The following is a 115343-nucleotide window of genomic DNA, read 5'->3' on the forward strand; positions in this document are numbered from 1 at the left end:
TCTGGAGTATCTGTGCGAGGTCAAGATCGACGGCGTTGCACTGAATCTGGTGTACGAGAACGGCACGCTCGTGCGCGGTGCCACCCGAGGCGACGGACGTACCGGTGAGGACGTGACGCTCAACGCACGCACGATCGAGGACATCCCGGACACCCTGACGGGTACCGAGCAGTACCCCGTGCCGGAGTTGTTGGAAGTGCGCGGCGAGGTCTTCTTCCGGCTGGAGGACTTCCAGGCGCTCAACGCCTCACTCGTGGCCGAGGGCAAGCCCCCGTTCGCGAATCCACGGAACTCGGCGGCCGGGTCGCTGCGACAGAAGAATCCGGCGGTCACCTCCAAGCGTCGTCTGGGAATGATCTGCCACGGCTTCGGCCGCATGGTGGGGTTCACACCCGAGTCGCAGTGGCACGCCTACGAGGCACTCCGCGCCTGGGGTCTGCCCATTTCCACCCACACGACCCGCGTGCGAGGCGTCGACGCCGTCATCGAGAAAGTCGTCTACTGGGACCAGCACCGACACGACGTCGAACACGAAATCGACGGCCTGGTCGTCAAGATCGACGACATGTCGCTGCATCGTCGACTCGGGACGACGTCTCGCGCGCCGCGGTGGGCCATCGCGTACAAGTACCCACCCGAGGAAGTCACCACCACGCTGCTCGACATCCGCGTCAGCGTGGGCCGGACGGGCCGAGTGACGCCGTTCGCGTACATGACGCCGGTACTCGTGGCCGGCTCCACGGTGTCGCTCGCGACGCTGCACAACGGCTCGGAGGTCAAGCGCAAGGGCGTTCTGATCGGCGACACCGTGACCATTCGCAAAGCGGGAGAGGTCATTCCGGAGGTTCTCGGCCCCGTCGTCGACGCCAGGACCGGTGACGAGACCGAGTTCGTCATGCCCACCGAGTGCCCGGAGTGCTCGACGCCCCTGGCCCCGGCCAAGGAGGGCGACGCCGACCTGCGGTGCCCCAACTCGCAGTTCTGCCCGGCGCAACGTCGCGAGCGAGTGTTCTTCGTCGCCGAGCGGCAGCGATTCGATATCGAGGGTCTGGGCTACGAGGCCGCATCCGACCTCCTGGCCACCGGTGCGATCGAGGACGAAGGCGATCTGTTCTCGCTCACCGAAGACGACCTGATGAAGACGGCGATCTTTCGCACCAAGTCCGGGGCGTTGTCTGCCACCGGTCGTAAGTTGCTCGACAACCTGGCCACCGCACGGAACCAGCCGCTGTGGCGGGTGTTGGTCAGTCTGTCGATTCGACACGTGGGGCCGTCCGCAGCCCGCGCACTGGCGGGGGAGTTCGGCAGCCTCGAGCGGATCCGGGCAGCGTCCGTCGAGGAACTCTCGGCGGTCGACGGGGTGGGCGGCACCATCGCGGCCGCGGTCTCCGAGTGGTTCGAGGTCGACTGGCACCGCGCCATCGTCGACAAGTGGCGGGCCGCGGGCGTGCGAATGGAAGACGAGCGCGATGCGTCGATCGACCGCAATCTCGAGGGGCTGTCGATCGTGGTCACCGGGTCGCTGACGTCCTATTCACGCGACGAGGCCAAGGAAGCGATTCTGCTGCGAGGTGGCAAGGCTGCAGGTTCGGTGTCCAAGAAGACAGCGTTCGTCGTCGTCGGCGAAGCTCCAGGGTCCAAGCACGACAAGGCAATCGAGCTCGGCGTGCCGGTGCTCGACGAAGCGGGATTCACCCTGCTGCTGACCGAGGGACCCGACGCAGTGGCTCCGACCGACGCAGAACCCGGTTCGGCGGACTGATCGGGCCGGTCGCGTCAGTTCAGTGGCGTCAGTTCAATACCGTCGCGACGATGCCGGCGAGATAGCCGAGCCGGGCAACCTCCGAGGGCCTGAACTCCGGGCCTCCAGGCCTGCCCAGCATCAGCACGGTGCCGGTGTTGCCGAGGGGCGCAGCGGCGATCTTGGTGTCCATGTCGCGCCATACCTGGGGCACCCACTCGGCGTCGGAATCCAGAGCGGCGGGGGCGTGCAGCGGGAACCACGGTAGCTCCGCGGCGTGAGTCTCGGGAGCCCCCGAGCTGCCCACCAGACGGAACGGGCCGTGCGCGTTGGTGGCGACGACAGTGCTCCACCCCACTCGAAGGACGCGGGGAGCTCCGTCGACGAGCACCTGAAGTCGATCGTCGGACGCCGCTGCGACGCGATCGATCAATTCCAGTTCGCGGTGCGTGTCGAGGACGCCGGTGTACGGGCGGATGGAATCGACCCGGACATCGGTGAGGTTCTCGGCAGCGGTGATCAGCGTGTCCGGAAGCGAACCCGGAGCAACGTCGACCACCAGATCGTCGACTGCGTAACCGTCACCGCGTTCGATGACGTCGAGGGAGAGGATGTCCGCCCCGACCGAACCGAGCGCGACGGCCAACGATCCGAGGCTGCCCGGCCGGTCCGGCAGTTGGACGCGGAGCAGGTAGGACATGTCACGCTCCCTTTCGACTTCTGATGTACTTCGGCCACCCCAGCGTCATCGGTCGTTGCTGGCAGGTGGAATGTCGCTCTGGGGTCGTTCCGCAGGCTCCACTCCTGGGAACAAGATGCACCCCGGCGCGAGCAATCCTTGCATCTTCGACCTGTCCGGTACGTCGCGCAACGCGGGCCGTGACAATTCCGACACTCCACGCGGCCACGAGGAGTGAGTGAAGCCTGCGTAATGCTGCGCACTAGGCTGGACGGCGTTCGCGAACCAGCGCGGTTCGCTCTGTACGAATACGGGGCCGCTTCTGCAGGCTCCGCTCCTACTGTCTGAAAGGGGTCTACGCGGTGCCAGACATCTCCCGCGACGAGGTCGCTCACCTCGCCCGGCTGTCGCGCTTGGCTCTCAGCGACGCCGAACTCGACGAGTTCGCCGGCCAGTTGGACTCGATTCTTCATCACGTCAAGGCAGTGGCCGAGGTGGCGACGGACGACGTTCCGCCGACAGCCAACCCCAGTGACATCGTGAACGTGACGCGTCCCGACATGATCGTTCCCGGCCTGACGCCGGAGCAATCGCTGTCCGGTGCACCGAACGCCGAGGAGGGCCGTTTCGCGGTGCCGCAGATTCTGGGAGAGAGCGAATGACCGACCTGACGAAGCTCGACGCGTCCGAGCTCGCCACCCGTATCCACGCGCGTGAGATCAGCGCCGTCGAGGTGACTCGGGCGCATCTCGACCGAATCTCCGAGGTCGATGGTGACCTGCACGCTTTTCTGCATGTCGCAGGAGCCGAGGCGCTCGCAGCGGCGACCGACGTCGATGCGGGATTGACTGCGGGGCATGCACCGGCATCGGCTCTGGCCGGCGTGCCGTTGGCCCTCAAGGACGTGTTCACCACGACCGACATGCCGACGACGGCCGGATCCAAGATTCTGGACGGGTGGATGTCGCCGTACGACGCGACGGTGACCACCAAGCTGCGCGCAGCGGGCATTCCGGTGCTGGGCAAGACCAACATGGACGAGTTCGCGATGGGCTCGTCCACCGAGAACTCGGCCTACGGACCGACCAAGAACCCCTGGGACACCACCCGCATCCCCGGCGGCTCGGGCGGCGGCAGCGCTGCGGCGCTCGCGTCGTACCAGGCCCCGCTGGCCATCGGCACCGACACCGGCGGATCGATCCGTCAGCCGGCGGCACTGACCGGCACAGTGGGAACCAAGCCGACCTACGGCAGCGTCTCGCGCTATGGACTGATCGCCTGTGCCTCGTCACTCGATCAGGGCGGCCCGTGTGGCCGGACCGTGCTCGACACCGCGTTGCTGCACGAGGTCATCGCCGGATACGACGCGCGGGACTCCACGTCGGTGGAGACGGCAGTTCGACCGGTGGTCGCAGCGGCACGTGAGGGTGCTCGCGGTGACCTGACGGGCGTGCGCGTCGGTGTCGTCAAGGAACTGCACTCGGACAAGTACCAGCCGGGTGTCATCTCGTCCTTCGATGCCGCGGTGGCGACACTCACCGAACTCGGTGCCGAGGTGGTCGAGGTGTCGTGCCCCAACTTTGTGCACGCATTGGCCGCCTACTACCTGATCCTCCCGTCGGAGGTGTCGTCCAACCTGGCTCGGTTCGACGGCATGCGGTACGGATTGCGGGCGGGCGACGACGGCAAGCACAGCGCCGAGCAGGTCATGGCCACCACGCGCGCGCAGGGGTTCGGACCGGAAGTCAAGCGTCGCATCATGATCGGGACGTACGCCCTGTCCGCGGGATACTACGACGCCTACTACGGCTCGGCCCTCAAGGTGCGCACGTTGATCGCCCGTGACTTCGATGCCGCATACGAGAAGGTCGACGTGCTGGTGTCGCCGACGACCCCGACGACGGCATTCCCGTTGGGGGACAAGGTGGACGATCCGATGGCGATGTACCTCAACGACCTCTGCACGCTGCCGACGAACCTCGCGGGTCATTGCGCGATGTCGGTACCGTCGGGTCTCGCCTCCGAGGACGGACTTCCCGTGGGCCTGCAGATCATGGCTCCGGCGTTCGCGGACGAGCGGCTCTACCGCGTCGGTGCCGCATACGAGGCCGCTCGCGGCGATCTGAGGTAGTTCGAGGTGCTGCATCGGTGGGCTGCCGATCTGGCTCATCTGCCCCTGCTGTCCGGTGCAGTGCCCGCGGTCGCGTTGACTGCGACCGCTGTCGTGGCGGCGGTTCTGGTCCTTGCTGTCGTCCTGAGGGTCAGGCGGGGCCGAGCACTGGGAACGGTGTTCGGCGCGCTGAGCGCTCTCGGTCTCGGTGCCTCGCTTCTGGTGGCGGCGACAGTGCTCACCAATCTGACCGTCACTCGATACCCGACGGCGGCCGTGGCACTGGGCCACCGACCGGCCGTGCAGGCCGAGGGCACCGGCAGGTTGGTCGACGTGGACGTGCCGGGCACGGTGTCGCACTTCGCCGCGCGGTCCGCGACCGTCTACGTTCCGGCGTCGTACGACGCCGGCGCGAGCGACCTACCGGTGCTGGTGCTGCTCACCGGTCAACCCGGTCATGTCGTCGACTGGATCGAGGGTGGTCGTCTGGCCCAGACGATGGACGACTTCGCAGCACGTCACGGCGGCGCGGCCCCGATCGTCGTGGTGGCCGACGGACTGGGGGACACCGAGGCGAATCCGATGTGCATGGATTCGGATCTCGGAAATGCCGCGACGTACTTGTCGGTCGATGTGCCGCAGTGGATTCGGTCCAATTTTCGGGTGTCCTCGGATCCGAGGGCCTGGGCGGTCGGCGGCTATTCCTATGGGGGAACGTGCGCGCTGCAGCTGGCGGTGACGGCACCGTCGGTGTACCCCACCTTTCTCGACATCTCCGGTGAGGACGAGCAACGTCGGGGCACGAGAAGTGAATCCGTTGCAGCGGCATACGGCACGGACACCCCGGCGAACGAGGCGCGTTTCGAGCGCACGACTCCGCTGAACATTCTCTCGCGCAACAGCTTTCCCGATTCGGCCGGTGCCTTCGTCGTGGGAGCCGACGACGAAGAATTCCGGCCGCAGACCGAGCGAGCGTACGGGGCAGCAGAGGCTGCGGGCCTCGACGTTCACTACAGCGAGCTGCCCGGTGGACACTCGATGCAGGTCTGGGCTCCTGCGCTGGAACAGGAGATGGACTGGCTCGGCGGGCGCGTGGGTCTGCTCGACTGACGCACGGTGTCGTCTCGGAGTACCACCATCAACGACACCGGTGCATCGTGGTGCCCTGGTCGGTTCCGTACCGATGGCCGTGACCGGCACCGACATCGAGCGCAGCGGCGAGATCGACGGACGTCTGGACGAAGCCGACGATCGGGAGCCACATCGGCGTCGGTGCGTCGGGTCGGGTGGTGGACGTGTTCGGTGGTGACCACAGCAGGTCGGCCGACCATCGAACCACCGGGTCCGAAGAATTCGCCAGTACCGTTGCGCCCTCGGTGTTCACGGCTCCGGCGGGCGGTCCCGCCCAGACGGCACCGCAGACACCCGGATTGCTCCGCCCGATAGAGAGATATGCGTCGCTGCCCGCCACCGCGCCCAAACTCTGGCCGTACACGATGATGTCGGGCGGTGTCGATTCCGATGCCGCGCGCTCCGCGACCGCGCGAACCACCGCGTCCGCGGAACTGCGCGCGTCGTCCTCGGCGAACAGGAATGTCGCCCAACTGGGCGCGTTCGAGTACTGCACCGCCACGGTGGCGACATCTCCGCCGAATCTGCTTTCGGCACCGGTGACAGCGTTCTCGTCCACCCACCCCGATCCGGTCGGTATCGCGACGATCACGACGCTACGCTGAAATGCACCGGCTCGATCCATGTCGGCGACGGCCGACGCGACCCGTCGATCGAGTGTCGGGGCCGAATCGAGCCCTACGTAGACCCGCACGGTGCTGGGATCGAGACCGCCGGAGACGAACTTTCTGCCCTCTCTGCCGAGCGTGCGCCACGGGACGAGCGAGGACGGAGCTCCTGATCTCGCGTTCGAGCTCGGAGCGGGCATCGTCTCGTCCACAACGGAGTTCGAGGCCGAGAACGAGTTTCGGATGACAGACCCGACCGTGGGCGCGGCAACGGAATACGACAGAAGGCCTGCGACGGCAATCAGGATCATCGTTCGACCCCCGCCGAGTGCGCAGCCGAACCCGATGGCCGCACGGCCGAGTCCGCAGAGAACCACTGCAACGCAGATTGCCCCTGCCGAGACCTCCGCTGCGTACCGCCAGTTCACCGTCCCGACATCCATGGCTTCCCGTAATCGATTCTGCCACATGACATTCGCGGTCATCGAACCGATCGACATCAGTGTGCCTGCACTCGCCGACCAGGCTTGCAGACGTGGTCGAGCGGGCGTGGGTGAGCCGAACGCGCGACGGGCCGACCATGCGACCGCGAGCGCACTCGCCATCAGCACGCCGGTGAGCAAGGCCTGGGTGACGGCCGGACGGGGGAGCAAGGAGGGAGCCGACGACACCATCACCGCAACGGTGAGTGCCACCGAGGTGCCGATTCGGGGGAGTAGGACACTCGTCGCAGGCGGGGTGGACGGGGTAGCCGTATCGGCAATTCCGGTGACTCCGACGACCGGCGCGATCATGCGGGTTCGATCGGCCGGGACACCGGTTCGGTGGACAGCCGGCGTCGGCGCGCATATCGGTCGGTTGCGATGACCGACAGCGCAATCAGAGCGATGCCCGCGCCGACCGCCGCGAACGGCAGCGCGGGCTCGGACACAGGTGCGCCGAAGGACTGTCGCCAGGAATTGACGTCGACGGCCGTGGCAGCCACCGATGCGGCAGCATTGCAGATCTGGCGAGGCCCGTCGTCGGTCCGGTCCGTGCAGGCGGCGTGCATGCGCTCTTCCAGCTGGGCATCGATCGATCTGCGCCACTGCGGGTCCACTGTTGTCCCTGTCGCAGCGGCGTACCGGATCAGGTCGTAGCCCAGATCGTGGGCCTTGCATGCGGAATCGAACTCGGACGGCAGCGGGACCGGTGACGAGCAGTCACCGCGAGGGTTCTCCGCCATGTCGTCCTGCACCCGCGGGCGGTACCCCATCACGGACCCGAAGTCGTCGGGGATGGTCAGGGCGGCGGCGTCCGCGGACTCGGTGACCAGTGCGTGTACCGAGACCGCGACAGGTGAAGTCGTGTCGGCGGCCGGTGGTGTCGATGCTGCGCCGGTTGTCGCCATCACCGCCACCATCGCTGCGACCGCGCCCATCACGGCGCGAGAAGTGTTCCTGTTCATGGCTTTCGACGCTAGGGAGCCGGGGACTCATCGAACATCGCGCCGAAGTCTCGTTCTGCTGTGCCTGCCTCGGACGTTCGGAGGGTCCTACCGATACCTGGATACTGCACGGAACTGATACCCAGGTATGACGACCTCGTCGGCCCGCACTCCCTAGGCTCGGTGCGTGCGCAAGAACAGATCAGCAAAAGGCGAGCTCACAGCGGTGCGGCGTCGAGTGCCGACTCGAATCGGTGGATTCCGCTCGATCGACGTGCTGATCGTGGCGGTCACGGCAATGCTGTATTCGATTGCGTGGCCGACTTTGCCGGTCACACACGAGGTCTCGGGTCCGCTACTGCCCATCGTCGGCGCACTGGCCGCGTTTCCGTTCGCGTTGATCCGCGTCAATCCCGCACTGGGATGGGCCGTCTCGGCGCTGTTCGCTCTGGTGATCCCGGTAGCGTTCGACCGCGTTCCCGGCTACGACTACCCGTGGCAGGTAGTGCACATACTCGTCCTTCTGGCGTTGTTGTTCGCCGTCGCTCTGCGCTCGCCGGTGTCGGTACTGCTCGTGGCCTGGTTGGCCAGCATGCTGGTGTTCTTCGCCTACATGCCGGGCTCGGACGGCGTCGGCTGGGCGGTGGGTCTGACTGCGGTCGTGGTGTTCGGACTGTTGATCCGCTGGCTCGTTCTCTCCCGTAGGCAGCTCGCGCAGCAAGAGGAAGTCAGTGAGCTCGAGCGCACCCGACGCACCGTACTCGAGGAGAAAGCCAAGATCGCCCGCGATCTGCACGACGTCGTTGCGCACCACATGTCGATGGTCGTGGTGCAGGCGCAGAGTGCGCCGTACCGACTCGATGACGTGTCCGTCTCTGCAGCAGTGGAATTCGAGTCGATCGCGGCCACCGCACGGGAGGCGCTCAACGAGATCCGGGGAATGCTGGGTGTGCTGCGCAGCGACGGACAGCAGTGGCAGGACGCGCCGGCACCGAACGCACTCGATCTCGAACGTACCTTGCACGCGAGCCGCAAGGCCGGTATGGACGTGCGGTGGGCTATCACTGGGCAGGTCGAATCGGTAGCCGACACAACAGGTTTGGCTCTGTACCGAATTCTGCAGGAGTCGCTGTCCAATGCCGCTCGGCACGCCCCCGAGGCAGCGGTGAGCGTCGACATCACCGTGGGGCCGAGCACCGTCGTCATGACCGTGGTCAATGCGCCTCCACCGAGCGCCGGTGTCGAACGCGCCACTCGACCCGATACCGGTGGGCACGGGATATCGGGTATGCGCGATCGTGCACGCGCGGCGCACGGCTGGCTGCATGCCACTCCTCTTCCCGACGGCGGATTCGAGGTCGCGGTACACGTTCCGAACGGCATGCCGATCTCGGCGGCATCGGTTGTCCGGAACGAACTCGCCTAGGCTGTTGCGCGTGGCTACAACGGTGTTCATCGCCGACGACCAAGCAATGGTGCGGCAGGGGTTCGGTGCACTTCTCGGTGCTCAGGCCGATATCTCGGTGGTCGGAGACGCCGACAACGGCAGGACCGCGGTCAGCGAGGTCGCCCGGCTGTTGCCCGACGTGGTGCTGATGGACGTCCGGATGCCCGAGATGAACGGTCTCGATGCTGCTCGGGCGATTCTCTCTGCGTCACTTCCGTCGCCGGTGCGCATTCTGATGCTGACGACGTTCGACATCGACGATTACGTCTACGAGGCTCTGGCTCTCGGAGCGAGTGGATTTCTCCTCAAGGATGCGCCGGCCGAGGAGTTGATCAGAGGTGTTCGGGTCGTCGCCGCAGGCGACGCGTTGCTGGCACCGTCGGTGACGAGACGGCTCATCGCCGACGTCACCTCCCGTCGGGGAGCGCGGCGCCACACGTCTCCGCGTCTGAGCGATCTGACTCCGCGGGAACGCGAGGTTCTCGAACTGATCGCGACCGGTATGTCCAACTCGGAGATAGCGGGTTCACTGTTCCTGGCCGAGCAGACCGTGAAAACGCACGTCGGCAAGGTTCTCGCGAAGCTCGGACTGCGCGACCGCGCCCAGGCGGTCGTACTGGCCTACGAGACCGGCGTCGTCACACCGAAGTGAGGACCGAACGGTACCGACGCGCGCAGCATCCCACGCCCGATTAGGCTGACGTCCGTCACCGGGTCCGCTTCACGGACCTGCGAGCAGAGAGGCGAAAATCGATGCGCATCGGAGTTCTGACCGGAGGCGGCGATTGCCCAGGGCTCAATGCGGTGATTCGCGCAGTCGTACGCACCGCGGACGCGCGGTACGGCTCCACGGTCGTCGGTTTCCAGGACGGATGGCGCGGGCTTCTCGAAGACCGTCGGGTGCAACTGCGCAACGACGACCGCAACGACCGGTTGCTCACCAAGGGCGGCACGATGCTCGGCACCGCGCGCACCAATCCGGATGTGTTGCGCGCCGGACTCGATCGGGTCAAGCAGACTCTCGAGGACAACGGCATCGACGTGTTGATCCCGATCGGTGGTGAAGGGACCCTCACCGCTGCTGCGTGGCTGTCGGAGGAGGGTGTGCCCGTTGTCGGTGTGCCCAAGACGATCGACAACGACATCGACTGCACCGACGTCACATTCGGCTTCGACACGGCGCTGACGATCGCCACCGATGCGATCGACCGTCTGCACAGCACCGCAGAATCCCATCAGCGCGTGATGCTGGTCGAGGTGATGGGTCGGCACGCGGGGTGGATCGCTCTGCACGCAGGCCTGGCGTCCGGTTCGCACATGACACTGATCCCCGAGCAGCCGTTCGATGTCGAAGAAGTGTGCACGTTGGTGCGCAAGCGTTTTCAGCGTGGAGACTCGCACTTCATCTGTGTCGTCGCCGAGGGTGCCAAGCCGATGGAGGGCTCGATGAAGCTTCTCGACGGCGGTATCGACGAGTTCGGCCACGTTCGTTTCACCGGGGTTGCCCACCAGCTCGGCGTGGAGATAGAGCGTCGCATCAACAAGGAAGTACGCACCACGGTGCTCGGCCACGTCCAGCGCGGTGGGACGCCGACCCCGTACGACCGCGTTCTCGCAACACGATTCGGCGTCAACGCCACCGATGCGGCCCATTCGGGAGACTTCGGCAAGATGGTCTCGTTGCGCGGCACCGAGATCGGCCTGGTGTCTCTGGCCGAGGCCACCAAGCAACTCAAGCGGGTACCGCAGACCCGATACGACGACGCAGCCGCGTTCTTCGGCTGACTCCCGGTGAGCCGTCAGATACGACCGGCTGCCTCCTGGATTTCGGCCTCACGTTCCTCGGTCTCGCGGCGCAGTTCGCGCCGTCGCCGCGCTGCCTCGAAACGCTGAGCACCGACCTCGGTGGTCGGCGTCAACTGGGGCAGGGTCTTCGGCTTGCCGTCGTCGCCGATCGCGACCATGGTGAAGTAGCAGCTGTTGGTGTGGCGTAATTCACCGCACTGGATGTTCTCGGTTTCCACTCGGATCCCGACCTCCATGGAGGTACGGCCGGTGTAATTGACCGACGCCGAGAACGTGACCAGTTCTCCGACGTGGATGGGTTCGCGAAACACGACGCGATCGACCGACAGAGTGACGACATAGGCCCCGGCGTAGCGACTGGCGCAGGCGTACGCCACCTGGTCCAGGAACTTCAGAATCGTGCCGCCGTGGACATTGCCGGAGAAGTTGGCCATGTCGGGTGTCATCAGCACTGTCATGGCCAGTGTCTGTTTCTCTGGGGGAGTCACCCGTGCACGGTAACGAGTGCACGTGGTTACTCGCGCGTCGTACGGGAGTGGAGCCTGCAGGAACGACCCAGTTAGCGCGAGTGGAGCCTGCAGGAACGACCCAGGTAGTCGGTGCATAAACTACTGACCATGACTGCTGCAACCGTCGATTTGATCGATTACGACGATGTGCTCGCCAAGTTCGACCCCGTGTTGGGCATGGAGGTCCATGTGGAGTTGGGCACGGCGACCAAGATGTTCTGCGGCTGCCCCACCGAGTTCGGTGCCGAGCCGAACACTCAGGTGTGCCCGGTGTGCCTGAGCCTTCCCGGTGCGCTTCCGGTGGTGAACGCTGCTGCGGTGGAGTCGGCGATTCGCATCGGGCTGGCGCTCAATTGCTCGATCACCCCGTGGGGACGGTTCGCTCGCAAGAACTACTTCTATCCGGATCAGCCGAAGAACTATCAGATCTCGCAGTACGACGAGCCCATCGCGACCGAGGGCTACCTCGATGTGCTGCTCGACGACGGCAGTACGTTTCGAGTCGAGATCGAGCGCGCGCACATGGAGGAGGACACCGGTAAGTCGACGCACGTCGGCGGGGCGACCGGCCGCATCGAGGGGGCGTCGCATTCGCTGCTCGATTACAACCGTGCCGGTGTGCCGCTGGTGGAGATCGTGACCAAGACCATCACGGGAACCGGCGCGCGTGCACCCGAGGTCGCCCGGGCCTACGTCACCGCGCTGCGTGACCTGTTGAAGTCGCTGAACGTGTCCGATGTGCGGATGGATCAGGGCTCGCTGCGCTGCGATGCCAACGTGTCCCTGATGGAGAAGACGGCAACCGAATTCGGCACGCGCACCGAGACGAAGAACGTCAACTCGCTCAAGAGCGTCGAGGTTGCCGTTCGGTACGAGATGCGGCGTCAGGCAGCGGTTCTCGAATCGGGCGGAGAGGTGACGCAGGAGACTCGGCACTTCCAGGAGTCGGACGGCACCACCACCGCCGGACGCAAGAAGGAGACCGCCGAGGACTACCGCTACTTCCCCGAGCCCGATCTTGCGCCGGTCGCTCCCGACGCGGCGTGGATCGAGGAGCTTCGGACCACGTTGCCCGAGCTGCCGTGGTTGCGCCGCGGTCGGATTCAGAAGGACTGGGGTGTCTCCGACGAGGAGATGCGCGATCTGGTGAACTCCGGTGCGCTCGAGCTCGTCGCCGCGACGGTCGAGGCGGGTGCGTCGGCGCAGGCGGCGCGGTCGTGGTGGGTGTCGTATCTGGCGCAGCAGGCCAACATCGCCGGAGTCGAACTGACCGATCTGTCGATCACCCCCGCTCAGGTCGCCGAGGTGGCGGCGTTGGTCGCGGACGGCAAGCTCAACAACAACGGTGCCCGTCAGGTCGTGGACGGTGTGCTGGCGGGCGAGGGTGAGCCTGCAGAGGTCATGGCTGCGCGCAATCTCGTACTGGAGAAGGACGACACCAAGTTGCAGGCCGCCGTGGACGAGGCGCTCGCAGCGAATCCCGGTGTGGTCGAGAAGATCCGCAGCGGCAAGGTGCAGGCCGCCGGGGCCATCGTCGGCGCGGTGATGAAGGCGACACGCGGCCAAGCCGATGCCGCTCGCGTCAAGGAACTCGTACTCGAGGCCTGCGGCCAGCCCTGATCACGACGGAGAACGACCGAGGCCGAGCGCGCTACGCGCTCGGCCTCGGTCGTTTCTCGTTCAGTCGAAGCCGCCTCCGCCGCCGCCGGGGAACGGCACTTTCACGACGCGGTCGTCGGTGGGTCCGGGCTCCGCACCGTTCTTGTTGACGGTGCCCACCAGAATCTGTCCATCGGCCGAGCTCGTCGCGCCGTTCAACTGGCCGTACTCGTCCTGGATCAGCAGTGTCGGTTCGGCCGAGACAGCTCCGGTGTTCGCGTCGGTGGTCAGAGCTGCAACAGCTTTGGCCGTTGTGAGTGCAACCGCCACTCCACCTTCTCCCGCTGCGCATCCGGCAACACCCGGACGGTCCGGCCACGTCCACACAGGGTTGAACACTGCGCCCAGCGAGTCGATGCGCTGCAGGCGATCCTCGATCGCGGTGCGGTCGGTGACGAAAATGTTTCCGGTGCCGTCGGTGCAGACGTCGCCGGCCGTACCGATGCCGCTCAGTGCGATCTGCGGCCGCGGGGGGTTCGTCGACGGAGACAAAGAGGTCACCCGTAACAACTTGCCGGACAAGGAGTTCGGGCTCGCAGCAGCAGCTGGATCACCGTTGTCGCCGGTGAGGACGAGTAGTTCGTTCGGCGTGTAGAAGTCGATCGCCCCGCGATTGCCCGACGCGCCGCGGGGAATTCCGGTCAGGATGTCCTTGGGCACATCGCCCTGAGCGAGTCGGACCACCCTGGTGTCCGCGGACGTGGTGATGAGGGCGTAGAGCAACCCGTCCTCGTTGTACGTGGGAGACAGCGCGATGTCGAGAAGGCCGCCGTCACCGGTGCCGTCGACATCGATTCGGGCCACCTCGACCGGCGTCCGGCCGGCGGCGACCTCCATGATGCGACCCGTGCGGCGTTCGGCAACCAGCGCCGACTGTCCGTCGGGGAGCGCAACGAGTCCGCCCGTGGTGTCCAGGCATGTCGCGATCACCGAGGGATCGGGGTCGACACACGGGCCGGTCGGCGGGGGCGGCGCGTTGGGATCGGACGGCTGCGGCGTCTCACTGGGGGTCGTCGGCTCCAGCTCGGCCGCGCCCACCTCCGGCGCAGGAGTGAACGGCGACGTATTCGAGTCGTCGAATCGGGCGCACCCGGCGAGCAGGGCAGCGGTCATCGTCAGGGCGACGACGGCAGCGGTTGCAGTTCGTGGCGACGCTCCGACCGGCTTCATGCTTCGAACGGTACGGAACGTCGAGGGAGACTCGCCACGCGGCCGTGAGCGTCAACGTCGGTGAGGAGCGCACTTCGGCTCTAGTGTGGAGAGGTGACCGATACACCGCGCGACCCCAACCGGCCGGATACGTCGTACGAACCGGCCGAAAGTCCGTACGACAATCCCACGGAGAAGATTCCACCCTCCTCGCGCTCCACCTCCGAGACGTCGGCGTCCGACCGCGCCGATACCTCGGGTACGCCGACCACCGTGTTCGGTGCCCAGCGCTCGGACCGACTGCCGCGAACCGACGACGAACTCGACTTTCCGTACTCGTCGTCGTCCGACGCACGCTCGGCCGATGCGCAGCCCACGGAGAAGATGCAGACCTATCGACCGTCGGCCTTCGCCGATTCGCCGACCGATCGCAAGTCTGCCTCCGACACCACGTCGTCGAGTGCGTACTCCGACAACTCGACTGCGTACCTCGGTACCACCGCAGCCGCGGCGCCTGCGGCAGCCGTCGCTCCGGAGCCCGAGATCCGTACCGAGACCGTCGAGGTTCCTGCCCGTCGCGGCAGCACCGACCTCGGCCTGTTCGTCCTGCGCGTCACGATCGGCGCGGTGTTTCTCGGTCACGGACTGCAGAAGCTCGTCGGACTGTGGGACGGCCCCGGCCTCGACGGATTTCAGAACCTGCTGGAGACCTCGGGATTCCGCTACTCGGAAATCCTCGCGATCGCGGCCGCGGCGGGCGAAACCCTCGGCGGAGCGCTGCTGATCCTGGGTCTGGCAACACCACTGGCAGGCGCGGCCGTGCTGGCCACGATCATCAACGCCTGGTGCTTCAAGCAGGCCGTCGAGCCCGGATTGCAATTCTCCGGCACCGGCGGCGTCGAATACGAGACGGTTCTCGGCTTCGCCGCTGCCGCGATCATCCTCACGGGCCCGGGAAAGATCGCGTTCGACGGCCGACGCGGATGGGCCACTCGGCCGCGGATCGGTTCGTTCCTCGCGCTCGTCGTCGGCATCGCCGCAGGCGTGTGCATTTGGATCTTCCTCAACGGGGCCAACCCCGTCGTCCGCTGACCCGGATACCGACCCGACCACGTGAGCGGAACTTCGTAGCCTGCTACGAAGTTCCGCTCACGCGCGTTTCACCCTCAGGGCACGTAGCGAACGGCTCCCTTGTCCGCTGATGTCGCCAGCGCGGCGTATGCGCGCAGAGCGGTGGTGACCGTGCGCTGACGGTCCACCGGCTGCCACGGTCGCTCGGACGCGTTCATCTTCGCGCGTCGCGTCTCGAGGGTCTCGTCGTCGACGAGGATCTCGAGGGTGCGGGTGGCGACGTCGATCCGGACCTGATCGCCGTTCTCGACCAGCCCGATCACACCGCCGGCGGCGGCCTCGGGGGAGATGTGTCCGATGGACAGTCCCGAGGTTCCGCCGGAGAATCGGCCGTCGGTGATCAGTGCGCAGACCTTGCCCAGTCCGGCACCCTTGAGAAACGCCGTCGGGTGCAGCATCTCCTGCATGCCCGGACCGCCCTTGGGCCCCTCGTAGCGAACGACCAGCACGTCACCGGGCCGAATCTTCTTCTGCAGGATGGCCGAGACAGCTTCTTCCTGGGACTCGACGACCAGTGCCGGGCCCTGGAAGGAGAACAGGTCCTCGTCGATGCCTGCGGTCTTGAGGATCGCACCGTCGACGGCGATGTTGCCGCGGAGTACCACCAGGCCACCCTCGACCGTGTAGGCGTGTTCGAGATCGCGGATGCAGCCGCCCGCGGCGTCGGTGTCGAGCGAGGACCAGCGGTTGCCCGTGGAAAACGGTTCGACGGTGCGGACACCGCCCGGTGCGGCGTGGAACAACTCGACGGCCTCGGCGGATGCCTTGCCGGAGCGGATGTCCCAGGTGTCGAGCCAGTCGTCGAAGCTCTTCGTGTGCACGGTCGAGACATCGGTTTCGAGCAGGTTCGCGCGCCGCAGTTCGCCGAGGAGCGCCGGGATTCCGCCGGCGCGGTGCACGTCTTCCATGTGGTAGTCGGAATTGGGAGAGACCTTCGACAGGCACGGAACCTTGCGGCTGATGGCGTCGATGGTGTCGAGGTCGAAGTCGACCTCGCCCTCCTGTGCGGCTGCGAGGGTGTGCAGCACCGTATTGGTCGATCCGCCCATCGCGACGTCGAGAGCCATGGCATTGCGGAACGCGGCCGGAGTGGCGATGTTGCGCGGGAGTACGGATTCGTCCTCGTCGCGGTAGTACTTCAGCGCTGCCTCGACGATGGTGGTGCCGGCGCGCGTGAACAGCGCTCGGCGGGCCTGATGCGTGGCGAGGGTGGAGCCGTTGCCGGGCAATGCCAGGCCGAGCGCCTCGGTGAGGCAGTTCATCGAGTTCGCCGTGAACATGCCCGAGCACGACCCGCACGTGGGGCACGCGCTGCGCTCGACCTCGTCGAGGCCGGCCTCGGACACGGCGTCGTTGGCGCTGGCGGAGATCGCGGTGATCAGGTCGGTCGGTGCCTGCGCGACGCCGTCGACGATGACGGCCTTGCCTGCCTCCATCGGTCCACCGGAGACGAAGACGGCCGGGATGTTCAGGCGCATCGCTGCATTGAGCATGCCGGGGGTGATCTTGTCGCAGTTGGATATGCAGACGAGAGCGTCGGCGGTGTGGGCGTTGGCCATGTACTCGACGGAGTCGGCGATGATCTCGCGGCTGGGCAGCGAATACAACATCCCGCCGTGGCCCATGGCGATCCCGTCGTCGACGGCGATGGTGTGGAACTCCCGGGGGACGCCGCCTGCCGCTCGTACGGCGTCGGCGACGATCTCGCCGACGTTCTTCAGATGCACGTGGCCGGGGACGAACTGGGTGTACGAGTTCGCGATGGCGACGATGGGTTTTCCGAAATCCGAATCGGTCATTCCGGTGGCGCGCCACAGCGAGCGTGCGCCCGCGGCATTGCGTCCGACAGTGGTGACCCGTGAGCGTAGCGGCGGCATAGTGCGTAGTCCTCGTTCGTTGCAGCGGTTTCTCGCATCGACGAGATTACTCGCCGCCCGCTACTGCTCCTTCGGTGCCTGCTCGCCGTCTTCCTCGGCGTTCTCGGCCTCCGCACGGTCTCGATCCTCGGCAGCGGCCGCGGCCGCTGCGTAGGGATCGGTGATGCGGCCCCCGCTGGCCGCAGCGAGTTGGGGGAGTAGATCGAAACGCACGAGCGGCAACGACTTCTCGCTCTTGTCGGTCAGAACCACCCGCGCCCAGCGGCGATCCGGGAAGTGCAGACCCGCCACCGATTCCCACGCGATCACGTCCGAACCCACGAACCGTCGAGCCGTGATCGCCTCCGGGGAGATGACCGTGCGCACTCGAAACACCCAGATGCCCGCGACGATCGGCAGGATCAGCAGCCATCCCATGGCCACGGGCCAGCTGGCGGCGGTCAGTCCCGTGCCGAACAGCAGCAGTCCCACGCCGAGGAGCGCGAGGCGCGGGACTCGGATGACCTGCGTTCTCGATGGTTGCGGTCCCTCGGCACCGTTCGGTGACTCGGGTGCGGTGTGGGATGATGGCCGAGGTGGTTCGGACTGCTGCGAAGACGACACCCATTCATCTTCGCATTGCATCTACGCGATCTCACATAATGGGATTGCGTCGTGACGAGTTTGACTCTTCCCTGTGCGCGCGCCTACCGTCGAGCGCGTGAAGCGGAATTGGATACTCGTAATCGGCCGGCGCGTCAACGCCTGAGCCGGTTGTTCAAACTCGCATCGACGCGCCACCCTCGTACAGCTCACGCTGACGGGGGTTTTTTCTTGCCCAGAGATCGCCCAGCAATTTCACATTCCTGAGGAAGCAATCAGTGAGCGCACCAACCGCACGCCCAGGGCCCACGACCCGTAAGTCGGGGACAGCGTCCAGCCCGTCGACCAGCCCGTCCGCAGAAGCGGCGACCAACGGATCGCGACGCCACGTCGCGCCGGAGAAGGTCACCGGCGCACAGTCGGTCGTTCGGGCCCTCGAAGAACTCGACGTCGACACCGTATTCGGCATTCCCGGAGGCGCGGTTCTCCCGGTCTACGACCCGCTCTTCGACTCCGTGAAGGTGCGCCACATTCTGGTGCGCCACGAGCAGGGTGCGGGCCACGCCGCGACCGGCTACGCCCAGGCGACCGGCAAGGTCGGCGTCTGCATGGCAACGTCCGGTCCGGGCGCGACCAACCTCGTGACTCCGCTCGCCGACGCTCAGATGGATTCGGTTCCCGTCGTCGCGATCACCGGTCAGGTCGCCCGCAGCCTGATCGGGACGGACGGCTTCCAGGAAGCCGACATCTCGGGTATCACGATGCCGGTCACCAAGCACAACTTCCTCATCACCGACGGTGCCGACATCCCGCGCATCATGGCCGAGGCGTTCTACATCGCGTCCTCCGGTCGACCCGGTGCCGTGCTCGTCGACATCCCCAAGGATGTGCTGCAGGCACCGACCACGTTCTCGTGGCCGCCGGAGATGCGTCTGCCGGGCTACCGGCCGGTGACCAAGCCGCACGGCAAGCAGGTTCGTGAAGCAGCCCGCTACATCGCCGACGCCAAGCAGCCGGTGCTGTACGTCGGCGGCGGCGTCATCAAGGCCAACGCCTCGGCAGAGCTGCTCGAGCTCGCCGAACTGACCGGAATCCCCGTCGTCACCACTCTGATGGCTCGCGGTGTGTTTCCCGACTCGCACAATCAGAACCTCGGAATGCCGGGTATGCACGGCACCGTCGCCGCAGTCGCCGCGCTGCAGCGCAGCGACCTGCTGATCACGCTCGGAGCCCGGTTCGACGACCGCGTCACCGGTCAGCTCTCGTCGTTCGCGCCGAACGCCAAGGTCATCCACGCCGACATCGACCCGGCCGAGATCGGCAAGAACCGCTACGCGGACGTGCCGATCGTGGGCGACTGCCGTGAGGTCATCACCGAGCTCATCGAGGCGCTGCGGGCCGACCGCGCGACCGGAACCACGCTCGATCTCGAGCAGTGGTGGGTCTACCTGAACGGCATCCGCAAGACCTACCCGCTGAGCTACGACCGGCCGTCCGACGGATCGATGTCACCGGAGTTCGTCATCAGCTCGGTCGGCAAGTTCGCCGGACCCGACGCGATCTACTGCGCAGGCGTCGGTCAGCACCAGATGTGGGCCGCACAGTTCATCAGCTACGAGAAGCCGCGTACGTGGCTCAACTCGGGTGGCCTCGGCACGATGGGGTACGCGGTCCCGGCCGCAATGGGTGCCAAGAGGGGCCTCCCCGACGCCGAGGTGTGGGCCATCGACGGTGACGGATGCTTCCAGATGACCAACCAGGAACTCGCGACCTGTGCGGTCGAGGGCATCCCGATCAAGGTTGCACTCATCAACAACGGCAACCTCGGCATGGTCCGCCAGTGGCAGACACTGTTCTACGAGGAGCGTTACTCCAACACCAATCTCGGTACGCACGGTGCCGTCCGCATCCCCGATTTCGTGAAGCTCGCGGAGGCGCTGGGTTGCGTCGGGCTGCGGTGCGAGCGGGAAGAGGACGTCGATGCGGTGATCGCGCAGGCACGAGCGATCAACGATCGTCCGGTCGTCATCGATTTCATCGTCGGAGCCGACGCGCAGGTGTGGCCGATGGTCGCTGCCGGAACCGGCAACGACGAGATCATGGCCGCCCGCGGAATCCGTCCGCTGTTCGACGAGGACGAGACCGTGGGCAGTGAGCCCGGCCTCGACGAGGCCATGGAGCGCGAGCAGGCCCCGCACCCGCAGATCGACGACGTGAAAGGCACCGACAAGTGAGCACGAGCCATACCCTCAGCGTCCTCGTCGAGGACAAGCCAGGTGTGCTGGCCCGCGTCGCCGCGCTGTTCTCGCGCCGTGGATTCAACATCTCCTCGCTTGCCGTCGGCGGCACCGAGATTCCCGAGATCTCGCGGATGACGATCGTGGTGACCGTCGACGAGTTCCCGCTCGAGCAGGTGACCAAGCAGCTCAACAAGCTCATCAACGTCATCAAGATCGTCGAGCAGGACGACGATTCCTCGGTGGCTCGCGAGTTGGTGCTGATCAAGGTCCGCGCCGACGCCAGTGTGCGCAGTGAGGTCATCGAAACGGTGAACCTGTTCCGCGCCAAGGTGATCGACGTGTCTCCCGAGGCCGTGACGGTCGAGGCGACGGGCACCCGCTCGAAGCTCGATGCGTTGCTGAAGATGTTGGACCCCTATGGAATTCGAGAAATAGTTCAGTCGGGAGTCGTTGCCGTCGGACGTGGACCGAAATCGATCACAGCGTCGCGCTGAGCGACGGACGTGATTTTCAGCGAAATCGAAGAGGAAAGGTTACAAACAGTGGCAGTCGAGATGTTCTACGACGACGATGCTGATCTGTCGATCATCCAGGGCCGCAAGGTCGCTGTGATCGGTTACGGAAGCCAGGGCCACGCGCACTCGCTGAGCCTGCGCGACTCCGGTGTCGATGTGCGCATCGGCCTGGCAGCGGGCTCGAAGTCCCGCGCCAAGGCGGAGGAGCAGGGCCTGAAGGTCGGCACTCCCGCCGAGGTGTCCGAATGGGCCGACGTGATCATGGTGCTCGCACCCGATACCGCGCAGGCCAAGATCTTCTCCGAGGAGATCGAGCCCAACCTGAAGGACGGCGACGCGCTGTTCTTCGGCCACGGCCTCAACATCCACTTCGACCTGATCAAGGCTCCGGAGTTCGTCACCGTCGGCATGGTCGCACCCAAGGGCCCCGGCCACCTCGTGCGTCGCCAGTTCGTCGACGGCAAGGGTGTTCCCGCGCTCATCGCCATCGACCAGGACCCCAAGGGCGAAGGTCAGGCACTGGCTCTGTCCTGGGCCAAGGGCATCGGTGGAACGCGTGCAGGCGTCATCAAGACCACGTTCAAGGAAGAGACCGAGACCGACCTCTTCGGCGAGCAGGCCGTGCTGTGCGGTGGCACCGAAGAGCTCGTCAAGACGGGCTTCGAGGTCATGGTCGAGGCCGGCTACGCGCCCGAGATGGCGTACTTCGAGGTTCTGCACGAGCTCAAGCTCATCGTCGACCTCATGTACGAGGGCGGCATCGCTCGCATGAACTACTCGGTGTCCGACACCGCGGAGTTCGGCGGCTACCTCTCGGGACCGCGCGTCATCGACGCAGGCACCAAGGAGCGCATGAAGGCCATCCTGGCCGACATCCAGTCGGGTGAGTTCACCCGTCGCCTGGTCGCCAACGTCGAGAACGGCAACACCGAGCTCGAAGGCCTGCGCAAGGCCAACGCCGAGCACCCCATCGAGGTCACCGGCAAGAAGCTGCGCGACCTGATGAGCTGGGTCGATCGCCCGATCACCGAGACTGCCTGATTCTCATCGAATCACGTTCTCACGCATGCTGATCGAAGGGCACCCCTGCATCGGTAGGGGTGCCCTTCGGTGCGTGCACCAGGTGGCGTCACAGTTCGGCGACTCCGGCCTCTAAACTGTTTCTGCTGCACCAGCTCCGAATTTCACCGACAACAGTCTCGTACCGACCTAGGGAGTTTTTCACGTGAGCCAGCCAGGCCGTCCTGTCGTTCTGATCGCCGACAAACTTGCGCCGTCCACCGTCGAGGCATTGGGCGACGGCGTCGAGGTCCGTTGGGTCGACGGCCCGGATCGCCCCGCGCTGCTCGCCGCGGTTCCCGAGGCCGACGCGATCCTGGTGCGCTCCGCGACCACGGTCGACGCAGAGGTTCTCGCCGCCGGAACCAAGCTCAAGATCGTCGCCCGCGCCGGTGTCGGCCTGGACAACGTCGACGTTCCCGCAGCCACCGAGCGCGGTGTCCTCGTCGTCAACGCCCCGACCTCCAACATCCACACCGCCGCCGAGCATGCCGTGACGCTGCTGCTGTCGGCCGCTCGCCAGATTCCCGCTGCCGACGCCACTCTGCGTCAGCACGAGTGGAAGCGCAGCAAGTTCAACGGTGTCGAGATCTTCGGCAAGACCGTCGGCGTCGTCGGACTCGGCCGCATCGGTCAGCTGTTCGCACAGCGTCTCGCCGCATTCGAGACCCACATCATCGCCTACGACCCCTACGTCTCGGCCGCGCGTGCCGCCCAGCTCGGCATCGAACTGGTGAGCCTGGACGAGCTGCTCGAGCGCGCCGACATGTTCTCGGTTCACCTGCCGAAGACCCCCGAGACCAAGGGAATCATCGGCAAGGAAGCCCTGGCCAAGACCAAGCCCGGTGTCATCGTCGTCAACGCCGCTCGCGGTGGACTGGTCGACGAGCAGGCCCTGGCCGACGCCATCACCAGTGGCCACGTCTTCGCCGCCGGAATCGACGTCTACGCCTCCGAGCCGTGCACCGACAGCCCCCTGTTCGAGCTGCCCCAGGTCGTCGTCACCCCGCACCTCGGCGCGTCGACGACCGAAGCCCAGGACCGCGCGGGCACCGACGTGGCCAAGTCGGTACTGCTCGCTCTCGCAGGTGAATTCGTGCCCGACGCCGTCAACGTCAAGGGTGGTGCCGTGGGCGAGGAGGTCTCCCCGTGGCTCGAGATCGTGCGTAAGCAGGGTGTACTGCTCGGCGCTCTGTCCACCGAACTTCCCACGTCGCTGTCGGTCGACGTACGCGGCGAACTCGCCACCGAGGACGTCGAGATCCTCAAGCTCTCGGCGCTGCGCGGACTGTTCTCCGCCGTCATCGAGGACTCGGTCACGTTCGTCAACGCCCCGTCGCTCGCCGAGGAGCGTGGCGTGACCGCCGAGGTCACGACCGCGTCCGAGAGCGAGAACCACCGCAGTGTCGTCGACATCCGCGCCGTCTACGGCGACGGCTCGGTGCTCAACGTCGCGGGCACTCTGACCGGCACCACGCAGGTGGAGAAGATCGTCAACATCAACGGTCGTAACTTCGACCTTCGTGCCGAGGGCAAGAACCTCATCGTCAACTACGCGGATCAGCCCGGCAGCCTCGGCCGGATCGGCACCCTGCTCGGCGACGCCGGCATCGACATCCAGGCCGCCGCACTGAGCCAGGACTCCGAGGGCGACGGTGCAACGATTCTGCTGCGCGTCGACAAGGACGTTCCGGCCGAGTTGAGCGCAAGCATCGCCACCGCGGTCGGCGCGTCCACCATCGAGCTGGTCGATCTGTCCTGAGCATCGCTCGCAGTCGATCGAACGACGTCGAACAATCACGAGGAGTGAGATGAAGCTGGCCGTCATCGCCGGGGACGGAATCGGACCCGAGGTCGTCACCGAGGCGCTCGCCGTGCTCGATGTGGTTGCACCCGGGGCCGAGAAGACCGAGTACGACCTCGGTGCGCGTCGCTACAACGCCACCGGAGAACTGCTGCCGGACTCGGTGTTGGCGGAACTGCGTGAGCACGACGCAATTCTGTTGGGAGCCATCGGAGATCCGTCGGTACCGAGCGGCGTGCTCGAGCGTGGACTGCTGTTGCGAGCTCGGTTCGAGCTCGATCACCACATCAATCTGCGCCCGGCCAAGCTGTACCCCGGAGTGGTCGGCCCGCTGGCCGGTGACAAGCAGATCGACGTCGTGGTCGTGCGTGAGGGCACCGAGGGTCCGTACACCGGAAACGGTGGAGCACTTCGCGTCGGCACACCGCACGAGGTGGCCACCGAGGTCAGTGTCAACACCCGCTACGGCGTCGAACGGGTGGTGCGCAACGGTTTCGAGCGTGCTCTGACTCGACGCAAGCATCTGACGCTGCTGCACAAGACCAATGTGCTCACGTTCGCAGGCAGCCTCTGGGCCCGCACGGTGGACGAGGTCGCGGCGGAGTTCCCGGACGTCGAGGTCGCATACCAGCACATCGATGCCGCGATGATTCACCTCGTGACCGATCCGGGCCGGTTCGACGTCATCGTCACCGACAATCTGTTCGGTGACATCGTGACCGACCTCTCGGCGGCGGTGACCGGCGGAATCGGTTTGGCCGCAAGCGGAAACATCGATGCGACCGGTACCAATCCGAGCATGTTCGAGCCGGTGCACGGCAGTGCGCCCGACATCGCAGGGCAGCAGAAGGCCGATCCGACCGCTGCCATCCTGTCGGTGTCGCTGCTACTCGATCATCTCGGCGACGCGGAAGGAGCGGCGCGTGTGGAAGCCGCTGTCGCAGCGGACCTCGCCGAGCGAGGAACCACCACAGCGTCCACGAAGGACATCGGCGCACGAATCGCCGCTCGCCTGTAACTGGACCGACACGAAATGCCACGGTAGGCCGACCGGCCACCGTGGCATTCCGTGTTTCTCGGGCACCGCAGCCGTGCTGGATCAGCCGGTGCTGTCGGCCTTCTCGTCGGGAACCTCGGGACGTGGATCGTCTGGACGTGGATCGTCGGGGACGATCGGCACGGAGAGTGCGGGGAAGATCGCCGACACCAGGAATGCGATGGGAAAGCTGACCGCCGCAAGTGCCCCGAACACCGGCGGCACGGCCGACGCGAACACGTACTGACTCGTGTTCTGCACGCCGAGGGCGCGGCCGCTCCAATACGGTCCTGATATCTCGGCAACAGCGGTGAAGGCAAGACCGTTCGGGGCAACGGTGGCGACCGACGCGACGACGAGCATGACGATCGCGACAGGGGAGTCGAACCAGTCGGCCACCCCGAGTCCGATCATGCTGACGGCGGCAGTCACCGCGACCCACCGGAGGGGCCGCATGCGGCTGCCGACCCGATCGGACAACGCACCGACGCTCATCCGGCCCAGTGCACCGAGAATCTGCGTCGCCGTGACGAGGACTCCCGCCGCCGCAGCCGTCCATCCTCGGTCGGTCATCAGCCATACGAGCGCATACGTCCAGACCACGTACTGCGGCACCACCAACAGGATCGAGGTGGCGTGAATGCGCCACAGCTGCCTGCTGCCTCGGTACGGATTGTCGAGCAGACCCTGCTCCGCGGCATCGATACGATTCGGACGCGGGGGGTCGACCACCGCGAGACACATCAGTGCGGCAATTGCGCACACGGCGGCGGGTACGAGCAATGCTCCACCGACGCCGTGGTCCCGGGCGATGGGTGGGATGGTCAGGGCCGCGATGGCAACGCCGAGAGGGACCGACATCTGCCTGATTCCCATGGCCAATCCACGACGCTGCGGTGGGAACCAGCCGACCACCACGCGTCCGCTGGCGCTGTTCGCACTCGCCGCGGCCATACCGCCCAGCAGCAGCAGGATTGCCAGCAGGGGAATGGAGGAGGTGAACACGGCGGCTACGGCGGCGAGCGCCGTCAGACCGAGCCCGACTGCGAGTACCAGTCTTTCGCCGATTCGATCGACCAACACACCCCAGGCGATCAGGGTGAACATGATGCCCACGGTGGGCATGGCGACGATGAGTCCGGCGGCGGGCAGGCTCAGGCCGCGGTCGTCGTGCAAGGCGGGAATGAGAAACGCTGCGCCGTTGATGAACACCGCGCCTGCGGTCTGCGCGAGCATGCCGAGGGCAAGCATGAACCATCGCCTGAACTCGCCGATGTCGGACAGCTGCGCGGTGGCGTCCATCAGTTCTCCATCTCAATATATGGACGTATGTTCTTGCAATGTGGTACCGGAGATCGACCCTACACCGGCCCGAATTGCGCTGAACGGACGGTGGCGGAGTGCACACCACACATGTCGATAGACTTCCGACATGCGTCTCGGTCGAATTGCAAGTCCTGATGGTGTGGCATTCGTGAGTATCGAAGGTGAGGGCGACTCGCAGACTGCGAAGGAAATCGCCGAACATCCCTTCGGCACACCCACGTTCACGGGTCGGTCGTGGCCACTGGCCGATGTGCGACTGCTCGCGCCCATCCTCGCCAGCAAGGTCATCGCCATCGGTAAGAACTACGCCGCGCACGCGGCCGAGATGGGCGGTGAGGCACCGAAGGATCCCGTGATCTTCATCAAGCCGAACACCTCCATCGTCGGCCCCGGTGCGGCCATCGTGCTGCCACCGTCCTCGAGCGAGGTGCACTTCGAGGGCGAACTGGCGATCGTCATCGGCCGTCCGTGCAAGGACGTCCCCGCCTCGAAGGCGTACGAGGTGGTGCTCGGGTACACCGTCGCCAACGACGTCTCGGCCCGCGACCATCAGAAGCACGACGGACAGTGGACTCGCGCCAAGGGACACGACACCTTCTGCCCACTGGGGCCGTGGATCGAGACCTCACTCGACCCGACCGATCTCGAGATCAAGACCGAGGTCGACGGCGTGGTCAAGCAGCGGAGTCGCACTTCGCTTCTGCTGCACGACATTCCGAAGATCATCGAGTGGGTGTCCGCAGTGATGACGCTGCTCCCCGGAGACGTCATTCTGACCGGAACCCCCGAGGGAGTCGGACCCATCACCGACGGAGACAGCGTGTCGATCACCGTCGAGGGAATCGGTACCCTGACCAACCCCGTCGCAGCGAAGAAGTAGGGCGAGCATGACCACACCAACAGATGTCCGCGTTCGGTTCTGCCCGTCGCCCACCGGTACCCCGCACGTCGGCCTGGTCCGAACCGCACTGTTCAACTGGGCGTTCGCCAGGCATCACGGCGGCACCTTCGTCTTTCGCATCGAGGACACCGACGCCGCACGTGACTCCAAGGAGTCCTACGCCGCCCTGCTCGACGCGTTGCGCTGGCTGGGCCTCGAATGGGACGAGGGCCCCGAAGTGGGCGGCCCGTACGAGCCGTACCGTCAGTCGCTGCGCCGCGACCAGCACCTTGCCGTCGTACAGCAGTTGCTCGACGCAGGGGAGGCCTACGAGTCCTTCTCGACGCCGGAGGAAGTGGAAGCCCGTCACAAGGCAGCCGGACGCGACCCCAAACTCGGGTACGACAACTTCGACCGCGACCTGACGCCGGAGCAGCGCCAGGGCTTTCTCGACGAGGGGCGCGGGGCCGTCGTACGACTGCGGATGCCCGATCACGATCTGACGTGGAACGACCTCGTGCGCGGGGAGACCACGTTCAAGGCGGGGACCGTACCCGACTTCGCCTTGACCCGCGGCAACGGAGTTCCGCTGTACACGTTGGTCAATCCGGTCGACGACGCACTGATGAAGATCACGCACGTCCTGCGCGGCGAGGACCTGTTGTCCTCGACGCCGCGTCAGCTCGCTCTCTACGAGGCATTGATCCGGATCGGTGTTGCAGAACGCACCCCCGAGTTCGGGCACCTGCCGTTCGTCATGGGCCAGGGCAACAAGAAGTTGTCCAAGCGTGATCCCGAGTCCAACCTGTTCATCCACCGCGATCGTGGGTTCGTTCCGGAGGGATTGCTGAACTACCTCGCTCTTCTCGGATGGGGTATCTCGGACGATCACGACGTCTTCTCGCTCGACGAGATGGTGGCCGCGTTCGAGATCTCGTCCGTCAATTCCAATCCGGCCCGCTTCGATCAGAAGAAGGCCGACGCGATCAACGCCGAGCACATCAGGTTGCTGGCAGCGGACGATTTCGCGGCGCGATTGCGCGAATTCCTGGTTGCCCAAGGACATCTGGTCGAACCGATCGACGAGAAGATCTTCGCTGTTGCCGCCGATCTGGTGCAGACCCGCATCGTCGTCCTGTCGGACGCATGGGGACTGTTGAAGTTCCTGTTCGTCGACGAGGCGGACTTCGAGATCGACCCCGCAGCCGCGGCCAAGAATCTCGGTGCCGATGCCGCACCCGTTCTCGACGCCACTGTCGAGGCACTGACGGCGTTGCAGAGCTGGACCACGGCCGACCTGGAGGCGACTCTCAAGGACGTGTTGATCGAGAAGCTGGAGCTCAAGCCGCGCAAGGCTTTCGCCCCGATACGGGTGGGAGTGACCGGGTCGCACATCAGCCCGCCGCTGTACGAGTCCATGGAATTGCTCGGGCGCGAGAAGACCTTGGCGCGCCTGGCTGCGGCACGCGCCCAGGTGGCGTGAGGGCGCACGGCCGCCGGCGCACCCCGGTCCTCGGGGAGAGCCTCGAATGAGTGTGTCCGATCGACTGGATCGACTCCAGCGCAGGCGGCCGGTTCTCGGATATCCCATTGCGGTGGTGTACAAGTTCGTCGACGATCAGGGTGGCTACCTCGCTGCCCTGATCACCTACTACGCCTTCGTCTCGCTGTTTCCCGCACTGTTGCTGTTCTCGACGGTTCTGGGCATCGTGTTGGCCGGTAGTCCGGAACTGCAGCAACAGATCCTGAACTCGGCGCTCGGTCAGATCCCGGTGATCGGAGACGAACTGGGCCGGCCCGAACGCATCGGTGGAGGCACCGTCGGTCTGGTGGTGGGTGTCCTCGGCTCACTGTACGGCGGACTCGGGGTGGCGGTGGCGCTCCAGAACGCGATGAACACCGCGTGGACGGTGCCGAAGAACCTACGGCCCGATCCCATCCGCGCCCGGGTGCGCGGCCTGGGTCTGCTGAGCACGGTCGGTCTGGCCGTGCTGGCCATCACAGCACTCAATGTGCTCAGTGCCGCAGGATATTTCGGTCCGGAATCCGGCCTGGTGGTATTCGTGGTCGGCACGTTCTTCTACGTCGGCGTGTTCGTCGTCGCGTTCAGGCTCGCCACAGCGAGATCGGTGTCGATCCCACAGGTCCTTCCCGGGGCCATCGTGGCCGGTCTGATCTGGCAGCTGCTGCAGACGTTCGGCAGTGTGTACGTGAAGTACGTCGTCAGCAACGCGACCGTGACCAACGGTGTGTTCGCTGTCGTACTGGGACTGCTGGCGTTTCTGTACGTGACGTCGGTGTCGATCGTGATGTGCATCGAGATCAACGTGGTTCGCGTCGATCGGCTGTTTCCCCGAGCCCTGCTCGGCCCGTTCACCGACGACGTCGAACTGACCGAGGGCGACAAGCTCACCTACACCGGACAGGCCGAAGCGCAACGCAACAAGCCGTTCGAGGACATCGACGTGACGTTCGTGGACCCGCCGCGTGCTCAGTCCGAATCCGGCTCCGAACCGGCAGCCGAGGCACCGTAGAAGCGGTCGATTCTCGTCTCCATCGGAAACCGGACCGCCGTGTCGCCGAACATCAGCCGGGTTGCCGACAATGCCGACCCGGCAATCGCTTCGGCGGCACGATCCGACTCGGCGACTGGACAATGCACCACCACCTCGTCGTGCTGAAAGAACACCAGTTCGCTGTCGGTCCCGGAATTCCGGTCGCTCCTGCGGGCTCCGCTGCCGGCCAACCGACCACGCAGATCGGCCAGCAAGCACAGCGCCCACTCGGCGGCGGTGGCCTGCACGACGAAATTGCGAGTGAACCGGCCACGGGCATGGGCGTCACCGGCGGACCACCACTGCGCCGAGGGCGGTGGGCAGGCCCGTCCCAGCCACGAACGAACGACCTCGCCACGTTCTCCGGCGCGGGCGGCCTCCTCCACCAGTGCGACGGCACCGGGGAACTTGGCCCGTAGTCGCGTCAGCAGAGCGCGCGCCTCACCCGAGGTCGCGCCGTACAGCACCCCGAGAACGGCGACCTTCGCGTGGCCGCGATCGCCGTCGAACGATTCTGCCGCCACCGGTGCGTACAGATCTGCGGTGCCTGCCGCGGCGACCATGCGCGGATCGCCGGACATCGCAGCGAGGATGCGTGGTTCGAGCTGGCCGGCATCGGCAGCCACGAAGGTATAGCCGGGATCGGCTATCACGCTGGCGCGCAGGGGTTTCGGAATTTGAAGGCCGCCCCCACCGCGACTGGCCCACCGACCCGACACCACAGCGCCGGGAACGTAGACCGGCCGGAATCTGTCGTCGCGAACCCATGCGTCGAGCCACGCCCACCCGTTCGCGGCATGCAGCTTCGAGAGATCACGGTGGCGCAGCAGCAGCGGAACCGCCGGGTGGTCGATGTCGCGGATGACGTGCGCGCGAGTCGATGTCAGTTCGATACCGACGCGCGCGAACGCGGCCACCAACTCCGCGGGCGAGGCGGGATTGACGCGTCGGCCGAATACCGACGAGATCTGGTTCTCGAGTTCCACGAGGGCCGGGGGAGTGGATCCATCGAGCGGCCGGGTACCGAGCATCGTCTCGAGATGACGGCGATGCGCCGACGCCGAGAACGGCAACCCGTCGAAGGTCATCTCCGCTGCAGCCAGTCCTCCGGCCGACTCGGCCGCTGCCAGCAGGTGCAGTGCGCGATCGTCACCGATGTCGCGTAGCTGACGCCGATACTCGGTGAGTACCGCCACGGGATCGGAGTTCGGGTTCGCGTCGAACAGGCCCGGTCGCAGGTCGGCAGGAGCCGACGGGACGGTCGCCGAGCCGGCCCGCATCGACAGAATGGCACCGACCAGTGCGAGATCGTGACAGCGGCGTACGCGTATCCCTCCGTCGAGCAGTCGAGGGTAGATCCGGCTCGTGTCTTCCCACACCCACCTCGGTCGATCGTCGCGCTCGATCTCGGCTACGGCCGCGGCCGGATCCTCGACCACGATGGGATCACTGAGCGTCGAGCCGTCGTCGGCGAGGTACGTCAGCACGGCCTGCTCGCCCTGTGGAACGAGCAGAACCTTCATCGGACTCGGCCGGATCTGCGATCGGTCACGGAGAACAAGTCTGCTCCACGCGTCGGCCGAGGTGTGGAGGGGGCTCTTCGGTCCCCACGCGAGGGTGTCTCAGCGGCTCCCGACGCGTCCTTGGGGCGGTTTCGGTGGCTCTGAGCAGCCGATTTGGAGAATGGGTAGTCACCTTTGATAGTCTCTATCCCGGCTCGAAACGCAGTGCACATCGATGGTGATGAGCAATTCGATTCAAGTCCATTGGGGTATGGTGTAATTGGCAACACAGCGGTTTCTGGTACCGCCATTCTAGGTTCGAGTCCTGGTACCCCAGCGAGCAGGTGAAGGCGATTTTGTCGCCGAGGCCGAGGCAGTTAAGCTGGCTCAGCACGTACAAGCTCGAACACAATGCAGGTGAAGTTCCTGGCCCCGTCGTCTAGCGGCCTAGGACGCCGCCCTCTCAAGGCGGTAGCGCGGGTTCGAATCCCGTCGGGGCTACAACTGACAACACCCTCTCGATCCTCGGATCGGGAGGGTGTTGTCGTTTCGGTGCGGGCTTCTCAGACGCTCTTGCGGCGGAACATCTTCTGATGGTCGGCCGGACCGTGGGCGTTGTTGACCTTCGGTCCACCGTCCTTGTGTTCGACGGAATTGTGAGACTTGCTGTTCTTCTGTTCCAGAACCTCGCGGAACTTCTTCTTCAGTTCTTCACTGCCGGATTCGGGCATGGGATGACTCCTCGCAGTCGTCGACCGGCCGGGTAGGCCGTTCGAGACGAAGGTACCCCACTCTCGCAGCTCGATCAGCTCGTTTTCCTCGGGCCGACGGGGCCTGCATGCTTCTATCGGAGTCGCTTGTTCAGTGCGTCCGCGGCCGCCAGGAGATCCGCGGCCCAGCGCGCTCCTGGCTTGCGTCCGATTCGATCGATGGGTCCGGATACCGAGATCGCCGCCACCACAGTGTCGTTGCTGTCTCGAACCGGCGCTGCGACGCTCGCGACGCCCGGTTCACGCTCGCCGGCACTCTGTGCCCATCCGCGCCGCCGAACTTCGAGGAGAACACGCTCACCGAATTCTGCATCGGGCAGAACTGTTCGTTGAGTCTGCGAATCTGCCCATGCGAGAAGCACTTTGGCACCCGATCCGGCCGTCATCGGAAGGCGTGCGCCGACGAGCACGGTGTCGCGAAGTCCGGTCGGCGGCTCCATGGACGCCACGCACACCCGCACCGTCCCTTCCCGCCGATAGATCTGCACGCTCTCACCGGTGATTTCGCGCAGGCGTGGGAGTACCGAGGCGGCGGCATCGAGCAGGGCGTCCGATGCGCTCGCCGCAAGCTCTCCCAGCCCCGGCCCCGTCCGCCACAGGCCGTCGGCATCTCGTACGAGTAGTCGGTGGGTCTCCAGGCCCACCGCGAGCCGGTGAGCCGTGGCCCGGGGCAGGCTCGTTCGCGCGCACAGATCGTTGAGATTGCATGGCTTCTCGGCCACCGCGTGCAGCACGGTCATCGCCTTGTCGAGGACCCCGATACCGCTCGATTTGTCGACGAGGCCATTCGGGCTATGCTGTCTCATAGAACGATATTAGCCTCCCGAATGCTGAGATTGCACAACTACGAGATCTTCAGTGCGCGTCAGGGGCATGATGTCGAGACGATCACGCGAGGTGGACCAGCCCGTTCATCGGCGCGACGACGACAGGGAAGACGAGGTCCGCGACAGCGATGTCCGAAACACCGAAGACTTTGGCGGAGAAGGTATGGGACCAGCACGTGGTGGTCCGAGGCGGCGGAGAAGGCGGAGCGCGTGAGCCGGACCTGATCTACATCGATCTCCATCTGGTGCACGAGGTCACGAGCCCGCAGGCGTTCGACGGCCTTCGGCTGGCCGGCCGCGGACTCCGGCGTCCCGATCTCACGATCGCGACCGAGGACCACAACGTCCCGACGGCAGACATCTTCGCGCCCATCGCAGATCTGGTCTCGCGCACACAGGTCGACACTCTTCGACGCAACTGCGAGGAATTCGGCGTTCGGCTCTACCCGATGGGCGATCTCGATCAGGGCATCGTGCACATCATCGGGCCACAGTTGGGTCTGACCCAGCCCGGCATGACCGTGGTGTGCGGAGACAGCCACACCTCGACGCACGGTGCCTTCGGCTCGATCGCGATGGGCATCGGTACCAGCGAGGTCGAGCACGTCATGGCCACGCAGACCTTGTCGCTGCGTCCCTTCAAGACGATGGCGATCAACGTCGACGGTGAGCTCGCCCCCGGTGTGACGAGCAAGGACCTGATCCTTGCTGTCATTGCACAGATCGGCACCGGAGGCGGCCAGGGCTACGTCCTCGAGTACCGCGGTGAGGCCATTCGCAAGCTGTCGATGGAGGCGCGAATGACCATCTGCAACATGTCGATCGAGGCCGGTGCGCGGGCAGGCATGATTGCTCCCGACGAGATCACCTACGAATACCTGAAGGGGCGTCCGCACGCTCCCAGCGGTGCCGACTGGGACGCGGCGGTGGCGGCGTGGGACGAACTGGCGACCGATCCGGATGCGGTGTTCGACAACGAGGTCCACATCGATGCCGATACGTTGACGCCGTTCGTCACGTGGGGAACGAATCCGGGTCAGGGTGCGCCACTGGGCGATACGGTGCCCGATCCCGAGGCGATGGTCGACGAGAGCGAGCGGGCCGCCGCGCAGAAGGCTTTGCAGTACATGGGCCTGGAAGCAGGCACACCCATCCGCGAGATCGCCGTCGACACCGTGTTCGTGGGCTCGTGCACCAACGGTCGAATCGAGGATCTGCGGGCCGTCGCGTCCGTTCTCGAAGGGCACCGGGTTGCCGACGGAGTGCGAATGCTGGTGGTACCCGGGTCCATGCGGGTGCGGGCGCAGGCCGAAGAAGAGGGCCTCGGTGAGATATTCACGGCCGCAGGAGCGGAGTGGCGTCAGGCCGGCTGCTCGATGTGCCTGGGAATGAATCCGGATCAATTGGCGGCGGGCGAGCGATCGGCGTCGACATCCAACAGGAATTTCGAGGGTAGGCAGGGTAAGGGTGGTCGCACCCATCTCGTGTCACCGTTGGTTGCGGCGGCAACTGCAATCCGCGGAACCCTGTCCTCTCCGGCCGATCTCGCGTAACGCGCGTCTTCGCTCGGATCGATCGAACGCATAGGAGCACATTCGATGGAAGCTTTCACTCGACACACAGGTATCGGAGTTCCGCTTCGGCGGTCCAACGTCGACACCGACCAGATAATCCCCGCGGTCTACCTCAAGCGCGTCACGCGTACCGGATTCGAGGACGGGTTGTTCGCGGCCTGGCGCTCGGACCCGAACTTCATCTTGAACCTCGAGCCCTACGACCGAGGCTCGGTGCTCGTTGCCGGGCCCGATTTCGGTACGGGATCGTCACGCGAACATGCCGTCTGGGCACTCTCGGACTTCGGATTTCGGGTTGTGATCGCTTCCCGTTTCGCCGATATCTTTCGCGGAAACTCGGGCAAAGCCGGGCTGCTGGCCGCCGAAGTCGATCAGTCGGACGTCGAATTGCTGTGGAAAGCCTTAGAAGAACAGCCCGGTCTGGAAATAATTGTCGACCTCGTCGACAAGACCGTAACGGCTGGAACATTGGTGGTGCGCTTCGCGATTGACGACTACACGCGGTGGCGTCTGCTGGAGGGTCTGGACGACATCGGATTGACATTACGCCAGGTAGAGGCCATTACGGAGTACGAAAAGTCAAGGCCTTCATACAAACCCCTGACCCTCCCGGCGCGGATCGAGACACCCGCCGAAAGCTGACCGGGCACCGGTCCGACACGCTTTGCGGCCGTGAATCATTGCGCGACACCAGAATGAAAATTGGCGTGGCGCATAGACTCTTGACGACTTGGGGTTTACCGTTGTAGTAGTCGGTCCGACGATGGACCACCATATAGCGGAGGAAATCCATGAACAAGGCAGAGCTGATTGACGCCCTGACCGAGAAGTTGGGGTCTGATAGGCGGAGCGCCACAGAGGCTGTCGAGAACATCGTCGACACCATCGTGCGCGCAGTACACCGCGGCGAGAGTGTCACGATCACGGGCTTCGGCGTGTTCGAGCAGCGTCGTCGCGCAGCGCGCGTCGCCCGTAACCCCCGCACCGGTGAGACCGTTCGCGTGAAGCCGACCAACGTTCCGGCATTCCGTCCGGGTGCACAGTTCAAGGCCGTCATCGCGGGCGGACAGAAGTTGCCCGCCACCGGTCCTGCCGTCAAGCGCGGTTCGGCTGCGGCTCCGGCCAAGAAGACTGCGGCTGCGAAGAAGACGGCTGCGAAGAAGGCGGCCGTGAAGACGACCGCCCGCAAGGCAACCACTGCTGCCGCCAAGAAGGCAGCACCGGCGAAGACCACGGCTCGCAAGGCTGCGGCTCCCGCGAAGACCGCTGCGAAGAAGGCAGCTCCGGCGAAGACCACCGCACGCAAGACCGTTGCGAAGAAGGCTCCGGCCAAGACGACCGCGCGCAAGGCGGCAACGACTGCTGCTCCCGCCAAGAAGGCTCCGGCGAAGACAGCGGCCAAGAAGACCGTAGCGAAGAAGGCTCCGGCCAAGAAGGCTCCGGCGAAGAAGGCTCCCGCGAAGCGCGCAGCAAAGAAGTAGAGCCCGCAGGTCTCACTCGTGAGGCGCAGCCGCTGATGCGGCTGCGTGAGTGTGGCAGCGTGGACAAGGCAGAAGGCCCCCGACTCGAAGAGCGAGTCGGGGGCCTTCCGTCGTTCGTGTTGCGTTGCTCAGCCGTCGGCGGCGAGGGTGGGCAATGGACTGGCGATGTGGTCGGCAGCGATGAGCCTGCCGTCGCGGCGCGAGAGGACCCAAATGCTGCCCTTGCGATTTCTGTTGGCAGGCAACGTTATTCCGTCCTTCTCGGCCCACCATCGCATCAGGTCGGGGATCACCTTTCCCTGGCTGCAGATCACGGGGGTGCCGGGTAGTTCGGCGATGTCGCGAGCGCGGTGGCGCCCCTTACGTGGGTCGTCGGCGTACCCCTCCTCGGACAGGAGGTGCTCGGGAGTGATGTCCACCCCCAACGATTCCGCGATCGGAGCGACTGTCTGGACGCATCGAGCGCGGTCGGCGGCGTACACGGAATCACCGCCGAAGGCCCGAAGCAACGAGACCAAGGATTCGGCCTGACGTCGTCCGGTTCTGTCGAGTGGACGGTCGACGTCGTTGCCCTTGAACCGTGAGCGTGACCCGGCGCTGCCGTGCCGAACCAGCAACACCGTGGAGGTGTCGGCAGGCTTGGCCACGAACCGGCGAAGGATCTTGTGGTCCATGGGATACGAGAGCTCGCGGCCGACGTCCTCCGGAGTCACCCAGCGCAGTTCGTCCACCTCGACATTGGGAACGAACTCGCCCCCGGTGACCTCGGCCGCCCAGTACAGCACCTTCTTGACCCGGCGGTGCCCCGGGATCGGATAGGTGACGTAGGACAGCGACCGTCCGAGTCGCGAGTCGAATCCGGTCTCCTCCTTGACCTCTCGGACCGCGGCGTCGACAGCTGTCTCACCGGGATCGAGCTTTCCCTTGGGGAACGACCAGTCGTCGTACTTGGGCCTGTGCACCAAGGCGACCTCGACGCCGGGGTCGCCGCTCGGTGAACGTCGCCACAGGATCGAGCCCGCCGCGAAGATGTTGGCGCGGGGAGAGCCGTCGGAAGTGCCCATCAGGACGCCTGATTCCTCCGACTGCGCATCAGGTCCACCTGATGCTCACGAACTTTCTCACCTCGAGCCGGTGACGCGACCCAGCCGCCGTCCGGTCCCAGCTCCCAGCATCGAGTGGTGGGGTCGAGGGCAGAATCGAAGATGTCGCTCAGCTGGTTCGCCAGTCGCGGATCCTTGACCTGAGCCATCACCTCGACTCGGCGATCGAGGTTGCGGTGCATCATGTCTGCGCTGCCGATCCAGAACTCGTCCGCACCCTGGAAGTGCAGAACTCGCGAGTGTTCGAGGAATCGGCCGAGGATGGAACGAACTTCGATGTTCTCCGACAGGCCGGGAACTCCTGGCTTGAGTGCACAGATTCCGCGCACCACCACCTTCACCGGAACTCCTGCCATCGATGCTCGGTAGAGCGCGTCGATGACCTGCTCGTCGACCAAGGCGTTGGCCTTGAGACGAATTCCGGCCGCGCGGCCTTCCTTGAGGTGTTCGACCTCCGCCTCGATGCGCTCGACGATGCCGCGCCGCACCCCGTACGGTGCGACGAGCAGGTTGCGGTACTTGGACTTTCGCGAATATCCGGTCAGTGAGTTGAACAGATCGGTGAGGTCGGCCCCGATTTCGGGCGACGACGTCAACAAGCCCACGTCCTCGTAGATTCGCGCTGTCTTGGGGTTGTAGTTGCCGGTACCGATGTGGCAGTAGCGGCGAATGACGGATCCTTCTCGGCGCACGACCAGGCAGGTCTTGCAGTGCGTCTTGAGGCCGACGAGGCCGTACACCACGTGGACGCCCGCCTTTTCGAGCTTGCGTGCCCACTCGATGTTGGCCTGTTCGTCGAAACGCGCCTTGATCTCGACCAGTGCAACGACCTGCTTGCCCGCTCCGGCGGCGTCGACGAGCGCGTTGACGATCGGGGAATCGCCCGAGGTCCGATAGAGCGTCTGCTTGATGGCGAGCACCTGCGGATCGGCCGCCGCCTGTTCGATGAAGCGTTGAACGCTGGTGGAGAACGAATCGTAGGGATGATGTACCAGCACGTCGCCGTCGCGCAGGGTGGAGAAGACGCTCTTGGGGGTCTCGCGCTCACCGAATGCCGGGTGGGTGGCCGGGACGAAGGGGGCATCCTTGAGGTTGGGGCGGTCGACGCTGTAGACCTGCCACAGGCACGACAGGTCGAGCAGTCCGGGGACCTGAATGACGTCGCCCGGATCGACATCGAGTTCGCGAAGCAGCAATTCGAGCATGTGCTCGGTCATGTCGTCGGCGATCTCGAGGCGGACCGGCGAGCCGAAGCGCCTGCGCGCGAGCTCACGCTCCAGTGCCTGCAGGAGGTCCTCGTCTCGGTCTTCCTCGACCTCGAAATCGGCGTTGCGCGTGATGCGGAACGCGTGAGACTCGACGACCTCCATCCCGGGGAAGAGGACGTCGAGGTGAGCCGAGATCAATTCCTCCATCGAGAGGAAGGCATCGATGCGGTGATTGCCGTCGCCGCGCTTGACCCGTACGAAGCGATCCACATTGTCGGGAACCTTCACGCGGGCGAAGTGCTCACCGGTCGTCGAGTAATCCTTCACTGTCACAGCGAGATTCAAGCTCAGGCCGCTGATGTACGGGAAGGGGTGGGCCGGGTCGACGGCCAGCGGCGTGAGAACCGGAAAGACCTGCTCGGTGAAATACTCCGACAGCCGCGTGCGCTCGTCGCTGTCCAGGTCGGACCACCGGATGATCGCGATGCCCTCGGCGGTGAGCTCGGGCAGGATCGAATCGAGCAGCACACGCGCATGTTTGAGCGCGAGCTCCTGGGTGCGTTGCCCGATCACGGCGAGCTGCTCGCGCGGAGTCATACCGTCGGCGGAGCGAACCGACAGACCGGTTTCGTCACGACGCTTGAGGCCGGCAACTCGAACCATGTAGAACTCGTCGAGGTTGGATGCGTAGATGGCGAGGAACTTCGCCCGTTCGAGCAAGGGGAGCGACGAGTCCTCCGCCAGCGCGAGAACTCGCGAGTTGAAGTCGAGCCAGCTCAATTCCCGGTTGAGATAGCGATTTTCGGGGAGCACGGTGGCAGCGTCCACGGATTCCGGCGTGGCAGCCGGTAGAGCAGAGGGAATGCTCGGCATCGTCGCCGCGATCGGAGCGCTCCATGCCGGCTCCGCACCGGTGGCCTTTCCGGTCTCGATCGGCGGATCCTGGTTCGCGGGCTGCACGTCGTCTTTGCTCACCGCACGATCATCCCCCATACCCGGCGTGGGTGAAACTCCGATGGCCGAACTCACCGCCGGTGTTCACTCGACTGCCGCGGCGGTCCGCACGCTCACGCAGTCGTCGCAGATGCTTCGTCACTCCAGCCGAGCGAGTGGAGGACGGCCGCCGTCGCCGGTCCGACCCCCAGACGGTGCGCTCTACGGACGTCGTCGGCGGTGTCCACGTCCAGTCGAAGACCCGGCCACGTGCCGTCGAGTTCCCGTGCGCCCGACTCGGTGTGGCGGTGTGCGGAGTCTCTGCCGAACAGTGGAGCCAGCTCGTCGGGGGAGTCCTTGAGGATCAGGGCAGCGGTCCCCGTGCCGTGATGATCGACCACGAGTGATCTGCCTCCCCGGCGGGCACCGGTGTAGGCCTGGGCGAGTTCCACCGAACGCATCGCCGGAAGGTCTGCTTGCAACGCGATGATGTCGACTCGGTCTGCGGCAACGGTCGAGCCCCCACGACCGTCCGCGCCGACGTGACCGTGTCGCAGTACGTGCGCCGCGGCGGAGAACGCGTGATTGAGGCGTTCGTCCGGTGGCAGCGCAGGATCGCGGACCGGTTCGTCGAACACCCGTGCACCGATTCTGCGGGCGGTCTCCGCGACGAGAGGATCAGGGGTGACCACCGTGACCGAATCGACCACCGACACCGCGTCTGCGGCCGCCACGGTGTCGCTGAGCATGGCGAGCACCAATCGTGTCCGGTCGGGTGGCGAGAACTCCGCCGCCAGGCGCGACTTCGCCGCGGTGAGATCCTTCACCGCGATGAGAACCCTGACGACGCGGTCGCCGTCTCGTGATGCACCCATGGTGCTCGATCCTGCCAGCGTCACGGATCTGTGCCGACTCCGACCGCCCGAGCAGGTCTGCGAGTTAGGGTGATGCGCGCGTGGACAGGGCATCGGCGAAGTAGGCGAGGGGTTGGCGGAATGAGCAGAGCAGCGGTACTGGGGTCGGGTTCGTGGGGGACCGCATTCGCCAAGGTGTTGGCCGATGCGGGAACGGACGTCACCATGTGGGCCCGGCGCGAGGAACTCGCTGCATCCATCACCGACGACCACGAGAACAAGGATTATCTGTCGGGAATCGAGCTGCCGTCGTCGATTCGCGCGACGAGTGATCCTGTCCGTGCACTCGACGGAGCCGACATCGTGGTGTTGGCCGTGCCGTCGCAGAGTCTGCGGGCCAATCTGGGGGCGTGGACCGATTCGATTCCGCCGCACGCGACCCTGCTCTCCCTGGCGAAGGGAATCGAGACCGGAACGCTCATGCGGATGAGCCAGGTGATCTCTCAGGTCACCGGTGCGGACCCCAGCCGGGTCGCGTGCCTGTCCGGGCCGAATCTTGCGCGCCCCATAGCCGAGGGACAGCCCGCCGCGACCGTCATCGCGTGCTCCGACTCCCAGCGTGCCCTCGAGATTCAGAAGTCCTGCGCCACCGGTTATTTCAGGCCGTACACCAACAGTGATGTCATCGGTGCCGAGATCGGTGGTGCCTGCAAGAACGTCATCGCCCTCGCCTGCGGGATGGCCGCAGGCGTCGGATACGGCGAGAACACCCTCGCGTCGATCATGACCAGGGGTCTGGCCGAGATCATCCGTCTCGGAGTAGCGCTCGGTGCCAAACCGTCGACGCTGTCGGGCCTGGCAGGCGTGGGAGATCTGGTCGCCACTTGCTCGTCACCTCTCTCGCGCAATCGCACGTTCGGAGAACGCCTGGGTTCGGGTGGCTCCCTCGAGAGTGCGCAGGAAGCGGCGCACGGGCAGGTTGCCGAGGGCGTCAAGTCCTGTACCTCGGTCCGGGCGCTCGCCGAGAGTTACGACGTCGAGATGCCGCTGACCGACGCGGTCCATCGGGTGTGTCACGGCGGCATGTCCGTTCCGGATGCAGTCGGGCACCTGCTGGGACGTCGCATCAAGCCCGAGTGAGGCAGTGATCGGGGTCTCGCGACGAACAGGGCGAATCCGCGTTCGATGAGCCGCGGCGGTACGGTTTCTCATCGTGAGTACTCCCCGCATCAAAGTTGCCGTCGTCTTCGGTGGACGCAGCAGCGAGCACGCTGTGTCCTGTGTATCGGCAGGTAGCGTGCTGCAGAACCTCGATCCGGCCAAGTACGAGGTGGTTCCCGTGGGAATCACCGCGGACGGTGCCTGGGTACTCGGTTCCTCCGACATCGACGCGCTGACGATTCACGACCGGGTGCTTCCGACCGTGGACAAGACCGGCGCATCGCTTGCTCTCAGCACGGACCCGGGTCACGCCGGCGCTCTGCTCGCCCTCGGCGAAGGGGAAGGCGGGACAGTGCTCGCATCCGTCGACGTCGTGTTCCCGGTTCTGCACGGACCGTACGGCGAGGACGGCACCCTGCAGGGTCTGCTCGAATTGGCAGGCGTTCCGTACGTCGGGCCGGGTGTGCTGGCCAGTGCTGCGGGGATGGACAAGGAATTCACCAAGAAGCTGCTCGGAGCCGAGGGCCTGCCGATCGGTCGCCAGGTGGTACTCCGGCGCGCGGTCGACGACCTGACGGCTGCCGAGCGTGACCGGATCGGCCTGCCCGCATTCGTCAAACCGGCCCGAGGCGGGTCGTCCATCGGAATCTCGCGCATCACCGCGTGGGACCAACTCCCCACCGCGATCGCCGTCGCACGCGAACACGACCCCAAGGTGATCGTCGAGGGCATGATCCACGGCCGCGAGGTCGAGTGCGGGGTATTGGAATTTCCCGACGGCACCGTGCGCGCGAGCGCCGTCGCCGAGATCCGAATTCCCGACGCGGACATCGACGATCACGCTTTCTACGACTTCGACACCAAGTACCTCGACGATGTCAGTGAGTTCGACATCCCGGCTGCCCTCGACGACGCCACGAGCGACCGCATTCGTGAACTCGCCGTCGCTGCCTTCCGTGCGTTGGACTGCCAGGGCCTGGCGCGGGTGGATTTCTTCGTCACCGAGAACGGTCCGGTCATCAACGAGATCAACACGATGCCCGGGTTCACCTCGATCTCGATGTACCCCAAGATGTGGGCGGAATCCGGCGTCGACTACCCGACGCTCATCGCCACCCTGATCGACACCGCTCTCGCCCGCGGTATCGGTCTGCGTTAGAGCTGTTGCGGCCCAGCGCTACTGCAGCGGAGCCGGGTCGAGAGGTTGCTGGGGCAGCGCGCCGGACACGGCCGAGGACGCGTCCTGCAACGGGGTGGGGCCCGAGTCGCCCGGAATCGTCAGGGCCACGTACACACCGCGATCGACGACGAACCATGTGCTGGCGTCGATCCCGTCGTCTTCCCCGGACACCTCGAACCACTGAACGTCGTCGATCACCTGCAGCGGTGCAGCCACATCGAACCCGATCGGCCGCGGCAGGCCGCAGCGCAACACGACCGGCTCGGCGTTCTCCTCGGCCGAGACCCATGCGCGGACTCCGACCGGTGCCGGATCGGCCAACTCGGCTCTCGTGTAGTCGCCGAGGTTGTCGGGCAGGGCGTCGAGGAGCGATGTGCACTGCGCACTCGCGGCATCGGGGGAGTCGACCGGGCCCAGAGCGACCGGATCGTGGACGGGCGAGCGGTTGACCGCAATGGCGGCAACCAGAACTCCGACGACCAGCGCGACCGGAAGTGCGATCGCGGTGGCGATGACCGCAGGATGGCGCTGCTCGCGAGAGCCGTCGGTCTCGGCGGGGCTGTCTTCGGTGCCGGCGTCGTTGCCGGTGTCGGGTGAATTCACGAGCTATCCGACGGACGTCGTCGACTGCGGGGCCACAGGGCAGGTGAGGGTGCGAGTGATGGCATCGACCTTCTGGATGCGGGAGACGATCTCGGCGATCTCGGCGTCGGAGGCACCGTCGGCGCGGGCGATCACGTCGTAGGGCCCGACCACTGCCTCCGCCGACACGACACCGTCGACGGCCTCGATCTGCTGTGCGACGGCCGTCGCTCGGCCGACCTCGGTCTGAACGAGAACGAATGCTTGCACCATCGGTGGTCCCTTTCCCCTGCCGGACTTCTCGACTGTAGGTTGAGTCGACTACGTTCTCTTCGCACGTAACCTGCTGCATCGGTACTGTCCCGACCGCCGCTAAAAGGTACCGCAGGCGCGGCGCGCGCTCCGCGTGAGACCGTCGCGCACGTACCGCGTTCTCAGGGAGGAACATCATCGACGACTCCGTCACCGACTCGGCCACCGGCAGCGAGCGCACCGTCGCGCAGGTCGGCGAATTCGACGTGATCGCCCGTGCGATCGCAGACCGTGTGCAGCCACCGTCGACCATCGTCGGTCCGGGCGACGACGCAGCCGTTGTCGCTGCGTCCGACGGTCGGATCGCGGCGTCCACCGATATGTTGGTGCACGGCAGGCACTTTCGACTCGACTGGTCGAGTCCGCTACAGATCGGCCGTAAGGCGATCGCGCAGAACGGCGCGGACATCGCCGCAATGGGTGCGCAGTGCTCGGGCTTTCTCGTCTCTCTCGGATGTCCGGCCGACACGCCGGTGAGCGTGACCGACGGTCTCAACGAGGGCATGTGGCTCGAGGCAGTTGCTGCGGGGTCGGCCGTTGTCGGTGGCGATGTGGTGCAATCGCCGGAGCTGGTGATCTCGATCACCGCGCTCGGCGATCTTCAGGGCCGGGCCCCGGTTCTTCGATCGGGGGCGCGTGCCGGCAACGTGATCGCGTACGCGGGGCGGCTCGGCTGGTCGGCGGCCGGACTGGCCCTACTGCTCGGTGACAGGGACACAACCGGCCACGACGCCGTGGTGGACGCGCACCGGGTGCCCGTCCCTCCGTATCGCGCCGGGATCGACGCCGCAGAGGCGGGTGCGACCTCGCTCACCGACGTCTCCGACGGGTTGTTGGCCGATCTCGGCCACATCGCCGACGCGTCGGGCGTTCTCCTGGACCTCGATCCGGACCTGCTGGAGATCCCCGTCGAACTGCGGTCGGCAGCAACGCTGGTGGGGCACGATCCGCTGGAGTGGGTACTCACCGGAGGCGAGGATCACGCGCTCGTCGGCACCTTCCCCGATGCCGCAGGCGTTCCTCGGGGATGGACGGTGATCGGCCGTGTCCAGCACGGCGGTGATGGACAGAGCCCGCGAGTGACGGTCGGTGGACGCGTTCACGAGGGTAGATCGGGATGGTCGAGTTTCGAGGGCGAGTGAACACGGGTCGGGTCCAACGAGTCGGCTAAGTTGCAGAGATGGCTATCTATGCACTCGGTGATCGTGAACCCGACATCCACCCCGACGCCTACGTTCATCCCGACGCCGTCGTCATCGGAGCGGTGACCCTGGCTGCCGGATCGTCGGTGTGGCCCACTGCGGTTCTGCGGGCCGACTACGGCACGATCTCGATCGGCGAGGGCACCAACGTGCAGGACGGAACCGTGGTGCACTGCACCCCGATCGACGCAACGGTCATCGGATCCGGATGCGTACTGGGCCACAACGCGCACGTCGAGGGTGCGACCATCGGGGACAACTGCCTCATCGCGTCGGGCTCGGTGGTGCTGAACGGTTCGAAGATCGGTGCCGGTTCGATCGTCGGTGCTGGCGCGGTTGTGCCGTTCAAGTTCGTCGTTCCCGAACGTTCCATGGCGCTCGGTGTGCCCGCGAAGATCCGCGAGGGCTACCAGGTTCCCGACGGCCACGTCGACATCAACGTGCAGATGTACTCGGCCAACGCCGCGTACTACCGCGACGCGCTGCGCCGGATCGATCGGTGACGCCCAAGCCGCTCGCCGATGCCGTCGAATCGGGATGGGCACGGGCCCTCGCGCCGGTCGAGTCGAATGTCGCTGCGATGGGCGACTTCCTGCGGGTCGAGCTCGCCGCAGGACGGCACTATCTGCCCGCGGGAGAGAACGTACTGCGGGCGTTTCGCTACCCCTTCGACGAGGTTCGAGTCCTCATCGTCGGCCAGGATCCGTACCCGACGCCGGGACACGCAGTGGGGCTGAGCTTCTCGGTTGCACCGGACGTGCGACCCGTCCCGCGGAGTCTGAACAACATCTTCAAGGAGTACTCGGACGACCTGGGTTTGCCCACGCCCAGCAGCGGTGATCTCACGCCCTGGTGCGACCGCGGCGTGATGCTGCTCAACAGGGTGCTGACCGTCGAGCCGGGTCAGGCGGCGTCGCACCGAAAGAAGGGGTGGGAAGCGGTGACGGAGCAGGCTATTCGGGCACTGGTCGCCCGAGCGGAGACACCCGACGCGCCCGGACTTGTCGCCGTTCTGTGGGGACGCGACGCGGCAACCCTGAAGCCGATGCTCGGATCCGTGCCCTGCATCGAATCCGCTCATCCATCACCGCTGTCCGCCTCGCGCGGGTTCTTCGGATCCAAGCCCTTCACTCGTGTCAACGAGTTGTTGGTCGAGGGCGGAGACGAACCGATCGACTGGACCCTGCCCTGACCGGTTCAGGAGAAGTCGGGACGACGCTTCTCGACGAACGCGTCGACCCCTTCACGTCCGGCAGGTGACGACGCAGCTGCTGATATCGAGGCGGCTTCGGCGTCCAACTGCTCTGTCAGAGTTGTCGATTCGGAGGTTCCGAGCAGTTTCTTGATTCCCTGGTACGCCGATGTCGGTCCGTTGGCGAGGGTTCGAGCCAGACGCTCGGCCTCGCTGTCCACGATGTCGTCGCCCACCAGCCGGCTGAGGATCCCGAGCCGAACGGCGTCCTCTCCGTTGATGATCGCGTCGTTGAGCAGGATGTCCATCGCGCGGCCCGAACCGACGATTCGGGGCAGTGTCCAGGACATTCCACCGTCCGGAGTGAATCCGATCGAGGGGTACGCGGGGCGCAGCTTGGTCGACGGTCCGCCGATGGCGACGTCGGTCAGACAGACCAGGCTCATGCCTGCACCGGCGGCCCAGCCGTGCACACCGGCGACGATCGGGACGCTGACTGTGGCGAGTTCGCGAACGAAGGCATGAAACGTGTCGGCGACGGAACCGACGAAGGCACTGCGATCGGCCGCGCCGGCGAAATCGCGCACGTTGCCGCCGGCGCAGAAGTTGGGTCCCCGTCCGATGAGCAGGACGCTTCCGATCGCGGTGCTGCCGGCATTGACGGAGCGTAGAGCCGAGGTGCCTGCGTCGATTCCCTCGAGGTCGAGGGAGGCACCACCGGCATCGGTGGCGACGACGATGCGCAGTACACCGTCCTCGATGCTGACCTTGCTGGAAATGTCTGCGTCCGAATAAGTCACGTTCGGGACTCTAACCGACGTTTCTGTTCCGCCGTGGGGCCGCCGTGCTCGGGCACGGATGCGGGAGTCAACTGTCGGCGCCGCTACCGGGGTCGGAGACGGGGCAGCCGGACGCTGAAGACCGTGGTCGAATCCACTCGGTCGACAGTGATGGTGCCGCCGTGCAGGCGTACGTTCTCGGCGGCGAGGGACAGTCCGAGTCCGCTGCCTTCGCTGCGTCCGCGAGCGGTGTCCACCTTGTAGAACCGTCGGAAGATCGCGTGGTTGTCCTCCGGCGATATCCCTGGCCCGTGGTCCACCACTGTCACGTCCACCCACTCGGGACGAGCGCTCATCTCCACGCGTACCGGGGGCTCTCCGTGACGAAGTGCATTACCCACCAGGTTGGCGACCACCACGTCGATGCGTCGGGGATCCACGGTCGCGTCGATACTGTTTGGCCCTCGCAGTTCGACGCTCTCTGCCCATCCGCGGCGGGTCAGTGAGTGTCGGACCAGCTCGACGAGGTCGACGTCGTCGAGAACGAGGCGCGCCTGTTGTGCGTCGTGACGAGACATCTCGATGAGATCCTCGACGAGTCGAGTGAGCTTCCCGATCTCACCGCTGACTATCCGGGCGGCTGCTCCCGCATCGGGCGAGAGTTGGGGGATCTCCTCTCGGAGTATCTCTCCGACCGGAACGAGTGCTGCCAGTGGAGTTCTCAGCTCGTGGGAGACATCGGCGACGAACCTACGCGCCTGCTCTTCCGACTCCTCCAACCCGCGAATGACCGTCTCGTTTCTGGCGATCATGGTGTTGAAGGTCGTCGTCAGCTCGGCGAGTTCGGTCACGCCCTCCTCGGAGAGTCGAACACTCAGATCACCGTCGGCGGCGCGGGCAGCGGCCCGATCGAGGCGTCGCAGTGGACGCACCAGGGTCGAGGCGATCCACATTCCGAGCAGCCCACTGACCAGTACTCCGCCCGCCAGGGTGAGGGCCACGGCGCGCAGAAGATCGTCGAACTTGTCCTGCACGCCCTCGAGCGGCCGAATGGCGACGGCCGTGACCAGGGTTTCGTCGCCGTTCGGATCGGTCGCCTCGAAGACACGGACCGACATGGCCATCATCATCCGTTCGGAGTCGAGTCGCACGAAACGGATGATTCCGCGGCTGCCCACCCCGGCCAGAAAGTCGGGGGAGAGCGTGGCCGGGTCGACTGATCCCCGTTGTATTTCGTCGTCGCCGACGAGCAACGTCATGTCGGACGGAAAGAACTGTTTCAGTTCGGATGAATTCGCTCGGGTCACCTGGGCCCCGTCGGCATCCTGGAGTTCGTCGCGGAACTGCGCAGTCGCCACGTCCTGCGCGTTGGAGTAGATCCACGATCGCGCCATGAACGACACCACACCGGCCGTTGCACCGGCGATGATCACGACGATGGTGATGAACACCAGGACCAGTCGAGTACGTAGGCCGTCGACTCGCAGCCGGGACGGCATCAACGAGCCGGGCCGGGATCGAATCGATATCCGAACCCACGCACCGTTTCGATGGTGGCCGGTGCAGCGGGATCGTCCTCGATTTTTCCGCGTAGTCTCTGGATCGCAGCATCGACGATTCGGGAGTCGCCGAGGTAGTCCTGATCCCATGCTGCAGACAACAATTGGCCTCGGCTGAGCACGTGACCCACGTTCTCGGTCAGGGCGAGCAGGAGCCGAAGCTCGGTCGGCGTCAGCGTCAGCAGAGTTCCGCCCTTCCTCACCTGTAGTGACGAACGGTCGACGGTCAGATCGCCGTACTGCTCGACGATCGCCGTCGCCGTCGCCGTTGCCGTTGCCGTTGCCGTTGCCGCGGGTGTCGTGTCGGTCGATCGTCTGACCACAGCCTTGATGCGCGCGTCCAGGACCCGTGGGCTCGTGGGTTTGACGACGTAGTCGTCCGCACCGGCTTCCAGACCCGCGACGGTGTCGATGTCATCGGAGCGGGCTGTGAGGATGATGATCGGGACCGAACTCTGCGCGCGGATTCGTCGGCAGATCTCGAAGCCGTCGGCTCCGGGGAGTCCGAGGTCGAGCAGGACGATCTCGGCGGAGGTGAGCGCGTTGTCGAGATCACCGTTGCCGTCGGGGCGATGGTCGACTCGGTGACCGAGTCGGTTGAGCCCCAACGTCATTGCTTCGGCGACAGCTGGATCGTCCTCTACGAAGAGAATGTTCACCATGTCGAGGACCTTGTGTAGTAGGGGCAATCGCGATCGGCCAAGGGTACAGGGCTCACACCTGCGCGAGACGTTCGTTGCCGGGGTCGGCCAGCGTCGAATGTCGGGGCGAGGAGATCCTGATCGGAAATGCGGAGACCGCCAGGGCGTAGCACCCGACGAGCAGCAGCGCGCCGAGCGCGTCACTGGGGCGGTGCCATTTCAGGACGACGACCGACACAGCAGTTCCGACGATGAGTAGTGCACCGTTGATCGCGACGACGATTCGCCAGCGGCGAGCAGTTGCGAGGTATACCGCACAGACGACAGCGGTGACGCAGGTGAGGGTGCCGCTGGGAAAGGAATTGTGCTGGACGAGTCCGTCCAGGTTCGGTCGATCGAGCGAGTACTTGAGAATCCAGGCCGTCGCAATCGGTCCGAGCGTCATGATTCCCGCTCGCAGCGCAAGGGCAATCCTGTTGCCGCGCCACGCGATCAGGCATACGACGAGAACCGCTCCTGCGGCCGAGACCGGTGCGACGAGTTCGACGAATTCGGCGCAGATCTCGGCGAGGTCACCGGACAGTGATTCGGCGCTCACCATCAGTCCTTGATCCACCGTTTGGCCTGTGGTCGTCAACACGCACAGGCAGTAGACGAGGACTCCCAGGTTCAGCAGTGCCAGTGCGGCGACCAGTCGCCTCGGTTCGACCCGTGTCATCGTCGGCCCTCCGATCGTTCTTCGGATGGGTCGTCGAGTGGGGCCGGGCAGGTGCCGCCGGCAGTGGTCGCCATCTCGAAGTGCCACATTTCGTTGGCGTAGGTCTGGCACAGGCCGTAGTCGCTGCCGTGCTGGATCATCCAGTCGGCGGCGTCCGTCGGTCCGACATCCACCGCCCGTCCGGTGACGTGCTTGGAATTGTTGGGGGTCTGCACCCAGCGTCTGGCTTCGTCGGTGCTGCCGTAGCGGGTCACGGCCTCGTCGAACAAGCGTTGCTGGTACGACGCGGAACGCCATCCGGAGGTGACGTACACATCCACCCCGGACGATGTCGCATCCGCAGCAGCGGACTGCAGTGCCATCAGCAGAACGGGGTCGAGACGGGCCAGTGCGGGAAGATCGGTGTTGTCGAGGCCTATCCGGTCGTCTATCTCACCGCCGGCCGGCCCCGAGTCGGGCTGACTGGCCAGGTAGTGCGCGGCCGTCGGCGTATCGGGCTCTGCGTTCGAGCATGCCGTGAGCGTCAGCGCTGCGAGCGCCGTGACGAGGAGTGTGCGTGTTGTCGCCATGCGTTCGAGACTGCTCGGCCGGTGTCACCGGCCGGTGCCCGTGATTCGCCGTATTCGTCACGGTCCCGACCGGTTGTGTAACAGTACGGAACGGAACCGAAACGGAAGCTCACACGACTGTGCCCCGCCTCCGAGATCGGGGGCGGGGCACAGTGCTCGCACGCAGTCGAGGCCGTGGAGGAAATCGAAGAGCGAGGCCGAAATCAGCCCCGGACCACCTTGCCTGCCTTCAAGCAGGAGGTGCACACGTTCATGCGCTTGGAGTTACCAGGCGCAACCTGAGCGTGAACGGTCTGGATATTCGGGTTCCAACGACGGTTGGTCCGTCGGTGCGAGTGCGAGACCGACTTACCGAAGCCGGGCCCCTTGGCGCATACGTCGCAGACGGCAGCCATAGTCGCGAACTCCTTGATAGATGTTGATCGATACATGTGGTCGAAGACATCGAAACGAACTACGAGCAGATGCAAGGATTGCAATGCGTGAAGATCGCCTCGAGGCAACCCTGCAAGAATAGCGGCGTCGCACGCAATCACCAAACCGCCACGGCAGACGCTGCGTGAGGGCTCACGGAAGGCGCGCCACCGATCATGCCCGACTAAGCTTCGGGCACTGTCCGCGAGGGAGTTCGGACGAGGTGGCGTGTGTGACGCGGGGGGAGGCTGCTCGAGGTGGTCGACGTTCTCGAATCGATCGATGCCGCAGCTCTGCGACGGTGGGCCTACCGCTGCGTCGATTCCCTGACCGCGCGGTGCGACGAGATCGATGCACTCAACGTGTTCCCCATCCCCGACTCGGATACCGGCACCAATCTCATGTTCACCTTCCGTGCCGCGGTGGAGTCGATGCGTGCAGCCGGGCCCACGGCGGACGCCCGCGCGATCGGGCGGGCACTGGCCGTGGGGGCGGTCGCTGGTGCGCGGGGCAACTCGGGAGTGATCGTGTCCCAACTCTTGCGCGCTGTCGCCGAGGCCTCGGCCGACGGCCCGTTGGACACGGTGTCGGTCCAGGCCATGTTGCGACGCGCGAAAGTCCTGGTTGCGGGAGCGGTCAGCGTTCCCGTCGAGGGCACGATGCTCACCGTTCTGGCCGCCGCCGATCGCGAGGCCTCCGCCCACGATGCCAATGTCGGCCTCGCCACTCTGGTGGTCGACATCGCCGAGGCCACCGCTCGTGCGGTCGACAGCACGACGGACCAACTCGCCGAACTCCGGGAGGCGGGGGTCGTGGACGCAGGCGCTCTCGGTCTCTCGGTGATCATCGATGCGCTCGTGGAGGTGGTGATCGGCCGCACTCCACCGCGCCGGCGATACCGTCGCCCACACGAGCACGAACGCCGGACGGTGGGCGATACGTCGAACGTCTCGTCGGACTGCGACGGTGCACCCGAGCCGGGGTACGCAACGGGTCGCCCTCTCGGGTACGAGGTGGTCTACGTCGTGCACGGCCAGAACGATGCGGGGGCGGCGGAGCTTCGCCGGGCCCTGGCCGACATCGGTGATTCGGTCGTGGTCGCCGGTGACGGTTCCGGGGCCTGGTCCGCGCACGTACACACCGCCGACCCCGGTGGTGCCGTCGAACTCGGAATCGCTGCCGGAGATGTTCGCGGAGTGCGGATCTCGTGTTTCGGATTCGCCGAGCCGGCCGGAGCGGTGAGCCCCGAAGCGCACGACGGAGCAGAGTTGTCGGTCGGTCGCGATATTTTGGCGCTGGTGGCCGGTGACGGTGCCGCGGATCTCTACGTTCAGGAAGGCGCGACGGTGGTGCGGTGCGACGAGGCGATCGAGTCCTCGGTGCTGCATCGAGCGATCGTCGGGATGAAGCATCGCGAGGTGTTGGTGTTGTCGAACGGCGCGTTGTCCGCGCAGGAACTCGTAGCCGTCGGCGCAGCTGCCCGAGCCGACGGCAAAGACGTCGTGATGTTGCCGTGCTCGGCGATGGTGCAGGGGTTGGCCGCACTCGCGGTGCACGATGCCGCCAGGGCTGCGGTCGACGACGCGTTCACGATGTCCGAGGCGGCGGCGGGCACGAGGTGGGGTTCACTGCGTATCGCCCAGGAGCGATCCCTGACGTGGGTCGGCACGTGCGAGCCGGGAGACTGCATCGGGCTCGCAGGGCAGGAGGTGGTGATCGTCGCCGCTCGTCCGCTCGATGCGGGGTGCCGGCTGCTCGATCAGCTCCTGGCCACGGGCGGGGAGATGGTGACAGTGCTCGTCGGGGCCCAGGCCTCGGAGGACTTCGGTGATCGGCTGGCCGAGTACGTGGCCGGCGCACATCCCGGAGTCGACGTGGTGGTCTATACAGGTGGGCAGCCGGGGGATCTCGTGCAATTCGGAGTGGAATAGGGAATCTCGGACAATGGCAACGCTGGTGGACCGGCTCGATCACATCCTCGGAGCCGCGGCGGCGACGCCGCTGGCAGACGTCTTCGGTATTCACACCGTCGAGGACCTGCTTCGGCACTATCCGCACCGCTACATGACTCACGGTTCGGAGCTGGGGGAGAAGGAGCCGCCCGAGGGCGAGCACATCACCATCGTCGCCACGATCGAGTCCGCGACGCTGCGCTCGATGAAGAACCGCAACGGTCAGTTCCTCGCAGTGACACTCGCCGCCGACGGACAGCGGATCGACGCCACCTTCTTCAGCCCGCACAAGCTCAAGCACGTTCTGGTACCCGGTCGCCGAGGAATGTTCTCGGGCAAGGTCAAGTACTTCGGCAAGCGCTGGAATCTGACGCACCCCAGTTACGTGATTCTCGGCGGAGACGACAACGACGGTGCCGTTGTGCCCGCAGGGCGAATCGTCGGCGGCGGCACCCTGGCCGGACTCGCTCGTGGTTCCGTCGATTCGTCCGGTGCCGTCGACATGTCGGTGTTCGATCGAGCATTCGTGCCCATCTATCCGGCCGCGAAGGACGTCGAGAGCTGGACCTTCATGCGCTGCGTGCGGCAGGTGCTCGACCAGCTCGACGACGTGGTCGATCCGCTGCCCGAGTCGGTCCGTGCGCAACGCGGTCTCGTCGACATCGACACCGCGCTGCGGTCGGTCCATTTCCCGGACACCGCACAGGACAAGGACTCCGCGCGCGAGCGGCTCAAGTTCGACGAGGCGCTCGCCGTTCAACTCGTCCTCGCCGATCGCCGACGCGACGCATCCACCCGGGTGGCAGCGCGATGCCCACCGATCACCGACGGTATCGCCGCCGAGTTCGATCGGCGTCTGCCGTTCGAGTTGACGGCCGGCCAGCACCAGGTCGCAGCCGAGATCGCCCACGATCTGTCGGCACCGCATCCGATGTCGCGGCTGTTGCAGGGTGAGGTCGGCTCGGGCAAGACGATCGTCGCACTGCGGGCGATGCTGCAGGTGATCGATGCCGGACATCAGTGTGCGCTGCTGGCACCGACGGAGGTTCTCGCCTCCCAACACGCGCGCTCGATTCGGTCGATGCTCGGGAGCCTCGCGGCCGGTGGGGAACTCGGATCGCACGAGTTGGCGACCAAGGTCGCCTTGTTGACCGGCTCGATGTCCACGGCGGCCAAGCGGTCCGCCCTGCTCGATGCCGTCACCGGTGACGCGGGCATCGTGATCGGTACCCACGCCCTGATCGAGGACCGAGTGGAATTCCTCGATCTCGCCATGGTCGTCGTCGACGAACAACACAGGTTCGGCGTCGAGCAACGAGATGCGTTGCGCGCGAAAGCTCGCGACAACACCAGTCCGCACTTGCTGGTGATGACCGCGACCCCCATCCCGCGCACCATCGCGATGTCGACACTGGGTGACCTCGAGACGTCGGTGCTCACCGAACTGCCCCGCGGCCGATCGCCCATCGTCAGCAACGTCGTACCCGCCAGGAGCAAACCGGGCTGGGTCGATCGAGCGTGGCAGCGTATTCACGAGGAAGTGGCAGCGGGTCGCCAGGCCTACGTGGTGTGCTCCCGCATCGGCGACGACGAGGACGCGGAGAACGGGAAGAAGAGCGCCGCGAAGAAGAAGACCGCGAGCGCGGAGGACGGCCCCGAGACGACGGCTGCGGTGGACCTGTACGAGACCCTCTCCACCGGGCCGATGCACGATCTGCGCGTGGGGCTGCTGCACGGGCGACTGTCGGGAGACGACAAGGACATCACGATGTCCGAGTTCAACTCCGGAGAGATCGACGTGCTCGTCTGCACCACGGTGGTCGAAGTGGGCGTGGACGTTCCCAACGCGACGGTCATGGTCATCATGGATGCGGACCGATTCGGCGTGAGCCAACTGCATCAGTTGCGAGGCCGGATCGGCCGAGGCGGGCACCAGGGCCTGTGCATCATGATCAGCTATCTCAGCCCCGCGGGTGGCTCCTTCGCCCGGCTGGAGGCGGTGGCGGCCACCAACGACGGTTTCGAGTTGGCCAAGCTGGATCTGGCCACTCGTCGCGAGGGCGACGTTCTCGGAGCTGCACAGTCGGGCACGGTCAGCGGACTGCGGCTGCTCTCGTTCATCGACGACGAGGACATCATCGCCGACGCACAGGACTGCGCGCGGTCTCTGTTCGCGCGGGACCCGTCGCTGGCGAACGATCCCGGCATTGCGTCGATGATGCGGTCGGCTTGGCGATCGGATCGAGTCGACTATTTGCAGAAGTCCTGACGGGGCAGGAGTGGAGCCTGCAGGAACGACCGGGAACGATCAGGAACGGCGTAGGGACGCACTGCACCGTTTCAGTCGGCCGATTCGAGCAATTCGTCCCGAATGGTGAGATCAGTACACCTCGGTGGCTCACGCTGCCGGGTAAGTTGAGCCAATGTTCTCCAAAGTTTTGGTTGCCAACCGCGGTGAAATCGCCATCCGCGCCTTCCGTGCCTCCTACGAACTCGGGGCCTCGACCGTTGCGGTGTTCCCGTTCGAGGACCGGAACTCGGTACACCGGACGAAGGCCGACGAGGCGTATCAGATCGGGGAGAAGGGCCATCCCGTCCGCGCGTATCTCTCGGTCGACGAGATCGTCGCCGCTGCCAAGCGCAGCGGTGCGGACGCGGTCTACCCCGGGTACGGATTCCTTTCCGAGAACCCGGATCTGGCCGCAGCGTGCGCCGAGGCCGGCATCACCTTCGTCGGCCCGTCCGCCGACGTGCTCGAACTGACCGGCAACAAGGCGCGGGCCATCGCGGCAGCCAAGGCCGCAGGACTGCCGGTGCTGGCGTCGTCGGAGCCCTCGTCCGATGTGGACGAGCTCGTCGCGGCGTCCGAGACGATGACGTTCCCGTTGTTCGTCAAGGCGGTCGCCGGTGGCGGTGGTCGAGGTATGCGCCGAGTTGCCGAGCCCGAGCAGCTGCGCGAATCCATCGAAGCTGCTGCGCGCGAGGCAGAATCGGCCTTCGGTGATCCGACGGTGTTCCTCGAGCAGGCCGTGATCGATCCTCGGCACATCGAGGTTCAGATCCTCGCCGACGGTCAGGGCAACGTGGTGCACCTGTTCGAGCGCGACTGCAGTGTGCAGCGTCGGCATCAGAAGGTCATCGAGCTCGCTCCGGCTCCCAACCTGCCCGAAGGATTGCGTGAGAAGATCTGCGCCGACGCGGTCGCGTTCGCGAAGCAGATCGGCTACTCGTGTGCCGGGACCGTCGAGTTCCTGCTCGACACCCGTGGCAATCACGTCTTCATCGAGATGAACCCTCGAATTCAGGTGGAGCACACCGTCACCGAAGAGGTGACCGATGTGGATCTGGTGCAGTCCCAGCTGCGGATCGCCTCGGGTGAGACGCTCGCGGATCTGGGTCTGCAGCAGGAGAACATCGTGCTGCGCGGTGCGGCGCTGCAGTGCCGCATCACCACCGAGGATCCGGCGAACGGATTCCGGCCGGACGTCGGACGCATCACTGCGTACCGCACGCCGGGCGGTGCGGGCGTGCGTCTCGACGGCGGAACCACGCTGGGCGCGGAGGTCGGCGCGTACTTCGATTCCATGCTCGTCAAGCTCACCTGCCGCGGCCGCGACTTCGACACCGCCGTGGCGCGGGCCCGACGAGCGTTGGCGGAGTTCAGGATTCGCGGTGTCGCGACGAACATCCCGTTCCTGCAAGCGGTTCTGGTCGATCCCGACTTCACCGCGGGCCGGGTCACCACCTCGTTCATCGAGGAGCGACCGGAACTGCTCACCTCGCGATCCTCGGGCGACCGCGGCACGAAGATCCTCGCCTACCTGGCCGATGTGACGGTCAACAAGCCGCACGGCGAGCGTCCGTCCCCGGTGTACCCACACGACAAGCTTCCCGCTGTCGACTTCTCGGCTCCGATTCCCGACGGTTCGCGTCAACGACTGCTCGCGCTCGGGCCCGAGGGTTTTGCCCGCGATCTGCGCAACCAGAAAGCTCTCGGCGTCACCGACACCACGTTCCGTGACGCACATCAGTCGTTGTTGGCGACGCGAGTGCGGACGAGCGGACTGCTCGGTGTCGCCCCGTACGTGGCGCGTACGACGCCGCAGTTGCTCTCCATCGAGGCGTGGGGCGGTGCGACGTACGATGTGGCGCTGCGGTTCCTGCACGAGGATCCGTGGGAGCGCCTGGCGAGTCTGCGAGAGGCCGTGCCGAACATCGCAATTCAGATGTTGCTGCGCGGCAGGAACACCGTCGGCTACACCCCGTATCCGGAGAAGGTGACCCGCAGCTTCGTTGCCGAGGCCACCGACACCGGCATCGACATCTTCCGTATCTTCGACGCCCTCAACAATGTCGATCAGATGCGCCCGGCCATCGATGCCGTGCGCGAGACCGGTACTGCGCTCGCCGAGGTGGCACTCAGTTACACCGGTGATCTGTCGAACCCGAACGAGAACCTCTACACCCTCGACTACTACCTGAAGTTGGCCGAGCAGATCGTCGACGCAGGCGCGCACGTGCTCGCCATCAAGGACATGGCAGGACTGCTCCGCGCACCCGCAGCCAAGACGCTGGTGACGGCGTTGCGTTCGAACTTCGATCTGCCCGTGCACCTACACACGCACGACACGCCCGGTGGTCAGCTCGCGACGTACCTCGCCGCGTGGGAGGCCGGGGCCGACGCTGTCGACGGTGCCAGCGCGGCGATGGCGGGTACCACGAGCCAGCCTGCGTTGTCGGCGATCGTGGCGGCTGCCGCTCACACGGAGCGTGACACCGGTCTGAATCTTCAGGCCGTCTGCGACCTGGAGCCGTACTGGGAGGCCGTGCGAAAGGTGTACGCGCCGTTCGAGTCCGGGCTGCCGGCACCGACGGGCCGCGTCTACACGCACGAGATTCCCGGCGGACAGCTCTCGAATCTACGGCAGCAAGCTATTTCGCTTGGTCTCGGTGATCGGTTCGAGACCGTCGAGGCCAATTATGCTGCAGCCGACCGCATGTTGGGCCGATTGACCAAGGTGACGCCGAGCTCGAAGGTCGTCGGCGACCTGGCTCTGGCTCTGGTCGGTGCAGGCGCGTCCGCCGAGGAATTCGCCGAGGATCCCGGCCGCTACGACATCCCCGATTCGGTGATCGGATTCCTGCGCGGTGATCTGGGCACGCCTGCAGGCGGATGGCCGGAACCGTTGCGGACGAAGGCGCTGGAGGGTCGTGGCGAGGGCAAGCCGGTGACACCGCTCACCGAGGAGGACGAGAAGAACCTCGACGGCACGTCGGCTCAGCGCCGCGAGACTCTCAACCGTCTGCTGTTCCCCGGTCCCACGGCCGAACTCGCTGCCCACCGCGAGAAGTACGGCGATACGACGCGGCTGTCGGCCAATCAGTTCTTCTACGGGCTGCGGCAGGGCGAGGAGCATCGGGTGGCACTGGAGAAGGGCGTCGAGCTGCTCATCGGGCTCGAGGCCATCTCCGATCCCGACGAGCGTGGCATGCGCACCGTGATGTGCATTCTCAACGGACAGTTGCGGCCGGTGTCGGTGCGCGACCGATCCATCTCCAGCGAGGCCCCCACGGTCGAGAAGGCGGACCGATCGAACTCCGGGCACATCCCGGCACCGTTCGCAGGCGTCGTCACACTGTCCGTCGAAGAGGGACAGAAGATCTCGGCCGGCGACACCATCGCCACGATCGAGGCGATGAAGATGGAAGCTGCCATCACCGCTCCTCGCGGCGGCTCGGTGACCCGGCTGGCGATCTCGGGCGTGCAGCAGGTGGAGGGCGGCGATCTGCTCGTCGTCATCGGTGGGGGGTCGACGGGCGAAGAGGCCGGCAGCGAATGACACGGATCGTGGCGGGTGTCGCGGGCGGTCGACGATTGTCGGTTCCCGGCCAGGGCACCCGTCCCACCTCCGAGCGAGTTCGCGAAGCGTTGTTCAGCTCGCTGGAGAGTCGAATGGAACTCGACGGTGCCGCGGTGCTGGATCTGTTCGCAGGATCGGGAGCACTGGGGCTCGAGGCACTCTCGCGTGGAGCATCGTCGGCGGTGTTGGTCGAATCGGACGCCCGAGCGGCGGCGGTGGTGCGAAAGAACATCGCATCGGTGGGGTTGCCCGGCGCATCGGTCCGGTGCGCTCCGGTGGCGTCCGTGCTGGCCGGGGCCGCGGATGCGGCGTACGACCTGGTGTTGGCCGACCCGCCGTATGCCGTGACCGACACTGCCGTCGCCGGCCTGTTGGACAGACTCGTCACCGGGGGATGGCTCACTCCCGACGCGGTCGTCGTCCTCGAGCGGTCGTCGCGTTCGCCGGAGACCCGATGGCCGGCCGGACTGGTTCCGGAGAAGTCGAAGAAGTACGGCGAGAGTCGGATCGAGATCGCAGCACGCGCGTGACGAGCGAGCCCGGGATCGGCTGATAGGTTCGCGGGCATGACTGGCGCACTCTGCCCTGGATCCTTCGACCCGGTGACCAACGGTCACCTCGACATCTTCGAGCGTGCCGCCGCCGCCTTCGACGAGGTGGTGGTCACGGTGATGGTGAACAAAAGCAAGAAGGGCATGTTCAGCATCGACGAGCGGATCGAGATGCTCGAGGTCGCCACGGATCATCTGCCCAATGTCAGAGTCGGTTCGTGGTACGGCCTGTTGGTCGATTACGCACGGCAAGAGGGCTTTTCGGCGATCGTCAAAGGTCTGCGCAGTGCCAACGACTTCGATTACGAGTTGCAGATGGCGCAGATGAACAGAACGTTGACCGGTGTGGACACGCTGTTTCTCCCGGCGAATCCAGCTCACGGCTTCCTGTCGAGTTCGTTGATCAAGGAGGTCGCGACCTTCGGGGGAGACGTCACCGGCATGCTGCCGCCCTTCGTTCAGGATCGACTGACGGCCCGTATCGCCGAGCGGGCCGCAGAGTAGTTCGAAGAGCGACACACCGGGCCGGTATAGCGCAGACGCACGCGTCGACGGGCAGACTGAACAGCGCAGCACTGCGAGTGAAGACCGCGCAGTGGCAGATTCGACGATTGGGGTAACCGGTGTACCGCGTATTCGAGGCGCTCGACGAACTCGTCGCCATTGTCGAGGAGGCGCGCGGCGTTCCGATGACTGCCGGGTGCGTCGTCCCTCGCGGCGATGTCCTGGAACTGCTCGACGACGTCCGAGACGCCATCCCCGGCGAGTTGGACGACGCCCAGGACGTACTGGATCACCGCGACAAGCTCGTCGGCGACGCCAGGGCCACTGCGGAGAAGACGGTCGGCACCGCCAACGCAGAGGCCAAGGACACGGTCGAGAACGCCAGGGATTCGGCCGATCGCATTCTCGCCGACGCCAAGGCTCAAGCGGATCGCATGGTGTCCGAGGCGTCGGCCCACGCCGATCAGCTCGTGGCCGATGCCGAGGCGGAGGCCGAGCGAACGGTGCTCGACGGCCAGAGTGAGTACGAGGAACTGACCGTTCGCGCGCGCACCGAGGCCGATCGGATGATCGAGTCCGGTACCGCGTCGTACGAGCGGTCGGTCGCAGACGGCACAGCCGAACAGAACCGGCTCGTCTCGGAAACCGAGGTCGTCCAGGCGGCCCGCGCCGAGTCGGCTCGGGTGATCGACAGCGCGCACGCCGAATCCGATCGGATGCGCAGTGAGTGCGACGTCTACGTCGATACCAAGCTTGCAGAGTTCGAGGAGTTCCTCAGCGGCACCATTCGTTCGGTCGGCCGTGGGCGTCAGCAGCTGCGAACCGGTTCGGGTGTACCGGAATACGGCAATGAGCCGTACGGTGACTCCGCGTACGGGAGCCCGGACCAGGGCCGTCGCAGCCGCCACTGAACGGCAGCAATTTGCCCTCGTATGCGCGTATGCGTATCGTTGTGGGGTTGCTTACCGACAGTAGGCATACCGACAGTAAGGAAGACCAGCCGTGCCCCCGCCCAAGAGAACGACGCGTCCGGAATTGGACGACGGATTCGTTCTGGACATTCTCAACCTCGGTCGTCGACCCGGGTCGACGAAGGCCATCGAGCGGACGGTTCCGGCTCCTTCCCGAATCGGCCTCGATGCCATTGCCATCGAAGCCGGTGTTCCGGTCTCGCTCGATCTGCAGTTGCAGGCGGTCTCGGAGGGCGTTCTCGTCACCGGCTCCGTACGGGCAGTCACGGCCGGCGAGTGCACGCGCTGCCTCGACCCGGTCGGTGGCAACGTCGACGTCTACCTGACCGAGTTGTTCGCTTACCCGAACAGCATCACCGAGGAGACCACCGATGCGGACGAGATTCACCGCATCGTCGACGACCTGATAGACCTCGAACCCGTCATCGTCGACGCGGTCGGTTTGGAGCTTCCACTCCACCCCGTCTGCAGTGACGAGTGCGAGGGATTGTGCCCAGAATGCGGCGTTCGCCTGGCGATTGCTGAATCCGGCCACAGTCACGATACAATTGATCCTCGCTGGGCTGGTCTTGCAGCCAAATTTGGCGTGGATCCAGAACCGAGCACAGAACTTGTGAACAACGAAGCCGAGGAGAAGTAAGTGGCTGTCCCGAAGCGCAAAATGTCGCGTTCCAACACGAGGTCGCGTCGTGCACAGTGGAAAACCACTGCGCCCACCCTCGTGACGTGCCCCAACCGCGGTTGTGGCGAGAAGACTCTGCCCCACATCGCGTGCCCCTCGTGTGGCACCTACAAGGGCCGCCAGGTCGTCGCAGCGGTCTGATTTCCGCTTACGTGACAAACGAAGTAGTGGACCGGCACAACAGCGGTTCACAGAAGAATAGCTCCACTGCCGTCAGCGGCGGGGACGACCGAGAGTCGCTCCTCGCCGCTATCGGTGTCTCCCTGTCGGAACCATTGTTGACATTGGCTCTGACGCACCGGTCGTTCGCGTACGAGCACGGTGGTCTGCCGACGAACGAGCGGCTCGAGTTCCTGGGGGACTCGGTGCTCGGCCTGGCCGTCACCGAGCATCTCTATGCGGTGCACCCCACCAAGTCCGAAGGTCAGCTGGCCAAGATCAGGGCGAGCGTGGTCAACATGCATGCCCTGGCCGAGGTCGCGCGTGGACTCGGCGACGGCGGCTTGGGTCGCCACCTGCTGTTGGGCAAGGGCGAGGAGCAGACCGGCGGACGCGACAAGCCGAGCATCCTTGCCGACGGCATGGAGTCGATGCTGGGTGCAATCCACCTGCAGCACGGCATCGACGTCGCGCGCACCGTTGTACTGACGCTGTTCGCAGGTCTCCTCGATCGGGCTCCCAAGCTCGGTGCGGGGCTGGACTGGAAGACGAGCCTGCAGGAATTGACCGCCGAACGTGCACTGGGCGTTCCCGCGTACGAGATCTCGTCCACCGGGCCCGATCACGACAAGGAATTCACCGCGACCGTGTTGGTCGGCGGATTCCCTCGCGGCGTCGGTATCGGTCGATCGAAGAAGGAAGCCGAACAGAAGGCTGCCAGTCTGGCGTGGAACACACTGTCGAACAACGACACTGCGATTCCGGCCGAGTCGGCAACCGACGAAACCTGATGCCGGAACTGCCCGAGGTCGAGGTCGTCAGGCTCGGTCTGGAATCTCACGTCGTCGGCAGGACGATGCGGTCGGTGGAGGTGCTGCACCCGCGCGCCGTGCGACGACACGATCTCGGGGGCCTCGATCTGATCGGCCAGCTGCGCGGTCAGCGTGTCTCCTCTGCTCGGCGGCGCGGCAAGTACCTGTGGCTGGTGATGGAACCCGGCGACTTCGCGACCGTCGTGCACCTGGGTATGAGCGGACAGATGCTGGTGCAGCCGCCGTCCGCCCCGGACGAGAAGCACCTGCGGATTCGCGCTCGACTCGACGACGGCACCGATCTGCGCTTCGTCGATCAGCGCACGTTCGGCGGCTGGGCTCTCGCCCCGATCGTCACCGTGGACGGCACGGAGGTACCCGAACCGGTCGCACACATTGCCCGCGACCCGATCGATCCACTGTTCGACGCCGAATCGGTGGTGACCGTGTTGCGCGGCAAGCACACCGAGATAAAGCGGGCACTGCTCGATCAGACCGTGCTCTCGGGCGTGGGCAACATCTATGCCGACGAGGCGCTGTGGCGTGCGAAGATCCACGGCAATCGAATCGCGGAGACCCTGACGCGGCCGGCACTGCGACGCCTTCTCACCGCGGTGCACGCGGTGATGGGCGAGGCCCTGGCACAGGGCGGAACCTCGTTCGACGCGCTGTACGTGAACGTCAACGGACAATCCGGCTACTTCGATCGTTCCCTCGACGCCTACGGTCAGGAGGGCCTGCCCTGTTCTCGGTGCGGAGCCCCGATCAGACGCGAGAAGTTCATGAATCGCTCCTCGTTCAGCTGCCCAACCTGCCAGCCGCGACCCCGACACGTGCGCGGCTGACCGGGCGCAGGTCATTCCGCGGGCTCCACTCCTGTGCGAACACGTCATTCCGCGGGCTCCACTCCCGAACCGCCCGCCTAGTATTTCGGTCATGGCAGAACAGAGCACGCCGACCAACCTCTGGGTCGAGCGCACAGGCACCCGTCGCTACACCGGCCGCAGCTCACGAGGAGCCGAAGTGCTCATCGGGTCCGAGTCGGTCGAGGGCGTCTTCACCCCCGGCGAGCTGCTGAAGATCGCACTCGCAGCCTGCACCGGTATGAGCTCGGACCTACCGCTCTCGCGTCGACTGGGCGATGACTACTCCGCCACCGTCGAGGTGTCCGGTGCCGCCGATCGCGAGAACGAGCGGTACCCGGAACTGAACGAGATTCTCCGAGTCGACCTCAGTGAGATGGATCCCGAGGCGCAGGAGCGTCTGCTGACGGTCGTCCAGCGCGCCATCGACAAGGTGTGCACCGTCGGGCGGACCCTGAAGGCCGGTACGACTGTCACCCTGGACATCGACGTGGACGCCTGATGAAAGCCGGGGCAGCCGTGGTCGTCACGGGTCTGCTCCTCGGCGCGGCGACCGCCCTGGCACCCACCGCGGACGCGTCGAGCAGCTGCACTCCGTGGTCGGTGAGCACGGTGGCATCGGGATTCGGAATGCTCGAAAATCTCGAATTCGACGGCCGCGGTTCGATGATCGTCGCTGAGACCTCTCCCATCGGACCCGGCGCTCTGCGTACCGTGGCTCCGAACGGTGACCGGGGCACACTCGTTGCCGACGTCGAGTCGCCGGGCGGACTGGTCACCGATGGTGACACGCTGTATTTCACGACCGGAAACAGTGCTGCGGCAGGGCTTGTCGATACCCGAACCGGCACTGTCGACACGATCGATCTCGGTACGGGGGTTCGGTCGACGTACGCGTCGGGCCTGGCCATGCCCAACGGGCTGGCGAGATCGGAGACGGGTGATCTGTTCACCACCCGCAATCTGGGTGTCGCTGCAGGCCTGAGCCGGATCGCGACCGATCGCACCGTGTCGACGGTACGTACGGACGTGGGCACGGCGAACGGAATCGGCATCGGCGGCGGAAAGATCTACGTGGCCAACACGTTCGATCTCGAGACGACGCTCACCGTGCTCGACGCGAACAATCCGTCCGGGCCCTCCGAGCGCATTCGTATCGACGGTATCGGACCGCTCACGATGTCGGACGATCTGACCGTGGCCGATGACGGAACGGTTTATCTCGCACAGAATCTCGCCGGCAGGGTGGTCCGTATCGACCCCGAGACCGGATCGTCCTGCGTGATGGCCACCGGTGTTCCGCTGACCTCGTCGGTCGCCTTCGGCGGGGTCGGATTCGACGAGAAGGCTTTGTACGCCACCAGTTTCGACGGAACAGTCCGAAAGATGAGTCAGGTATGACGGACGAACGGCTGACGGCGTGGATGCACGGCCTGGTTCAGGGGGTCGGGTTTCGGTGGTGGACTCGCTCGCGTGCGTTGGAGCTGGGATTGGTCGGGCACGCGACCAATCACGCGGACGGACGTGTTCTGGTGATAGCCGAGGGCCCACGTGAGCGTCTCGAGGCGCTTCTCGAGTTGCTCCGAGGCGATCGGACCCCGGGCACGGTCACGCTCGTCGTGGAGAGTTGGGACACCGCCCGCGGAGATCTGACGGGCTTCGTCGAACGCTGATCGCCCGTTGCGGACGGCTCGGCGCACATCGCTGCGTACTACCGGTAAAGTACGGACGCTATGTATCTCAAGAGTCTGACGCTGAAGGGCTTCAAGTCCTTTGCTTCGGCGACGACTCTTCGTTTCGAGCCCGGAATCACCTGCGTCGTCGGGCCCAACGGTTCGGGTAAATCCAATGTCGTGGACGCCCTGACCTGGGTGATGGGTGAACAAGGTGCCAAGGCGTTGCGCGGCGGGAAGATGGAAGACGTCATCTTCGCAGGCACGTCGGGTCGAGCCCCGCTCGGCCGCGCAGAGGTGACTCTGACGATCGACAATTCCGACGGCGCACTGCCGATCGACTACTCCGAGGTCTCGATCACCCGGCGTATGTTCCGAGACGGCGCGGGTGAGTACGAGATCAACGGCAGTTCGTGCCGATTGATGGACGTCCAGGAACTGCTCAGCGACTCCGGTATCGGCCGCGAGATGCACGTGATCGTGGGGCAGGGCCGGCTCGCCGCGATCCTGGAATCGCGGCCCGAGGACCGGCGAGCCTTCATCGAGGAAGCAGCCGGGGTGCTCAAGCACCGCAAGCGCAAGGAAAAGGCCGTCCGCAAGCTCGACGCGATGCAGGCCAACCTGGCGCGGTTGACCGACCTCACGACCGAATTGCGTCGCCAACTCAAGCCTCTCGGTAGGCAGGCCGAGGTTGCGCGTCGTGCGCAGACCGTCCAGGCAGACCTGCGCGATGCCCGGTTGCGACTGGTTGCCGACGATCTGGTGGCCAGGCGCGAGGAATTCGCGAACCAGACTCAGGACGAGGAAGCGGCTCGTGAGCAGTACGCGATGGTGCAGGACGCCCTCGAAGCGGGCTCGGTGGCACTCGGCGAACACGAGCAGGCCGTCGCTCGGCTGACTCCGAGCGCCGAAGCGGCCGGGCAGACGTGGTTCCGTCTCTCCGCGTTGGCCGAACGCGTGAATGCGACGGTGCGCATCGCGCACGAACGAGCTCGACATCTCGACGCCGTCCAGAGCACAGGTCGCGGACAGGACCCGGACGAGCTCGAAGCGCAGGCCGAGCGAGTGGCCGAGGAAGAGATGGAACTCGTCGAGGCCGTCGAGATGGCACGCGAAACGCTCGAGGCGGCACGTGAGCAGTTGGCCGAGCGCGAAGCCGCTGCTGCGGCCGCCGAGCGTGCCCACCTTGCGGCCGTACGCGCGGTGGCCGACCGCCGCGAGGGGTTCGCGCGCCTGTCCGGCCGAGTCGACACCTTCCGAACCAAGGTCGAGTCGATCGACGCGGAGGTGGCGCGCTTGTCGGTGGCCATCGACGAGGCACGAGAGCGCGGCGAATCGGCTCAGCGTGAATTCGAGAGTGTGCAGGATCAGATCGGCACCCTCGACGCGAGCGAACTGAGCCTCGACACCCACTACGAACGAGCCGTCGCCGCGCTGCGGCATGCCGATGCCCGAGTGACGGAGCTGCAGGCCGAAGAGCGCATCGCGGGCAAGAGGGTGGCGTCGTTCGAGGCCAGGATCGAGGCGCTGACGATGGGCCTCGAACGCAAGGACGGTGCCGGGTGGCTGGTGGAGAACCAGCAGGATGGTCTGTCGGGTCTGCTCGCAGGCCATCTCACGGTCGAGCCGGGGTACGAGATCGCGGTGGCAGTGGCCATGGGTCCGGCCGCCGATGCCGCACACGCCGAATCGTTCGATGCCGCGCGTGATGCGGTGCTGGCGCTGCGTGCGGCCGACGGTGGCCGCGCGTCCATCGTGCACGGCAATGTGGCTGCAGCGCAACCGGTTCCACGTCCGGACCTCCCGAGCGGCGCTCGATGGGTGCTGGACCTGATCGAGTATCCGGACCGGTTGGCCGGGGCCATGGCGGCCCTGCTCGACGGTGTGGTCGCGGTCGATTCGCTCGACGCTGCACACCGTCTCGTCTCCGATTCCGGTGAGCTGCGTGCGGTCACCAAGGACGGCGACGTCGTCGAAGCCGGCTGGGTCACCGGCGGCTCGGATCGTCGCCCGAGCACCCTCGAGGTGCAGTCGGCAATCGACACGTCGACGGTGGAGTTGGCGGCGGCAGTCCGACGAGCGGAGGAGCTCGACGCAGCGCTGTCGGGAGCGTTGGCAGAACAACGGGATCGGCGCGAGTCGGCCGAGCAAGCGCTCGCAGCGCTCAACGAATCAGACGCTGCGATGGCCGCGGTGTACGAGCAGCTGGGCCGATTGGGTCAACTGGCGCGTTCGGCGCACGCGGAGTCGGCACGGTTGACGACGCAGCGCAGCTCTGCCGAGGCCAGCCGAGAAGAAGCGATTGCCCGGCTTGCCGAGCTCGAAGAAAATCTGCGGACGGCCGAGGACGAGCAATCCGGTTTCGCGGGAGACGGCGAGAGCGGTGATGCGGCGACCACCATGGAACGGGAGATGGCGGCAGCGGCACTGACCGAAGTACGTGCCGTGGAGGTCGAAGCTCGGTTGAACGTGCGGACCGCCGAAGAGCGTGCACAGTCCGTGCGAGGCCGGGCAGATTCGCTTCGACGGGCGGCGCGAGCCGAGCGTGAGGCCAGGGCGCGAGCCGAACGCGAGAGCGCAGCGCGTCGGCACGCGGCCGCAGTGGCCGCGGCGGTCGGAGAATCCGGCGAGGAGGTCGCCGCGCGGTTGGCTACGGTCGTTGCCGCAGCTGCACGTAGGCGCGACGAGCTCTCTGCCGAACGTGCAACGCGCACAATCGAACTCGACAAGGTGAAAGAGCAGGTCCGCGCCCTGCAGGGTCAGCTCGCGTCGATCACCGACGCCGTGCACCGGGACGAGGTGGCCCGCGCACAGGCAGCGCTGCGGATCGAACAGCTCGAGACGACGATTCTCGAACAGCACGGCATCGGCCTCGACGATCTGGTGGCCGAGTACGGGCCCGACGTGGCACTGCCTCCCACCGAACTCGAAATGGCCGAGTACGAGGCGGCCAAGGAGCGGGGTGAGCAGGTGGTGGCACCTGCCCCGATGCCGTTCGACCGAGCCACGCAGGAGCAGCGCGCCAAACGCGCCGAGCGTGACCTGGCCACACTCGGCAAGGTCAACCCGCTCGCCCTCGAAGAGTTCGCGGCCCTCGAGGAGCGCTACAACTTCCTGTCCACTCAGCTCGAGGACGTCAAATCCGCGCGCAAGGACCTTCTCGGCGTGGTCGCCGACGTCGACGAACGGATCCTGCAGGTCTTCACGGAGGCCTGGCTCGACGTCGAACGAGAATTCACCGGGGTGTTCGCCAAGCTCTTCCCCGGCGGCGAAGGACGACTGATCCTGACCGACCCGTCGGACATGCTCACCACCGGAATCGAGGTCGAGGCCCGCCCGCCCGGAAAGAAGGTCAAGCGGCTCTCGCTGCTCTCCGGTGGCGAGAAATCGCTGACCGCGGTGGCCATGCTGGTGGCCATCTTCCGTGCCCGACCGTCTCCGTTCTACGTGATGGACGAGGTCGAGGCTGCACTGGACGACACCAACCTGCGTCGACTGATCGGATTGTTCGAGCAGCTCCGCGAGAAGTCGCAGCTGATCGTCATCACACACCAGAAGCCGACGATGGAGGTGGCCGACGCGCTGTACGGCGTCAGCATGCGCGGCGACGGCATCACCACGGTCATCTCGCAGCGGTTGAACCGAGAACGCGTCGCAGTGGACGCACCACAGCCGGACCCGGCCGAGCCAGACGCAGCCGAGCCGGACGCAACGGAGCTGGAGGCGGCACCTGTCGTCGCCGAATCCGACACCGTGTCCTGAGGTTCGTCCGCCGGAGCTACTGCTTGGGGTAGAGCTGTTCGGCGTAGGACGGTCCGTAGTACTCGCGCAATTCCTCCACCGTCTCGGGAGCCTGAGGAATCAGCGCCTTCGTCAGCGTCGCGACGTCGGGGATGGCGTCGGCATCCCAGGTCTCGGGCTGCCACAACTTGGATCGCATGAACGCCTTCGCACAGTGGTGGAACACCTGCTCGATGCCGACGACCAGGCACATGATCGGTCGGTGGCCTTTGACCTGTAGCTCGTCGAAGAACGGGGCGTCGGTGACCAGGGAGGCTCGACCGTTGATGCGGAGGGTGTCACCGCGACCGGGGACGAAGAAGTTGAGCCCGACGAACGGGTTCTCGAGAATGTTGCGATAGCCGTCCATCCGGCGGTTGCCCGGCCGTTCGGCGAGAGCGATCGTGGCGTCGTCGAGGACGTGCACCAGACTGCCGGGCGGATCGCCCTTGGGTGAGACGTCGCATCGCCCGCTCGCGTCGGAGGTTCCGAGGAGGCAGAACGGTGAGGCAGCGAGCCACTGCACGTCCAGAGGGTGCAGTGTGCGTCGGTCCTTGTTGGCGGCTCGGAAGCTCGGCTCTCCGAACATCTCGGTCAGTTCGGCGGCGTCGCGCACCGTCGTCCACTCCATGACCGTGAATGCTATCGACACTCCACTCCCCGGCGGGAGCGGATTTTCACGGTCGGTGCACCACCGGTGACCGACGGCCATGATCGCCTGAGAGGATGTCCTACGTGAGTAACCAAGCGTGGATCATCGTCGCGGCGATCGCTGCCGTCCTGCTCGTCGTCCTCGTCGTCGGGCTTGTCCTCTCCCGTCGTCGGAGAGTGTCCCTCAAGTCGGACGAGGCCGCACGAATCGAGGACGCGGCCGCCAAGGACAGATCCGGTGGCTACACCGCGGGCAGTGGTTTCTCGTTCAGTCAGGGAACGGCGACAGCCGAGCCCGTGGTCCCGAAGCCCCCCAAGCCTGCCGAACCGAAGCCGGTCGAGAACATCCCCGTCGAGCCGCCGCCGGTGGTTCCAGCGCCTGAACCGGTCGAATCGGAGACCGTGTGGATCGAGCCGGAAGTGCTCGAACCCGAGGCCCCGGCGACCGATGTCACCGTGGCCGAGCCTGTTGCGCCCGAGCCCCCCGTAGTCGACACCGTCGCCCCTGCGCCTCGCCGCTTGGACACCATCGACCCGACCGAGGGACGGCTCGACCGTCTCCGTGGCCGGTTGGCGCGATCTCAGTCCGCGGTGGGCAAGAGCCTGCTCGGCCTGCTCGGCGGCGGAGACCTGGACGAGGACTCGTGGGAAGAGGTCGAGGACACCCTGCTGATCGCCGATATCGGGTCGGCCACCACAGCGGAGATCATGCGAACGCTGCGTGAGCAGATGGCGGCGCGCAGTATTCGCACCGAAGCCGATGCCCGGGCCCTGTTGCGCGAGATTCTCGTCGCGCAGCTGCATCCCGAGTTCGATCGGTCGATTCGTGCTCTGCCACACGACGGCGCGCCCGCCGTGCTGCTGGTGGTCGGCGTGAACGGCACCGGCAAGACCACGACCACGGGCAAACTGGCTCGCGTGCTGGTCGCCGACGGACGGCGGGTGTTGCTCGGTGCCGCCGACACGTTCCGCGCAGCTGCGGCCGATCAGCTGCAGACCTGGGCCGAGCGAGTGGGTGCCGAGGTGGTTCGCGGCAAGGAGGCCGCGGATCCGGCCGCTGTCGCCTTCGATGCGGTGAGCAAGGGGATCGAGAACGGTGTCGATGTGGTTCTGATCGACACTGCGGGACGGTTGCACACCAAATCGGGTCTGATGGACGAGCTGAGCAAGGTCAAGCGCGTCATCGAGAAGCGGGCCCACGTCGACGACGTTCTTCTCGTTCTCGACGCAACCGTGGGCCAGAACGGACTGACACAGGCCCGTGTCTTCGCCGAGATCGTGAACATCACGGGAGTCGTGCTGACCAAGCTCGACGGAACCGCGAAGGGTGGCATCGTTTTTCAGGTGCAGCGTGAGCTCGGAGTGCCCGTCAAGCTCGTCGGTCTCGGTGAAGGTGCCGACGATCTGGCTCCGTTCGAGCCGGGGGCGTTCGTCGACGCACTGCTCGGCTGATCGACCGCGGGGGCGGCCCGCTAACCGGGGTAAAAGCACAAACGCCAGCACGAAACCTTTTTGCAACAGGATTCGGTCATGCGTTCACATATCCGAAACACCAGAGTGTCACGGATGAAACCTCGTGAAACCACTCTTCTTGCGTAACGGCGCGCCAACCGGTGTGCAGGAGAATGGAGGGTGTACGTGAGTCCCGAGGATATGTTGGCCAACTCCGGCAACGCCGCGTGGATGCTGATGGCAGCATCGCTGGTACTGCTGATGACGCCGGGCTTGGCGTTCTTCTACGGCGGTATGTCGCAGTCGAAGTCCGTGTTGAACATGATGATGATGTCGTTCGGAGCGATGGCCGTCGTCTCGATCATCTACTTCCTGTGGGGCTGGTCGATGTCCTACGGCACCCAGGACATCGGCGGTGTCTTCGCCAACCCGTTCGAGTTCTTCGGACTCAAGGATTCGATCACCGATGCGGACGGTAACTACATCGCCGGCGCATGGGGTTACGCCAACGTCATCGACGTGGCATTCCAGGTCACCTTCGCCATCATCACGGTCGCACTGATCAGCGGCTCGATCGCCGGTCGCGTCAAGTACGGCACCTGGCTCGCCTTCTCCGGCATCTGGGTCACTCTGGCCTACTTCCCGCTGGCGCACATGGTCTGGGGCGGCGGACTGCTCTCCGGATCCGAGAACGGTCTTGCGGCAATGATCTTCGGCACCACCGACGACGGTGAAGGTGGACTCGTCGCCAACGTGGCTCCGATCGACTTCGCCGGTGGCACAGTGGTGCACATCAACGCCGGTATCGCCGGTTTGATCCTGGCGATCATCATCGGCAAGCGTGCCGGCTTCGGCAAGGTCGCCTACCGCCCGCACAACCTGCCGTTCGTCATGCTCGGTGCAGCTCTGCTCTGGTTCGGCTGGTTCGGGTTCAACGCCGGTTCCGCCTTCGCAGCCGACGGAATTGCCGGTGTGGCCTGGGTCAACACCACCGCAGCCACGGCAGCGGCAATCGTGGGCTGGCTCATCACCGAGCGCATTCGCGACGGACACGCCACCAGCCTCGGCGCTGCCTCGGGCATCGTTGCAGGTCTGGTCGCCATCACCCCGGCCGCAGGCGCACTCACGCCGGTCGGTGCCATGATCCTCGGCGTCATCGCCGGCGTGCTCTCCGCGCTGGCTGTCGGCCTGAAGTTCAAGTTCGGCTACGACGACTCGCTCGACGTCGTGGGCGTGCACCTCGTCGCAGGCCTGTGGGGAACGATCGGAATCGGCTTCCTCGCATCCGAGACCGGCCTGTTCTACGGCGGCGATTACAAGCAGCTCGTCGTGCAGATCGTCATCGCATTGTTCGCGTTGATCTTCACCGCCATCGTCACCGCGGTCATCGCGTTCGCGCTCAAGCCTCTCGGCTGGCGCGTATCGGACGAGGAGGAGGCGAACGGCATCGACGAAGCCGAGCACGCCGAGACTGCATATGATTTCGCCTGACAAGGTAGAGATAGACGTGAACGCTGCACCGTACGACAACGGGCACTCGAGGTCTTGTGAAGGGAAGCAAAAATGAAGCTGATCACGGCAATCGTCAAACCGTTCACCCTGGAGGACGTCAAGACGGGGCTGGAGCAGGCCGGCGTACTCGGAATGACAGTCAGTGAAGTTCAGGGTTACGGCCGCCAGAAGGGCCACACCGAGGTGTACCGAGGTGCCGAGTACTCGGTCGACTTCGTCCCGAAGGTCCGTGTCGAGGTAGTCGTCGACGACGCCGCTGTGGAGAAGGTCGTCGAGGTCATCGTCGAGGCTGCTCGCACCGGCAAGATCGGTGACGGCAAGGTCTGGGTTTCCCCGGTCGACTCGGTCATCCGAGTCCGCACCGGAGAACGTGGCGCCGATGCACTCTGACCCCAAAGGGTCTCGGGCCGTGGGCCCCGGTTCTGGCGCGAAAGCGTCAGGATCGGGGCCTTCGGTCTCCATGGGCTCCGCATCGAAGGGCACGAGCGATGCTGCAGCAGATCTCGCTCGGGCCAGAAAACAACTACTCGACGGCGGAACACGCAATCGTCGCCTCGATGCACCCTCGCTTCGGCAGGCTCTGGTCGATCTCCACGAGTTCTGGCTGACCACCAAAGGGGCCGAGCTGGGGATCAAACCGGACTCCGGTTTCGCGATCGTCGCCGTCGGCGGTCTTGCGCGTCGTGAACTTCTGCCGCATTCGGATCTGGACCTGATCCTGCTGCACGACGATCTCGAACCACGCATCGTCTCCGACGTCGCAGACAAGCTCTGGTACCCGCTGTGGGACGCACACATCAAGCTCGACCACAGCGTGCGAACGGTGCCGCAGGCTCTGCAGGTCGCTGCAGCCGACATGACGGCATCGCTCGGAATGCTCGAGGCGCGTCACATCGCCGGCGACGTCGAATTGAGCAATCTCCTCATCGGCGGCGTACGTCGCCAGTGGCGCAACGGCATTCGAGGGCGTTTCGACGAGCTGATCGAGCAGACCCGCGGGCGGTGGTCGCGCAGCGGTGAGATCGCGCACCGCGCCGAACCCGATCTCAAGAGCGGTCGCGGGGGACTGCGCGACGTTCAGTTGCTCGACGCCCTCTCCATCGCGCAGTTGACGGACGGTATGCCCGGGCTCGGACCCGAATCGCCGGGTGGCGGTTTGGCATTCGCACACGGACGCCTGCTGGACGTGCGCACCGAACTGCATCGCGTCGCCGGTCGAGCACGGGATCAACTGCGGGCACAGGACGCCGACGAGATCGGTGCCGCGCTGCGAATCGGTGACCGTTTCGATCTTGCTCGCGTACTGAGCGATTCGGCCCGCACCATCAGCTACTCGGTCGACGTCGGACTGCGTACCGCCGGCAATTCGCTTCCCCGAAAGGGTCTTTCACGCCTTCGTCGAGTCCCGGTCAGGCGGCCGCTGGACGAGGGGGTCGTCGAACACGGCGGCGAGGTCGTTCTCGCCCGCGACGCGCGGCCGAACAAGGATCCCGGTCTGATCATGCGCGTCGCCGCGGCATCGGCGCAGACCGGAATGCCGATGTCTGCCTCGACCCTGAACCGACTGTCCGACAGTGCGCCCGAGCTCCGGGAACCCTGGCCGAAGGAAGCCCTCAACGATCTGCTCGTGTTGCTCGGATCGGGTCGCAAAGCCATTGCGGCCATCGAAGCTCTCGATCGAACCGGACTGTGGGGCAGGCTCATTCCGGAGTGGGGTGCGGTACGCGATCTGCCGCCGCGAGATGCCGTGCACACGTGGACAGTCGATCGGCATCTGGTCGAAACTGCTGCCTACGCAAGCGCATTGACCACCCGAGTTGCGCGTCCGGACCTGTTGGTGCTCGGCGCGCTGATCCACGACATCGGCAAAGGACGCGGCGGCGACCACAGCGTCGTCGGAGCCGATCTGGCCATCCAGATCGGCAACAGGCTCGGACTGTGGCCGTCCGACGTGGCACTGCTGACGTCGATGGTGAGGTACCACCTGCTGCTGCCGGAGACCGCCACCAGACGCGACCTCGACGACCCCGCAACCGTGCAAACCGTCGTCGACGCCCTCGGTGCCGACACCATCCTGCTCGAGCTGCTTCACGCACTGGCCGAGGCGGATTCGCTCGCCACCGGACCCGGGGTGTGGGGCGACTGGAAGGCATCGCTCATCCGCGAGCTCGTGCGTCGCTGCCGATTGGTGATGGCGGGGGAGAGTCTGCCCTCCCCGGATCCACTCGACCCAGCCCACATCGAACTCGCAGCGAGGGGAGGCGTCCATGTCGACATCTCGCCGACCGACGGTCTGCACACCTTCGTCGTCACCGTCATCGCCCCCGACACGCCCGGGCTGCTCTCCGACGCCGCAGGAGTCCTCGCACTCCATTCGCTTCGTGTGCTCTCGGCCTCCCTCGGAAGTCACGAGGGGTCGGCGATCAACTCGTTCGACGTCGCGCCGCTCTTCGGATCTCCGCCACAGGCGGGTCTGTTGCGGCAGGAGATAATCCGCGCCCAAGCAGGCGAACTCGACCTCGTCGCCGTGCTCGACGCCAAGGAACGCGACGCCAGAGCCGAAACCGTCGAGGACGACGCCGAGGATTCGGCAGTCCCGGTTCTGTACGCCCAAGCTCCGCCTCGGGTGCTGTGGTTCGACGACAACGAACCAGGTCAGGTGGTGCTCGAACTACGAGCGGAGGACCGGCTCGGTCTGCTGTGCCGATTGGCCAGCGCGATCGAACAGCAGGGACTCGACATCCGATGGGCCCGCGTCTCGACCCTTGGCAGCTCGGTGGTCGACTCCTTCTGCATCGACCTGGCGGGAGCGGACAGCAGGGCGGTCCGCGAAGACCTCGAGCGTGCGATCCTCGCGGTCGTACCTGCCCCGGAACCGCCCAAGCCCCCGGAGAAGCCGGAAGGCACCTGACCGGGGGTCGGAAAGCGACAGCAGACCGACCCGCGCTGGTGACTATTCACGAACTTCCGGCCGACGGGTATGCCGCCGATGCCGATTTGTTACATTCGTCCCCGACGCAGAAACGACACTCTCAATCGTTCCTGCACATTCCACACTGCTCGAACCACGCCGTTCCTGCAGGCTCCACTCTGCTCGAACCACGTCGTTCCTGCAGGCTCCACTCCTGATCATTCGAGAGGCACGAACTGTGGGATCCCACCGACGGTCGACCGTCCACGTACCGACCGACATCGCAGCGCGTCCGACGCGCGGCAGACACCGCGCCGTTCAGGACACCCCCGACCTCGGTCGACGCGCGGCAACGATCGTCGCCGCGACCGGCGCGATCGTCGTCGGAGCGACGTCGATGGGTGCCGCAACTGCAGGGGCCGCGCCGATCCAGGAGGCACCAGCAGCCGGACTCCCGTTCGCGGTACCGGAGGGTCTGCTCCCCGCGGGATTCGAGCTGCCCCAGTTCGAGCTTCCGCAGTTCGTACCCCCACAGTTCGCGCCCCCGCCCGCACCGTCACAGCCCGTACCGCCCGAGGCTGCACCGGCACCGGCTGCCGAGCCACTGGCCGCGTTCGGAGTCACCGATCCCGCTGCCGCCGCCCAGCAGTGGCTCGACGATGTGGGCCTGGGGCAGTTGGGTGCGCAGTCACCCCTCGACAGCCTGCGCTCGCTGAAGAAGGGCACAGTGCAGCCAGTGGCGGGGGTGTTGACGTCCAACTTCGGCTCGCGATGGGGCACTCAACACAGCGGCCTCGACATCGCGGCACCCATCGGGACGCCCATCCACGCGGCTGCCGACGGCACCGTGTCCGACGCAGGACCGGCATCCGGCTTCGGTCTCTGGGTCAAGGTGCGGCACGACGACGGCACCGAGACGGTCTACGGACACGTCAACGACTTCTCCGTCCAGCCAGGCCAGCGCGTGTCGGCCGGTGAGCAGATCGCCACCGTGGGCAACCGTGGCCAGTCGACGGGCCCACATCTGCACTTCGAGGTACACGACCCCTCGGGCGTCAAGGTCGACCCCGCGCAGTGGCTCGCGACGCGGGGCGTGGCAGTGACGTGGAACGATTCCGCGCGCCTGGCCTGACCGCTCGACGTCGCCACGATTCGACACGACAGTCGAACGCCCCAGCGACGACGCGGCGTGCTGCCGCTAGTGTGGTGACCGTGCCGGATTCGGCTCGTTTTCGGTGATCGGCTAGCTCAGGAGTGCAATCGGTGTTCGAATCCCTTTCAGACAGGTTGACCGGGACTCTCAAGGACCTGCGTGGCAAAGGTCGACTGTCCGGCGCGGATATCGACGCCACCGCCCGTGAGATCCGTCTGGCCCTGCTCGAAGCGGACGTGGCACTGCCCGTCGTACGTGAGTTCATCAACCGCATCAAGGTCCGGGCCAAGGGTGCCGAGGTCTCCGGCGCGCTCAACCCCGCCCAGCAGGTAGTCAAGATCGTCAACGAGGAACTGGTCGGCATCCTCGGCGGCGAGACTCGCAGGCTCGTCTTCGCCAAGAACCCGCCCACGGTGATCATGCTCGCCGGTCTGCAGGGTTCGGGTAAGACGACGCTCGCGGGCAAGCTCGCGAAATGGCTCAAGGGCCAGGGCCACACCCCGCTGCTCGTCGCGTGCGACCTCCAGCGTCCCGGTGCCGTGAGCCAGCTGCAGATCGTGGGCGAGCGCGCGGGTGCCGCCGTCTTCGCGCCGCATCCGGGTACGTCCATCGGCGGCGGCGACAACGCGCTCGGCGTCTCGGCCGCGGATCCCGTCGAGGTCGCCCGGGCCGGCATCGCCGAGGCTCGGAGCAAGCAGTACGACGTGGTCATCGTCGACACCGCCGGTCGCCTCGGCATCGACACCGAGCTGATGAGTCAGGCCGCGGGAATTCGTGACGCCGTCCAGCCGGACGAGACACTGTTCGTTCTCGACGCGATGGTCGGCCAGGATGCCGTCAGCACCGCCGAGGCGTTCCGCGACGGAGTCGGCTTCACCGGCGTTGTGCTCACCAAGCTCGACGGCGACGCTCGTGGCGGCGCAGCACTCAGTGTCCGCGAGGTGACCGGACAGCCCATCATGTTCGCGTCGACCGGCGAGAAGCTCGAAGATTTCGACGTCTTCCACCCCGATCGTATGGCAAGCCGCATCCTCGGCATGGGCGACGTGCTGAGCCTGATCGAGCAGGCCGAACAGCACTTCGATGCCGAGCAGGCCGAGGCGACGGCCAACAAGATCGGCTCGGGACAGCTCACGCTCGACGACTTCCTCGAGCAGATGATGGCCGTCCGCAAGATGGGGCCGATCGGAAACCTGCTGGGCATGCTGCCCGGTGCGGGCCAGATGAAAGAACTCGCCAACGTCGACGAGAAGCAGCTCGATCGCGTACAGGCGATCATCCGCGGCATGACGCCGCAGGAGCGTACCGACCCGAAGATCATCAACGCGTCACGTCGATTGCGTATCGCGAACGGTTCGGGCGTGAAGGTCTCCGACGTCAATCAGCTGGTAGATCGGTTCTTCGAGGCTCGCAAGATGATGTCGGCCATGGCCGGTCGAATGGGCATGCCCGGTGCGCGCAAGCAGGTGCGGAACAACAAGAAGGGCAAGAAAGGCAAGAAGGGCGCTCGCGGTCCGACGCAGCCGAAGATCCGCGGTGGATTCCCCGGCATGCCGGGCGGAATGCCCGCAGGCATGCCCGACCTGTCGTCCATGCCCAAGGGTCTCGACCAGTTGCCGCCGGGGCTCGAAGGCATCGATCTGTCGCAGCTGAAACTGCCCAAGAAGTAAGCGCGTACACGTGTCGGCCATGCGGGTGCGGGGCCGCGGGCTGCCGGACGGGACCGAGATCGATCTCTGGATCGACGGCGGCATTCTGTCGACCGAGCCGATCTCGGATGCAGAATTCGTGCACGACGGCGGCTGGATTCTGCCCGGTCTCGTGGACGCCCACTGCCATGTCGGAATCGAATACGGCGGGGGACACACCGACCTGAGCGGGTCGATCCGGCAGGCCGAGACCGAGCGAGGCGTCGGCGCTCTGCTGTTGCGCGACGCCGGGTCGCCGGTGGACACGCGCGCCCTGGACGAGCGCGAGGACCTTCCTCGGATCATCCGAGCGGGCCGCCACATCGCATCACCCAAGCGATACATCCCGGGTCTGGCGATCGACATCGAGGACGAATCGCAACTGCCAGAGGCGGTGGCTCAGCAGGCTCGATTCGGAGATGGCTGGGTCAAGCTCGTCGGCGACTGGATCGACCGCTCGGTGGGAGATCTCCGACCGCTGTGGAACGATTCGATCCTCGTCGACGCCATCGCGGCTGCCCACGCCGAGGGTGCGCGAGTGACCGCCCACGTATTCGGCGAGGATGCCCTGCCCGGACTGATCGCGGCGGGAATCGACTGCATAGAACACGGCACCGGCCTGACCGACGAGACCGTCGAAATGATGGTCGATCACGGCACCGCCCTGGTACCGACGCTCATCAACATCGAGACGTTTCCCGGAATCGCGGATTCGGCCACCCGATACCCCGTGTACGCCCGGCACATGCGGGCGCTGCACGAACGCGTCGCCGATACCGTCGGACGTGCTCACGACGCAGGCATTCCCATCTATGCGGGCACCGATGCAGGTGGTTCGATCGCGCACGGCCGCATCGCCGACGAGGTCGCCGCGCTCGCTGCCGTCGGACTCTCACCGACCGACGCGCTCGGCGCTGCCTGCTGGGACGCCCGGTCGTGGCTGGGTCGACGGGGGCTCGAGCATGGCGCGCCCGCAGATCTCGTCGTCTACGCCGAAGATCCGCGCGGGGGACCGGATGTGCTGTCGAACCCGGAGCTGGTCATCCTGCGCGGACGCGTGACCGACCGGCGCGGTCGCACGAGGAGTGGAGCGGCGGCCCGAGGGTGACCGATCCGAGAAGCGCTGCAGGACAATCCGATCCGGACCGCCCCAGCTGGGCGGGAATGGCACCGATGAATCACGTTCAGCAGCAAGGATCGGGATTGTCCGAAACCTACTGGCGGGCCGAGCAGGCCGCGCTCGAACGCACGAGCGGTCAACGGTGGGGACTACCGGCCGCGGCGCTGGTGCTGGGGCTCAATCTCGCGGGATTCCTGATGCTCGGCGTCGTCGTGTCGTCGGACGCGTCGGCCGTCTTCGTGGTGGGCATCATGATTCCGAGCTTGCTCGCTGCCGGACTGGCGGTGGCCATCTCGAAGGCGCGGGGCAACGGACCCGTCGTCGACTTCGGCCTCCCCAGATCCACCCCCGAATTCCTCGGTCACCTCCGATCCGGGTTGGCGTGGGGTGGCGTCGCGGTGGTCGGTGGCATCGTGCTGGCTCTGATTCTGGTGTCCCGTATCGAATTCGACGACCCGACGCCGCTGGGCAACGTCACCGATACGGCCGTCGGATGGAAGATCGTTCTGGCACTGTGGATCTGGATCGGTGCACCGATCTGCGAGGAAACGATGTTCCGCGGCATGCTGTGGGGAGCGCTCGAGAAACGCACCAGCCCCATGCCCATGGCCTGGTTGGGCAATAGATGGGTCGTGCTGGCGATCACCGCGGTGTTGTTCGCGATCTGGCACCGCGAGTGGTGGCGCTTCGTGGTGCTGCTGTGGGGAGGGTTCGCGATCGGCATCGCTCGAATGCGCTCCGGTTCGATCGTCGCGTCGACCACGGCCCACTCGCTGAACAACACTCTCCCTGCCCTGGTGATTCTGCTGGCCTGACGGGAGCGGTTCTGCGGGCCCGATTCACCGATCGTGCTATCCGTCTGGCACAATGAACAGCTGTTCGCCCGTCATCCGGTTACGTACCGAGCGGCGGTCACAACAACCCTCAACGCAAAACCGGGTTCGCATGCCGTGCGGACCGCTGAATTGCGCCGTGACCAACTTTCGAAAGGCTTCACCAGAACATGGCTGTCAAGATCAAGCTCATGCGTATCGGCAAGATCCGCACCCCGCACTACCGCGTCGTCATCTCCGATGCCCGCACCCGTCGTAACGGCCGTGCGATCGAGACCATCGGCACGTACGAGCCCAAGCAGGACCCCAGCATCATCGAGATCAACTCCGAGCGGGCGCAGTACTGGCTGAGCGTCGGCGCACAGCCCACCGAGCCTGTCGAGGCACTGCTCAAGATCACCGGTGACTGGCAGAAGTTCAAGGGCCTCCCCGGCGCCGAGGGAACCCTCCGCCTCGCCGAGCCCAAGCCGTCCAAGCTCGACCTGTTCAACGCCGCACTGGCGCAGGCCGACTCCGAGCCCCAGGGCGAGGCCACCACCGCCAAGAAGAAGAAGGCTCCGAAGGCCGACGACGCCGCTGCGGAGACCACCGACGCTGCAGCAACCGAGACGGCAGACGCGCCGGCCGCCGAGGCTGCTGAGAAGTGAGTGCCGTTGTCGCCGATGCCGTCGAACATCTCGTTCGCGGCATCGTCGCCAATCCCGATGACGTTCGCGTCGAGATGATCACCGGCCGTCGTGGCCGCACCGTGGAAGTCCACGTGCACCCCGACGATCTGGGCAAGGTCATCGGCCGTGGCGGTCGCACCGCCACGGCACTGCGCACGCTCGTCTCGGGTATCGGTGGTCGCGGCATCCGTGTCGACGTGGTCGACACGGACCAGTAGGTCACACACCCATCATGGAGCTGGTCATCGGCCGTGTTGCGAAGTCGCACGGCATCAAAGGCGAAGTCGTCGTCGAGGTTCGCACCGACAACCCCGACGATCGCTTTGCCGAAGGAACCGTTCTCTCGGGCCGCAAGCCTCGATCGAACGCCGAACCAGCCTCGTACACAGTGGACGCCGTCCGGGAACACTCCGGGCGGCTTCTGCTGCGTCTGAACGGTATCGACGACAAGACGGCCGCCGACCAACTTCGGGGCATTCTGTTCGTCGTCGAATCCACCGACCTTCCGCCGTCCGACGACCCGGACGAGTACTACGACCACGAACTCGAAGGCCTCACGGTGATCCTGACCGACGGCACAGTCGTGGGAACGGTCCGCGAAGTCCTCCACTCCGCAGCGGGGGAGCTGCTCTCCATCACGCCGAGTCCGGGCTCCGGCGAAGCCACACGCACCGAGATTCTCGTGCCGTTCGTGGCGGCCATCGTGACGTCGGTGTCGTTGGCAGACAAGACGATCGAGATCGATCCGCCCGAGGGTCTGCTGGATCCGGAGTAGATCGTGCGCCTCGACGTCGTCACCATCTTCCCCGAATACCTCACGCCGCTCCGAACTGCGTTGCTGGGCAAAGCAATCGACCGCGGCCTCGTCTCGGTCGAGGTCCACGATCTGCGGTCGTGGACGCACGACGTGCACAAGGCCGTCGACGATTCGCCCTACGGCGGCGGACCGGGAATGGTCATGAAGCCGACTGTCTGGGGAGACGCACTCGACGACGTGCTGACAGACGATTCTCTCCTCGTCGTGCCGACGCCGGCCGGAGTGCCGTTCACCCAGCGGACGGCCGAGCGATGGTCCTCCGAGCAGCATCTCGTATTCGCCTGCGGCCGTTACGAAGGCATCGATCAACGCGTGTTCGACGACGCCGCACGTCGCGTCCGGGTCGAGGAAGTCAGCATCGGCGACTACGTGCTCATCGGCGGCGAGGCGGCCGTCCTCGTCATGGCCGAGGCCGTGGTGCGATTGATGCCGGGTGTCCTGGGCAATCAGCAGTCGCATCAGGAGGACTCGTTCTCCGACGGTCTGCTCGAAGGACCGAGTTACACGCGCCCCGCACAGTGGCGTGATCTCGACGTTCCGCAGGTACTTCTCTCGGGTGATCACGCCAAGATCGCTGCGTGGCGTCGACAGCAATCACTGGACAGGACCGCCGAGCGTCGTCCGGACCTGTTGCAGGACTGACGAATTCAGCTGACGGTGCCGGCGGGGAAGAGCATCGAGACGAAGCCGGTGAGAGTTTCCCGCGCATGCAGGGCGCTGGCGTCGTCGCTGACGTCGACGACGGCGGTGTCCGGATAGCGTTCCATGTCGTCTGCGTAGAAGATGTCCTCGCGTGACGACAGAGCCAGAACGTAGCGGTTGTCGACGCCGATCGTGCCTGTCGACAGGTGTACCCACCGATCGGACACACAGCACATCCAGCCCTGTTTCACAGCGTGCACGCTCTCGCCTGGCAGACCGTCGACGATCCCGAAATGCTGTTTGTAGCCGTCCGCGGCAATCGGTGCCGAACGCCGCAGCATTTCGATCACGACGTCCGTCGAGGCAGTCGTCAGACCGCCGCTACCGTTCAGCAACCCCGCGTAGTAACCGACCAGGTCGCTGGGCGTGGTCTCGGTGTTGTACCACTGGTCGTCACCGGGAGCCGTGGTGTTCGTCAAGCCGTAGCGAGCCGCGACCGTCCGCACGATCTCGGACGAGCCGTAGCGGTACCAGAGCGTGTATGCGGCGTTGTCGTCGGACAACTCGAGCATGCTGGTCATGGTGTCCAGGTCATCGGCGGAGACCGGACGGTTCTCCGACTGCGCTCGGAACAACACCTCGTCGGCGATGAAGAGTTTGGACACCGACGCGGTTTCGACCTGAACATCGGCATTGCTGCTGTAGTAGGAGCCCGTCTGACGATCCAACAGCGCGAAATCGACATCGGCACCACGGGACTGGGCCGACGCGATCGCCATCGGGATACGAGCTTCGAGAGCTACACCGTCGACCTTCTCCATATCGGGAAAGGGCGATGCCGACGTCTCTGCGGTTTCCTTCGAGGCGGAGTCACCGATCTGATCGTCGGGAGGAACCGAGCACCCGGCCAGAATCAGTGAGGCGCAGGCTGCAGCCAGGAACCGAGACCCCCTGACCATCCGCGTATCTCTCCCACACGTTGAACCGCTGACCGACTTGTCCCACAGTAGCGGTAGGGTCCATCGCCGTGACCACTGCTCTGAAATCTGTGAACAAGCGCATAGCCGAAGAACTCGACGTTCGTGAAGAACAGGTTCGTGCCGCCGTGGAACTACTCGACGGCGGGTCGACGGTCCCGTTCATCGCGCGCTACCGCAAGGAAGTCACCGGCACCCTCGACGACGCACAACTGCGTCAGCTCGACGAGCGGCTGCGGTACCTGCGCGAGCTCGACGAGCGCAGAGACGCCGTCATCGAGTCCATCCGCTCGCAGGGCAAGCTCGACGACGCGCTCGAGCAGTCGCTGATGGTGGCCGACACCAAGGCGCGCGTCGAGGACATCTATCTGCCGTTCAAGCCCAAGCGTCGCACCAAGGCTCAGATCGCGCGTGAGGCCGGGCACGAGCCCGTCGCCGACGCCCTGTTCTCCGACCCCTCCACCGACCCGGCCCAGTTCGATCAGGAGCAGCTCGACGGCGCACGGGCGATTCTCGTCGAGCGCTTCGCCGAGGACGCGGACCTGGTGGGCGAGCTGCGCGAACTGATGTGGACATCCGGCAAGCTCGTCGCGTCGGTTCGCAAGGGCAAGGAGGAGGAGGGTGCCAAGTTCTCCGATTACTTCGAGTTCTCGGAACCGTTCACGAGCCTGCCTTCGCACCGCATTCTCGCCACGCTCAGAGGCGAGAAGGAAGAGGTGCTCTCGCTCGGTTTCGAGCCCGAGCGCGACGAACCGACCCCAGGGGTGCCGAGCGTCTACGAGGGTCGGATCGCCACCAAGTTCGGAATAGCGAATCGGGGACGGCCGGCCGACAAGTGGCTGCTCGACACCGTCCGATGGGCGTGGCGCACCAAGATGCTGGTGACCGTCTCCCTCGATACCAGGATGCGCCTGCGTCAGTCGGCCGAGAAGGACGCCGTCGACGTGTTCGCGAGCAACCTCAAGGACCTGCTGCTCGCCGCTCCGGCGGGCAACCGCACCACGATGGGCCTGGACCCGGGTTTCCGTACCGGCACCAAGGTCGCCATCGTCGACGCCACCGGCAAGGTCGTCGACTACGACACCATCTACCCGCACAAACCGCAGGGCAAGTGGGATCAGGCTGTGGCCACCCTCGCGGGCCTGGCTGCCAAGCACAAGGTCGAACTGATCGCCATCGGCAACGGCACCGCATCGCGTGAAACCGACTCGTTGGCAGCAGAATTGATCGCCAAGTTCCCTGCCGCTAACCTGACGAAGGTGGTGGTGTCCGAGGCCGGCGCGTCGGTGTACTCCGCGTCCGCGTACGCCTCGAGCGAGCTGCCCGAACTCGACGTCTCGATCCGCGGTGCCGTCTCGATTGCCCGCAGGTTGCAGGATCCGCTGGCCGAACTGGTCAAGATCGATCCCAAGTCGATCGGCGTCGGTCAGTACCAGCACGACATCTCCGAAACCCTGCTGGCCCGTTCCCTCGGGGCCGTCGTGGAGGACGCGGTGAACGCCGTCGGCGTCGACGTCAACACCGCGTCGGTACCGTTGCTCTCGCGGGTCTCCGGTATCGCCGGCTCTCTCGCCGAAAGCATCGTGGCGCACCGCGACCAGAACGGTCCGTTCTCCAGCCGCAGCACACTCAAGAACGTCCCGCGCCTGGGCCCCAAGGCTTTCGAGCAGTGCGCCGGATTCCTCCGCATCTCCGGGGGGGAGGATCCCCTGGACCGGTCGAGTGTTCACCCGGAGGCATACCCCGTCGTGCGGCGCATCGTGGGCAAGGCCGGCGTCGGAGTGCGGGAGGTCATCGGCAACACGGCGCTGTTGCGCGGACTCGACCCCGCCGAATTCGCCGACGAGCGATTCGGTCTGCCCACCGTCACGGACATCATCTCCGAACTCGAGAAGCCGGGACGCGACCCTCGTCCGGAGTTCAAGACCGCGACCTTCGCCGCCGGAATCGAGAAGGTCGCCGACCTGAAGCCGGGCATGACGCTCGAGGGAGTCGTGACCAACGTGGCGGCGTTCGGGGCATTCGTCGACGTCGGTGTGCACCAGGACGGGCTGGTGCACGTCTCGGCGATGTCGCACAACTTCGTCAAGGACCCCCGCGAGGTCGTCAAGTCCGGGGACGTCGTGCGCGTCAAAGTGATGGAGGTCGACATCCCCCGTCAGCGCATCGGTCTGAGTCTGCGGCTGGACGACGAGCCCGGTGCCGGTGGTGGCAAGGACGCCGCCCGCGGACAGCAGGATCGGCCTCGAGGTCAGGGACGGGCCCCGGGCGCGAACCAGGGTGGCCGCGGTCGAGACGCACGCCCGCAACGGGATCGCCGAACGGCCGGCGGCGCTGGCGCGGCGACACCGGCTGCCGGTTCGATGGCCGACGCGCTACGGAAGGCGGGATTCGGAAAATAGCGAGCGGTTCCTCGGTCGATGCTGCCGTGGGCGGTCCCGGACGCGAATAGTGTGAAACGCGTTCACCGGTCGTTCGGCAGGAAGGACGTGAGGCACACGTGAGGTGGTTGCAACACGGGGTCATCGATCACGGCCGCCTGCCGCTGCTGTGTTTCCTACTGGGACTGTTGGTGGGCTTCCTGCTGATCCGACTCAGCGTCAGGATGATTCGCGCAGATGTGAAGTGGTGGCCGGGAAACATCACGCCCGGTGGTCAGCACATCCACCATGTCGTGTTCGGAATCGTGCTGATGCTGCTGGCGGGTATCGGCTTGATCGCGGTGTACGTCGACGGTTCCGAGTCGGTCGGCGCGGTGCTGGCGGCGATCTTCGGTATCGGCGCCGCTCTCGTCCTCGACGAGTTCGCGTTGATCTTCTATCTCCGCGATGTCTACTGGTCCGAACAGGGGCGAACGTCGGTGGACGCCGTGTTCGCGGCAGTGGGCTTCACCGGCCTGCTGCTGCTCGGCTTCCATCCTCTGGAGTTGCTGAGCCCGGCCGGTTTCCGCGCCGATCCCGACCCGTGGGTGCGCGGCACCGTGGCGGTGTTGGCCCTGGCCAATCTCGCGCTCGGTGTCGTCGTCCTGCTCAAGGGAAAGATCTGGACCGGACTGCTCGGGCTGTTCGTCCTGCCGATCCTCGTCCTGGCCGCAGTGCGGTTGAGCAGGCCGAGCGCCCCATGGGCGAGGTGGCGCTACACCACCAGGCCGAAGAAGATGGAACGCGCTCTGCGCCGGGAGAAGCGGTGGCGACGGCCGATCATCCGGGCCAAGATCTATCTCCAGGACGCGATCGCAGGCAAGCCGAGCATCGTGCACGCACGTGAGGCCACCGAGCAGGAACTGGCGCGGACGGTACTACCTGCGCCGATGCCGAGCGGGACGGCTGCAAGCCGGGAAGCGCCGATTTCGTCGAACGCCTGATGGTCTGGCACAATGGTCGGGTTGCCTCTAGCAGGCACGGACCTCACTCGGAGTACGAACCAGTCGAGCCGTTGCATCAGCGAGCCGCTCGGTTCCTCTACTCATGCGCAGAACGCAAGGATGGCACAACCGATGAACACACTGGACTTTCTCGACAATCAGTCGCTGCGTGGCGACATCCCCGATTTCCGCCCCGGCGACACACTGAACGTGCACGTCAAGGTCATCGAAGGCTCGAAGGAGCGCATTCAGATCTTCAAGGGCGTCGTTATCCGACGTCAGGGCGGTGGCGTTCGCGAAACGTTCACGGTCCGCAAGGTCTCGTTCGGCGTCGGCGTCGAGCGCACCTTCCCGGTGCACAGCCCCAACATTGCGCAGTTCGAGGTCCTCACCCGTGGTGACGTCCGTCGCGCCAAGCTCTACTACCTCCGCGATCTGCGTGGCAAGGCCGCCAAGATCAAGGAAAAGCGCTGACCGGTTCCGCCCGGACACATCAGTTCACACCATGCCGCGTCGCCCGTCAGGGCGACGCGGCATGGTGCGTTCTGCCCGCGATCGTCCCGCGTTCCACCCTGCCGACCGGCGGATCGAGAGCCGTGAACCGCCGATGCGCAGACCGTCCGGCCGTGTGGTCGACGGTTCCGGCTAACCTGATCACGTGACGCAGTCCCCACAGGATCCAACCGACGAGCCCGACGACGAGTCTTCACGGAAGAAGCGTCGGGAACGCAAGCCCCGATCGTTCTGGCGCGAGCTTCCCATTCTGATTCTGGTAGCGCTGGTGCTGAGTTTTCTGCTCCAGACATTCGTCGCTCGGGTGTATCTGATCCCGTCCGAATCGATGGAGCCGACCTTGCACGGCTGCACCGGCTGCACCGGTGACCGCATCGTGGTGGAGAAGATCGGATACAGATTCGGCGACCCGAAGCCCGGTGACATCGTCGTCTTCCGTGGCCCGGATTCGTGGAACGACGAGTTCGTGTCACAGCGGTCCGACAATTCGGTGATTCGTGGGGCACAGGAAGTCGGTTCGTTGATCGGAGTTGTCGCTCCGGACGAGAACGATCTGGTCAAGCGCGTCATCGCCACCGGCGGTCAGACGGTCGAATGCTGCGACGACCAGGGTCGAGTTCTCGTCGACGGGCAGCCGTTGGACGAGCCGTACATACAGATGGACTTCCCCTTCACTCCCGGCACCATGACGTGCGACACCGAATTGAAGTCCGGACGATGCTTCGATCCCATCACGGTGCCGGAGGGCAACATCTGGGTGATGGGCGACAACCGAAGTAATTCACGGGATTCCCGGTACCACATCGAGGACGAGTTCAAGGGCACCGTCCCGCTCGACAACGTGATCGGCAAGGCCGTGTTCATCGCGCTTCCACCGTCACGAACCGGCCTCCTGGATTCTCCCGACATCCAGGGTCGATGACGGTATCCGGTCGCCGCGCGCCGCGCGCACGCGCCTCTCTGACGCGGTCGCCGTGGCCGCCGCGTCCGATCATCCGACGAGCGGCCGGCTTGCGAACGATGGAATCGGCGCTGGAGCGGGGTGGTCTCGGGCCGGTCGCTGGAGTCGACGAAGCGGGACGAGGAGCATGCGCCGGTCCGTTGACGGTCGCGGCGTGTGTGCTCGGTGCGCGGGCTCATGCGGCTCTCGCGGACCTGGACGACTCGAAGAAGCTGACCGAGCGACGACGCGAGGAGCTCTTCCCCAAGATTCAGAGGCTGGCACTGGCATGGAGCGTGGTGTCCATCGATGCGGCCGAGGTCGACCGCATCGGAGTCCACGTGGCGAACATCGAAGGAATGCGACGCGCGGTTGCCGGGCTCGGCATGACCCCGGGTTACGTACTCACCGACGGCTTCCGAGTACCCGGCCTTCCGGTTCCGTCGTTGCCGGTGATCGGCGGCGACGCCACCGCGGCGTGCATCGCCGCAGCGAGCGTGCTGGCGAAGGTCTCCCGGGACCGATGGATGGTGCAGCTGGACGAGACGATTCCCGGCTACGGGTTCGCCGTGCACAAGGGGTACAGCACGCGCGCGCATTCCGCCGCCATGACGGCACTCGGCCCGAGTAGGGAACATCGCATGTCGTACGCCAACGTCGCGGCAGCGGCGGCAGGCATGTCACGCGAGAGAGTCGACGCCCTGGGGCGAATGGACTGCCCGGACGCACGTGCGCGATGATTGCTTCTCACGCCCGACTGGAGGATGAAAGAAACCGATGAGTGCCGAAGATCTCGAAAAGTACGAAACCGAGATGGAGCTCTCGCTGTATCGCGAGTACCGGGACATCGTGGGTCAGTTCAACTACGTCGTCGAAACCGAGCGTCGGTTCTATCTGGCCAACTCCGTCGAACTCATTCCGCACAACGCCGACGGTGAAATCTACTTCGAATTGCGAATGTCCGACTCGTGGGTGTGGGACATGTATCGTCCCGCCCGTTTCGTCAAGCATGTCCGGGTGATCACCTTCAAGGACGTCAACATCGAAGAGTTGGACAAACCAGATCTTCGTCTGCCGGAATAGCTCTCCTCGTCCGACGGTCCGGCGTGACGGAGTCGCCCAAGCGTCGGACGTCGGAGCAGCGAGCTGTGAACCGCCTGATTCGATGCGATCGCTGTTGTTCCGAGCGTATTGCCGCACGAAAAACTGGACACCCGGCCAAATCGGTCCGCATGTCCTGTTTTCGTGTCCGGTGTCACGGAAAAGCTGTGCTCGGTCGAATGATGTACGTGGGCTACGCGCGTGAAACCGACTGCGCAACAGCGATATTCGAATTCAGAGATTAGTCACCCGAAAAGCTGATCAATTTCTGCACCGATATTCGTCGATTCGACACGATGCGAAACGCCTGCAGTTCTTTGCGTGGATACGAGAATGGGTGGTAGAACTTGAATATCACATCCCCCAGACGTGTAAGAGGTACGAGATGGCACGCAAGACACTTGTGCAGATGATCGACGATGTGGACGGATCGGTCATCAAAGACGGCCAAGGTGAATCCATCGAATTCGGCATCGGTGGAAACCAGTACCGCATCGATTTGAATCTCAAGCATGCCAACGAATTGCACGAACAGTTGGCGTTTTGGATCGAGCATGCCGAGAAGATTTCCGGACGCCGTACCCGTAAGGGCGGTGCGGCAGCAGCACCGGTTCGCGGCAAGGTCGATCTGCAGGACATTCGAGCATGGGCACGCGAGAACGGCCACGAGGTCAGTGCCCGCGGCCGCATCAGTCAGGATGTGCAGGCGGCATACGAGGCTGCTCACTGACAGTCCTTCGAAACCGAGGCGTGAAGTCTCGGCAGACGTTCTACGTATCGGTACTTTCGGGTTTCGGTACCGATACACCGCATCAGCTCCGTCCGATTTCATGAATCCGGACGGAGCTTTTTGCGTATCGGGTCTGCTCTCACCCGGCCGCTCGGACACGCTCGAGCCGTAGCACGGTGGTCCGACACAGCGGACCGATCGCCGCCGACAATCGGACCGTCGGTCCACAGTCGAGTAGTTGTCCACAGGGCAATTTCCCACCTGCACTTTCTTCGTTTCTCCTCTTTCGGGTCGTGCCACCGTCGAGACGACCGAATCGGCCGCAATACACGGTCGGAGAGTGGAGGAATGGCGGACATGGCAACCAACCAGGAACTCGGTGCGCGCGGTGAGGAACTCGCGGTGCGCCATCTCGAGGACATCGGCCTGGATGTGATCGAGCGGAATTGGCGGCATCGGTCCGGAGAACTCGACATCATCGCGCGCGACGGCGACACCATGGTTTTCGTCGAAGTGAAGACTCGCTCGGGAATCGGTTACGGAACACCGGCCGAAGCGGTGACGTACGCGAAACAGACGCGAATCAGAGGTCTCGCGCTGCGGTGGCTTTCGCTGCAGCAGGGACCGTGGTTACAGATCAGGTTCGATGTGATCGCAATAGTGGTCGGTCGTCACGAAGAACCGGTCATCACGCACGTTCGGTCCGCGTTCTGATGCCACTCGGGAGAGCGCATTCGGTGGCGGTCAACGGGGTCGACGGTGTGTTGGTGGAGATCGAAGCGGACATCGGGCAGGGCTTGCCCGGTACGCATCTGGTCGGGTTGCCCGATACTGCTCTGAACGAATCGCGTGATCGAGTCAAGGCTGCGGTGAAGAACTCGGGCGGAACGTGGCCGGACAGCCGGGTGATTCTCGCTCTGTCGCCCGCGACCCTGCCGAAGGGCGGATCGGTGTACGACTTGGCATTGGCGCTGTCGGTTCTCGACGCTGCCAAAGCGATTCCGCGTGGATGCCTGTCCGACACGGTGTTTCTGGGTGAGTTGGCACTCGATGGCAGGCTGCGCGCAGTTCGTGGGGTCCTGCCCGGGGTGCTCGCGGTCAAGAGTGCTGGCTGGCAGCGGGTGGTCGTTCCGCTGCAGTGTCTGCCCGAAGCGGGGCTGGTGGACGGGATCGAGGTGCTGGGTGCGGGTTCGCTCGGGGACGTGGTGGCCTGGCTACGTGGTGAGCAGGCCCTCGAATCACCCATCCCGACCGAATGGCACGAGGAGATCTACCCGGACCTCAGTGATGTTGCGGGACAGGCGGATGCGCGATGGGCTCTGGAGGTCGCCGCCGCAGGCGCACATCACATCATGCTGACCGGGCCACCGGGCATCGGAAAAACGATGCTCGCGCAACGTCTTCCGGGGATTCTGCCCCCGCTGACCGAATCGGAAGCGCTCGAAGTGACAGCGATCCACTCGGTGGCGGGCCTGTTGACCACGGCGCGGCCGCTCATCACGTCGCCGCCGTTCATCGCTCCGCACCATTCGACCTCGGTGAGCGCCTTGGTAGGGGGCGGAACCGGAATGGCCAAACCGGGAGCGGTCAGTCGCGCACATCGAGGGGTCCTGTTTCTGGACGAGTGCGCCGAGATGAGCGTTCGGGTACTCGAGGCGTTGCGTACTCCGTTGGAGGACGGCGAGATTCGCATTGCTCGTCGCGACGGTGTGGCCAGGTATCCGGCCAGATTTCAGTTGGTTCTCGCAGCCAATCCGTGCCCGTGTGCACCCGCGCGGCAGGTGGACTGCGTCTGCCCGCCCACAGCGCGACGCAAATATCTCGGCAAGCTGTCCGGGCCGTTGCTGGATCGCGTCGATCTGCGCATTCAGATGATGGGTGTCGCGACAGGTGCACTGGTCGACGAGGTAGGGGAGGGTACGAGCGAGATTCGCGCACGCGTGACCGGGGCCAGGGACGCCGCCGCGCAGCGGTGGCGGGAGTTCGGCTGGAGGACCAACGCGGAGGTTCCAGGACCCGCTCTGCGCCAACGATTTCGATTGGCGCGCTCGACGCTCGCTCCGGTCGAGCGCGCGTTGCGCAACGGATGGCTGACCGCGCGCGGCGCGGACCGCGCTATTCGGGTGGCGTGGACGCTGAACGATCTGGCCGGTGGTTCGGTCCCCGGTGCCGACGAGGTCGGAGCCGCGTTGGACTTCCGTGACAGGGGAGTGGCATGACGCACGACACGCGCCGACTCGCCTGGGCGTATCTCTCTCGCGTGGCGCAAGGCCCGCATCGGCCGGTGGTCGATCATGCTGCAGCTCACGGTCCCGAATCGACGGCAGACGCAGTGCGGGCGGGCAGGTTGGGAGAGAGGCTCGCGGTCCGCGCCCACATCGATACCGCGGCAGCGGATCTCGACCACATCGCTGCGCTCGGTGGCCGGTTGATCACGCCGGACGACGACGAATGGCCGGCGTGGCGCTTTCTCGGATTCGACGGACCGGGAATGACCGCAGGGGTGGACACCTGTCCGCCGATTGCGTTGTGGGCGCTGGGAACTCGGCAGGTGGCAACGATCACCGAGCGATCGGTGTCGATCGTCGGGACTCGTGCATCGAGTCCTTACGGCGATCATGTGACGGCGGAGATATCCGCCGATCTGGCGCTCGACGGCTGGACCATCATCTCGGGAGCGGCTTTCGGCATCGACGCCGCGGCACATCGGGCGGCCCTCGGAGTCGAGGGTAAGACGATGGCGGTGCTCGCCTGTGGCGTCGATCGTGCGTATCCAGCGGGTCATTCGCGGCTACTGCGGCAGATCGCTGCTCACGGGCTGGTTCTCAGTGAGTACGCGCCGGGCACGACGCCGGCGAAGCATCGTTTCCTCGCTCGCAACAGGCTCGTCGCGGCACTCGGATCGGCTGTGGTGGTCGTCGAGGCCGGGTGGCGGAGCGGTGCTCGCAACACGGCGGCATGGGCTGCGAAACTGGGTCGGCCAGTCCTGGCGGTCCCTGGGCCGGTCACGTCGCCTTCGTCCACCGGCTGTCACCGCATGATCCGGGACGGCGAGGCCGTGCTGGTGTCGAACTCTCACGACGTGGTCGCCGAGGCGGGCGCTCTCGGGTCCCCGGAGGAGTCTCGGCCCGACCTCTTTCGCGAGACCGATGCGCTCTCGGACACGGCCCTGTTGATCTACGACGCGTTGCCGGCATCCGGATCACTGTCGAGTCGAGAATTGTCCGAGCACTCCGGTGTGCCGTTGAGCAAGGTGCGCGCATCCCTGCCGGTAATGGAGATGGACGGATTCGTGGCCAGCGACGAGACCGGATGGTTCCGCGTGGTGCGTGGGTGAGCGCACTATCGTTCACGAGCTCGGACGGTAGGGTGTTAGGTAATGCTTAGTCGATGCATCGGGTATCGGCGTCGTTCGCTCGAAGAGGGGTCCGAAGTGCCACGCAAGAAAACCACCCTGTCCGTCCTGCGCACCGAAGCGCTCACCCCGCACATGCACCGGGTCTACCTGGGTGGGGCCAACTTCGACGACTTCGATGCGATCGACGAGACCGACGCCTACGTCAAGTTGTTCCTCGGTACCGAGGACGAACCGATCATGCGCACGTACACCGTTCGCTCGGTCGACACCGGCGCGCGGGAGATAGCCATCGACTTCGTGGTGCACGGAGACGAGGGAGTAGCCGGGCCGTGGGCCACCCGCGCGAAGGCGGGAGACGAGATGTCGTTCTTCGGCCCCTCCGGTGGGTACGCCCCGCGCCCCGACGCCGACTGGCACCTGTTCGCCGGCGACGAATCGGCGATTCCGGCGATCTCGGCTGCCGTCGAGGCGCTCCCGGAAGACGCCATCGCCAAGGTCTTCATCGAAGTCGCCGACCGGCACGACGAGATCTACATGGAGACGCTCGCCGTCGTCGATGTGACCTGGGTCCACCGGGGCGCGTCCTCGAACGAGGTCGGGGACGACCGGGCGGGAGACAACGCGCCGTTGATCGCAGCGGTGAAGGGAACCGAATGGCTGCCGGGGCAAGCGCAGGTCTTCGTACACGGGGAAGCGCAGGCCGTCATGCACAACATCCGGCCCTACATCCGCAAGGAGCGCGGGGTCGGTGCCGAGTGGGCCTCGATTTCGGGGTACTGGCGTCGCGGCCGAACCGAGGAGACGTTCCGCGTGTGGAAGCGCGAACTCGCACAGGCCGAATCCGGAGTCGATGCCTGATCCGGCGACAAGCCAGCTCGGACGGCGTGTCCGGTTGTCGCGCGGCCTGCCGGCGCTCAAGCTGAGCCGATGACCGATTCGCTGCCGCCTCACCTCGGCGTTCACGTCGAGGAGTTCGCCGAGCATCTTCGACTCGGTCGAGAGCGATCCGAGCACACCATCCGGGCCTACGTCTCCGATGCTCGTTCACTGCTCGCGCACTTCGCCGAGTCCTCGCCGGATGCCACGATCGCCGACCTCGACCTCCGGGCAGTGCGTTCGTGGTTGGCCACGCACTCGGCGGCCGGATCGGCCAGAACGTCGATGGCGAGGCGAACCTCGTCGGCAAGGACGTTCGGGAAGTGGCTCGAGCGGGTGGGAGCAGTGACGGCGGCACCGGCAGAACGCCTGGCCGGTCCGGCCGGCCACCGCACGCTGCCCGGTGTTCTTCGCCACAGCCAGGCGGCACAGGCGTTGGCCGCTGCCGAATCGGGTGCCGCCGAGCTCGACCCCATCGCGCTGCGGGACAGGCTCATCGTCGAGTTGCTGTACGCGACCGGGGTGCGCGTGGGGGAGTTGTGTGGACTCGACATCGACGACGTGGACACCGAGCGCCGCCTGGTCCGCGTCATCGGCAAGGGAAACAAGGAACGCTCGGCTCCGTACGGTGGACCGGCAGCCCACGCGGTCGAGAACTGGCTGGTCAGCGGCAGACCCGAACTGGTCTCGGATCGATCCGGTGCGGCATTGCTGCTGGGACGTCGAGGTGGACGGCTCGACCAACGGCAGGCGAGAACGGCGGTACACGCGGTACTCGACACCGTCCCCGGTGGTCCCAGCCTCGGCCCACACGGACTGCGTCATACAGCGGCAACTCACTTGCTCGAAGGTGGAGCCGATCTGAGGGTGGTGCAGGAGTTGCTCGGCCACGCCTCTCTGGCGACCACCCTAGCGTCGTGTACCGACTGACAACACCGAATACGGGGGACCGTGGACCGCGACCGACCGCAAGGTACTTCGGAGACGTGGTCCATGCATGTCCGGAACGGCTCCGCCGCCGATCATCAGAGCTCCTCTGGTCGGTCGGACAGCGCACGCGACACTGCCGGCGGGCCCGTATCGTCGAATTCGATGTCCACTCCCCGCTCGACGCCTCGGCAGCCGCCACCCTGGCAGACACCCGACTCGGGCGACCGACAGCCGATGCCGCCGCGGTACAACCCGCCGGTGCCGGTCGAGCCCGGGCCTCCGGCCGTGCAGCCGGACCGGTACCAGCCGGACCGATACCTGCCGGTGCCGCCGCACACCGAGGATTCTCGGACGCACCCCGATCGATGGTCGCCACAACCTTGGTCGGGGGCACCCAACGCCTATCGACCCAACAGTCAGGATCTGGGCGCGGACTCGCTGCTCAAGCGTCCCAAGCGAGCGTCGAACTCGGGCTGGCGGCGAGGCGTGCACCGGCTCACCGGCGGCGTCATCAACCCAGGCGAATCGACGGCCGAAGAGCGGTACCGAAACCAGGTCGAACGCATTCGGCAGCCGGTGCTCGGCGACTACCGGATCGCCTTCCTGTCGCTCAAGGGTGGCGTCGGTAAGACGACGACCACGCTGGGCCTCGGTTCGACTTTCGCATCGCTGCGCGGAGATTGCGTCATCGCGGTGGACGCAAATCCCGACTTCGGCACCCTGGGGGAGCGAGTTCCGCGTCAGACGGCGTCGACCGTGCGCGATCTGCTGGCCGCCGCACCCAACATTCGTCGCTACTCCGACATCCGCGAGCACACCTCGCAGGCGCCGAGTCGACTCGAAGTGTTGGCCGGCGAGCGCGACCCCGCCGCGTCGGAGATGTTCGGCGAAGAGGACTACCGCGCCGTCATCGACATGCTGCAGGTGTACTACAACCTGATCCTGACCGACTGCGGCACCGGGATCATGCACTCGGCGATGAACGGGGTGCTGCAACTGGCGAACGCGCTGGTTCTGGTCAGCTCGCCGGCAGTCGACGGTGCGCGCAGTGCTGCGGCGACGCTGGACTGGCTGGAGCTGCACGGCTACGGCCATCTGGTCGAACGGACCGTGGTGGTGATCAGCTCTGTCCGCCCGGGTTCGTCGGCGGTGGACATGAACTTGCTGCAACAGCACTTCCTCGAGCGCTGTCGCGCCGTGCTGGTGGTTCCGTTCGACGAGCACCTCGCCGAGGGTGCCGTGGTCGATCTCGACCTGTTGCGTCCCCAGACTCGAAGTGCGTTCGTCGAACTCGCGGCGATGGTCGCCGACGATTTTCCCGCGGCGTCCGGCAGACACTCCGGCCCACAGCGCTGACGATCATCTGCCGTCTTCGTCGAGGGGTTTCAACCTGATCGGAGTCGCGCGCACCGACGCCGTGGGATCGAGATAGTCGCGGCCACGTCTGATGCCCCAGTGCAGGCACGTTGACGTGCAGCTCTCGTGCCCCGAGGTCAACGAACCCAGCACGGTCCCTCGACGAACTCGCGCGCCGGCGGCAACCGAGGCCAGCACAGGTTCGTACGTCGATCTCAGTCCGCCCGGATGATCCACCGATACGACGGGCTTTCCCGCGACCGACCCGGCGAACACCACGGTGCCGTCGGCGACGGCCAGAACCGACTGGCCCTCCTGTGCGGCCAGGTCCACACCACGGTGGCCGGGCAGCCAGTTCTGCTCGGGACGGTCGAACGGGGTGACGACCTGCGGCCGCGGCTGCAGCGGCCAGGCGAACGTGCCTGGCTGCGCCGATGCGACCGGCGTCGAGAGAGCTACCGCCGTCGCGAGGCACACGGCGAGTGTGCGGCGCATGGGAGAGGTGTTCACCCGTCGACTATCTCCTGGATCGGAGCGATCGAACGGACCCGAGGGTGATTTGTGGACAAGTGATTTCTTCGTCCACAGGCCCCGGAATCTCTTGACAGTCGGGCCTGGTTATGACGGGGGCGGTGGCAGGTCTACACTCGTCACTTGCGGCCTGTGCGTGCACGGGTCGACTTCGCGCGTCCGCGTCATCGCATCGTCTGCTTCGAGCAGAATCACCGATACGAGAACCGGTTGTCGGCGGTCCTGAGATCTTCGTGATGTCAGGTCCGGCAACTTCAGCGGGCGCCAGGGCAGAGGTCACCGACACTCTGCGTCAACCGCACCATCGAAAGAGAGTTCTTCAGCCATGGCTGTAGTAACAATGAAGCAGCTGCTCGACAGCGGCACACACTTCGGACACCAGACCCGTCGCTGGAACCCGAAGATGAAGCGATTCATCTTCACCGACCGCAACGGCATCTACATCATCGACTTGCAGCAGACTCTGACCTTCATCGACAGGGCCTACGAGTTCGTCAAGGAGACCGTTGCCCACAATGGCACGGTTCTGTTCGTCGGCACCAAGAAGCAGGCGCAGGAGTCCATCGCCGCTGAGGCAACCCGCGTGGGCATGCCCTACGTGAACCAGCGCTGGCTCGGTGGCATGCTCACCAACTTCCAGACGGTGCACAAGCGTCTGCTCCGCCTCAAGGAGCTCGAGGCCATGGAGCAGACCGGTGGCTTCGAGGGACGCACCAAGAAGGAAATCCTCATGCTCACGCGTGAGATGACCAAGCTCGACCGCACCCTCGGTGGCATCCGGGACATGTCCAAGGTTCCGTCGGCCATCTGGATCGTCGACACCAACAAGGAGCACCTCGCGGTTGCCGAGGCTCGCAAGCTGAACATCCCGGTCATCGCGATCCTCGACACCAACTGCGATCCCGACGTGGTCGACTACCCGATCCCGGGTAACGACGACGCGATCCGTTCCGCTGCGCTGCTGACCAAGGTCGTCGCATCCGCAGTCGCCGAGGGCGTGCAGGCGCGAGCAGGTCAGAACACTGCATCCGACGCCAAGCCCGAGGTCGGCGCAGGCGAGCCCCTCGCCGAGTGGGAGCTCGAGCAGCTCGCTCAGGCTTCACCGGCAGCAGAGGCTCCCGCAGCAGAGGCCCCCGCGGCGGACGCTCCGGCAGCAGAGGCTCCCGCGGCGGACGCTCCGGCAGCAGAAGAAGCACCGGCCGCTCAGGCTTGATCGAATTCGGTCCCGGTTCACCCTCAGGGGTGGGCCGGGGCCGCTTCGGTATGTCAGGGTTGTGGTCGTAACGGCTCCGCAGTGAGCCCGTCGATCCCGCCCTGTGAACAGCATTTTTCGTCAACGCCCGTACCCAGACTTTTGAGGAGGCTCGCCCACGATGGCGAACTACACTGCCGCCGACGTCAAGCGGCTCCGTGAGCTCACCGGCTCCGGAATGATGGACTGCAAGAACGCGCTCGCCGAGAACGACGGAGACTACGACAAGGCCGTCGAGTACCTGCGTATCAAGGGTGCCAAGGACGTCGGCAAGCGCGCCGAGCGCAACACCGCCGAAGGCCTCGTCGTCGCCGAGGGTGGAGTGCTCGTGGAGATCAACTCCGAAACCGACTTCGTGGCCAAGAACGACGAGTTCCAGACGTTCGCCGCGTCCGTCGCGGCGACGGCTGCAGCAGGCAAGCCGGCCGACGTCGATGCACTCAAGGCGCTCGACCTGAACGGCAAGACGGTCGAAACGGCTCTGAACGAGCTGTCGGCGAAGATCGGCGAGAAGCTCGAACTGCGTCGCGTCGTGTCCTACGACGGCAACACCGCCACGTACCTGCACAAGCGCAGCGCGGACCTGCCGCCTGCCGTCGGCGTGCTGGTCGAGTACACCGGTGACGGCGATGCCGCAGGAGATGCCGCACGCGCAGCTGCGATGCAGATCGCAGCCCTCAAGGCCAAGTACGTCACGCGCGACGAGGTCCCCGAGGACCTCGTGGCCGCCGAGCGTCGCATCGCCGAGGAGACCGCTCGCGAAGAAGGCAAGCCGGAGCAGGCACTGCCGAAGATCGTCGAAGGTCGCGTGAACGGATTCTTCAAGGACGTCGTTCTCACCGAACAGAAGTCGGTGCAGGACGGCAACAAGACCGTCAAGGCCATTCTCGACGAGGCCGGCGTCACCATCACCCGCTTCTCTCGGTTCGAGGTCGGCGCCAGCTAGTCTGCGCACCGGTTCGGTCGAGGCGATGCCGTTCATTCGATTCCATCGAGTGGGCGGCATCGCTCGTGCGCGGGGCAGGTGGGTGTGCAGGACGGAGCCCTGTCCACCACCCGGGCATCGATAGGGCAGGATGATCCAAGAAGAAACCGTAGTGTTCGACGAGTACCGAGGAGAGCTATGACCGATCCGGCCCCTGACCGTCCCGGGTTCCGACGCGTGATGCTCAAACTGGGTGGGGAGATGTTCGGAGGCGGCCAGGTCGGTCTCGATCCGGATGTCGTGAACAACGTTGCCGAACAGATCGCCGAGGTGGTGGCCACCGGGGTTCAGGTCGCGGTGGTGATCGGCGGTGGCAATTTCTTCCGTGGTGCCGAACTGCAGCAGCGCGGCATGGACAGGTCTCGCTCGGACTACATGGGCATGCTGGGTACCGTGATGAACTGTCTTGCGCTGCAAGACTTTCTGGAGAAGCAAGGCGTTGCCACCAGGGTGCAGACCGCGATCACGATGGGTCAGGTCGCAGAGCCGTACCTCCCGCTGCGTGCGCGACGGCACCTGGAGAAGGGGCGCGTCGTGATCTTCGGAGCCGGCATGGGCATGCCGTATTTCTCCACCGACACCACGGCTGCCCAGCGCGCGCTGGAAATCGGTGCCGAGGTGTTGTTGATGGCCAAGGCGGTCGACGGCGTGTACTCGGCCGATCCGCGCCTCGACCCCGATGCCACGATGTTCGACACCATCACGCACCGCGAAGCCATCGAACAGGGACTCAAGGTTGCCGACGCGACGGCCTTCAGCCTGTGCATGGACAATCAGATGCCGATGCTGGTGTTCAATTTGCTGATTCAGGGAAATATCGCTCGCGCTGTGTCCGGTGAGAAGATCGGCACGCTGGTCACGTCGTGATCGTCGCCGACAGTGACGTGAGCGAATCGAAGACGAAGACGATGGAGGACAGATCGTGATTGACGAAGCTCTCTTCGATGCCGAAGAGAAGATGGAAAAGGCCGTATCGGTTGCACGTGACGATCTGTCCTCGATTCGCACCGGACGTGCCAACCCCGGAATGTTCTCCCGCATCGTCATCGAGTACTACGGTGCCCTGACGCCGATCACCCAGCTCGCCAGTATCAGCGTCCCCGAAGCGCGCCTCGTGGTCATCAAGCCGTACGAGTCCAATCAGCTCGGGCCCATCGAAACCGCCATTCGCAACTCCGACCTCGGTGTCAATCCCACCAACGACGGCAACCTCATTCGAATCGGAGTTCCGCAGCTCACCGAGGAACGGCGCCGCGAATTCGTCAAGCAGGCCAAGGGCAAGGGCGAGGACGCGAAGGTGTCGATTCGCAACGTCCGCCGGAAGACGATGGAAGAGCTCAAGCGAATCCAGAAGGACGGCGAAGCAGGCGAGGACGAGGTCGTCCGCGCCGAGAACGATCTCGACAAGACCACTGCGAAGTACACCGCCTCCGTCGACGAACTCGTCAAGCGCAAAGAGGGCGAGCTGATGGAGGTCTGACCCGACCTCGACAGCTGCTTTTCACGACGGACGACGATGAAATTCGAGGAGATGACGACAGTGGTGGGACCGGATCGGCAGGAGGGCAGCGGTACGCCCGCTGCCTCGTCCGGGGTCGCCGCAGCGAAGTCGACGGGCAAGGCAGGCCGTAATCTGCCCGCCGCGATCGGAGTCGGCGGCTCGTTGGGCATCGGTCTGATTCTCGTCCTCGTCTTCGTGCCGCTGGTGTGGATCGGGGTGGTGGCCGTCGCGCTGGCCGTTGCCACCTACGAGGTGTCGAAGCGCCTGCGCGAGGGTGGGGTACTGGTGCCCCGCATTCCCCTGATCCTCGGCGGTCAGGCGATGATCTGGCTCGGCTGGCCGTTCGGGGCGGTCGGTGTGCTCAGCGCTGCCGTGGGCACCGTCCTGGTGTGCATGGTGTGGCTGCTGCTGCGGCAGGGATTCGGCACCGCTCCGAAGAACTACCTCGAAGAACTTTCCGTCACCGTCCTCGTGGCATGTTGGTTGCCGCTGCTGGCCTCGTTCACCGTCCTGATGGTGCTGCAGGACAACGGCGCAGGCCGCATCCTGGTGTTCGTCATCGGCGTCGTGTGCTCGGACATCGGCGGCTACATCGCGGGTGTGTTGTTCGGAAAGCACCCGATGGCACCTGCCATCAGCCCGAAGAAGTCCTGGGAGGGGCTCGCCGGGTCACTCATCTTCTGCATCATCGGATGTCTGCTGACGGTCACGCTCATCCTCGAGGCCAACTCGATGATCGGCATCCTTCTCGGCGTGGTGCTGGTGGTGACCGGCACGTTGGGCGATCTGATCGAGTCGCAGGTCAAGCGTGATCTCCGCATCAAGGACATGGGCACCCTGCTGCCCGGCCACGGCGGCATCATGGACAGGCTCGACTCACTGCTGCCCTCGGCTTTCGTGGCATGGCTCGTCTTCACCGTTCTCCTCTGAGCAGACTGCTCTCGGGCGTGCGCAGTGATGTCACCGGGGTGATTCCCAGCCCGAACATCTGGAACTGGCCACACCTGTACGAGGCGGAGAACCGCGCTCAGGACGTCGACGGTGCACTGTTCGATGCGATCCGGTCGGTGGCGGACTGGTCGGCGAAGACTGTCGTCGACGTCGGCTGCGGAAGCGGCTTCCATCTTCCGATCTTCGCGGCCGACGCCCAACGAGTACTGGGAATCGAGCCGCACGAATCACTCGCCGCCTCGGCGAAAACACGAGTCGCGAACCTGCCGAACGTCGAGGTGAGGACGGCGCAGGCGGATTCCCTCCCGATCGGCGACGGCACCGTGGACGTCGTCCATGCGCGCACCGCGTACTTCTTCGGACCGGGCTGCGGGCCGGGAATCGTCGACGCCATGCGCGTGCTCGGGCCGGGCGGAGCGTTGGTCGTCGTGGATCTGGACGCCACCGCGTCGCCGTACGGGGATTGGATGCGGGCCGATCTACCGCACTACGACCCGTTCACGGTCGAGGCGTTCTTCGAGGCACAGGGTTTTGCACTGACCCGCGTCGACACGAGGTGGTCGTTCCCGAATCGACGCGTGATGCGCGATGTGCTGGGAATCGAGTTCGGCCCACGCGTTGCGCGTGATGCCACGAAGTCGGTGGACGGGGTGTCGTTCGATGTCCGGTATCGAGTCCACGTCCGATACAAGCCGACCGGAATCGAGTTGCGCTAGCGAGCCGGTGGGCCACGGCCGACGCACCTCGACTGCGGGGCTGTATCAGGAGGCGGCAGAGATCCCGAAGATCTCCGCCAGTTCGTTGATCTTGAGTGCTTTCGCCAGACGAGGTAGGTCGCTTCCGTCCTTGACGTGTGCTCCGTCGGCACCGAGGGCATCGATGACGTCACGGGCCCACGACACATCCGTGGGTGACGGGGCGAGCTCGCGGTTGACGATGGCAGCCTGCTCCGAATGCATGCACAGCTTGCCCGTCATGCCCATCGACAGGGTCAGAGCTGCATCGCGTCCGAGGATGCTGTCGTTGGCCGTCAGTGTCGGTCCGTCGATCGGCCCCGGGATGCGCGCTGCGCGTGAGGACACGACCAGGCGCGAGCGGGGGTATGCCATCGCCAGGGGGTCGTCGCTCATGCCCGTGTCGCGGCGGAAGTCGCCACTGCCGAAGGCGAGACGGAACGTCGAATCCGCGCGGGCGATCTCCGTAGCGGCTTCGAGGCCCATCGCCGACTCCACCAGTGCCAGGATCGGGGTGCCGGGTGCCAGGCGAGCAGCTGTTGCCTCGACCTGGCCGCCGCTCTCGGTCTTCGCGAGCATGACACCGACCAGTCCGGGTAGGCCGGACAGAGCGGCGAGGTCATCGGCCCAGTACGGGGTCGTTGCGTCGTTGATGCGGACCCATGCAGAGTTTCCTTCGCCGAGCCACCGCACGACGGCCTCCCGCGCGGCCGGCTTCTTGGCCGGCGCGACTGCGTCTTCGATGTCGAGGATGACGGCATCGACTCCCGACGCGACGGCGTCGCCGAAAGTTTCGGGCTTGGTGGCCGGTACCAGCAGCCAGGACCGTGCTCGGTCGGGGGCTACGCCGGATGCCACGGGTGTCTCCATGAAAGTTGTCACGTCATGCTCCTCGAGTGAAGTGGGGCACCCCAAGCCTGATCGATTCAGTCGATGCGCGCCACCTTCTGTACATAGTGTTCACGATCTGTGCTGCTGCTACTTCTTCTTCGCTGCGCGTCGGACTTGAAGGATTCGAGCTCCGCCGACCATTGCCATGACCAGTGCACCTGCGATCGCGGCCAGCAGCATGCTGATGCCCAGAGGCAGATCGAGCTGCCAGGCGAAGATCTGTACGGTGACGGAGTCGAGATTCTGCACGATGAACACGAGCAGAACGACCAGGACCACGGCCCCGACCACCAGGCCGGTCCACAGCGCAGCGGTGCGGGTGTGGGCGATGTCGGTCGAGCTGCCTGCCTGGGGCTCCGGGACGAACTCGGGATCCGGCGCGGAATGACCGTCCGAATCCGGAGTCGTGATGGGAGCGAGGTCACCCGAGGCGCTGTGGTCGCCGGGGTGAACCGCACCTGATGTGTCCAGCGATGTCTCGTGACTGTCGTCAGCTCTGGTGGCCATGTCGATGATCCTTCCGCACGTGAAGGCCGAATGCACGTGCATCCGGCCACGACCTCGATACCCATCGGGTAACGGACGGAAACCGGCGCGAATAGGACTGCGAGGCAATGAGGTGGACAATGGAAACATGCAGCGTCAGCGAAAGATGGGGGGTGGAGCATGAGTGACTCCGCCGAGGCAACGAACACGTCGACCGAGCAGAAGAGGCCCAATCTCCCCTTGGTCTTCACTGCGCCGCGTCGCGGCATGCCGTCGCGTCACCTCGCCGACCTGGACAAAGAGGGTCTGCGGGATGCGGTGAAGGCGCTCGGTCTGCCTGCGTTTCGCGCCGACCAGCTGGCCCGGCACTACTACGGGCGTCTGGAGGCCGACACCACCAAGATGACCGACCTTCCGGCCGAGGCCCGCGAGAAGGTCGGTGCCGATCTCTTTCCCACGTTGCTGACGCCGATCAAGCACCTGGCATGTGACGACGGTGACACTCGAAAGACCCTGTGGAAGGCCAACGACGGAACACTTCTCGAAAGTGTCCTGATGCGGTACCCGGATCGGGCGACTCTGTGCATCTCGAGTCAGGCCGGCTGCGGAATGGCCTGTCCCTTCTGTGCGACCGGCCAGGCCGGCCTGACGAGGAACCTGTCGACGGCCGAGATCGTCGACCAGGTCCGTTCGGCTGCAGCCGATCTGCGTGACGGCGTGGTCCACGGGGGCGAAGGACGACTGTCGAACGTGGTCTTCATGGGGATGGGCGAGCCCCTGGCGAACTACAAGAGGGTCGTCTCCGCGGTGCGCAAGATCGTCTCGCCCGCACCCGACGGACTCGGCCTCTCACAGCGATCGGTGACGGTGTCGACGGTCGGACTGGCACCGGCCATTCGAAAGCTGGCCGACGAGGGACTGTCGGTGACGCTGGCGGTGTCGTTGCACACGCCCGACGACGAGCTCCGCGACACGCTGGTTCCGGTCAACAATCGCTGGTCGGTGGCCGAAGTACTGTCGGCGGCCAGGTACTACGCCGATCAGACCGGTCGGCGTGTGTCGATCGAGTACGCGATGATCCGGGACGTGAACGATCAGCCGTGGCGAGCGGACATGTTGGGCAAGAAGCTGCACAAGGCGCTCGGCTCGCGGGTCCACGTGAACCTGATCCCACTCAATCCGACTCCGGGTAGCGAATGGGACGCCAGCCCGAAGCCGGTGGAGAGAGAATTCGTTCGTCGGGTGATCGCGCAGGGTGTCTCGTGCACCGTCCGTGACACCCGCGGTCAGGAGATCGCCGCGGCGTGCGGTCAGCTGGCAGCCGAGAACTGAATCGGTTGCTAGCGGGGCTTGCGGCGGACGATCACGTCTCGCACGACGAGGCCGACCAGCGTCGCCGCGAATCCGATCAACCACAGATCCTCGACCTTGCCGGTGTGGTTGCCGATCATCATGAACAGCAGGAACACGGCGACGACGATGGCGGCCACCCGCATCGCGCGATTCGACTCACCACTCCACCCCCACTCGGCGGACGGCACGTCCGGCACCTCGTGGCGGGTATCGACGACCTGGTCGTACGAAGCGGATTCCAGTTCGGTATTGGCCACCGGTCGGTCCTCTCGGGTGATGAATTCTCGAAGTCGTCCTTCACGGGGCGTCGAGCCTGCCGCGTTCGGACAATATTGGCATACGACCGCCCGTCGTAGCCATCAGGGTTGTGTGCTCACCCGGCGCGACAGCCGACTTCGATGAGAGACTGCGGCGGTGACGTCCGAGCGCCTTCCGCATCCGCTGACCCAGTTTCCGTTGAGCTACCCCCGAGACATGGTGGGATACGGCCGCACGCCGCCGCATGCCCAGTGGCCGGGTGAGGCCAACATCGCTGTTCAGTTCGTCCTCAACTACGAGGAGGGTGCGGAGAACAACGTCCTCGACGGTGACACCAAATCCGAGACGTTCCTCTCGGAAATGATCGGGGCACAAGCCTTTCCGAACCGCCACATGAGCATGGAGTCGCTGTACGAGTACGGCTCGAGGGCCGGCGTGTGGCGGGTGCTGCGGGCGTTCGAGAAACGCGACCTACCCCTGACGGTGTTCGCTGTCGCGAAGGCCATGGAACGAAACCCGGAAGTGGTTGCCGCACTGGCGGAATTGGGCCACGAGATCGCCTGCCACGGTCTGCGGTGGCTGTCCTACCAGCAGATCGACGAGAACGTCGAGCGCGAGCACATGGCCGAGGCCGTGGCCATCCTTCAGGGCCTCACCGGCTCGGCCCCGCTCGGGTGGTACACCGGACGTGACTCTCCGAACACCCGGTCGCTCGTCGTCGAGCACGGTGGATTCGTGTACGACTCGGATTCCTACGCCGACGATCTTCCCTACTGGGAGAAGGTCTCTCGCGGCTCCGAGGTGGTCGATCATCTGGTGGTGCCGTACACCCTCGACACGAACGACATGAGATTCGCCTCGCCGGGCGGCTTCTCGACCGGGGACGAGTTCTATGCGCATCTGCGGGACGCGTTCGACGTGCTGTACGCCGAGGGGGAGAACGGCAGCCCCAAGATGCTCTCGGTCGGACTGCACTGCAGGCTGGTCGGCAGGCCGGCTCGCATCGCCGCCCTCGAACGTTTTCTCGATCACGTTCAGTCTCACGAGAAGGTGTGGGTGGCGAAGCGAATCGACATCGCCGAGCACTGGCGCGCCGTACACCCGCCCTCCTCCTGACTCAGCGCGGCGACCGGCACGCTGACTCCAGCGCGGCCAGATAGCGATCGGTGAACAGGGCCTGGACCCGCTTGCCCACCGGACCACCGAGCCTGGTGTACCAGCGGCCGGGGTTCGAGAACGCGGTGATGTGCGCGGAGACCGTCCCGTCCTCGGGGGAGTAGTCGACGTAGAACAGTTCCTCGCCGGACTCGGGATGGCCGTCGAGCGTGCCGTAGGCGAAGCCCTGTCGGTTGGCCTCGTCGATGACGTAGACGACCCGGCACGGGATGCGGACGGGCCCGAGGGTGAGCACGACCACGGCGTCGGGGACGGCGTTGTCGTTGCTGGAATGAACCTTCAGCCCGGTGCCGCGATGCATGTCCCAGCGCATCAGTGCGTCGGCTGCGGCAACGAAGTCGTCGACTCCGGATCCGATGACGCGCGACTTCTCGACGTGGTGGTAACCGGTCGGGAGCCTGCCGCTCGTTGCCCCTACGTCGGCGTAGTTGAACGATGCTGCGGTGTACTTCGAGACGTCCATGTCTTCCACCCTGCCAGCATCGGCGGAGCGCATAGGGGTTTCTCAGGCTCGGTAGGCAACAATGGACCGGTGTCAGACCATCGTGAGCGAACGACCACCTCGGATCGCCCCGAGCCGATTCGCGTGCTGCTGCTGGGGAGCACCGGCTCGATCGGAACCCAAGCGCTCGACGTCATCGCAGCAAACCCGGATCGCTTCGTCGTCGTGGGTCTTGCGGCCGGCGGCGGAAACATCGACCTTCTTCGTCGTCAGATCGCCGAGACCGGCGTTCGGCGTGTCGCCGTGGCCGACCCCGCCGCTGCCGCCGAGCTCGACCTTCCCGGGGTTCTGAGCGGGCCCCGTGCGGTGACCGAGCTCGTCGAATCGACGCAGGCCGACGTGGTGCTCAACGCGCTGGTGGGCTCGCTCGGTCTCGAACCGACGTTGGCGGCGCTGAAGACCGGAGCCCGGCTGGCGTTGGCCAACAAGGAATCGCTGGTGGCAGGCGGCGAACTCGTACTCGCTGCCGCCGCGCCGGGACAGATCGTTCCGGTGGACTCGGAGCATTCGGCGCTGGCGCAATGCCTGCGCAGTGGCCACCGAAGCGAGGTGGATCGACTGATCCTCACCGCATCGGGTGGACCGTTCCGAGGCTGGAGCGAAACGGAACTGAAGTCGGTGACGCCTGCCCAGGCCGCGGCTCATCCCACCTGGTCGATGGGTCCGATGAACACGTTGAACTCGGCGACGCTGGTCAACAAGGGCCTCGAGCTCATCGAAGCGCATCTGCTGTTCGGGGTGCCGTACGAGAAGATCGACGTCACCGTGCACCGGCAATCCATCGTTCATTCGATGGTCACGTTCGTGGACGGATCCACCATTGCGCAGGCCAGCCCGCCGGACATGAAGCTGCCGATCGGGTTGGCGCTCGGGTGGCCGGAGCGAGTGCCCGACGTCGCGCGTGCACTCGATTTCACTGCAGCGTTCTCCTGGGACTTCGAACCACTCGACGATCGAGTGTTCCCCGCCGTTCAGCTGGCCCGCGAGGCCGGAATCATGGGCGGGTGCATGACGGCGGTGTACAACGCGTCCAACGAGATCGCTGCCGAGGCGTTCCTCGCCGGCCGCATCGAATTCCCCGAGATCGTGCACACGGTGCGGGCCGTTGTCAGCGACGGCGGAGGGGACTGGTCGGCGGTGCCGACTACCGTGGACGACGTCCTCGCGGCGGATTCCTGGGCTCGCGCACATGCGCGTGAGCTACTGAAACAGAAGGGCCTTTAGACTCACATGCTGTTCGCTCTGGGCGTGGTGCTGTTTGCCGTCGGCATCGGTGTGTCGATCGCACTGCACGAGGCAGGACACATGTGGACCGCGAAAGCGCTCGGCATGAAGGTTCGCCGGTACTACATCGGGTTCGGTCCCAAGATTTTCTCCTTCCGGCGCGGCGAGACCGAATACGGCCTCAAGGCGATCCCGGCCGGTGGCTTCTGCGATATCGCCGGAATGACGGCGATCGACGAACTCGCACCCGACGAGGTCGAGCGCGCGATGTACCGCCAGAAGACGTGGAAGCGGATCGTCGTCATGGTCGGCGGCATCGCGATGAACTTCGTACTCGGCATCGTGCTGGTCTATGCGCTGGTCCTCGGCTGGGGAACGGTCGACCGTGAGACACCGACGACGACGGTTCAGGGTGTCGTCTGTGTCGGGACGACGCAAACGGTCGACGGGGAGATCGCGGAGTGCACGGGTGACGGTCCGGCCGCGGCGGCAGGTCTGCGGCAGGGCGACATCATCACCGCGGTGGACGGCAAGCCCACGGAGGTCTGGTCCGACGCCGTGCTCGCCATCCAGGCGTCGTCGGGCTCGGTCGACCTGACAGTCGACCGTGACGGTGCTTCGCAGACGATCACGGTCCCGGTCACACAGGTTCAGCGATACGTCATCGATCCCGACACCGGCGCGAAGGAATCGACGACGGTCGGGGCGGTGGGTGTCACCGGAGGTCCGCCGCCGAACATCACGTACAACCCGATCGAAGCGGTGCCCGAGACGTTCGTCTTCACCGGAGAGATCTTCGTGCAGACCGGCAAAGCTCTCGTGCAGCTACCGACCAAGGTGCAGGCGCTGTGGGAGTCGATCTTCGGCGGCGAACGCGGCCTCGACACTCCGATGAGCGTCGTGGGCGCCAGCGTCATCGGTGGTCAGGCCGCAGAGACGAACAACTGGGCGACGTTCGTCGGACTGCTCGCGTCCTTGAACTTCTTCCTCGGAGCGTTCAACATCGTGCCGTTGTTGCCGTTGGACGGCGGCCATATCGCCGTGACCATCTACGAGCGGATCAGGAACATCTTCCGCAACCGTCGCGGCCTGCCCGACGGTGCGCCGGTGGACTACATGAAGCTGATGCCGGTCACCTACGTGGTCATCGTCGTTTTCATCGGGTTCTCCTTGTTGACACTCACGGCGGACATCGTCAACCCGATTCAATTGTTCTAAGTAGACTCGTCAGTCGTAGCTAGGAAAGAAGGCCACTGTGTCCGTGTCAGTCGGATTGGGAATGCCGGCACCGCCGGTGCCAGTACTCGCGCCGCGTCGAAAGACCAGGCAGCTCCAGGTCGGGTCCGTGGGGGTGGGCAGCGACAGCCCCATCTCGGTGCAGTCCATGTGCACCACCAAGACCCACGACATCAACGCCACGCTGCAGCAGATCGCCGAACTCACGGCATCGGGCTGCGACATCGTGCGTGTGGCATGCCCCACACAGGACGACGCGGATGCATTGTCGATCATCGCCAAGAAGAGTCAGATTCCGGTGATCGCCGACATCCACTTCCAGCCCAAGTACATTTTCGCCGCGATCGACGCAGGGTGCGCCGCGGTACGAGTGAACCCAGGCAACATCAAGGAATTCGACGGCCGGGTCAAGGAAGTCGCCAAAGCTGCCGGTGACGCGAACATTCCGATCCGCATCGGCGTCAACGCCGGATCGCTCGACCCTCGCCTGATGAAGAAGTACGGCAAGGCGACACCGGAGGCCCTGGTGGAGTCCGCGCTGTGGGAGGCGGGTCTGTTCGAGGAGCACGGGTTCGGCGACATCAAGATCTCCGTCAAGCACAACGACCCGGTCGTCATGGTCGCCGCGTACGAGCAACTCGCTGCGCAGTGCGACTACCCGCTGCACCTCGGCGTCACCGAAGCCGGGCCCGCGTTCCAGGGGACCATCAAGTCCGCAGTCGCCTTCGGCGCGTTGCTGTCCAAGGGGATCGGCGACACCATTCGCGTCTCCCTGTCGGCCCCGCCTGCGGAGGAGATCAAGGTCGGCAACCAGATTCTGCAGTCCTTCAATCTCCGCCCCCGCAAGCTCGAGATCGTCTCGTGCCCGTCATGTGGACGGGCGCAGGTCGACGTGTACACCCTGGCCGACGAGGTCACCGCGGGACTGGAGGGCATGGAGATTCCGCTTCGCGTCGCCGTGATGGGATGTGTCGTCAACGGACCGGGCGAGGCGCGTGACGCCGACCTCGGCGTGGCGTCGGGCAACGGCAAGGGCCAGATCTTCGTCAAGGGCAAGGTCATCAAGACCGTGCCCGAGGCTCAGATCGTGGAGACCTTGATCGAGGAAGCAATGCGCATCGCCGAGGAATTCGACAAGGATGAGACTGCAGACGGTGGCGCACCGGTCGTGACGGTCAGCTGAGCAGGTTCGACCGGTTCGGTGTCCGGTTTGCCGCTCTGCCACCGGCGGAACAGGTTCTCTGGAATGATGCGGTACACGCTCGGTCGGTGTGTATGCGGTAGGTGGGTCAGGAGGTCGGTAGGTGCTCAAGCTCCTCGGTGCGAAGCCTCTCGGTAATCGGGACGTGGCGCACGTCCTGCGGGTGCTCGACGCCGACCCGGTCGCCACCTGCATGGTCGCCGCTCGGGTGCAGGAATCCGGACTGGATCCGAGATCGTTTCACGGTGAGATGTGGAGCCGAGGCGGCCCCGACGAGTCGTTGTGTTTCTACGGAGCCAACCTCGTTCCTCTGCTCGGATCCAGCGACGATCTGCGATCCTTCGCCGATCGCGCATGCCGCGGACCACGGCTGTGTTCCTCATTGGTCGGTCGAGCCGAACTGACGCTTCCGCTGTGGGAGATGCTCGAGACCGACTGGGGTCCCGCCCGCGAGGTCCGCGGTGAGCAGCCGCTGCTGGCCACGTCCGTTCGGTCGTCCATCACGCCCGATCCACACGTCCGCCTCGTTCGCCCCGAGGAGCTGGACGTGTATCTGACTGCGGCAGTGGCGATGTTCATCGAGGAAGTCGGTGTCGACCCGAGACAGAACGACGGCGGCCGCGGATACCGACGACGGATCTCGAGTCTGATTGCTGCGCAGCGCGCGTGGGCTCGATTCGAGGACGGTCGGGTGGTGTTCAAGGCCGAGATCGGGTCGCAGTCGGCGACGGTGGGACAGATCCAGGGGGTGTGGGTTCACCCCGATCGGCGGGGGCACGGTCTCGGCGCGTCCGGTACCGCCGCGGTGGTGAACTCGGTGGTCCGCCAGGGCCGCACCGCGAGCCTGTACGTCAACAGTTTCAACTACGTCGCCCGACGGGCCTACGCGAAAATCGGCCTGACCCAGGTGGCGACCTTCACGACGGTGCTCCTCGACTAGTTCGAACGTCTCTCGATCGGGTTGTGGCGAACCGCGATTCGTTGCCGCAGCCGGAGGCAGCGCCCTATTACGATGGGGCGCAATGAGATCACGTGGTGCAACCGAAGTGCGGTATCGGGTCGGAGCGGTATCGGTGGTCGCAGCCGTCATTGCTGCCGCCCTCACCGGATGTACCCCCAAGCCCGACGGGCCCGAGCCGGCCGCCCAGGCATTTCTTGCCGCGTTCGAGTCCAACGACATCGCCGCCGCGGCGGCGGACACCGACAAGCCCGACGCGGCGGCCACGGCACTGACCGAGGCGTGGACCAATCTTCAGGCCGAAACCCTGGATGCCGAGACGACGTCGGTGCAGGTCGACGGTGACACCGCCACAGTCGGCTACACCTACACGTGGCGGCTGCCGAAGGATCGCGTGTGGACGTACGACGGTCAGCTGAACATGGGGCGCAGCGAGGGCGAGTGGGTGGTGCGCTGGACGGCGTCGGACATCCATCCCAAGCTCGGCGACACCCAGACGATGTCCCTGCGATCCACGGCGGCTCCGCGCGCACGAGTCAACGAGCGCTCCGGGACCGACGTGTTGGTGCCGGGCGTGGTGCACCGAATCAAGTTCGACGCGGCGAATGCGAACAACGTGGTGGCCTCGGCGACGGCGCTGTCGACGTTGCTGACGCCGTTCGATGCGTCCATCACCGCGCAGTCCATCGTCGAGTCCGCCACCTCGGTCGACGGCGACTACCCGGTGGCGTTGCTTCGAGACAGTGACTACCAGCCGATCTCGGCCGCACTGACCGAGATCCCGGGAGTCACCGCGTCCGACGAATCGGATCTGGTGTCCACCGACCCCACGTTCGCACCGGACCTCGTCGGCCAGGTCAAGAAGGCCGTCATCGACGAGGTCGACGGCAAGGCGGGGTGGAGTGTGGTGACCACGAACCGCAACGGCGTCGACATCGATGTCCTCACCGACACCCCGCCGGAGCCCTCTCCGTCGTTCTCGATCAGTCTCGATCGCAACATTCAGGTCGCGGCTCAGCGAGCGGTGAACGCGCGCACCGAGCAGGCGATGACGGTGGTCATCCAGCCGTCCACCGGTGCCATCCTGGCGGTGGCACAGAACCCGGCTGCCGATCGGGACGGACCGGTCGCGTCCGCCGGCCTCTATCCGCCGGGGTCCACGTTCAAGATCATCACTGCAGGTGCCGCGATCTCCAGCGGACTTGCGACTCCGGGCAGCACAGTCCCGTGTCCGGGTCGCATCGTGATCGGTGAGCGCAGCGTGCCCAACTACAACGAGTTCGCGCTCGGTGACGTGACGATGAGTACTGCGTTCACCCGATCGTGCAACACCTCGTTCGCCAAGCTGGCCAGCGAGATGTCGCCCGACGCGTTGACCGTCGCGGCGTCCCAGTTCGGCGTCGGCCCGGACTACGACGTTGTGGGACTGCCGACCGACTCCGGTTCGGTGCCACCGGCCGAGGAGCTCGTCCAGCGCACCGAGGACGGCTTCGGTCAGGGCAGAGTGGTCGTGTCGACGTTCGGTATGGCCCTGGCCGCCGCGACGGTGGCTCATGGCTCGACGCCGGTGCCGAACCTCCTGGTCGGACGTGACACCGTGATCACCGGAGACCATCCGCCGATCGAGCCTGCGATGGTCGACGGGCTGCGCGGAATGATGCGTTCGGTGGTCACCAGCGGTACGGCCGAGCGCATCGCAGACCAGGGCGAGGTCTACGGCAAGACCGGTGAAGCAGAGGTCGACGGCGGCTCGCACTCGTGGTTCGTCGGCTACCGCGGAGACATTGCGTTCGCCACCCTCGTGGTGCGGGGCGGCAGCTCGGACAACGCCGTCGCGGTGACCCGAGAGATGTTCGAGCAACTGCCGCCCGGGTACTGACCGCGCTGCGGTGTCCCTGGTTCAGGAGGGCAGCACGCCGAGTCGACGGCACGCGACCACGGCTTCGTATCGGGTGTGCGACTCGGTTTTGCGCATCACGCTGCGCAGGTACGACTTGACCGTCTCGGCACCGATCGACAGGCGCGCAGCGACCTCGATGTTGGTGCAGCCCAAGGCAACCTGCGAGATCACGTCGATCTCGCGTGGTGTCAACGACTGCGACACCTCCTGGGCCCGTATGTCGTGGGGTATGTCCTGACCGAACGATGCGGCCACCCGCGCTGCGACTGCGTCGAGTCTGCGCCGGATCGTTGCGTCCCCGATCGACCGGGCGAGATCGGACAGTTCCTCGTGGACGCTGCGCAGTTCGGCCGTACGCGAGACATCCGAGTCGAGCATCGAACGGGTGGTCGCCAGCAGACGGACCCTGCGGTCGACCTCGTCACGTACGGAGATCTCCTGACCGAGGCGCCTGGCGGCGGTCGTCATGATGTCGCCGACACGATCTCCGAGGGGGCCGCGTTCGCGGAGCGCCGCGTACATCACTATTCGCGCGACACCCGCCACGACCACCGGCACCGCCAGTATCGATTTGAGGCCCTCGCCGAGCACCGGGCGATCGAAGTGATGAGTGATAGACATCGAGGCACCGTAATCGCTCACTGCCGCGGGCCTGCGCTGTTCCATGACCCGTCCGCCGAGGCCGGATCTGGGTGGGATGGCGAGTCCGTCCAGGCCGCGGGTTCTGGTCCCGTGGAACTCACTCAGGTGCAGGGTCTCCGACGAGACCTCACCGCCGAACACGACCGGCACGTCGGACATCGCTGCCACCTGGCGCAGTTCGGCGCGCAGAGCATCACCGTCACGGGGCCGCAACAGATTCGAATGGACCACGGTGCTTCCTTTCTCGTGTCGGCTGCACGAGCGACGAACGTGATCCGGATCATATCCACAACGCCGTGCGCTGTTTCGACTGGTACGGGCACTGCGCTGCGGTTCGGAGCCGAATACGAGCCGACTACTGTGGACGCCATGTCTGTGACCGCCGAGAGCAAGCCCCGTCAGCCCCTCGTACCAGGCGTCGTATCGCCCGTCCTCGCGGTACCCAAGTCGATCGAGCGCCCCGAATACGCGTGGAAGTCGACCGTCGCAGAAGGTAGTGAGCCCTGGGTTCAGACCCCCGAGGTCATCGAGAAGATGCGGGTGGCGTCGAAAATCGCGGCCAGGGCGCTGCAGGAAGCGGGCCGGGCAGTGGCACCGGGAGTCACCACCGACGAGCTGGACCGAATTGCCCATGAGTACATGATCGATCACGGCGCGTACCCGTCCACGTTGGGCTACAAGGGCTTTCCGAAGTCCTGCTGCACCTCCCTCAACGAGGTCATCTGCCACGGCATCCCGGATTCCACGGTGATCGAAGACGGTGACATCGTCAACATCGACGTCACCGCGTACATCGACGGCGTCCACGGTGATACCAACGCAACCTTCCTGGCCGGCAACGTCTCCGAGGAAGCGCGCCTGCTGGTCGAGCGCACGCACGAGGCCACCATGCGTGCCATCAAGGCCGTCAAGCCGGGGCGCGCGCTGAACGTGATCGGCCGCGTCATCGAGTCGTATGCGCACCGGTTCGGGTACGGCGTGGTGGAGGATTTCACCGGACACGGCATCGGTACCACCTTCCACAACGGTCTCGTCGTTCTGCACTACGACCAGCCGTCGGTGGACACCGTCATCGAACCGGGAATGACGTTCACGATCGAACCGATGATCAACCTGGGCACGATCAACGCCGAGATGTGGGACGACGGCTGGACGGTGGTCACGCACGACAAGAAGTGGACCGCGCAATTCGAGCACACGCTCGTGGTCACCGAGACGGGTAGCGAGATTCTGACCCTGCCGTGAGCGGAGCCTGCGGAGTGAACAGAAATACGATGCCGTGAGTCCGAAAGGTGCCCTGTTGGTTGCGGGGACGACGTCGGATGCGGGCAAGAGTGTGTTGGTCGCCGGGCTGTGCCGGATGCTGGCGCGGCGGGGCGTGCGGGTGGCTCCGTTCAAGGCGCAGAACATGTCCAACAATTCGGTGGTCACGCTCGACGGCGGTGAGATCGGGCGGGCGCAGGCGATGCAGGCGGCGGCGTGTGGCCTCGAGCCGAGTGTGCGTTTCAATCCGGTGTTGCTGAAACCGGGAAGTGACCGGACCTCGCAGTTGGTGGTGCGCGGGCGGGCCGTGGCGCAGGTGAGTGCGAGCAACTACATCGAGCATCGGCAGTCGTTGCGCGCCGTGGTGGCAGACGAATTGGCCTCTCTGCGTGCGGAATTCGACGTGGTGATCTGCGAGGGCGCGGGCTCGCCCGCCGAGATCAATCTGCGCGCCACGGACTTGGCCAACATGGGGTTGGCGACGGCGGCGTCTCTTCCGGTGATCGTGGTGGGGGATATCGATCGTGGGGGAGTGCTGGCTCATCTGTTCGGCACCGTGGCGGTGCTGTCTCCGGAGGATCAGGCGCTCGTCGCCGGGTTCGTGATCAACAAGTTCCGCGGTGATCCTGCGCTGCTGGCACCCGGTCTCGAGCAGTTGCGCGCGTTGACTGGGCGTCCGACGTACGGTGTCGTTCCGTTCGCCGACGGATTGTGGATGGACGCCGAGGATTCCCTCGGAACCGTTCCCGACGCTCCGGTGGGGCGACCGCGTGCACCGCACGGCTCGCAGTGGCTGCGCGTCGCGGCGGTGCGGTTGCCGAGAATCTCGAACACCACCGATGTCGAGGCGTTGGCCTGCGAGCCAGGGGTGTCGGTGCACTGGGTCACCGAGCCGTCCCGGCTCGAGGATGTGGATCTGGTGGTCGTCCCGGGCAGCAAGTCCACCGTGTCGGATCTGGAGTGGTTGCGGCGCACCGGTCTTGCCGATGCGATCGCGGCACGCGGGTCTGCGGGCCTTCCGGTTCTGGGGATCTGCGGTGGCTATCAGATGTTGGGCCGAACGATCGA

General features: G+C 65.5%; 109 protein-coding genes and 2 tRNA genes (2 of these 111 running past the window's edge). 81 read left to right on the forward strand and 30 right to left on the reverse strand.

Going from position 1 to position 115343, the window contains the following annotated elements; translation table 11 throughout:
* Positions 1 to 1762, forward strand: the 3' portion of a protein-coding gene (gene ligA, locus CH302_RS05310; protein ID WP_052047585.1) for an NAD-dependent DNA ligase LigA. 287 nt of this gene lie to the left of the window's left edge; 1762 of the gene's 2049 nt are visible here — the last part of the coding sequence; its start codon lies beyond the left edge, outside the window; it ends in the stop codon at positions 1760 to 1762.
* A 28-nt stretch (positions 1763 to 1790) separates the two neighbouring features.
* Here the strand turns inward: ligA and CH302_RS05315 are convergent, their stop codons facing one another.
* On the reverse strand, positions 1791 to 2441 hold the full coding sequence (locus CH302_RS05315; protein WP_037189761.1) for an amino acid-binding protein: 651 nt from the start codon (positions 2439 to 2441) through the stop codon (positions 1791 to 1793).
* Positions 2442 to 2782: 341 nt separating this feature from the next.
* On the opposite strand from CH302_RS05315, the gene gatC reads away from it, so the two are divergent.
* From gatC to CH302_RS05330, 3 genes are read left to right on the forward strand one after another with little or no spacing between them, the layout of a single operon-like run.
* Positions 2783 to 3082 carry an Asp-tRNA(Asn)/Glu-tRNA(Gln) amidotransferase subunit GatC gene (gene gatC / locus CH302_RS05320; RefSeq protein ID WP_037189759.1) on the forward strand — a complete coding sequence of 100 codons (300 nt, stop codon included), beginning with the start codon at positions 2783 to 2785 and terminating at the stop codon, positions 3080 to 3082.
* Positions 3079 to 4551, forward strand: a complete 1473-nt coding sequence (gatA, locus tag CH302_RS05325; protein WP_037189756.1) for an Asp-tRNA(Asn)/Glu-tRNA(Gln) amidotransferase subunit GatA — start codon at positions 3079 to 3081, stop codon at positions 4549 to 4551. Before gatC ends, gatA begins: the two co-directional genes overlap by 4 nt.
* A 6-nt stretch (positions 4552 to 4557) precedes the next feature.
* Positions 4558 to 5640 (forward strand): alpha/beta hydrolase, encoded by a 1083-nt coding sequence (locus tag CH302_RS05330; RefSeq protein WP_037189753.1) that lies wholly within the window; start codon positions 4558 to 4560, stop codon positions 5638 to 5640.
* Positions 5641 to 5668: 28 nt separating this feature from the next.
* On the opposite strand, the gene CH302_RS05335 is transcribed toward CH302_RS05330, so the two are convergent.
* Together CH302_RS05335 and CH302_RS05340 are read right to left on the reverse strand one after the other, a co-directional pair.
* Complete coding sequence (locus tag CH302_RS05335) at positions 5669 to 7063, reverse strand: alpha/beta-hydrolase family protein (RefSeq protein ID WP_052047529.1); 1395 nt, start codon at positions 7061 to 7063, stop codon at positions 5669 to 5671.
* A complete protein-coding gene (locus tag CH302_RS05340) occupies positions 7060 to 7716 on the reverse strand; it encodes a hypothetical protein (protein ID WP_082323595.1) in 657 nt (218 codons plus the stop codon). Before CH302_RS05340 ends, CH302_RS05335 begins: the two co-directional genes overlap by 4 nt.
* Positions 7717 to 7993: 277 nt before the next feature.
* Between CH302_RS05340 and CH302_RS05345 the strand changes: the two genes are divergently transcribed.
* The 3 genes from CH302_RS05345 to CH302_RS05355 all read left to right on the forward strand — a co-directional run bounded on the left by CH302_RS05345 (position 7994) and on the right by CH302_RS05355 (position 10927).
* Complete coding sequence (locus CH302_RS05345; RefSeq protein ID WP_082323625.1) at positions 7994 to 9121, forward strand: sensor histidine kinase; 1128 nt, start codon at positions 7994 to 7996, stop codon at positions 9119 to 9121.
* A gap of 10 nt (positions 9122 to 9131) precedes the next feature.
* The gene (locus CH302_RS05350; RefSeq protein WP_037189750.1) at positions 9132 to 9794 is read left to right on the forward strand and encodes a response regulator; all 663 of its coding nucleotides are present in this window, start codon (positions 9132 to 9134) and stop codon (positions 9792 to 9794) included.
* Positions 9795 to 9895: 101 nt separating this feature from the next.
* Positions 9896 to 10927 (forward strand): ATP-dependent 6-phosphofructokinase, encoded by a 1032-nt coding sequence (locus CH302_RS05355; protein WP_032397750.1) that lies wholly within the window; start codon positions 9896 to 9898, stop codon positions 10925 to 10927.
* A gap of 14 nt (positions 10928 to 10941) precedes the next feature.
* Here the strand turns inward: CH302_RS05355 and CH302_RS05360 are convergent, their stop codons facing one another.
* The gene (locus CH302_RS05360; RefSeq protein ID WP_170946068.1) at positions 10942 to 11406 is read right to left on the reverse strand and encodes an acyl-CoA thioesterase; all 465 of its coding nucleotides are present in this window, start codon (positions 11404 to 11406) and stop codon (positions 10942 to 10944) included.
* 159 nt (positions 11407 to 11565) lie between these two features.
* On the opposite strand from CH302_RS05360, the gene gatB reads away from it, so the two are divergent.
* Positions 11566 to 13077 (forward strand): Asp-tRNA(Asn)/Glu-tRNA(Gln) amidotransferase subunit GatB, encoded by a 1512-nt coding sequence (gene gatB, locus CH302_RS05365; RefSeq protein ID WP_037189745.1) that lies wholly within the window; start codon positions 11566 to 11568, stop codon positions 13075 to 13077.
* Between the two features lie 60 nt (positions 13078 to 13137).
* Here gatB and CH302_RS05370 read toward each other — a convergent pair whose 3' ends face one another.
* On the reverse strand, positions 13138 to 14286 hold the full coding sequence (locus CH302_RS05370; protein ID WP_037189743.1) for a PQQ-dependent sugar dehydrogenase: 1149 nt from the start codon (positions 14284 to 14286) through the stop codon (positions 13138 to 13140).
* Positions 14287 to 14379: 93 nt separating this feature from the next.
* On the opposite strand from CH302_RS05370, the gene CH302_RS05375 reads away from it, so the two are divergent.
* Complete coding sequence (locus tag CH302_RS05375) at positions 14380 to 15357, forward strand: DoxX family protein (RefSeq protein WP_037189742.1); 978 nt, start codon at positions 14380 to 14382, stop codon at positions 15355 to 15357.
* 74 nt (positions 15358 to 15431) lie between these two features.
* Here CH302_RS05375 and ilvD read toward each other — a convergent pair whose 3' ends face one another.
* On the reverse strand, positions 15432 to 17273 hold the full coding sequence (gene ilvD / locus CH302_RS05380) for a dihydroxy-acid dehydratase (RefSeq protein WP_037189739.1): 1842 nt from the start codon (positions 17271 to 17273) through the stop codon (positions 15432 to 15434).
* A 60-nt stretch (positions 17274 to 17333) separates the two neighbouring features.
* Positions 17334 to 17876: a PH domain-containing protein gene (locus CH302_RS30415; RefSeq protein WP_230596226.1), complete on the reverse strand. Its 543-nt coding sequence runs from the start codon at positions 17874 to 17876 to the stop codon at positions 17334 to 17336.
* Positions 17877 to 18133: 257 nt separating this feature from the next.
* Here CH302_RS30415 and CH302_RS05390 point away from each other — a divergent pair, with 257 nt between their 5' ends.
* The 5 genes from CH302_RS05390 (at position 18134) to CH302_RS05410 (ending at position 24491) form a co-directional block, all read left to right on the forward strand.
* Positions 18134 to 20089 (forward strand): acetolactate synthase large subunit, encoded by a 1956-nt coding sequence (locus tag CH302_RS05390; protein WP_037189736.1) that lies wholly within the window; start codon positions 18134 to 18136, stop codon positions 20087 to 20089.
* A complete protein-coding gene (gene ilvN / locus CH302_RS05395; RefSeq protein ID WP_032397758.1) occupies positions 20086 to 20589 on the forward strand; it encodes an acetolactate synthase small subunit in 504 nt (167 codons plus the stop codon). Before CH302_RS05390 ends, ilvN begins: the two co-directional genes overlap by 4 nt.
* A gap of 60 nt (positions 20590 to 20649) precedes the next feature.
* Entirely contained in the window at positions 20650 to 21651 is a 1002-nt protein-coding gene (ilvC, locus tag CH302_RS05400) for a ketol-acid reductoisomerase (RefSeq protein WP_170944858.1), read from the forward strand.
* Between the two features lie 184 nt (positions 21652 to 21835).
* A complete protein-coding gene (gene serA, locus CH302_RS05405; RefSeq protein ID WP_037189733.1) occupies positions 21836 to 23431 on the forward strand; it encodes a phosphoglycerate dehydrogenase in 1596 nt (531 codons plus the stop codon).
* 49 nt (positions 23432 to 23480) lie between these two features.
* Positions 23481 to 24491 carry a 3-isopropylmalate dehydrogenase gene (locus CH302_RS05410; protein ID WP_037189731.1) on the forward strand — a complete coding sequence of 337 codons (1011 nt, stop codon included), beginning with the start codon at positions 23481 to 23483 and terminating at the stop codon, positions 24489 to 24491.
* A gap of 81 nt (positions 24492 to 24572) precedes the next feature.
* On the opposite strand, the gene CH302_RS05415 is transcribed toward CH302_RS05410, so the two are convergent.
* Positions 24573 to 25811 (reverse strand): MFS transporter, encoded by a 1239-nt coding sequence (locus CH302_RS05415; protein WP_196250544.1) that lies wholly within the window; start codon positions 25809 to 25811, stop codon positions 24573 to 24575.
* A 130-nt stretch (positions 25812 to 25941) separates the two neighbouring features.
* Here CH302_RS05415 and CH302_RS05420 point away from each other — a divergent pair, with 130 nt between their 5' ends.
* Genes CH302_RS05420 through CH302_RS05430 form a run of 3 tightly spaced genes read left to right on the forward strand, consistent with a single transcriptional unit; the run spans position 25942 to position 29249 of the window.
* Entirely contained in the window at positions 25942 to 26715 is a 774-nt protein-coding gene (locus CH302_RS05420) for a fumarylacetoacetate hydrolase family protein (RefSeq protein WP_037189730.1), read from the forward strand.
* Between the two features lie 7 nt (positions 26716 to 26722).
* Positions 26723 to 28198 (forward strand): glutamate--tRNA ligase, encoded by a 1476-nt coding sequence (gltX, locus tag CH302_RS05425; protein WP_037189729.1) that lies wholly within the window; start codon positions 26723 to 26725, stop codon positions 28196 to 28198.
* A 46-nt stretch (positions 28199 to 28244) separates the two neighbouring features.
* On the forward strand, positions 28245 to 29249 hold the full coding sequence (locus CH302_RS05430) for a YihY/virulence factor BrkB family protein (RefSeq protein ID WP_170946046.1): 1005 nt from the start codon (positions 28245 to 28247) through the stop codon (positions 29247 to 29249).
* Here the strand turns inward: CH302_RS05430 and CH302_RS05435 are convergent.
* Positions 29207 to 30793: a bifunctional 3'-5' exonuclease/DNA polymerase gene (locus tag CH302_RS05435; protein ID WP_037189728.1), complete on the reverse strand. Its 1587-nt coding sequence runs from the start codon at positions 30791 to 30793 to the stop codon at positions 29207 to 29209. The genes CH302_RS05430 and CH302_RS05435 overlap by 43 nt on opposite strands.
* Positions 30794 to 31037: 244 nt before the next feature.
* Between CH302_RS05435 and CH302_RS05440 the strand changes: the two genes are divergently transcribed.
* Both CH302_RS05440 and CH302_RS05445 read left to right on the forward strand, forming a co-directional pair.
* A tRNA-Gln gene (locus CH302_RS05440) sits at positions 31038 to 31109 on the forward strand.
* Between the two features lie 91 nt (positions 31110 to 31200).
* Positions 31201 to 31273 (forward strand) — tRNA-Glu (locus CH302_RS05445).
* A 62-nt stretch (positions 31274 to 31335) separates the two neighbouring features.
* Here the strand turns inward: CH302_RS05445 and CH302_RS29940 are convergent.
* On the reverse strand, positions 31336 to 31503 hold the full coding sequence (locus CH302_RS29940; RefSeq protein ID WP_170946045.1) for a DUF5302 domain-containing protein: 168 nt from the start codon (positions 31501 to 31503) through the stop codon (positions 31336 to 31338).
* Positions 31504 to 31616: 113 nt separating this feature from the next.
* Positions 31617 to 32348: an IclR family transcriptional regulator gene (locus CH302_RS05450; protein WP_037189727.1), complete on the reverse strand. Its 732-nt coding sequence runs from the start codon at positions 32346 to 32348 to the stop codon at positions 31617 to 31619.
* A 149-nt stretch (positions 32349 to 32497) separates the two neighbouring features.
* Here CH302_RS05450 and leuC point away from each other — a divergent pair, with 149 nt between their 5' ends.
* From leuC to CH302_RS05465, 3 genes are all read left to right on the forward strand, one after another.
* A complete protein-coding gene (leuC, locus tag CH302_RS05455) occupies positions 32498 to 33922 on the forward strand; it encodes a 3-isopropylmalate dehydratase large subunit (RefSeq protein ID WP_037189725.1) in 1425 nt (474 codons plus the stop codon).
* Positions 33923 to 33967: 45 nt separating this feature from the next.
* Positions 33968 to 34585: a 3-isopropylmalate dehydratase small subunit gene (gene leuD / locus CH302_RS05460; RefSeq protein WP_037189724.1), complete on the forward strand. Its 618-nt coding sequence runs from the start codon at positions 33968 to 33970 to the stop codon at positions 34583 to 34585.
* A 149-nt stretch (positions 34586 to 34734) separates the two neighbouring features.
* Entirely contained in the window at positions 34735 to 35424 is a 690-nt protein-coding gene (locus CH302_RS05465) for an HU family DNA-binding protein (RefSeq protein WP_037189723.1), read from the forward strand.
* Positions 35425 to 35552: 128 nt separating this feature from the next.
* On the opposite strand, the gene CH302_RS05470 is transcribed toward CH302_RS05465, so the two are convergent.
* From CH302_RS05470 to cofC, 3 genes are all read right to left on the reverse strand, one after another.
* The gene (locus tag CH302_RS05470; protein WP_037189715.1) at positions 35553 to 36488 is read right to left on the reverse strand and encodes an NUDIX hydrolase; all 936 of its coding nucleotides are present in this window, start codon (positions 36486 to 36488) and stop codon (positions 35553 to 35555) included.
* On the reverse strand, positions 36488 to 38608 hold the full coding sequence (locus tag CH302_RS05475; RefSeq protein WP_230596244.1) for an RNA degradosome polyphosphate kinase: 2121 nt from the start codon (positions 38606 to 38608) through the stop codon (positions 36488 to 36490). The genes CH302_RS05470 and CH302_RS05475 overlap by 1 nt, the downstream gene beginning before the upstream one ends.
* Positions 38609 to 38802: 194 nt before the next feature.
* A complete protein-coding gene (cofC, locus tag CH302_RS05480) occupies positions 38803 to 39561 on the reverse strand; it encodes a 2-phospho-L-lactate guanylyltransferase (protein WP_329955306.1) in 759 nt (252 codons plus the stop codon).
* Positions 39562 to 39663: 102 nt separating this feature from the next.
* Between cofC and CH302_RS05485 the strand changes: the two genes are divergently transcribed.
* Together CH302_RS05485 and CH302_RS05490 are read left to right on the forward strand one after the other, a co-directional pair.
* Positions 39664 to 40662, forward strand: coding sequence for an NAD(P)H-dependent glycerol-3-phosphate dehydrogenase (locus CH302_RS05485; protein ID WP_037189714.1), 999 nt, complete (start codon positions 39664 to 39666; stop codon positions 40660 to 40662).
* Between the two features lie 73 nt (positions 40663 to 40735).
* A complete protein-coding gene (locus tag CH302_RS05490) occupies positions 40736 to 41842 on the forward strand; it encodes a D-alanine--D-alanine ligase family protein (RefSeq protein WP_037189713.1) in 1107 nt (368 codons plus the stop codon).
* Positions 41843 to 41860: 18 nt separating this feature from the next.
* Here the strand turns inward: CH302_RS05490 and CH302_RS05495 are convergent, their stop codons facing one another.
* Both CH302_RS05495 and CH302_RS05500 read right to left on the reverse strand, forming a co-directional pair.
* On the reverse strand, positions 41861 to 42466 hold the full coding sequence (locus CH302_RS05495; RefSeq protein WP_037189712.1) for a DUF3515 domain-containing protein: 606 nt from the start codon (positions 42464 to 42466) through the stop codon (positions 41861 to 41863).
* Positions 42467 to 42469: 3 nt separating this feature from the next.
* Entirely contained in the window at positions 42470 to 42718 is a 249-nt protein-coding gene (locus CH302_RS05500; protein WP_037189711.1) for an Lrp/AsnC ligand binding domain-containing protein, read from the reverse strand.
* Between the two features lie 245 nt (positions 42719 to 42963).
* Between CH302_RS05500 and CH302_RS05505 the strand changes: the two genes are divergently transcribed.
* Genes CH302_RS05505 through CH302_RS05515 form a run of 3 tightly spaced genes read left to right on the forward strand, consistent with a single transcriptional unit; the run spans position 42964 to position 45151 of the window.
* Positions 42964 to 43899: a thiamine-phosphate kinase gene (locus CH302_RS05505; protein ID WP_037189710.1), complete on the forward strand. Its 936-nt coding sequence runs from the start codon at positions 42964 to 42966 to the stop codon at positions 43897 to 43899.
* A gap of 38 nt (positions 43900 to 43937) precedes the next feature.
* A complete protein-coding gene (locus CH302_RS05510) occupies positions 43938 to 44462 on the forward strand; it encodes a gamma carbonic anhydrase family protein (RefSeq protein WP_032397774.1) in 525 nt (174 codons plus the stop codon).
* Positions 44459 to 45151, forward strand: a complete 693-nt coding sequence (locus tag CH302_RS05515; RefSeq protein ID WP_037189709.1) for a uracil-DNA glycosylase — start codon at positions 44459 to 44461, stop codon at positions 45149 to 45151. The genes CH302_RS05510 and CH302_RS05515 overlap by 4 nt, the downstream gene beginning before the upstream one ends.
* Before the next feature lie 5 nt (positions 45152 to 45156).
* On the opposite strand, the gene CH302_RS05520 is transcribed toward CH302_RS05515, so the two are convergent.
* The 6 genes from CH302_RS05520 to rpmB all read right to left on the reverse strand — a co-directional run bounded on the left by CH302_RS05520 (position 45157) and on the right by rpmB (position 49812).
* Complete coding sequence (locus CH302_RS05520) at positions 45157 to 45951, reverse strand: enoyl-CoA hydratase/isomerase family protein (protein ID WP_082323593.1); 795 nt, start codon at positions 45949 to 45951, stop codon at positions 45157 to 45159.
* Between the two features lie 83 nt (positions 45952 to 46034).
* Positions 46035 to 47429 (reverse strand): sensor histidine kinase, encoded by a 1395-nt coding sequence (locus tag CH302_RS05525; RefSeq protein WP_230596225.1) that lies wholly within the window; start codon positions 47427 to 47429, stop codon positions 46035 to 46037.
* On the reverse strand, positions 47429 to 48151 hold the full coding sequence (locus CH302_RS05530; RefSeq protein ID WP_037189703.1) for a response regulator transcription factor: 723 nt from the start codon (positions 48149 to 48151) through the stop codon (positions 47429 to 47431). The genes CH302_RS05525 and CH302_RS05530 overlap by 1 nt, the downstream gene beginning before the upstream one ends.
* A 52-nt stretch (positions 48152 to 48203) precedes the next feature.
* The gene (locus tag CH302_RS05535; RefSeq protein WP_037189700.1) at positions 48204 to 48848 is read right to left on the reverse strand and encodes a phosphatase PAP2 family protein; all 645 of its coding nucleotides are present in this window, start codon (positions 48846 to 48848) and stop codon (positions 48204 to 48206) included.
* Positions 48845 to 49417 (reverse strand): M15 family metallopeptidase, encoded by a 573-nt coding sequence (locus CH302_RS05540; RefSeq protein WP_037189699.1) that lies wholly within the window; start codon positions 49415 to 49417, stop codon positions 48845 to 48847. Before CH302_RS05540 ends, CH302_RS05535 begins: the two co-directional genes overlap by 4 nt.
* Before the next feature lie 203 nt (positions 49418 to 49620).
* Positions 49621 to 49812 carry a 50S ribosomal protein L28 gene (rpmB, locus tag CH302_RS05545; RefSeq protein WP_008717389.1) on the reverse strand — a complete coding sequence of 64 codons (192 nt, stop codon included), beginning with the start codon at positions 49810 to 49812 and terminating at the stop codon, positions 49621 to 49623.
* Between the two features lie 276 nt (positions 49813 to 50088).
* Here rpmB and CH302_RS05550 point away from each other — a divergent pair, with 276 nt between their 5' ends.
* The 14 genes from CH302_RS05550 (at position 50089) to smc (ending at position 67621) form a co-directional block, all read left to right on the forward strand.
* A complete protein-coding gene (locus tag CH302_RS05550) occupies positions 50089 to 51762 on the forward strand; it encodes a DAK2 domain-containing protein (RefSeq protein WP_082323592.1) in 1674 nt (557 codons plus the stop codon).
* A 13-nt stretch (positions 51763 to 51775) separates the two neighbouring features.
* Positions 51776 to 54052, forward strand: coding sequence for an ATP-dependent DNA helicase RecG (gene recG, locus CH302_RS05555; protein ID WP_037189697.1), 2277 nt, complete (start codon positions 51776 to 51778; stop codon positions 54050 to 54052).
* A gap of 154 nt (positions 54053 to 54206) precedes the next feature.
* Positions 54207 to 57623 (forward strand): pyruvate carboxylase, encoded by a 3417-nt coding sequence (locus CH302_RS05560; RefSeq protein WP_037189696.1) that lies wholly within the window; start codon positions 54207 to 54209, stop codon positions 57621 to 57623.
* Positions 57620 to 58174: a 16S rRNA (guanine(966)-N(2))-methyltransferase RsmD gene (gene rsmD, locus CH302_RS05565; protein WP_037189685.1), complete on the forward strand. Its 555-nt coding sequence runs from the start codon at positions 57620 to 57622 to the stop codon at positions 58172 to 58174. The genes CH302_RS05560 and rsmD overlap by 4 nt, the downstream gene beginning before the upstream one ends.
* Positions 58175 to 58210: 36 nt before the next feature.
* On the forward strand, positions 58211 to 58699 hold the full coding sequence (coaD, locus tag CH302_RS05570; protein ID WP_037189683.1) for a pantetheine-phosphate adenylyltransferase: 489 nt from the start codon (positions 58211 to 58213) through the stop codon (positions 58697 to 58699).
* 119 nt (positions 58700 to 58818) lie between these two features.
* A complete protein-coding gene (locus tag CH302_RS05575) occupies positions 58819 to 59610 on the forward strand; it encodes a DivIVA domain-containing protein (RefSeq protein ID WP_037189680.1) in 792 nt (263 codons plus the stop codon).
* A 91-nt stretch (positions 59611 to 59701) separates the two neighbouring features.
* The gene (locus tag CH302_RS05580) at positions 59702 to 60310 is read left to right on the forward strand and encodes a YceD family protein (RefSeq protein WP_037189678.1); all 609 of its coding nucleotides are present in this window, start codon (positions 59702 to 59704) and stop codon (positions 60308 to 60310) included.
* On the forward strand, positions 60311 to 60493 hold the full coding sequence (gene rpmF, locus CH302_RS05585) for a 50S ribosomal protein L32 (RefSeq protein ID WP_032397784.1): 183 nt from the start codon (positions 60311 to 60313) through the stop codon (positions 60491 to 60493).
* Between the two features lie 26 nt (positions 60494 to 60519).
* Positions 60520 to 61302, forward strand: coding sequence for a ribonuclease III (rnc, locus tag CH302_RS05590; RefSeq protein WP_037189675.1), 783 nt, complete (start codon positions 60520 to 60522; stop codon positions 61300 to 61302).
* Positions 61302 to 62168 (forward strand): bifunctional DNA-formamidopyrimidine glycosylase/DNA-(apurinic or apyrimidinic site) lyase, encoded by an 867-nt coding sequence (mutM, locus tag CH302_RS05595; protein ID WP_037189672.1) that lies wholly within the window; start codon positions 61302 to 61304, stop codon positions 62166 to 62168. Before rnc ends, mutM begins: the two co-directional genes overlap by 1 nt.
* 91 nt (positions 62169 to 62259) lie before the next feature.
* Positions 62260 to 62688: an OsmC family protein gene (locus CH302_RS05600; RefSeq protein WP_037189670.1), complete on the forward strand. Its 429-nt coding sequence runs from the start codon at positions 62260 to 62262 to the stop codon at positions 62686 to 62688.
* Positions 62688 to 63587, forward strand: a complete 900-nt coding sequence (locus tag CH302_RS05605) for an SMP-30/gluconolactonase/LRE family protein (RefSeq protein ID WP_037189668.1) — start codon at positions 62688 to 62690, stop codon at positions 63585 to 63587. Before CH302_RS05600 ends, CH302_RS05605 begins: the two co-directional genes overlap by 1 nt.
* Positions 63584 to 63859 (forward strand): acylphosphatase, encoded by a 276-nt coding sequence (locus CH302_RS05610; RefSeq protein ID WP_037189666.1) that lies wholly within the window; start codon positions 63584 to 63586, stop codon positions 63857 to 63859. Before CH302_RS05605 ends, CH302_RS05610 begins: the two co-directional genes overlap by 4 nt.
* A gap of 60 nt (positions 63860 to 63919) precedes the next feature.
* Positions 63920 to 67621 (forward strand): chromosome segregation protein SMC, encoded by a 3702-nt coding sequence (gene smc, locus CH302_RS05615; RefSeq protein ID WP_052047526.1) that lies wholly within the window; start codon positions 63920 to 63922, stop codon positions 67619 to 67621.
* Between the two features lie 16 nt (positions 67622 to 67637).
* Here smc and CH302_RS05620 read toward each other — a convergent pair whose 3' ends face one another.
* Positions 67638 to 68270: a pyridoxamine 5'-phosphate oxidase family protein gene (locus CH302_RS05620; RefSeq protein WP_037189664.1), complete on the reverse strand. Its 633-nt coding sequence runs from the start codon at positions 68268 to 68270 to the stop codon at positions 67638 to 67640.
* 95 nt (positions 68271 to 68365) lie between these two features.
* On the opposite strand from CH302_RS05620, the gene ftsY reads away from it, so the two are divergent.
* The 12 genes from ftsY (at position 68366) to trmD (ending at position 81086) form a co-directional block, all read left to right on the forward strand.
* A complete protein-coding gene (ftsY, locus tag CH302_RS05625; RefSeq protein WP_176460644.1) occupies positions 68366 to 69742 on the forward strand; it encodes a signal recognition particle-docking protein FtsY in 1377 nt (458 codons plus the stop codon).
* A 201-nt stretch (positions 69743 to 69943) separates the two neighbouring features.
* The gene (locus tag CH302_RS05630; RefSeq protein ID WP_170946067.1) at positions 69944 to 71233 is read left to right on the forward strand and encodes an ammonium transporter; all 1290 of its coding nucleotides are present in this window, start codon (positions 69944 to 69946) and stop codon (positions 71231 to 71233) included.
* Positions 71234 to 71305: 72 nt separating this feature from the next.
* Positions 71306 to 71644, forward strand: coding sequence for a P-II family nitrogen regulator (locus tag CH302_RS05635; RefSeq protein WP_019664269.1), 339 nt, complete (start codon positions 71306 to 71308; stop codon positions 71642 to 71644).
* Entirely contained in the window at positions 71634 to 74165 is a 2532-nt protein-coding gene (locus tag CH302_RS05640; RefSeq protein WP_037190176.1) for a [protein-PII] uridylyltransferase, read from the forward strand. The genes CH302_RS05635 and CH302_RS05640 overlap by 11 nt, the downstream gene beginning before the upstream one ends.
* Positions 74166 to 74403: 238 nt before the next feature.
* Positions 74404 to 75297 (forward strand): M23 family metallopeptidase, encoded by an 894-nt coding sequence (locus CH302_RS05645; protein ID WP_037189658.1) that lies wholly within the window; start codon positions 74404 to 74406, stop codon positions 75295 to 75297.
* A gap of 131 nt (positions 75298 to 75428) precedes the next feature.
* Entirely contained in the window at positions 75429 to 76988 is a 1560-nt protein-coding gene (gene ffh / locus CH302_RS05650; RefSeq protein ID WP_037190175.1) for a signal recognition particle protein, read from the forward strand.
* A gap of 19 nt (positions 76989 to 77007) precedes the next feature.
* Entirely contained in the window at positions 77008 to 78114 is a 1107-nt protein-coding gene (locus CH302_RS05655) for an amidohydrolase family protein (protein WP_176460645.1), read from the forward strand.
* Positions 78111 to 78941 carry a CPBP family intramembrane glutamic endopeptidase gene (locus CH302_RS05660; protein ID WP_037189655.1) on the forward strand — a complete coding sequence of 277 codons (831 nt, stop codon included), beginning with the start codon at positions 78111 to 78113 and terminating at the stop codon, positions 78939 to 78941. The genes CH302_RS05655 and CH302_RS05660 overlap by 4 nt, the downstream gene beginning before the upstream one ends.
* A gap of 188 nt (positions 78942 to 79129) precedes the next feature.
* Positions 79130 to 79606: a 30S ribosomal protein S16 gene (gene rpsP, locus CH302_RS05665; RefSeq protein ID WP_037189654.1), complete on the forward strand. Its 477-nt coding sequence runs from the start codon at positions 79130 to 79132 to the stop codon at positions 79604 to 79606.
* Entirely contained in the window at positions 79603 to 79845 is a 243-nt protein-coding gene (locus CH302_RS05670; protein ID WP_027496687.1) for an RNA-binding protein, read from the forward strand. The genes rpsP and CH302_RS05670 overlap by 4 nt, the downstream gene beginning before the upstream one ends.
* A gap of 14 nt (positions 79846 to 79859) precedes the next feature.
* Positions 79860 to 80402, forward strand: coding sequence for a ribosome maturation factor RimM (gene rimM, locus CH302_RS05675; protein ID WP_037189653.1), 543 nt, complete (start codon positions 79860 to 79862; stop codon positions 80400 to 80402).
* A gap of 3 nt (positions 80403 to 80405) precedes the next feature.
* Positions 80406 to 81086 (forward strand): tRNA (guanosine(37)-N1)-methyltransferase TrmD, encoded by a 681-nt coding sequence (trmD, locus tag CH302_RS05680; RefSeq protein WP_037189652.1) that lies wholly within the window; start codon positions 80406 to 80408, stop codon positions 81084 to 81086.
* A 5-nt stretch (positions 81087 to 81091) separates the two neighbouring features.
* Here trmD and CH302_RS05685 read toward each other — a convergent pair whose 3' ends face one another.
* Positions 81092 to 82045 carry a serine hydrolase gene (locus CH302_RS05685; protein WP_037189650.1) on the reverse strand — a complete coding sequence of 318 codons (954 nt, stop codon included), beginning with the start codon at positions 82043 to 82045 and terminating at the stop codon, positions 81092 to 81094.
* Positions 82046 to 82113: 68 nt separating this feature from the next.
* Here CH302_RS05685 and CH302_RS05690 point away from each other — a divergent pair, with 68 nt between their 5' ends.
* The 13 genes from CH302_RS05690 (at position 82114) to CH302_RS05750 (ending at position 95231) form a co-directional block, all read left to right on the forward strand.
* The gene (locus CH302_RS05690) at positions 82114 to 84465 is read left to right on the forward strand and encodes a Tex family protein (protein WP_037189648.1); all 2352 of its coding nucleotides are present in this window, start codon (positions 82114 to 82116) and stop codon (positions 84463 to 84465) included.
* Between the two features lie 107 nt (positions 84466 to 84572).
* A complete protein-coding gene (locus CH302_RS05695) occupies positions 84573 to 85427 on the forward strand; it encodes a hypothetical protein (RefSeq protein ID WP_037190173.1) in 855 nt (284 codons plus the stop codon).
* Between the two features lie 132 nt (positions 85428 to 85559).
* A complete protein-coding gene (rplS, locus tag CH302_RS05700) occupies positions 85560 to 85901 on the forward strand; it encodes a 50S ribosomal protein L19 (RefSeq protein ID WP_032378188.1) in 342 nt (113 codons plus the stop codon).
* A 184-nt stretch (positions 85902 to 86085) separates the two neighbouring features.
* Entirely contained in the window at positions 86086 to 86862 is a 777-nt protein-coding gene (gene lepB / locus CH302_RS05705; RefSeq protein WP_037189647.1) for a signal peptidase I, read from the forward strand.
* Positions 86859 to 87620: a ribonuclease HII gene (locus CH302_RS05710; protein ID WP_176460646.1), complete on the forward strand. Its 762-nt coding sequence runs from the start codon at positions 86859 to 86861 to the stop codon at positions 87618 to 87620. The genes lepB and CH302_RS05710 overlap by 4 nt, the downstream gene beginning before the upstream one ends.
* Positions 87621 to 87657: 37 nt before the next feature.
* The gene (locus CH302_RS05715) at positions 87658 to 87963 is read left to right on the forward strand and encodes a DUF2469 domain-containing protein (RefSeq protein WP_008717288.1); all 306 of its coding nucleotides are present in this window, start codon (positions 87658 to 87660) and stop codon (positions 87961 to 87963) included.
* Between the two features lie 403 nt (positions 87964 to 88366).
* Entirely contained in the window at positions 88367 to 88711 is a 345-nt protein-coding gene (locus tag CH302_RS05720; protein WP_037189646.1) for a histone-like nucleoid-structuring protein Lsr2, read from the forward strand.
* Positions 88712 to 89068: 357 nt separating this feature from the next.
* Positions 89069 to 89425, forward strand: coding sequence for a YraN family protein (locus CH302_RS05725; protein ID WP_037190169.1), 357 nt, complete (start codon positions 89069 to 89071; stop codon positions 89423 to 89425).
* Complete coding sequence (locus CH302_RS05730) at positions 89425 to 90930, forward strand: YifB family Mg chelatase-like AAA ATPase (protein ID WP_037189645.1); 1506 nt, start codon at positions 89425 to 89427, stop codon at positions 90928 to 90930. The genes CH302_RS05725 and CH302_RS05730 overlap by 1 nt, the downstream gene beginning before the upstream one ends.
* A complete protein-coding gene (gene dprA, locus CH302_RS05735) occupies positions 90927 to 92048 on the forward strand; it encodes a DNA-processing protein DprA (protein WP_037189644.1) in 1122 nt (373 codons plus the stop codon). The genes CH302_RS05730 and dprA overlap by 4 nt, the downstream gene beginning before the upstream one ends.
* A gap of 96 nt (positions 92049 to 92144) precedes the next feature.
* Positions 92145 to 92927, forward strand: coding sequence for a siderophore-interacting protein (locus CH302_RS05740; protein ID WP_037189643.1), 783 nt, complete (start codon positions 92145 to 92147; stop codon positions 92925 to 92927).
* Between the two features lie 69 nt (positions 92928 to 92996).
* The gene (locus CH302_RS05745; protein WP_094649898.1) at positions 92997 to 93875 is read left to right on the forward strand and encodes a tyrosine-type recombinase/integrase; all 879 of its coding nucleotides are present in this window, start codon (positions 92997 to 92999) and stop codon (positions 93873 to 93875) included.
* A 162-nt stretch (positions 93876 to 94037) separates the two neighbouring features.
* Entirely contained in the window at positions 94038 to 95231 is a 1194-nt protein-coding gene (locus CH302_RS05750; protein WP_317809380.1) for a MinD/ParA family ATP-binding protein, read from the forward strand.
* A gap of 3 nt (positions 95232 to 95234) precedes the next feature.
* Here the strand turns inward: CH302_RS05750 and CH302_RS05755 are convergent, their stop codons facing one another.
* Positions 95235 to 95726 (reverse strand): M23 family metallopeptidase, encoded by a 492-nt coding sequence (locus tag CH302_RS05755; RefSeq protein ID WP_037189639.1) that lies wholly within the window; start codon positions 95724 to 95726, stop codon positions 95235 to 95237.
* Between the two features lie 361 nt (positions 95727 to 96087).
* Between CH302_RS05755 and rpsB the strand changes: the two genes are divergently transcribed.
* The 6 genes from rpsB to CH302_RS05785 all read left to right on the forward strand — a co-directional run bounded on the left by rpsB (position 96088) and on the right by CH302_RS05785 (position 101167).
* A complete protein-coding gene (gene rpsB / locus CH302_RS05760; RefSeq protein WP_037189638.1) occupies positions 96088 to 96975 on the forward strand; it encodes a 30S ribosomal protein S2 in 888 nt (295 codons plus the stop codon).
* A 160-nt stretch (positions 96976 to 97135) separates the two neighbouring features.
* Entirely contained in the window at positions 97136 to 97960 is an 825-nt protein-coding gene (gene tsf / locus CH302_RS05765) for a translation elongation factor Ts (protein WP_037189637.1), read from the forward strand.
* A gap of 177 nt (positions 97961 to 98137) precedes the next feature.
* Positions 98138 to 98866: a UMP kinase gene (gene pyrH / locus CH302_RS05770; RefSeq protein WP_032397808.1), complete on the forward strand. Its 729-nt coding sequence runs from the start codon at positions 98138 to 98140 to the stop codon at positions 98864 to 98866.
* A 55-nt stretch (positions 98867 to 98921) separates the two neighbouring features.
* Entirely contained in the window at positions 98922 to 99479 is a 558-nt protein-coding gene (gene frr, locus CH302_RS05775; RefSeq protein ID WP_037189636.1) for a ribosome recycling factor, read from the forward strand.
* Between the two features lie 36 nt (positions 99480 to 99515).
* Positions 99516 to 100430 (forward strand): phosphatidate cytidylyltransferase, encoded by a 915-nt coding sequence (locus tag CH302_RS05780; RefSeq protein ID WP_037189635.1) that lies wholly within the window; start codon positions 99516 to 99518, stop codon positions 100428 to 100430.
* Between the two features lie 38 nt (positions 100431 to 100468).
* Complete coding sequence (locus tag CH302_RS05785; protein ID WP_037190167.1) at positions 100469 to 101167, forward strand: class I SAM-dependent methyltransferase; 699 nt, start codon at positions 100469 to 100471, stop codon at positions 101165 to 101167.
* A gap of 45 nt (positions 101168 to 101212) precedes the next feature.
* Here the strand turns inward: CH302_RS05785 and CH302_RS05790 are convergent, their stop codons facing one another.
* Together CH302_RS05790 and CH302_RS05795 are read right to left on the reverse strand one after the other, a co-directional pair.
* Positions 101213 to 102055 (reverse strand): HpcH/HpaI aldolase/citrate lyase family protein, encoded by an 843-nt coding sequence (locus CH302_RS05790; protein ID WP_037189633.1) that lies wholly within the window; start codon positions 102053 to 102055, stop codon positions 101213 to 101215.
* 108 nt (positions 102056 to 102163) lie between these two features.
* Positions 102164 to 102583 (reverse strand): LapA family protein, encoded by a 420-nt coding sequence (locus tag CH302_RS05795; RefSeq protein WP_037190165.1) that lies wholly within the window; start codon positions 102581 to 102583, stop codon positions 102164 to 102166.
* Between the two features lie 159 nt (positions 102584 to 102742).
* Here CH302_RS05795 and rlmN point away from each other — a divergent pair, with 159 nt between their 5' ends.
* Complete coding sequence (gene rlmN, locus CH302_RS05800; protein ID WP_052047521.1) at positions 102743 to 103894, forward strand: 23S rRNA (adenine(2503)-C(2))-methyltransferase RlmN; 1152 nt, start codon at positions 102743 to 102745, stop codon at positions 103892 to 103894.
* 8 nt (positions 103895 to 103902) lie between these two features.
* On the opposite strand, the gene CH302_RS05805 is transcribed toward rlmN, so the two are convergent.
* Positions 103903 to 104172, reverse strand: coding sequence for a DUF2631 domain-containing protein (locus CH302_RS05805; protein ID WP_037189628.1), 270 nt, complete (start codon positions 104170 to 104172; stop codon positions 103903 to 103905).
* 217 nt (positions 104173 to 104389) lie between these two features.
* Between CH302_RS05805 and puuE the strand changes: the two genes are divergently transcribed.
* Complete coding sequence (gene puuE, locus CH302_RS05810) at positions 104390 to 105289, forward strand: allantoinase PuuE (protein WP_037190161.1); 900 nt, start codon at positions 104390 to 104392, stop codon at positions 105287 to 105289.
* Position 105290: 1 nt separating this feature from the next.
* Here the strand turns inward: puuE and CH302_RS05815 are convergent, their stop codons facing one another.
* Positions 105291 to 105812 (reverse strand): DUF1990 family protein, encoded by a 522-nt coding sequence (locus tag CH302_RS05815; RefSeq protein WP_037189627.1) that lies wholly within the window; start codon positions 105810 to 105812, stop codon positions 105291 to 105293.
* Positions 105813 to 105881: 69 nt separating this feature from the next.
* On the opposite strand from CH302_RS05815, the gene dxr reads away from it, so the two are divergent.
* From dxr to CH302_RS05840, 5 genes are all read left to right on the forward strand, one after another.
* Positions 105882 to 107075: a 1-deoxy-D-xylulose-5-phosphate reductoisomerase gene (dxr, locus tag CH302_RS05820; RefSeq protein ID WP_176460647.1), complete on the forward strand. Its 1194-nt coding sequence runs from the start codon at positions 105882 to 105884 to the stop codon at positions 107073 to 107075.
* Positions 107076 to 107081: 6 nt separating this feature from the next.
* Positions 107082 to 108293, forward strand: a complete 1212-nt coding sequence (locus CH302_RS05825; RefSeq protein WP_037189626.1) for a M50 family metallopeptidase — start codon at positions 107082 to 107084, stop codon at positions 108291 to 108293.
* A 37-nt stretch (positions 108294 to 108330) separates the two neighbouring features.
* Positions 108331 to 109494, forward strand: a complete 1164-nt coding sequence (gene ispG / locus CH302_RS05830) for a flavodoxin-dependent (E)-4-hydroxy-3-methylbut-2-enyl-diphosphate synthase (RefSeq protein WP_037189624.1) — start codon at positions 108331 to 108333, stop codon at positions 109492 to 109494.
* A gap of 121 nt (positions 109495 to 109615) precedes the next feature.
* Complete coding sequence (locus CH302_RS05835; protein ID WP_037189622.1) at positions 109616 to 110452, forward strand: GNAT family N-acetyltransferase; 837 nt, start codon at positions 109616 to 109618, stop codon at positions 110450 to 110452.
* 82 nt (positions 110453 to 110534) lie between these two features.
* Positions 110535 to 112349 (forward strand): penicillin-binding transpeptidase domain-containing protein, encoded by a 1815-nt coding sequence (locus CH302_RS05840; protein WP_037189621.1) that lies wholly within the window; start codon positions 110535 to 110537, stop codon positions 112347 to 112349.
* 21 nt (positions 112350 to 112370) lie between these two features.
* Here the strand turns inward: CH302_RS05840 and CH302_RS05845 are convergent, their stop codons facing one another.
* Complete coding sequence (locus CH302_RS05845; protein WP_037189617.1) at positions 112371 to 113243, reverse strand: helix-turn-helix transcriptional regulator; 873 nt, start codon at positions 113241 to 113243, stop codon at positions 112371 to 112373.
* A gap of 138 nt (positions 113244 to 113381) precedes the next feature.
* Here CH302_RS05845 and map point away from each other — a divergent pair, with 138 nt between their 5' ends.
* Positions 113382 to 114257: a type I methionyl aminopeptidase gene (map, locus tag CH302_RS05850; protein WP_052047578.1), complete on the forward strand. Its 876-nt coding sequence runs from the start codon at positions 113382 to 113384 to the stop codon at positions 114255 to 114257.
* Positions 114258 to 114291: 34 nt separating this feature from the next.
* Positions 114292 to 115343, forward strand: the 5' portion of a protein-coding gene (locus CH302_RS05855) for a cobyric acid synthase (protein ID WP_037189616.1). It continues 484 nt past the right edge of the window; only the first 1052 of its 1536 coding nucleotides appear in the window; its start codon is at positions 114292 to 114294; the stop codon falls past the right edge of the window.

It is taken from the genome of Rhodococcus sp. 15-2388-1-1a, assembly GCF_002259145.1.
Taxonomy (GTDB): domain Bacteria; phylum Actinomycetota; class Actinomycetes; order Mycobacteriales; family Mycobacteriaceae; genus Rhodococcoides.

Excerpts from the sequence above, each read along its gene's own strand:
- CH302_RS05315 (WP_037189761.1), bottom strand. The coding sequence starts at position 2,441 with ATGTCCTACCTGCTCCGCGTCCAACTGCCGGACCGGCCGGGCAGCCTC.
- gatA (WP_037189756.1), top strand. The coding sequence starts at position 3,079 with ATGACCGACCTGACGAAGCTCGACGCGTCCGAGCTCGCCACCCGTATC.
- CH302_RS05335 (WP_052047529.1), bottom strand. The coding sequence starts at position 7,063 with ATGATCGCGCCGGTCGTCGGAGTCACCGGAATTGCCGATACGGCTACC.
- CH302_RS05340 (WP_082323595.1), bottom strand. The coding sequence starts at position 7,716 with ATGAACAGGAACACTTCTCGCGCCGTGATGGGCGCGGTCGCAGCGATG.
- CH302_RS05345 (WP_082323625.1), top strand. The coding sequence starts at position 7,994 with ATGCTGTATTCGATTGCGTGGCCGACTTTGCCGGTCACACACGAGGTC.
- CH302_RS05355 (WP_032397750.1), top strand. The coding sequence starts at position 9,896 with ATGCGCATCGGAGTTCTGACCGGAGGCGGCGATTGCCCAGGGCTCAAT.
- CH302_RS05360 (WP_170946068.1), bottom strand. The coding sequence starts at position 11,406 with ATGACAGTGCTGATGACACCCGACATGGCCAACTTCTCCGGCAATGTC.
- gatB (WP_037189745.1), top strand. The coding sequence starts at position 11,566 with ATGACTGCTGCAACCGTCGATTTGATCGATTACGACGATGTGCTCGCC.
- CH302_RS05370 (WP_037189743.1), bottom strand. The coding sequence starts at position 14,286 with ATGAAGCCGGTCGGAGCGTCGCCACGAACTGCAACCGCTGCCGTCGTC.
- ilvD (WP_037189739.1), bottom strand. The coding sequence starts at position 17,273 with ATGCCGCCGCTACGCTCACGGGTCACCACTGTCGGACGCAATGCCGCG.
- ilvC (WP_170944858.1), top strand. The coding sequence starts at position 20,650 with ATGTTCTACGACGACGATGCTGATCTGTCGATCATCCAGGGCCGCAAG.
- CH302_RS05410 (WP_037189731.1), top strand. The coding sequence starts at position 23,481 with ATGAAGCTGGCCGTCATCGCCGGGGACGGAATCGGACCCGAGGTCGTC.
- CH302_RS05415 (WP_196250544.1), bottom strand. The coding sequence starts at position 25,811 with ATGGACGCCACCGCGCAGCTGTCCGACATCGGCGAGTTCAGGCGATGG.
- CH302_RS05420 (WP_037189730.1), top strand. The coding sequence starts at position 25,942 with ATGCGTCTCGGTCGAATTGCAAGTCCTGATGGTGTGGCATTCGTGAGT.
- gltX (WP_037189729.1), top strand. The coding sequence starts at position 26,723 with ATGACCACACCAACAGATGTCCGCGTTCGGTTCTGCCCGTCGCCCACC.
- CH302_RS05430 (WP_170946046.1), top strand. The coding sequence starts at position 28,245 with ATGAGTGTGTCCGATCGACTGGATCGACTCCAGCGCAGGCGGCCGGTT.
- CH302_RS05435 (WP_037189728.1), bottom strand. The coding sequence starts at position 30,793 with ATGAAGGTTCTGCTCGTTCCACAGGGCGAGCAGGCCGTGCTGACGTAC.
- CH302_RS29940 (WP_170946045.1), bottom strand. The coding sequence starts at position 31,503 with ATGCCCGAATCCGGCAGTGAAGAACTGAAGAAGAAGTTCCGCGAGGTT.
- CH302_RS05450 (WP_037189727.1), bottom strand. The coding sequence starts at position 32,348 with ATGAGACAGCATAGCCCGAATGGCCTCGTCGACAAATCGAGCGGTATC.
- leuC (WP_037189725.1), top strand. The coding sequence starts at position 32,498 with ATGTCCGAAACACCGAAGACTTTGGCGGAGAAGGTATGGGACCAGCAC.
- leuD (WP_037189724.1), top strand. The coding sequence starts at position 33,968 with ATGGAAGCTTTCACTCGACACACAGGTATCGGAGTTCCGCTTCGGCGG.
- CH302_RS05465 (WP_037189723.1), top strand. The coding sequence starts at position 34,735 with ATGAACAAGGCAGAGCTGATTGACGCCCTGACCGAGAAGTTGGGGTCT.
- CH302_RS05470 (WP_037189715.1), bottom strand. The coding sequence starts at position 36,488 with ATGGGCACTTCCGACGGCTCTCCCCGCGCCAACATCTTCGCGGCGGGC.
- CH302_RS05475 (WP_230596244.1), bottom strand. The coding sequence starts at position 38,608 with ATGCCGAGCATTCCCTCTGCTCTACCGGCTGCCACGCCGGAATCCGTG.
- CH302_RS05485 (WP_037189714.1), top strand. The coding sequence starts at position 39,664 with ATGAGCAGAGCAGCGGTACTGGGGTCGGGTTCGTGGGGGACCGCATTC.
- CH302_RS05500 (WP_037189711.1), bottom strand. The coding sequence starts at position 42,718 with ATGGTGCAAGCATTCGTTCTCGTTCAGACCGAGGTCGGCCGAGCGACG.
- CH302_RS05510 (WP_032397774.1), top strand. The coding sequence starts at position 43,938 with ATGGCTATCTATGCACTCGGTGATCGTGAACCCGACATCCACCCCGAC.
- CH302_RS05525 (WP_230596225.1), bottom strand. The coding sequence starts at position 47,429 with ATGCCGTCCCGGCTGCGAGTCGACGGCCTACGTACTCGACTGGTCCTG.
- CH302_RS05530 (WP_037189703.1), bottom strand. The coding sequence starts at position 48,151 with ATGGTGAACATTCTCTTCGTAGAGGACGATCCAGCTGTCGCCGAAGCA.
- CH302_RS05535 (WP_037189700.1), bottom strand. The coding sequence starts at position 48,848 with ATGACACGGGTCGAACCGAGGCGACTGGTCGCCGCACTGGCACTGCTG.
- CH302_RS05540 (WP_037189699.1), bottom strand. The coding sequence starts at position 49,417 with ATGGCGACAACACGCACACTCCTCGTCACGGCGCTCGCAGCGCTGACG.
- rpmB (WP_008717389.1), bottom strand. The coding sequence starts at position 49,812 with ATGGCTGCCGTCTGCGACGTATGCGCCAAGGGGCCCGGCTTCGGTAAG.
- recG (WP_037189697.1), top strand. The coding sequence starts at position 51,776 with ATGGCAACGCTGGTGGACCGGCTCGATCACATCCTCGGAGCCGCGGCG.
- CH302_RS05560 (WP_037189696.1), top strand. The coding sequence starts at position 54,207 with ATGTTCTCCAAAGTTTTGGTTGCCAACCGCGGTGAAATCGCCATCCGC.
- rsmD (WP_037189685.1), top strand. The coding sequence starts at position 57,620 with ATGACACGGATCGTGGCGGGTGTCGCGGGCGGTCGACGATTGTCGGTT.
- coaD (WP_037189683.1), top strand. The coding sequence starts at position 58,211 with ATGACTGGCGCACTCTGCCCTGGATCCTTCGACCCGGTGACCAACGGT.
- mutM (WP_037189672.1), top strand. The coding sequence starts at position 61,302 with ATGCCGGAACTGCCCGAGGTCGAGGTCGTCAGGCTCGGTCTGGAATCT.
- CH302_RS05600 (WP_037189670.1), top strand. The coding sequence starts at position 62,260 with ATGGCAGAACAGAGCACGCCGACCAACCTCTGGGTCGAGCGCACAGGC.
- CH302_RS05605 (WP_037189668.1), top strand. The coding sequence starts at position 62,688 with ATGAAAGCCGGGGCAGCCGTGGTCGTCACGGGTCTGCTCCTCGGCGCG.
- CH302_RS05610 (WP_037189666.1), top strand. The coding sequence starts at position 63,584 with ATGACGGACGAACGGCTGACGGCGTGGATGCACGGCCTGGTTCAGGGG.
- smc (WP_052047526.1), top strand. The coding sequence starts at position 63,920 with ATGTATCTCAAGAGTCTGACGCTGAAGGGCTTCAAGTCCTTTGCTTCG.
- CH302_RS05620 (WP_037189664.1), bottom strand. The coding sequence starts at position 68,270 with ATGGAGTGGACGACGGTGCGCGACGCCGCCGAACTGACCGAGATGTTC.
- ftsY (WP_176460644.1), top strand. The coding sequence starts at position 68,366 with ATGTCCTACGTGAGTAACCAAGCGTGGATCATCGTCGCGGCGATCGCT.
- CH302_RS05630 (WP_170946067.1), top strand. The coding sequence starts at position 69,944 with ATGTTGGCCAACTCCGGCAACGCCGCGTGGATGCTGATGGCAGCATCG.
- CH302_RS05635 (WP_019664269.1), top strand. The coding sequence starts at position 71,306 with ATGAAGCTGATCACGGCAATCGTCAAACCGTTCACCCTGGAGGACGTC.
- CH302_RS05640 (WP_037190176.1), top strand. The coding sequence starts at position 71,634 with ATGCACTCTGACCCCAAAGGGTCTCGGGCCGTGGGCCCCGGTTCTGGC.
- CH302_RS05655 (WP_176460645.1), top strand. The coding sequence starts at position 77,008 with ATGCGGGTGCGGGGCCGCGGGCTGCCGGACGGGACCGAGATCGATCTC.
- rpsP (WP_037189654.1), top strand. The coding sequence starts at position 79,130 with ATGGCTGTCAAGATCAAGCTCATGCGTATCGGCAAGATCCGCACCCCG.
- rimM (WP_037189653.1), top strand. The coding sequence starts at position 79,860 with ATGGAGCTGGTCATCGGCCGTGTTGCGAAGTCGCACGGCATCAAAGGC.
- CH302_RS05685 (WP_037189650.1), bottom strand. The coding sequence starts at position 82,045 with ATGGTCAGGGGGTCTCGGTTCCTGGCTGCAGCCTGCGCCTCACTGATT.
- rplS (WP_032378188.1), top strand. The coding sequence starts at position 85,560 with ATGAACACACTGGACTTTCTCGACAATCAGTCGCTGCGTGGCGACATC.
- CH302_RS05710 (WP_176460646.1), top strand. The coding sequence starts at position 86,859 with ATGACGGTATCCGGTCGCCGCGCGCCGCGCGCACGCGCCTCTCTGACG.
- CH302_RS05715 (WP_008717288.1), top strand. The coding sequence starts at position 87,658 with ATGAGTGCCGAAGATCTCGAAAAGTACGAAACCGAGATGGAGCTCTCG.
- CH302_RS05720 (WP_037189646.1), top strand. The coding sequence starts at position 88,367 with ATGGCACGCAAGACACTTGTGCAGATGATCGACGATGTGGACGGATCG.
- CH302_RS05725 (WP_037190169.1), top strand. The coding sequence starts at position 89,069 with ATGGCAACCAACCAGGAACTCGGTGCGCGCGGTGAGGAACTCGCGGTG.
- CH302_RS05730 (WP_037189645.1), top strand. The coding sequence starts at position 89,425 with ATGCCACTCGGGAGAGCGCATTCGGTGGCGGTCAACGGGGTCGACGGT.
- dprA (WP_037189644.1), top strand. The coding sequence starts at position 90,927 with ATGACGCACGACACGCGCCGACTCGCCTGGGCGTATCTCTCTCGCGTG.
- CH302_RS05745 (WP_094649898.1), top strand. The coding sequence starts at position 92,997 with ATGACCGATTCGCTGCCGCCTCACCTCGGCGTTCACGTCGAGGAGTTC.
- CH302_RS05750 (WP_317809380.1), top strand. The coding sequence starts at position 94,038 with ATGTCCACTCCCCGCTCGACGCCTCGGCAGCCGCCACCCTGGCAGACA.
- CH302_RS05755 (WP_037189639.1), bottom strand. The coding sequence starts at position 95,726 with ATGCGCCGCACACTCGCCGTGTGCCTCGCGACGGCGGTAGCTCTCTCG.
- rpsB (WP_037189638.1), top strand. The coding sequence starts at position 96,088 with ATGGCTGTAGTAACAATGAAGCAGCTGCTCGACAGCGGCACACACTTC.
- tsf (WP_037189637.1), top strand. The coding sequence starts at position 97,136 with ATGGCGAACTACACTGCCGCCGACGTCAAGCGGCTCCGTGAGCTCACC.
- pyrH (WP_032397808.1), top strand. The coding sequence starts at position 98,138 with ATGACCGATCCGGCCCCTGACCGTCCCGGGTTCCGACGCGTGATGCTC.
- CH302_RS05780 (WP_037189635.1), top strand. The coding sequence starts at position 99,516 with ATGAAATTCGAGGAGATGACGACAGTGGTGGGACCGGATCGGCAGGAG.
- CH302_RS05790 (WP_037189633.1), bottom strand. The coding sequence starts at position 102,055 with ATGGAGACACCCGTGGCATCCGGCGTAGCCCCCGACCGAGCACGGTCC.
- CH302_RS05795 (WP_037190165.1), bottom strand. The coding sequence starts at position 102,583 with ATGGCCACCAGAGCTGACGACAGTCACGAGACATCGCTGGACACATCA.
- rlmN (WP_052047521.1), top strand. The coding sequence starts at position 102,743 with ATGAGTGACTCCGCCGAGGCAACGAACACGTCGACCGAGCAGAAGAGG.
- puuE (WP_037190161.1), top strand. The coding sequence starts at position 104,390 with ATGGTGGGATACGGCCGCACGCCGCCGCATGCCCAGTGGCCGGGTGAG.
- CH302_RS05815 (WP_037189627.1), bottom strand. The coding sequence starts at position 105,812 with ATGGACGTCTCGAAGTACACCGCAGCATCGTTCAACTACGCCGACGTA.
- CH302_RS05825 (WP_037189626.1), top strand. The coding sequence starts at position 107,082 with ATGCTGTTCGCTCTGGGCGTGGTGCTGTTTGCCGTCGGCATCGGTGTG.
- CH302_RS05840 (WP_037189621.1), top strand. The coding sequence starts at position 110,535 with ATGAGATCACGTGGTGCAACCGAAGTGCGGTATCGGGTCGGAGCGGTA.
- map (WP_052047578.1), top strand. The coding sequence starts at position 113,382 with ATGTCTGTGACCGCCGAGAGCAAGCCCCGTCAGCCCCTCGTACCAGGC.